Here is a 115,343-nt window from a genome sequence, read left to right as displayed (position 1 = left end):
GATTCGAAATCGGTCACCCTGGTGGCCGGCGGCGACACGATGCTCTCGAGTGGGACCTCCGACGAGAATTCCGTGTTGGGGCACGCTGGCGTGCAGACGCTCGCGGCGCAGACCATTCAGGAACTCAAGGACAAGGGCGTCAGCGGAAAACTTCCCGTGAATCTGGATGCATCGATGTATTCGGGGCAGGGAACAAATCCGGCATGGGACTCTGCCGATGTCGACGCCGGTTACGTAACCTCCATTTCTCCGATCGCGCTATGGGACCACCACACGCAACGGCCCTCGGACGGCGAGGATGTTTCGCATCGCCCCCAGAATGCGGGGGCGGATGCCCTGAACGGCTACGTCAAGGCCCTCAACGAGGCCGGGGCGAGCCAAGGACTCAGCTTCGCATCGGGCTCGGACTCGTCCGAGGCCGCCGAACACGCGGACTCGCAACGGCTGGGATCGGTCGAATCCGCAACGGTGCTCGAACAGGCCAAATACATGATGGAGAATTCGGACAATGTTCTTGCCGAGGTGCTGGGTCGTAACGCCGCGATTGCCGCAGGCAATGAAGGATCCATCGAGGGCGCCATCAAAACCGTCAAGCAGACGCTAACCGGCGCGGGGATCTCCACGGATGGACTGATACAGAAGGACTCCTGCGGACTGTCCGCGGACAACCGCGTGACTCCCATAACACTGGCCCAGATCATCGCGCACGCGACCCAGTCCGAAACGGCGACCTCTAACCTGGCGGAAACGTTGCCCGTCGCCGGCGGAACAGGAACTCTGGCGAGTCGCTTCGAGGCCGATGACGCCTCGGCCGCGCAGGGCAGCGCTCGTGCGAAAACGGGAACACTTCTCAAGGTCAATTCCTTGACCGGGTACACCACGACGTCGCAGGGTCGCCTCTTGGCCTACTCGTTCGTCGTCAACGACGTGACGAATTCCGAGGCCGCAACGACCGCTCTCGATGCTTCGGTCGCTGCGTTGACCAAACTCTGAACTCCGTACTCGGACGGGAAGACGAGCGGTCCGATCGCACGCGCCGTCCCTGAGGAGTTCTCCGGACAGGATCGGCCGATCCGCTCAGGTTGGGTTCAAAGTCGTGTGGCATCGTAGGGATCATGAGTGAGAACATCATCAGTTGGAACGCCGCAGCCGCTACCGCCGCGCGGTTGACTCCCGCCGGGCCCAAATTGTCCGCTGGGGCAACGCGTCGAGTCGTCGAGTCCGTGCGATACAACGCGACCGCATCCGTGGATCACGTGCATCGGATCACCAGGCTCGATGCGGCGGAGAATCTTCACGACTCCGAAGTGCTGGTGGTGGACCGGGCCGGATGGTCTCGAGCAAATTCCCAAACTTTCTCCTACATCCTCAATCGGCTGGTCCAAGCCGGGATGAAGGAAAGATTTGACGAGATGGGGCAGGTTGATCGCAAAGTCGCCGAAGTCGGCACCGCCGTCGAACTCGGGGGAGTCCTTTCGTTCATGTCGAGCAAGGTCTTGGGTCAGTACGACCCGTTCGCGGCGCTCGGTGGCTTTGGTGCTTCGGGCGGTCGTTTGCTCCTCGTGGCCCCCAATATGGTCATGATCGAAAAGGAGCTCAACCTCGAACCGGAAGATTTCCGCTTATGGGTGTGTCTCCACGAACAAACACACCGCGTCCAGTTCGCGGCGGCACCGTGGTTGCGCGAGCACATGCTCGGGTTGATGTCCCGATTGCCCCAGTCCGTTGCCGGTGGCGGCCGGGAGCTCGTGGACCGGCTGCTCGAAGGGGCGAGCGAGGTCGTCCGCAATGCGACCCAGAAAGACGAGGCTTCTCCCAAGGCGCGGGTCGACGGCGCCACGCCGAACTCCTCGGAAGACTTGCGCCCCGTGCCCAAGAACCGGATGACGGCCTTGCTGGACAAGGAATCGGCGGCCGTTTTCTCGGAGCTGACCGGGATCATGAGTCTGATGGAAGGCCACGCGAACGTCGTGATGGACGCCGTCGACTCGAGCATTGTGCCCACGGTCAAGACCATTCGGCGTCGCTTCGACAGCCGGGGCAAGAACCGCGGCGCTCTCGATACCCTGATCCGCAAGGCCATGGGGCTCGACATCAAGATGCGTCAGTACCGTGACGGTCAGGCTTTCGTCCAGACCATCGTCGACGAACGCGGAATGGAACAGTTCAACCGTATTTGGGAAGGCCCTGAAAACCTCCCGAGCGAACTCGAGATCCACAATCCGAGGCTCTGGATCGAGCGGGTCCTCGACGGAATACCACGGGACGCCAGTGCCCGCGGCTTCTCCGGAGACGCGAGCTAGTGGCACAGACCGGGCGAAAAGGCCGGCTTCATCCCTCCGTGGGGTCGGCACGCAAGAAATTTGTCGATGTCCTCGAGGATCACCTCCCGGGCTTCTGTGCGGCGCCCACGGGCCGGACCCGAGGCGACGTACCTGACGAAGCCGGGGATGTGCCTTTGGCTCTGGTCGCGTGCAGTGGCGGCCCCGATTCGCTGGCTTTGGCCTCCGTCGCGGCGCATTTCGCCCGACGCGGGGATCTGCGGGTGGGTGCCGTCATCGTGGACCACGCTCTCCAGGACGGCAGTTCGGAACAAGCCGAGCGAGCCGCGACAGAGTGTCGGAGGCTCGGTCTCGACCCGGTGCGCACGGTTCGTGCGGTGGTCAGAAGTCAAGGAATGGGACCCGAAATGGCCGCCCGCACGGCCCGCTATGAGGTGCTCGACCGCACGGCCCGCGAGGAGGAAGCGCGTGCCGTTCTGTTGGGCCATACTCTGGACGATCAGGCCGAAACCGTGATGCTGGGACTCGCTCGAGGCTCGGGGACCCGTTCCCTGTCCGGTATGCCCCAGGCCCGACGCATAGACGAACCGGCGACCGAGGACGCGGCTCTTCTGATTCGCCCGTTCTTGGACCTACGCCGGCGAGACACGCTTGCGATCTGCGAGGCCGAGGGAATCGAGCCCTGGCACGATCCTACGAATGAGCATCTGGCGTTTCGTCGAAACCTCGTCCGGCACGAGGTCCTTCCCTTTCTCGAGGAGAGGATGGGGCCGGGGATAACTCAAGCCCTCGCGCGGACGGCGGCCGTCTTGGGGCCGGATGCAGAATTCCTGGAACAACGAGCAGATGAGGTCGCGCGAACCGCAGCGGCGGACCCTGCCGACTATCAGCCCGTACCGATGAAAGAGGGCCAGCGGCCGGCAGGGGCGTTGTCCATGCCGGAACTTCGCGCAGCCCATCCCGCGATGCGCCGGCGTGTGCTGGCCCGTGCCATCGTGGCAAGCGGGGGAGAGTCTCCCAGTTTCGAGCGGCTCCGGGCCCTGGACGAATTACTGGCCGGGCACGGAAATGCCGGCCCAATTCAGATGGCCGGTCATGTGGCCGTCTGGAGACGCCGCCCGCTGGCACAGCCGGGATCAGAGCAGCATCGACAAGGCCGGGACGGCGCTCTGGTCCTCATCCGGTCTTCATAGGACGTCAATGCGTTGATTCCGGGCGTTTCGGAAACAGTAATGCGCGTGGAGAACAGACGGGTAGAGTTGCCATGTGTCGTCGCGATCCGCGAAGTCTGGCGCCGGATTGCACGACCCCCAAGATTTCAGTGACTCAAGCAGGAGACAGCAGTGGATTCACAGGACGTCAAGGACGATCTCAAACACGTGCTCTTCACCAAAGAAGAGATTCAGGAGAAGATCGCCGAGCTCGCGGCCCAGGTAGACAAGGACTACGAGGACAGAGACGTTCTTCTGGTCGGTGTGCTCAAGGGCGCGGTCATGGTGATGGCCGATCTGTCTCGTGCTCTGCACGCGCATTACACCATGGACTGGATGGCTGTTTCATCTTATGGTTCCGGGACCAAGTCCTCCGGTGTGGTTCGCATCCTGAAGGATCTGGACACGGATCTGCACGGTCGCGATGTGCTGATCGTCGAGGACATCATCGATTCCGGACTCACCTTGTCCTGGCTCAAGTCCAACTTGGAGTCGCGTGGGGCCAATTCGGTGGAAATCTGTGCACTCCTGCGCAAGCCGGCGTCGGTCAAGACGGAGATTCCGGTCAAGTACATCGGCTGGGACATCGATCCCGAATTCGTGGTCGGCTACGGCCTGGATTTCGCCGAGCAATATCGCAACCTCGATTGCATCGGAACGCTCGCGCCCCACGTATATTCCTAAGGGTCTCGCGGGACCTTCCATGAACCTCGGCAGATGTCCGCTGTGAGGTGAAGAGCGCACGCTCCTCACCTCTCGGCGGTAGCCTATTCCGAGAATTAAATCTCGACCGTGAACGCCTCACGCGGAGGAAAAATAGCTTGGCTCAGCAAAACAGCAACCAGAAGAAGCCGCTCAAGGACAGAATCCTGAAGGGGCCTTATTTCTGGATCTTCCTGGCGCTTTTGGTTCTGCTGCCCGTGATCTTCGTCTCCACCTCGTCGAATACGAATCGGGTGGACACCAACGTGGGCATGGAATTGCTCAAGGACGACAAGGTCGACGAGGCCAAGATCTACGACGGCGACCAAAAGGTTGAGCTGTCGCTCAAGGACAACTATCACGAGGGCGATCGGGACCTCGGGAAAAAGGTTGACTTCTACTACGTCCAGCCGCGTTCGGGCGACGTTGTGAAAGCCATGGACGACGCCGGGCTCAAGGGCTACACGGATCAACCCGTTCAGAACAACTGGTTCACCTCGATGTTGGGCTTCATCGTGCCCTTCCTCCTCATTATGGTGATCTTCTGGTTCCTCCTCTCCCGCATGGGCGGTGGCGGCGGCCAAATCATGAACTTCGGCAAGTCCAAGGCCAAGAAGTTCAACAAGGAGAATTCGACCGTCAAGTTCGCCGACGTCGCCGGTGCTGACGAAGCGGTCGAGGAACTCCACGAGGTCAAGGAATTCCTGACCGAACCCGCCCGGTTCACCTCCGTCGGGGCAAAGATTCCCAAGGGCGTGCTGCTGTACGGCCCACCCGGAACGGGCAAGACCCTGCTCGCCAAGGCGGTGGCGGGCGAGGCCGGCGTTCCGTTCTACTCGATCTCCGGTTCCGACTTCGTCGAAATGTTCGTCGGCGTGGGTGCTTCGCGCGTTCGTGACCTCTTCGAGCAGGCCAAGCAGAATGACGCGGCCATCATCTTCGTCGACGAGATCGACGCTGTCGGCCGCCAGCGCGGCGCCGGAATGGGTGGCGGCAACGACGAGCGCGAGCAGACCCTGAACCAGCTTCTCGTGGAAATGGACGGCTTCGACGAGAACACCAACATCATTCTGATCGCCGCGACCAACCGTCCGGACGTTTTGGATCCGGCGCTCTTGCGCCCCGGCCGTTTCGATCGGCAGATTGGCGTCGACGCCCCTGATCTCAAGGGACGAAAGCGCATTCTCGAGGTTCATGCCGAGGGCAAGCGCCTAGCAGAAAACGTCGAACTCGGCTCCGTGGCCAAGCGGACGCCCGGTTTCACGGGTGCGGATCTGGCCAACGTCATGAACGAGGCCGCCCTTCTGACCGCACGGTCCAACGCGCAGATCATCGATGACCGTGCCCTGGACGAGGCAATCGACCGTGTGATCGCGGGCCCGCAACGTCGTTCGCGCCTCATGAAAGAACTCGAGCGCAAGATCACGGCCTACCACGAGGGCGGACACGCCCTGGTTGCCGCGGCACTGCGCAACACCGACCCGGTCACCAAGATCACCATCCTGCCGCGCGGTCGGGCGCTGGGTTACACCATGGTCATGCCCGTCGACGACAAGTACTCGACGACCAGGAATGAGCTTCTCGATCAGCTCGCCTATGCCTTGGGCGGACGAGCTGCCGAGGAAATCATCTTCCACGATCCGTCCACGGGAGCCGCGAATGACATCGAGAAGGCTACCGGCACGGCTCGCAAGATGGTCACGGAATACGGAATGAGCTCGGTCATCGGTTCGGTCAAGCTCGGCTCGGGGAATTCGGAACCGTTCATGGGCCGCGACGCCGGCGCCAGCGGACCGGAGTACTCCGACGAGTTGGCGGCCAAGATCGACGCCGAAGTTCGATCCCTCATCGACAGCGCACACGACGAGGCCTACGAGATTCTCACTCAGAACCGCGACGTCCTGGACCGCCTCGCATTCGAGCTCCTGGATAAGGAGACGCTCAACGAGCACGAGATCGCAGAGATCTTCAAGGACGTCCGCAAACGTCCTTTGCGCGAAGTGTGGTTGTCCAAGGAGACCCGTCCGGTTTCGAGCATGCCTCCGATCACGACCCCCGCAGAAAAGCAGGAGGCCGCCGAGGCCGGTGCTGAGGACCCCGAGAACATGGCTCCTCAGGATCAGGCCGTGGCCGCAAAACCAGAGCATCCGCTCGAGGTCCCGGAGAATTCCTCGGGAGCGACGCCGCCGGAAAGCGGCCCGCAGCCCGGTCCGGGAGAGCCCGGGTCGGACAACCCCGGTCAGGGGCCGGCGGGTTCGCCCGGCCCCGATGACGATACGCCAGGTCAGCAGGGGTAAGAATGGATCAGCCTCGTATCGAAGCCGCCGTCCGTGAAATCCTCTCCGCTATAGGCGAGGACCCGGACAGGGACGGGCTGAAGGATACCCCGGCGCGGGTCGCTCGTTCTTATGCCGAGGTCTTTTCCGGTATGGGGGGCGATCCCGCCGAACTGTTGTCCAAGACCTTCGATATCGATCATTCCGAGATGGTGTTGGTCAAGGACATCAGCTTCTTCTCGATGTGCGAACACCACTTGGTGCCGTTCTACGGCTTGGCCCATGTGGCATATATTCCGGGCACGGACGGCAAGGTGACTGGTCTGTCGAAATTCGCCCGCCTCGTGGACCTCTATGCCAAGCGACCCCAAGTCCAGGAGCGTCTCACGACTCAGATCGTCGAGTCCATCGAAGACTTTCTCGATCCCGCGGGCGCGATGGTTGTCCTGGAAGGCGAACACATGTGCATGTCGATGCGCGGGATCCAAAAGCCCGGGACCAAGACGGTCACCTCGGCCGTTCGGGGGCAAATGCGAGACACCGCCACACGCTCTGAGGCGATGGGACTCATCATGGGAGGGAAACAGCGGTGAACGCTCCCGTAGCCTCCTTCGGCGGCCCCGGAGACGCGTCCAGCGTGCCTCCGGAATCGTCCGCCGCGCGGGGGTGGGGATCCTTTGCCGACTTGCCGCAGGACCGGACATTGGTCATGGGTATTCTCAACGTCACGCCCGATTCCTTCTCTGACGGGGGCGAACACGATGACACGTCGCGAGCCGTGTCGCACGCCCTGAAGCTTGTAGCACAAGGCGCCGACATCGTCGACGTCGGCGGGGAGTCGACCCGCCCAGGAGCAACACCCGTCGCAGCGTCGACGGAACGCCAGAGAATTCTCCCCGTCATCGACGAACTGGTTGCCCGAGACATCGTCGTTTCGGTGGACACCATGCATGCGAGTACGGCGCAGGCGGCTGTCGAAGCCGGTGCCCACATCATCAACGACGTCTCGGGCGAGCGGGTCGAAGACGCAATGATTGACGTCGTGCGCGAATCCGGGGTGCCGTATATCCTCATGCACTCTCGCGGAGACTCCAGATCAATGGACCGGCTGGCTCATTACCAGAACACGGTCGAGGACGTTCGGGCCGAACTGATTCAGTGGCGTCAACGACTCTTGGACGCCGGGATCGCGCCGGGTCAGATCCTCGTCGACCCCGGTTTGGGATTCGCGAAGAGCGGCGACCAGGACTGGGAGCTCTTGGCACGGATGGACCGGATTGCGGATATCGGTCACCCCGTGCTGATTGCGGCCTCCCGTAAACGATTCATTGGAACATTGATGGCTCAAGCGCGTGCTACTTTCCCCGAACCATTGGGGGAAACATCACAAAAGGTGCCGCGTCCGTCGGAGCGCGACGCCTCGACCGCCGCAATTTCGGCCCTCGCGGCGGAAAGAGGTGCTTGGGCCGTGAGAGTCCACGACGTCGCATCAACCCGGGATGCGGTGGAAGTCACCCGTAAACTGCTCGCGATCAAAGCCGTATCTGACGCATCCTGATAGTCAACGCACTCAATAGCATCGCAATGCGACACATCACTTGCACCTCATGAGGAGACGAACACATGACGGAAAATCTCCAAGAAGCGCCAGCCGCAGCCGTGGCGCCGGGCACAAGCCAATATGACCGAATCTCGGTCACAGGCATTGGCGCCGTCGGTTATCACGGGGTTTTCGATCATGAGAAACGCGTGGGTCAGCCGTTTTTCGTGGACGTCACGCTGTTCATGGACTGCCGTACCGCGGGCCGGACGGACGACCTGGAGAACACCGTCAACTACGGTGCGGTGGCCGAATCGGTCAAAGAAGTCATCGTCGGAGAACCCGTCAACCTCATCGAAACCGTTGCCGAGCGCATTGTCCAGGGACTGTTCGAGAAGTTCGACCTGCCTGCCGTCGAGGTGACGGTCCACAAGCCGAAAGCGCCCATCGAGGTCACCTTCGCGGATGTTTCAGTGACGATTCTGCGGGAGAACCATGACCGTTGATTCCATCATCGCCCTCGGATCGAATCTGGGGGAGTCACAGGATACGCTCGCACGCGCCATCACCGCCCTCGCGAACAATGAGAAGATCACCGTAGAGGCGGTTTCCCCGATTGCCGTGACGGAACCCGTTGGTGGCCCTGAAGGCCAACCGAACTATCTCAACCAGGTCATCCGGGTGAGCACCGACATGAGTCCCTTTGCCCTCTTGCGGTTCTGTCAGGGGATCGAGGAAGATTTTCACCGAGTCCGGACCGTCCGCTGGGGTCCGCGAACCCTTGATATTGACATCGTGACGTTCGGGAACCTCTTCATGGACGAACCCGAATTGAGTCTGCCGCATCCCCGAGCGGCAGAGCGTGCATTCGTCCTGGCCCCTTGGGCGCGCATGGATCCGGATGCCCTGTTGGACGGTCAGCCCGTGGTTGACCTAGCCGCCCGCGCCGAGGACCGAAACGGAATACGGGGATACTTGGGCGAAACGATCACGCCGGGACAAAGCACGTGAGACCTCTCCGTTACCGATGGTTGGTCCTTCTGGCGGCGGTGGTCTTGGCCGCGAGCAGCGTCGTGACGGCGTTGTGGCCTGACCTGCGTGAAGTGGCCTTTGTTCTGCCGTGGCCGTCGCTCGCGTTGAGTATTCTCCTGGCCGCGGTATCCCTGAGTCTCGGATGGAGGGTCAGAGCTCACGTCAAAGACCCCAAGCACAAACCCATCGAGCCGGTTTTCGCAGCGAGGATCGCGGTTCTCGGTCAAACCTGTGCCGTCTACGGGACCGTGCTCTTCGGTTGGGCCGGAGGGGTGCTCATCTACGAGCTCGCGCTGTTGAGATTTCGACCGGCTTCGGACACCTTGGTACTGAGCATCGCTAATGTGGTGGTTGGTGCGGTGGTGTGCATCGCAGGCTGCGTCGCCGAGATGTGGTGCAAGAGGCCTCCGGACGACCCGAACAGTTCCGAGTCCGGCAACGGAATCTCTTCTCGACGTCGCAACGACAATGACATACCCGAGGGAGAAGGCGGATATGCCAGGAACCAGCGACGCTGAGAACCACGAGGTCCCGAGCCACGACCGTTCGGAACCGAACCCACGGAGACGAGCCGACGTCCATCCGCTGGGCGGGAAACCACGAGACGACAAACCGGTTGCTGACCACGCTGTTGCCGAATCGGTGAATCAAGACAGCGAGCCATCGCGACGCCTTGGACCCGGTAGCCCTCGTTTCGAAGAGAAACTTCGGGAATTGGACGCATGGGACACGGAGTGGATCCGGCCGGATCGGCGGTACCCTCGGCTCATTCTCGTCTCCGAAGCCCTGTCCACCGTGGTCGTGACCGCGATCCTGAGTATCCCCCTCGTCTTCGTCTCGATCGGGTGGTGGAACTGGCCCTGGCTGTGGCTGGCCATCGTGGTCCCCGCCGTGTACCTCGTGGTGAGCATCCTCCGAATGGCACTCGTGCCTCGGCGCGCACGGGCCCGAGGATATTCGGAACGCGAAGACGATCTGTTGATCCGTCACGGAGTCCTGTGGCACAAGATCAACGCGGTACCCTATGGGCGTCTCCAAACCGTCGAGGTCTCGGTCGGCCCGCTGGAACGCAAATTCGGTCTGGCCAAGGTCGAGCTGCACACGGCGTCATCGTCGACCGATGCAAAGATCGAAGGCATCAGCGCGCGCGACGCTGCCCGGTTGCGCGAGGAGCTGTCGAAGCGTGGCGACGACCGACTCGCGGGGCTGTAAATGAAGGACTCACAGATTCCCGCCACCAAGGACTGGGAACGGGTACACCCCCTGAGCCCGCTGGCTCGCTTCTGGTTCGCCATCCTGATCTTCCTCTTCGCAATCGGCAGGCACTTCATCGAGGACGCCTTCGAAGGCCAGACCGACGTCCAGAAAGTGCGTCACGGCTTCGGGGAATTCTTCGCATCTCTCAGCCTCATCGCCTGGCTCGGGCTGATCTTCGCGATCGTCCTGGTTCTCGGCGGTATGTTCTGGAGCTGGTGGTTCACCCGCTACCTCGTGACCGAGGACTCGGTCCGGATGCGGCAGGGGTACTTCTTCCGCAAAGAAAAACAGGCGCGCCTCGATCGCGTGCAGAGCATCGAGATCTTTCAGCCGTTCTTTGCACGCCTGGTCGGCATGGCGGAGCTGCGGTTCGACGTCGCGGATTCCGGGGACTCAGCCCTGCACCTCCAATACCTGCGCAAAACCGAGGCCGAAGAGCTCCGCGCGCGCCTCTTGGGCCGGAAGCAGACTATTCTGGCGAAGGAATCCGGCACGGGTGACTCGGCCGTTAGGCCGGCTCTCAGCCGGTCAGAATCCCCGTGGTCCCAGGATCTTCCTGTCGAGGGTCAGAGCGGCGACCCTGCGACCACCGCCGAGCCCTCCGTCGGCGGCACCGGGGCGTACCTTCTCGGCCCCGGAACTTCTCCGACCGGCCCTCGCGTCGACACCGAAAGTCCGATCGCCTCGGTCGGTGTCGGGCGTGCCGTTCTGGCAACTCTTCTCGGCTCAACCGGGATCTGGTTCGTGATCGTTCTCCTAGCGTCGTTGTCCTTCGCCATTTTTCTCCCGGAGGTAGGCGGATTCATCTTTATACCCGCTGCCTTGAGCCTGGTGAGCGGTGTGTGGAGCTCGGTCAACACCTCCGCGAATTTCCGAGTAGCGCGCACACAGGACGGACTCAAAGTGCGGTACGGGCTGACGTCCACCCGAACTCAGACCCTTCCTCTGGGCAAGATCCAGGCCGTCGGTATTGAGCAACCCGTGTTGTGGCGCATACCGGGCTGGTTCCGTGTGCGAATCAATACGGCAGGGTTGGGCTCATCATCGTCTGAAGGAGAACATCGGGTCCTCTTGCCTGTGGGAGCGGGGCAAGACCTGATGAATCTCTTGCCGCACATCGTCGCCACGACGGAGGCCGGGATCGACGGACATCAGCTGCGAGCCGCGCTCGAAGGAAGCGGACCGGGTTACGGATTTGTGGTGGCCCCGCGCCGTTCCCGATGGTTGGATCCCTTCAGCTACCGGCGCAACGGATATTCCAATACTGCGGATTTGCTGCTTCTGCGCGGTGGCTGGCTGAAGCGTAGGCTCTCCGTTGTGCCCCACGAGAGGACACAGTCGGCCTCGATCACGAACGGGCCTTTGCTCAGGCTTCTCGGCCTGGCGGACGTGCGTCTGGATTCCGTCGGGGGATCGGTCCGCACCACGGTCGCGCACCTGGCCGTCGACGACGCTCGACGCATGATTCGTGACCAGGCGAATCGGGCAGCATTCGCTCGTAGACTCACGAGCGGACGAATTCCACGGGGTGCCGGAACATACTCAACGATCAAGGACGAAGCACACTATGACTGAACCAGCGAGTCGCCCAGGGCGGCTCGGAATAGGGATCATCGGCGCAGGAAAGGTCGGCGCCGTGCTCGGTGCCGCCCTGCGCAACGCGGGCCACGCGCTCGTTGGGGTTCACGCCGTTTCGGAAGAGTCACGGACGAGGGCCGAGGCGCTTCTGCCCGACGTTCCCGTTCTCCGGATTCCCGAAATCGTCGAGCGCAGTGAAGTCGTTCTATTCGCAGTTCCCGACGATGTACTCGAACCTCTGGTGTCAGGGTTAGCCCGGGGTAGTCACTTCACCACGGGGCAGATCCTGATCCACACCTCCGGCCGTTTCGGAACGGACGTCTTGTCCGCCGGCCGGGACGCCGGCACGATCGCGCTGGCTATTCACCCGGCCATGACTTTCACGGGTCTTTCGCTTGATCTGACGCGATTGCAGACCGCGAGTTTCGGCGTGACGGCCGCGGCCCCCTTCCTACCGATCGCACAAGCGATGGTCGTGGAAATGGGAGGAGAGCCTGTGGTCATTGCCGAGGGCGACCGTCCCCTGTACCACGCCGCTCTGGCCCACGCGTCGAATCATACGGTCACGCTCATCGCACAGGCTTCCCAAATTTTGGAGAGCCTCGGGGTCGAGAGCCCTGGCGAGGTTCTGGGCCCGCTCGTGCGGGCCAGCGTCGACAACGCCTTGGCTTCGGGCGACAGCGCTCTGACCGGACCCGTGGTGCGTGGTGACTCCGGGACGGTCGAGACCCACCGAGAGATCCTCCAAGGCTTCGGGGCAGAAGAATCCGCGCCGGATATCGGTGCGGCGTACCTCGCTCTCGCGGAGGCGAGCGCTTACCGCGCACATCGGCGTGGGGTTCTGCCTGAAGAAGCATTTCACCGAATATTGCGGGCGCTAGACCTTGAAAAAGCGCCCGAAAGTGAAAGCGACGACCACGAACAGTAAACTGCTTTGCGGTCCTAGACATCCTCCGCACCTCCGCGGGCAGGCTGTCGACCAGTTGGCACCTGACCGTTCACGATGTTCGGTCATGCCACAGCATCCGGTTAAGGAAGGACGACTATGACGGGTGAGCTTTTCGTTGCTCGAACCCTGGAAGAATTTTCCGCCCATATCAGCCAGAGAATGGGCGACGCCGAGGCGCGAATCCACTCGGCCGAGGCCGAAAGGCTCGCTGACCATCGTGCCGACCCGGAAACCGAGCCCGCTGCGCCCCGCGTCGCGACGATGGGATTCGTTCCGACCATGGGTGCGCTCCACGACGGGCACGGGACCCTGATCAACCGGGCTCGCGAGCAGAACGACGTCGTCGCAGTCTCGATCTTCGTCAACCCCCTGCAATTCGGTCCTGGAGAGGACTACGACAAGTACCCTCGTCGGGAGGAAGAGGACCTGGCTCTGCTGCGAGAGCAAGGCGTTGATATCGTGTTCATCCCCGAACTAGATGTCATGTATCCGGGGGGAGAGCCCCTGGTCCGTGTGAGCTCGGGGCGTCTGGGCACCCTTTTTGAGGGAGCGGCCCGTCCCGGACACTTCGACGGCGTCCTGACCGTGGTCAACAAGCTGTTCAACGTTGTCGTTTCGGCAGCCGGGACCCACCGCGTCAGAGCGTATTTCGGGCAGAAGGACGCCCAGCAGGTCGCATTGGTCCAACGGATGGTCGCTGACTTCAACATTCCCTTGGCCGTATGCCCCGTTGCGATTGTTCGCGATGACGACGGCCTGGCCATGTCCTCCCGCAATTCGTACCTCGGCCCCGAGGAAAGGAAAGCAGCGCTCGTTCTGTCGCGGACATTGGCGCTGTTACGGGAAGAAGGGCTGTCCCGCGGCTACGCGGGAATAGACGTCGACGCCGCACGAGAGCGCATCTCGGACAGGGACGGCGTGGAGCTCGAATACCTCGAAATCGTCGATCCCAAAACATTCGAAGCGCCGGTGGACAACTCGGAACGCGCGACCGCTCTCGCGGCGGTTCGAGTAGGCGGGACGCGGCTCATCGACAATATGGATGTCATCTAGCCGTCCGCACCCCTTTCAATTCCTTCCCCGGAAAACCCACAGATAGGCTTAGGACCGTGACTACTTCAGATTCGTCGTCCTCACAACAGGACCAGACAAGTCAGCAGACCGAGATCAACGAGCAGATGCGAATCCGCATGGATAAGCGTGCCGAGCTGATTTCACGGGGGCGTGAAGCCTACCCCGTGGGTCTTCCGATTACTCGCACCATTCAGAGCATCCGTGAACAGTACGAAGGCCTCGAAGCCGGCGAAGAGACGGGTGATGTCGTCGGAGTCTCCGGGCGCGTGGTGTTCGTGCGGAACACGGGAAAGCTGTGCTTTGCGAGCATCCAGGCCGGGGACGGCACCCGGCTGCAAGCCATGATTTCGCTGGCCAAGGCTGGACAGGAGAATCTGGACGACTGGAAGGCCCTCGTGGACCTAGGGGATCACGTGTTCGTGCACGGGGAAGTCGTCAGCTCACGCCGCGGCGAGCTGTCCGTCATGGTCGAGGACTGGGAGATGGCCTCGAAGTCCTTGCGGGCGCTTCCGACATTGCACAAGGACCTCAACGAAGAGACCCGGGTCCGCCAACGCTACCTGGATCTCATGGTTCGCAAGGAAGCGCAGGAAACGGTGATCAAGCGCGCGAAGATCATGCAGACCGTGCGCCAGGTCCTTGTCGACGAGGGATACATCGAGATCGAGTCACCTATTCTTCAGCTCGTCCACGGGGGTGCCACCGCACGCCCGTTCCAAACGCATTTGAATGCTTTTGACCAGGACATGACCCTGCGCATCGCGACCGAACTTTATTTGAAGCGGGCCGTGGTCGGCGGAATTGATCGCGTTTTCGAAATCGGCCGTATTTTCCGCAATGAGGGAGTGGATTCGACCCACAGCCCCGAATTTACGACCCTCGAGGCTTATCAGGCATATGGGGACCAGTTCACCATGGCCGAGCTCATCAAGGACATCATCATGTCCTGTGCGGACGCCGTGGGAACACATCAGATCGAAACCGAAAAAGGCACGATCGATCTGGACGCGGAATGGAAGTGGCTGGGTGTTTATCCTGGTCTTTCGGAAGCGGTGGGCCAGGAAATCACGCCCGAGACGCCCGCTGATGTTCTGCGAGAAATCGCACAAAAGCACGAAGTCTCCGTGGATCCTGCATGGGGCGCTGAGAAGCTCGTGATTGAGCTATTCGGGGAAATCGTGGAGCCGACCCTGATCAATCCGACATTCGTGTGCGATTACCCGCCGTCTGCTCAGCCACTGGCCCGTCCGCATCGTTCCAAGCCTGATGTCATCGAGGCTTGGGACCTCATCATCGGCGGAACGGAGCGCGGAACGGCGTTCTCCGAATTGATCGATCCCGTGATCCAGCGCGAGCGTCTCACGGAACAATCCCGTTTGGCTGCCGGCGGCGACGACGAGGCGATGGAGCTCGACGAGGACTTCCTGCGGGCCCTGGAACACGCCGCTCCTCCCATGGGCGGCCTGGGGCTGGGAATTGATCGCTTGATGATGTTGTTTACCGGACTGGGGATTAGGGAAACAATCCTGTTTCCGCTGATGAAGCCCGAATAACTCGGGGTGATCGAGCGGGCCGGAGGGCCCGGGGAGAAGGTTCAGCATGGAATATGTGGCTGTATTGTTGCCTTCCGTCGCTATTGGAGTCATCTTCTATTTCCTGATGAGATGGGCGTTTCGGGCGGATAGTTCCGAACGCAAAGCCCATGCCGCTTCAGAAGAAGACGCACGAAAATGGTACGAGGAGATCAAATCCCGGGAGGGATCCGGCGAAGTTTTTCGCCCACGAGAACAAGAAAATTCATAAGTTATTCTCAGGAAGAATTATGCCTCCCTCACACTGTTTGACTGTGATTTCCTCCCCTTGATTGATACTCTGTTGTTATACAGGACAAATGTCCACCAGCTTTAGTGTCGCGTGAGTCGCCGATGGTTCCCGCGCCTCGCTAACACGTTTTATGGTCCTAAGACATCACATAATGCGTCGGACCACTGCCAATATGGACTGAGGAGACACTCATGGCTCAGAAAGTAAAGATCATTCTGGAAGACGATCTCGAGGGCGGTGCCGCCGACGAAACCGTACGTTTCGGACTCGACGGCGGCCAGTACGAAATCGATCTGTCCTCGGGCAACGCCGCAAAGCTGCGCGACGCGATCCGTCCGTTCGCCGCCAAGGCCCGCCGCGTGCAGGCTCGCAACAGTGGCCGGACCGGATCGGGCAAGGGTACGGGCCAGGTCCGCAATCCCGAGACCGCTCTGATTCGCAAGTGGGCCAAGGACAACGGCTACAACGTGTCCGATCGTGGTCGCATCCACCAGGAGATTCAGGACGCCTACTACGCAGCCCGTAAGAAGGACTCCTAGTAAGGGGCGGTTTTGGCCGTTACCGACGAATCGGCAGAGGCTCTCTACCGGTTCTCTTGAGGTAGAAGATCAAGCTCAGGGCGGAAATTCTCATGTATTTTCCGCCCTGAGCTTTATTGCGTCTCGCCGGTGGCGAACAGTAGATACCAAGCCATTTTCCGTGCGTAGCATCGAAACAAAGACGTACAAGGAGACCTAACTATGTTTGAACGGTTTACGGACCGCGCACGGCGTGTTGTGGTGCTGGCTCAGGAAGAAGCCCGCATGCTCAACCACAATTACATCGGCACAGAACACCTGTTGCTGGGTCTGATCCATGAGGGCGAAGGAATCGCCGCCAAGGCTCTGGAGTCCATGGGAGTGACCCTCTCTGCCGTTCGCGAGCAAGTGCAAGACATCATTGGACCTGGCCAGCAGGCACCGAGCGGGCACATCCCGTTCACCCCGCGGGCCAAGAAGGTTCTCGAACTCTCTCTTCGGGAAGCCCTTCAGCTGGGCCACAACTACATCGGGACCGAGCACATTTTGCTCGGTCTGATCCGCGCCGGCGAAGGAGTTGCGTCCCAGGTTCTGTCCAAGTTGGGCGCCGAGCCTTCCCGCGTCCGCCAGACGGTTATCGACATGATTTCCGGTTACCAGGGCGGTTCAGGAGATTCCAAAGAGACCGCAGGCGTTGGCGCCGGCGGCAAGGATGGCACCCCAGCAGGGTCCGCCGTCCTGGACCAGTTCGGCACCAACCTGACTGCGGCGGCTCGCGAGAGCAAGCTGGACCCGGTGATCGGGCGGTACAAGGAGATGGAACGCGTCATGCAGGTCCTCTCCCGGCGTACCAAGAACAACCCCGTGCTCATCGGTGAGCCCGGCGTCGGCAAGACCGCCGTTGTCGAGGGGCTGGCCCAGGCTATCGTCCGCGGAGACGTTCCGGAGACGCTCAAGGACAAGCATCTCTACACGTTGGACTTGGGCTCCCTCGTGGCTGGTTCGCGTTACCGTGGTGACTTCGAGGAACGCCTCAAGAAGGTGCTCAAGGAGATCCGCACTCGTGGCGACATCATCCTGTTCATCGACGAGATCCACACTTTGGTGGGCGCAGGTGCCGCAGAAGGTGCGATAGACGCCGCTTCGATCCTCAAGCCGATGCTGGCTCGCGGCGAATTGCAGACGATCGGCGCCACCACGTTGGACGAGTACCGCAAGCACATCGAGAAGGACGCCGCGCTCGAGCGCCGCTTCCAGCCGATCCAGGTCGATGAGCCTTCGCAGGCCCACACGGTCGAGATTCTCAAGGGGCTCAGGGACAAATACGAGGCGCACCACCGGGTCACGATTTCCGATGAGGCACTCGAAGCCGCGGTGAGTCTCTCGGCCCGATACATCTCGGACCGGTTCCTCCCGGACAAGGCGATCGACATGATCGACGAAGCCGGTGCTCGTCTCCGCATCAAACGCCTGACGGCCCCGCCGGAGATCAAGGATCTCGAGGAGCGCGTCGCGGAAGTGCGGGCGCAGAAAGAAGCGGCGATCGACGGTCAGGACTTCGAGAAGGCCGCATCGCTCCGCGACAAGGAGCAGAAGCTCATCGCGGAGAAGGATGAGGAGGAGAAGAAATGGAAGGAGAGCGATTCCGCCATGGGCGAGGTCACTCCGGACGTCATCTCCGAAGTGCTCTCGGCCTCCACAGGTGTGCCTGTGTACAAGCTCACCGATGAGGAATCCGGTCGCCTTCTCAACATGGAGGACGAGCTGCACCGCCGCGTCATCGGCCAGGACAATGCCATCAAGGCGCTGTCCCGCTCGATCCGGCGTACTCGTGCGGGTCTGAAGGATCCGCACCGTCCCGGTGGCTCGTTCATCTTCGCCGGGCCCACCGGCGTCGGCAAGACCGAGCTGGCCAAAGCCCTGGCCGAGTTCCTGTTCGGTGACGACGAATCCCTGATCACCCTGGACATGTCCGAATACCAAGAGAAGCACACTGTCTCGCGACTGTTCGGCGCTCCTCCCGGTTACGTCGGTTATGAAGAGGGCGGACAGTTGACCGAGAAAGTCCGCCGCAAGCCGTTCTCCGTGGTTCTCTTCGACGAGGTCGAGAAGGCCCACGCCGATTTGTTCAACTCGTTGTTGCAGATCCTGGAGGATGGTCGTCTGACCGATTCCCAGGGTCGCGTAGTGGACTTCAAGAACACCGTGATCATCATGACCACGAACCTCGGCACCAAGGACATTTCGCGGCGTGTGCCCGTTGGTTTCCAGTCCATTGAGGACCCGACGACCAACTACGAGCGCATGCAGTCGAAGGTCCAGGAGGAACTCAAGGAGCACTTCCGTCCCGAGTTCTTGAACCGTGTGGACGACATCATCGTCTTCCCGCAGCTGTCGGAGAAGGAAATCCTTCAGATCGTCGACCTGTTCGTCGCACGTCTGGCGGAACGCCTGAGGGACAAGGACATGTCAATCGAGCTCACGGACAAGGCCAAGGAGGTCCTGGGGGAGCGCGGCTACGATCCTTCGATGGGCGCTCGTCCGTTGCGTCGTACCATGCAGCGCGACATCGAGGACCACATCTCCGAGAAGATTCTCTTCGGAGAGATCAAGGGTGGCGAAAAGATCACCGTGGACGTCGAAGGCGAGGGGAAGGAAGCCAAATTCATTTTCTCTTCGCAGAAGATGTCGGAGCTGTCCGACGACGGTTTCGATTACGGCGCGACCGAGTCGACCGAGTCGAATCCGGATTCGCAGCAGCTCTCGCGCCCGTCAACGCCTCCGCGTTATGAAGGCGGCGACGGCGGTGGGGCCGCGGGCTCCGCGACCGCATAGCGTGCTGGCTGTGTGCGAGGGGGCCTGAGCAGGCTTCTGACGACCTTCGATAAGCGGGGCCGTCCCTTACGGGGCGGCCCCGTTTTTGCATGCCCAGGAATCTTTGCGGCGAGGACAATTCGGTCAGGGGCTGCCGCCCTAGGGGGGTACTGTTCGAAACTGTGGATTTAACCTCTCCACCGGGGCGACAAGGGCTCCGCGACCCTACTTTTACTTCTTTGACGCGTGTCGCGACTTTGGCGCCTGGGTAGGCCGGCGGCGTAAACTCAACGCCCATGACGACCTTGCGGATGCGACCTGCCAGAACTTCAGACGTCAACGGCATCAGGCGTCTGGTTGCACCGTATGTGGAGACGGGCGCCTTGATTTCCAAGGAAGCCGTTGACTACTTCGAGGCGATCCAAGAATTCCTCGTGGTCGAGGACCTTGATGCCTCAAATCCCGAAGGCGCGGCGCCGTTGGTCGGCTGCGGGGCCCTCCATATTCTGTGGGAAGATCTCGGTGAGATTCGGACCCTCGCCGCGGACGAGCGAGCTCGCGGACGCGGCGTGGGGCGGATGCTCGTGGACGCCCTATTGGAGCGCGCCCGCGGCATCGGCGTCGAGCGGGTGTTCTGCCTGACCTTTGAGGTCGAATTCTTCCGTCGTATGGGCTTCGAGGTGATGACCAACCAGGAGACCATCGACCACGAAGTCTTCGCGGAGCTCCTGCGGTCCCACGACGAAGGGATCGCGGAATTCCTCGACCTGGCCCGGGTCAAGCCCAATACGCTCGGCAACACCCGGATGATCCGCGCGCTCTGAGCGCTTTCCGGTTTATCCGGGCAGCGTAACCCGATTACGCTCGTCTTCGAAGGCCAATTCGTCCCGGATGAGCCCATCCAGACACCGTTTCAGCTGTTCATGTGAGGCTTCGAGCGCGCGGAGCCGGGTCATCGACTTCGGTTCCACACCCGGGGTATCGCGATTGGGCGCTATTAATGATGCGCGTGGAACCGGCTTCGTGGCTTCTCTCAGCACGGCCATGATCGCGCCACGTGCCTGCCGATCGGTGCCTTTCCACGTTTGGCCTCGCGGCACGTACTCCGCCTCGGGCCGCCCGGCGGCGACCCAGGCGCAATCGTCGAGCACGGGGCACATATCGCATTTGGGCGCTTTGGCTGTGCAGACCAACGCACCCAATTCCATGACCGATATGTTCCACAGTGCCGCCGCTTCGTCGTCCTCGGGCATGAGCTCGTGAGCGAGGCGTGTTTCGGCTGAGGTCAGAGACTTCGCCGGAAGTGCTTTGCCGCTGACAGCGCGGGCGTGGACGCGTCGAATATTCGTGTCGATCACGGTCTGCCGCTTTTCGAAGGCGAAAACCGAAATAGCCGCCGCGGTGTACGAGCCGACGCCGGGCAGCGCGAGAAGATCCTCGTATTCCGAGGGAACTTCGCCTCCGTGACGTTCCACGATCGCCACTGAGGCCGCGTGCAGCCGCAATGCTCGGCGGGGGTAACCGAGACGCCCCCACTCCCGGACGGCCTCGCCGGTCGTGGCCTGTGCCAGATCCGCCGGAGTCGGCCACAAGTCCATCCAGCGCCTCCACTGGGGCAGTACCCGGACAACGGGCGTCTGCTGCAGCATGAACTCACTGACCATAACCTGCCACGGTGTGCGGTCGGGCGCACGCCAAGGCAGATCCCGCGCGTTTTCGGCGAACCAGTTCGCGATATGCCGATGAAGGCGTTGGATCTTTTCCGGGTCGAGGTCGGTACCCCGATATTCGGGCGATGTGGGCTGATTCGACCTTACGGCCGACGCATTCGAAAATTTCATGACGTGACTACTGTAGTGTCCTCATTTCTTCCCTATGTTGGCGCTTCTGTTTAGTAGCCTTGGACGCATGGCTGAGTACGAAGATCCCACCCCGGATGACGACGGTTTTGAACGCGGGTACCGACGTGAGTCCCCAGAGGTATACCGTCGACGCCGGATCATTGCGTTGATCCTGGCTCTCTTGGTGATCGTCCTGATCGTTTGGGGCATCGTCTTTGCCGTGAACAAAATCGCTTCGAGTCTCACCGGGGGAAGCGACGCATCGACTTCAGCGCCTCCGAGCGATAACTTCGCGAGCTTCAGCGCGCGCCCTTCGCCATCGGCTTCTGGGTCGGAGGGACCCAGCGGCTCCGCGGGTCCGTCGGCGTCGTCGTCAGCGAACGCTTCCGGCTCGTCGGAACCTTCTGAGAGTAAGAGTGAGACGCCGAGTCCCAGCGAGTCCTCGGCAGAGGCCGCGTCCGAGCAGACCCCGACCGATAGCGAACCAGCCAAGCCGGAGGCCTGCGGTTCTAATATTCAGGTCAATGCGTCCTTGGACAAGCAGTCATACGGACAGGGGGAGAACCCCGTCATGACGGCGACCGTGAAGAACACCGGCGGCAATCCGTGCAACATCGACTTGGGCGCCAGCAAGGTCACGTACGATATCACTTCGGGCCCGGCCGATGTCTACAACAACACCAAATGCGGCGGTGGGGGAGGCTCCAAGGAAGCAACCTTGGAAGCCGGTGGCGAGCAAAAGGTAACCCAGCCATGGGACCGAACCATCAACGTCAACGGTTGCGGTGACGCATCGCAGCCTGCTCAACCCGGCTACTACTGGCTGACCGTCTCAGTCAATGGGGTGCCGAGCGAGCAACAGCAGATCGTGATCCAGTAGCTTCTGCCCAGGATCGGGCAGGCCGGCGACCCTGGCATCGAGTCATTGAGGGTCGTGCTACCGCCGTACCCAGTCACCGTTACATGAAGCGGTCGAGGAGGCTGGTTTCCGCCATCCGGGCCAGTGATTCACGGATGCTTCTGGCGCGATACTCCCCGATGCCCTCGACGCCACGAAGGTCGTCCAGATTGGCGGCCATGAGCGATTGCAGGCCCTCGAACCGATCCACGAGTCTTTCGGAGACCGACCGCGGAATGGATTTGACTCCGCTGAGCAGGCGGTAACCGCGTGGATGCAGCGTGTAGTCGAGGTCTCCGCCACCCGGGAGGCCAACGGCCCGTGCGATGGCGACGGGATCCGCCAACTCAACGGGGGAAAGATCCGAGAGGCTCTCTTGGGCCCTTTCGATCACAGCGGTGTCTTGGCCTGACGGCAGGTAATCGCGGAAGACGAGTTCCGCGGTGGGCTGGTTCAGGACGAGCTCTTCTAGCTGCATGGCGATCATGCGGCCCTCGGCGCCCAGCTCGACGACGCTGTCCCCGATTTCTTCGGAAATTCTGCGGACCAGTTCCAGGCGCTGCAAGGCCAGGGCCACGTTCCGCACCGTGACATCGGATTGGATTTCCAACGCGGAGAGGTTTCTGAGCTCCTCCTCGAGGCGCATCGTGTATCGCTCAAGGGTCTGAATGGCCTGGTTCGCTCGCCCCATGATTTCTTGAGCGCCTTCCAGGGGGTATCTCTGACCATCCGTATAGATGGTGATGACCCCCATGGATTTCGAGACCGATATGACCGGGAACCCTGTTTGTTTGGCCACCCGTTCCGCCGTGCGGTGGCGCGTTCCGGACTCCTCGGTGCTGATCGTGGGATCCGGCATCAGCTGTACACCAGCGTGGTAGATGGTGCCGACTTCTCGGTCGCACACGATCGCGCCATCCATTTTGGCAAGTTCGCGGAGTCGGGTGCCGGTGAACTCCGTGTCGATGGTGAACCCGCCGCTACTGATGGCCTCGACGGTGCGATCCTTCCCCAACACGATCAGTGCACCGGTTCGTCCTTGAAGGATCCGGTCGAGGCCGTCCCGGAGTTGAGTTCCGGGAGCCAGGAGCGCCAACGTCTTTTTGAGCTGTTTGTTACGGGGTGAAGCCACGAATCTAGCCTAACGCGTGGTCACAACGATGTGGCTCGCCGCGCCATCAGGAACGGCCCGGAAAGAGAGTGTCGACGGCATCAACCACGGAAGCGACTTCCTTGACGTGCACGCCCTCGGGGACATCGCCGACACCGGCGGGTGAGGCCGGGACCATGACATGCGTGAACCCGAGTCGGGCTACCTCATTGATGCGCTGCCGGATTCCGGGTACCGCCCGGACCTCACCAGCTAGCCCGACTTCGCCGAAGACCACGAGTTTGCGGGGAAGCGGTTTGTCTTCTGCCGCCGAGGCCAGTGCCATCACCGTGGCTAAGTCCGCGGCGGGTTCGTTGAGTCTGACCCCTCCGACGGTTGAAAGGTAACAGTCCAGTTTGCCGACGTTGAATCCGGCCCGGCGCTGAAGCACGGCGAGAAGCATCGCGGTGCGTGCGGAATCGAGTCCGGCAGTTGCCCTCCGCGGCTGGGCTGTTGAGGATTCGTCGAGCAGGGCCTGGACCTCGGCCAGCAGAGGGCGGCGTCCTTCCATGGTGACCGTCAGGCAGGTACCCGCGACCGGGTGAGCGGTACGGGAAACGAACAAACCGGATGGATCCGAGACGCCTTCGATCCCGTCCTCGAGCAGGTCGAAACAACCGACCTCGTCCGTGGGCCCGAAGCGGTTTTTGACTGCACGGAGCATTCGGATCCGTGAGTTCTTGTCTCCCTCGAATTGGCAGACCACGTCCACCAGGTGCTCGAGCAAACGCGGCCCCGCGATGGTCCCCTCCTTGGTCACGTGTCCCACCAACAGCGTTGTCATATTGCGCTTTTTAGCTTCGGCGATGATCGACGCGGCGACTTCGCGGACCTGCGTGACACCGCCCGCCGATCCTTCGACGTCCGCACTGGCCAATGTCTGGACGGAGTCCACGACGAGCAGGCGGGGGGAAACCTTGTCCATGTGGGCCAGGGCCGAACCCAGATCCGTCTCCGCGGCCAAGAACAATGTATCGGCGACAGCATTGATGCGGTCCGCGCGGAGCTTGACCTGCGCTGCGGATTCCTCGCCGGTCACGTACAGGACCTCGTGAGGCTTGGAGCCTCCGTCCGGGGCATCAGATCGCCCCGCCGACTCTTGAGCATCGCGGTGCGTAGGACGTCCTCGGGCGAAAGTCGCCGCGACGTCCAGGAGGAGGGTCGACTTGCCCACTCCGGGTTCACCGGCCATGAGGATCACGGCACCAGGGACCAAGCCGCCGCCCAGGACGCGGTCGAACTCTTGAATCCCAGTGCTGGAGAACTGGGCGACGGAGGCATCTACCTCGCCGATGGGACGGGCCGGCGTCTCGACCGAACGAGCGGCACTGGTCCGGGCGACCGTGGGGCCGCCCGATTCTTCGATGGTCCCCCACTGCTGGCACTCGCCGCAGCGACCGACCCACTTGGCCGTGGTCCAGCCGCATTCGCGGCAACGATAGGCGTTGGTGTTCCGGGTTGTCTTACGTGCGGGGCTCATAGGAAAAGACTACGGGGGCTGACTGACAACTTAAGAGTCCTGATCCTCGATGTCTCGCGGATCTATCACGTCGATGGCCTCCGTGAGCTCCTGGCGTATCGTCACGAGCACTTTGCCGGCGGACTTCTCGTCCATCCCCGTCATCACCAAGAGATCAGTTGTCAGCGGGCGGATGATCATGACGAGAGCCTCGCCCTGATATGTCCTGACGCCCAGGGATTGGGGGTCGAGCTTCGCAGCCGTCGAGCTCAGGTCGATGCGGGCACGACGGCGCATGACGTTGCGGGCATCCTCGGTGTCCGCCTTGAGTGCCAAGCCCAGAAGGTCCACTGCCTCGGAGAGCTCGAGCAGAACGTCTCTCAGCGAGGAAATCGCCTCGTCCCGCAATTGAACGGTATTGATGACGTTGGCGATTCTCCGCACGAGAACACGAGCATTTCGAATCGCGTAATCGAAACCGTGGAGAGCCTGCTCGTAAAAGCGTATGTCTTCCATCGCTTGGCGTCGCGTGAGCGCAACCCTCGCCATGGACTTGCTGGTCTTGAGCGAGCTCTCGACCTGGTCGAGAAGCGGCTGGGTCTTTCGTGCGCGACTCAGGGCGTGCCAGGCCCGAGTGGCATCGTAATCCCCGATTGCCTCGGATGCCTCGCGCAGTACCCGTGAGAATTCGCGGGCGACATGCAAGATCTCGTCCTTCGGCTGACGCCGTGGATCCTGCGGCACCAAGACCATGATCACCAGGGCGCACAAACCACCGACGACGGCGTCGAGGCTCCGGGCAAAGGGCCCGTCGATCGCGGGAGGCAACAGAACCACGAGCACCGCTTGGAGACCCATCTGGGTCGAGAAGATAGTCCCGTTGTCCAGGAATCGTGCCAGCAGCAGGGAGAACAACAAAACGAGCGAGGCCTGGAGAGGGCCCCGCCCCAGGAAGTACATCAGCGAATCGCCCACCGCGATGCCGAGGGTGCACCCGATGGCCACTTCCATGATCCGACGCATGTGATTGCCACCGCGGACATAACCCAAGGAGACGATCGCGGCCGTCGCGGCGAACAGAGGCTGATGGTGCTGGAACAGGACTTCAGCGATGAAGTACGCACCGACCGCGGCGACCGTGATCTGAATGGATTGGAACAGTCCGCTCCGAACCCTGGAGAGGCCGAGCCGAGCCCGTGAGACGATCTCGCGTCTCGAGGACCGTGCCCTCTCCCTGACCTTGAATCGACTCATGGAGCCATCATAGTTCGTCGTTGTCACGGCCTAACTTCAAAATTAACCCGCCGTTCACTCTACCCCGGGCATCCGGATACCTGCCCTCCGTAACGTGCCAGAGGTAGGGGGCAGGACGGATTCCTCTCCGCTCGGGTTCCTTGCCATTCGGTCGAGCTATCGTCCGACCGCATCACATCACCGGACCGTTCCGATCCGCGCGAAAAATCCCGCGGGCGACGGTTGACGACACTTGAAGGGGTACTTTTTGTGAAGATCTCTCGCATGGGGCGTTTCGCAGCCATCGCAGCGGCAGGCGCTATCGCATTGACCGCTTGCGGCTCCGACAACGCCACGGGTGAGGCGGGAACCGCCTCGTCTTCGGCAGGGCCCGATGTCAACGGCACCCTGTCTGGGGTGGGGTCCTCCGCCCAGCAGGCGGCCATGACCCAGTGGCAGACCGATTTCCAGAGCCAGAATTCAGGCGCCAACGTGCAGTATTCCCCGGATGGATCGGGAGCCGGTCGCAAGGCCTTCCTCTCGGGCGGTGCCAACTTCGCCGGCTCGGATGCTCACCTGTCCGATGACGAGTACAGCCAGGCCAAGGACCAGTGCGGTCCCGACGGAGCCATCGACATCCCGGTCTATGTGTCCCCGATTGCCGTCGCCTTCAACGTCAAGGGCGTCGACTCCTTGAACCTCGACCCCGCGACGATCGCCAAGATCTTCAAGGGCGAGATCAAGAATTGGAACGACGACGCCATCAAGAAGCAGAACCAGGACGCAGACCTCCCGTCCACCCCGATCACCGTCGTCCACCGCTCGGACAATTCGGGTACGACCGAGAACTTTACCGAGTACCTGTCCAAGGCTGCAGAGGGCGCCTGGGGGCAGGAACCTTCGGGTGACTGGCCCAGTCAGTTCAAGGGGGAAGCCAACAAGGGAACCTCCGGGGTCATCTCGACCACTCAGAGCACCGACGGGGCGATAACGTACGCCGATGAGTCGGCCGTGGGCGATCTTTCGACCGCCAAGGTTAAGGACGGCGACGACTACGTCGAGGTCTCGGCCGATTCCGCGGCCAAGGCCGTCGAGCAGTCCAAGAAGGTTGAGGGACGCGGTCAGCACGATATGTCGCTCGAGCTGAATCGTACGCCGAATGACGGCTCCTACCCCATCGTCTTGGTCTCCTACCACGTCCTATGCTCCGGTTACTCGGATCAGAAGACTGTTGACCTGGTCAAAGCATTCGAGAATTACGTTGTGAGCGAGGACGGGCAGAAATCGGCAGCCAGCGCTGCGAAGTCTGCCGTTCTTCCTGAGAGCATGCGAGAAGACGCCAAGAAGGCTATCGAATCGATCAAGACCAAGTAGCCCTACCGCCGCAAGACCTGCGGCCAGGTGAGATTCCCGCCAAGGCGCAGGTAGCCTTGGCGGGAATCTCGCGCAACGACCAACAGCAACCAGCAGAGAGTTTTTGAGGATTCATGTCTCACTCTTCTTCGACGGTTCCCGCCCCCGGAACCTCAGCCGAGCCCGGTGGGGAACACGGGGACGAGGGCAATAGTCCTCGGCAGAATCGGCCCGTTCCCGTGGCCGGTGCCAAGGGCAGCCCGGCCCAGGACAAGGTCTTCGCGAGCATCACGCTCATCGCCGGAGGCATCATCCTCGTGGTGCTGGCGGCCGTAGCTTTCTTCCTGACCTGGCAGGCCTCGCCGATTTTCAGCGCGGCGTCCAGCGAAGTGACCGGCGGGCAGGGCTTCCTGGCCTATATCTGGCCGCTCGTGCTCGGGACCCTGATTGCCTCGGTGATCGCGTTGGTCCTGGCGACCCCAGTTGGCATCGGCGTCGCCCTGTACATTTCTCACTATGCTCCTCCGCGGCTCGCCAAGGGTGTGGGCTATGTGATTGATCTTCTGGCGGCTATCCCATCGATCATTTTCGGTGCGTGGGGTGCTTCGGTCCTGGCACCCAAGATCGTTCCGTTCTACGACTGGTTGTCGAGCATCCTCGGATTCCTTCCGATTTTCGAAGGACCGGCGACCGCGACCGGAAAGACCATCCTCACGGCCGGAATCGTGCTGGCGATCATGATTCTGCCGATCATTACCTCGATGTGCCGCGAAATCTTTGCTCAGACCCCGGTGCTGCAACAAGAAGCAGCGCTCGGGCTGGGGGCAACCAAATGGGAAATGGTCCGGATGACCGTGTTTCCGTTCGCGCGAGCCGGCATCATCTCTTCGGTCATGTTGGCTCTCGGCCGGGCCATGGGCGAGACAATGGCCGTGACTCTGGTCCTTTCCGGCGGACCGTTCAATCCTTCCCTGATCCAGTCCGGAAACCAGACAGTGGCTTCCGAGATCGCGTTGAACTTTCCTGAGGCCTACGGCTTGCGCCTCAACGAGCTCATTGCAGCGGGCTTGGTTCTGTTTGTGATCACCCTGGTGGTCAATCTCCTCGCGCGCTTGGTGATCAGCCGATACAAGGAATTCTCGGGAGCCAACTCATGAGCACGACAGCGACCACCGCATCCAAACTCACCAGCGGACAGTCCCCCCGATGGCTTCCCGCAGTCATCGGCCTGAGTGCCCTGATCGTAGGTGCCGCGCTTTCGGCCCTGGTTGGTTTCAGTATTGCCTTGTGGGTAGTCTTCGCCGCGATCATTTTCGTGATTGCCGGGCCACTCGTCGTCGGGATCATCGAAGGTCGTCGCAAAGGCCAGGACGCATTCGCCCGCTATCTGATCTACGGCGCGTTCCTGCTGGCCTTGATCCCCCTGATCTCGGTGATCTGGGTCGTGCTCAGCCGCGGGGTTCCTGGGCTGTCCGGGAATCTCCTGGGCACCTCGATGAACGGCGTCAGCGGCGTCACCGACAATGAGGCCGCCAATGGTGGTCCGGTCTACGGCGGCGCCTACCACGCGATCGCCGGAACCGTGATCATCACTTTCTGGGCAACATTGATGTCGGTCCCGATCGGTCTGCTCACCGCGGTGTTCCTGACCGAGTACAGTGGCAGCAACGCAGCATTCCGGTGGATGGGGCGCATCATCACGTTCCTCGTGGACGTCATGACCGGAATTCCATCGATCGTTGCGGGCCTCTTCGCCGTGGCACTCTTCGTCCAGGTTCTAGGGGACCCCTCGGCCAGATTCGGATTCATCGCGTCCGTCGCATTGTCGGTGCTCATGATCCCGACGGTAGTGCGCAATACGGAGGAAATGCTCAAGATTGTTCCGAACGAATTGCGTGAGGCCTCGTATGCATTGGGGGTGCGCAAATGGCGCACCATTACCAAGGTCGTCATTCCGACGGCGATCTCCGGTATATCCTCGGGCGTTACCCTGGCCATTGCCCGCGTGATCGGTGAGACTGCGCCGATTCTCGTGACGGCCGGCTTCGTCTCGAGCATCAATTTCAACGCCTTCAGCGGATGGATGACCACGTTACCGACGTTCATCTACTACCAGATCATGAACCCGACGTCGCCGACGAACCCGCAGGTTTCCGAAGGTCGTGCCTGGGCTTCGGCCCTCATCCTGATCATCCTGGTGATGGCGCTGAATCTCATCGCCCGCCTGATCTCCAAGCTCTTTGCCCCCAAGACCGGTCGCTGAGTCCGGCGAACCGAAGTAAAGGAAATAAATGTCCAAGCGCATCGACGTCGAACACCTCAACGTCTATTACGGTGATTTCCTGGCGGTGGACGATATCACCATGGAGATCGAGCCCCGCTCGGTGACCGCGTTCATCGGGCCGTCCGGGTGCGGCAAGTCGACTTTCCTTCGCACCCTGAACCGTATGCACGAGGTCATCCCTGGCGCCTACGTCGAGGGCAAGGTCAACCTCGACGGCGAGAACCTGTACGGGAAAGGCGTGGACCCCGTCCGGGTCCGTTCCCAGGTGGGCATGGTGTTCCAGCGGCCCAACCCGTTCCCCACGATGTCCATCCGCGACAACGTGCTGGCCGGCGTCAAATTGAATTCACGGCGCATCTCCCGCTCGGACGCTCAGACGCTGGTCGAATCCTCGCTGCGGAGCGCCAACCTGTGGGAAGAGGTCAAAGACCGCCTGGACAAGCCAGGTTCCGGCCTCTCGGGTGGACAGCAGCAACGCCTGTGCATCGCGCGCAGTATCGCGGTCCGCCCGGACGTGATCCTCATGGATGAGCCGTGTTCGGCGCTTGATCCCATTTCCACTCTGGCCGTTGAAGACCTCATCAACGAGCTCAAGGAGGATTACACTGTTGTCATCGTGACTCACAATATGCAGCAGGCCGCTCGCGTTTCCGACAAGACGGCTTTCTTCAATATTGCGGGTACGGGCAAGCCCGGAAAATTGATCGAGTATGCGCCCACCCAGGAAATCTTCAACAAGCCTCAGAACAAGGCGACCGAGGACTACGTCTCGGGTCGTTTCGGCTGACGTCTCCTCCGTCGGTCGACGACGGCCGTTGGGCCTCGTACGGACTTTTAAAACTTCCTCACGGCGGCCCAAGAGCGGCTACCAGATCGTGGAATTACAACAAAGGAGACAGCGCGAGGAAAAAGATGGCCGAGACGATGACCGTGACCGGCACGGTGACGATCCAGGTCAGGACCAGGCGGGCGGCCGTATGGGCACGCACCGCATGGAAGCGCTGGTTGGAGCCTGCGCCCAGAACGGCAGACGCCGCGAGGTGGGACGAGGAGAACGGGTCTTTGGCCACTGCCCCCGTACCGAAAATCAGGAGACTGGTTACGGCCTGAGCCACTGCACCGCGGAATGGGTCGATCGTGACCAGACGGTCCGAGATAGTGTGTCCGATACGCCAGCTGCCCATCAAAGTTCCGATGACCATCATGACGCCGATAAGTGTGCACATCCAAGCGGTTTGGGTCGACGTGATGCTGTGCCCGATCGACATCCACATCAAAGCGCCGATCACGAGGCTACGATGCCCGAAGTAGATCCCGTGCCCGAGGGATATGACGGATGTGCTGAGTGAAAGAACGTAGCGAGAGCGTCGGTGAATTCTTCCCGGGCTCGTGTGCTGGAGCAAATGCACCAACGGGATGACAGCCACCCAGGCGATCCCGAAGGCGGCCAAAGGGGCAAGGATGAGGGGAAGGACGACGTCGCCCACCATCTTGACTCCGAGGTCAAGATGATCGCCCAGCCCTACCTGCTGGGTGGCCCACAGCGCGCCGAATACCCCGCCGATCAGGGCATTGGTCGACGAGGACGGTGACCTGCGCCACCAGGTGAAGATCTCCCACAGGATCACCGTGAGCAATGACGAGGTCAGGACGGCAAGGCCGATGTCGTCGTGCGGGATCGTGAGCCAGTGATCCGAAGTCAATGACAGAGTCAGCGAGCCGATGAGCAAGCCCACCACGTTGAAGAACGCGCAGACGATCAGCGCAACCTTGGGGGTGAGGGCACGGGCTCCGACGGGCACTGCTACGGCGTTGGAAGCGTCATGGAAACAACCGATGACGGTGTAGCCCAGAAGAAACAACCCACACAGGGTGAACAGGAAGTACTCCACCGGTTACGACTCCTGGACGAGGATTCGTCCGACGTCGGTGGCCACTTCGCGCACGCTCAGGGAAGCTGCCTGAAGTTGGGCGGTGAACTGCGACTCCTTGAGGTAGGCCGCTGGCTTGAGCCGGTCCATCATGTCAGCTTGGTAGAGGTTCGTGGTCCGGATGGACTGCTTGGACATGCGAAGGACCTCGACCCAGTATTCGTCGAGGCCCTCAAGGTCCGAGAGATGCCGCATGGCCTCGGCGGTCAGGGAAGCTTGGCGCTGGAGAAGGTCCAGGAGGTCGGAGGCGCGCTTGGAAAATCGATCCAGGCTGTGGATCTTGATGATATGCGAGGCCGAGGTTAGGGATTCGGTCGCCTGGTTGAGGCGTTGGCCCAGCAGGTATAGGTCCGCGCGGGGGAGAGGGAGTACGAAGGCGCTTCGTACGGTGGTCATCAGCGCGAAGAACGAATCGGTGGATCGTCCCTCAATCTCCAGAGCCTGTTCGAAGACCTCGTCGTGATCCGTGAGAGGTGACCCCATCATGCGTGAGGCCGCGGAAGTGGAATCAACGACAAGCTGTGCCATGTCCGCGAGCAGCTCGAGGGCCTTGTTCTCCTGAGGAAATAAGCGAATTGCCACGCTCTGCCTTCCAAGGTGGTGGTGGTGATCGTTCCTAAGATAACCGTCCTTGGTTAACAGGACTGTCATGGAAGGTTCACAAGGCCATGATGCAGTGGGCCCCGGTCGGTGCCGTGATACTGCTCTCGCCCGGATCCGATCCGTCATTGTGGCACCGGGTCGGGGAAGCAACCGGCGCGTTTTGGGCGATTCGTCGAGGGGCCAGTCGCGCGAACGCAAAAGCCCCCGCTGGAGCGGGGGCACGCAGGTGAAGATTAGGGGCACTGGACCGGGTGCGCCTCTCGGCGGAAGGCCGCTCGAAGCGGCTAAATAATGGAGCCCGGGGCAACCTGCGGCCCAGTGCCTTGTATCCAGTGTGGTCCTTTTCCCGAGAACCTGTCAAAGAGGTACCTCTGAAGAAGGCTGGGCCGGACTCATGGTGAATCCGACCCAGCACCCCAAAAAACCGGGGGATGCCACGGTGTTCAGGCGATGAGGCTAGCGCATCATCTCATTGCGGTTCTGTTTGATGTCTTTGAACCAACGTCCGCCTTGTCCTGCCCACATCATGATGGTGCCGATGATCAACAAGATGGTTCCGACTGAACCGGTGATTCCGGAGCCGCTACCGAGGGAGACCAAGAGCGAGAGAAGGCTCAGAATGGCGAGGACCAACAGGGTGATTCGTCCCCAGTTCTTGCCCTTGGTCGCGGCTCGTGCGGCGAGAACCTGAAGCACCACGATGGCCACAGAGATGACGGCGCCGAAGATCAAGCCGCCCCAGACGAGACCGGACTGGCCTTGGTCCTGAAGCTGCTTGTATTCGGCGCTGCCCATGAGAACGAATGGGGAAATGATCAAACCGATGATGGTTATGGCAGCAGAGATGTACACCAAGAGCGCGCCCGTCTTGACGGGCTTGGGGGCGACAAGTGCCCCGCTCTGGTTTTGAACGGGTCCGTTTCCCTGTCCGTAACCCGTGTCTCCACCCTGGTACCGCGGCTGGCCGCCCTCGGGGGAGCCGCCGTACTGAGGAGGCTGGTTGCCTGCCGGGGAGTCGTGGTTCTCGGTCATTATTTCCTCTCGCGGGTGTTTGATCTGACGTCACTATCCAAACATGAATTTGTCGTTCACCACAATAGGGTGACTCAAGTTCGGGATGATATCGAAGGCATTGGGCTTTAACAATTCGTATCCGACAAAACCAAAAACGGTCGAGAGATTACTGCATTTTTCTTCTAGGTATCTTGCATGCTCCAACCGCGGAGAAAATCCCACTCGGTATATCGGGCCACGTCGTCCTGATGACGCCCCGACGGGAGGGGGCTTCCGCGCTATGTGCGACCTCTACCCCGGCCACATCGGTCCGCTTCTTGGAACAGGACACCAATGGTCTTGGCGCAATAGTGAATCCTTGTATCAAATATTGTGCAATAGCTTGTTGTCGCGAACGACCGTTCTCGAATACCTGGAGAAGTATCCGGTCCGGCAGGGGAAATCGAAAAGAACACAAGCGATACGAACTGTCGACAAGACCGTGAACGATCAAAGTTTCACGGCCGGGAACAGTCATTCGTGAACGCTCGTTCCGTCTGACAACGTTCCGACTCCGGCTTCTCCCGCCCATACCGGATGGCGGGGTCGGCCGCTTTCATGAACTTCGATGTCACGATTCATTGCGGCCACGTCATATGACGTCGACGTTGCGTCAAGCGTGTGGGTGCGCTCAATGCGCGAAATGCGGCGTCAAACTCTCTCATCTCTTGCGGGCCTGCGCTGAGGCGGATTGAATACTTGCGTATCTATCCAGAGCGGCCGAGAGACCTGGCTCGTCGACGCCGCAGCAACCTCCTCACGGAAACCCGAACATCTCGGTCCCGAGGAAAGGTGCTCCCGCCAGGACCGATGGAGTGTATCGGCCGTCTCCGGACGTCGTCGGCGCAACTCCGGCACGGTCCCACTGGACCGGGTCGGTTGCGTCGGCGGACGAGGAGGCTCCGCTCTCCGTCGGGTGTACCGAAAGGAGACCCGGCGTGAACCCTGATGACAGGCCAGCGTTGTCCTTCGAGCTCTATCCGCCTCGCAGCAGGATGAGCCGACAGGCATTGGAAACCACTATCGCCGAGATCGAACCCACTCGCCCTGATTACGTTTCCGTGACCGCCGCCGTGGATGGCGAGAGGAGGCGCCAAAGCCTGGACTTGCTACGACACCTCGTCGAGGAAACGGAGCTGAAACCATTGGCCCACATCGTCTCGACCGGACAGATAGCTTCCGAGCTCGAAGAACTGGTCGATGAGATCATCCGGCTTGGCGTGCGCGGCCTCCTGGCTCTGAGGGGCGATCGACCTGAGAACTACGCCCTCAAGCAGGGCGAACTTCCCTTCGCTCGACACCTGGTGGAACTGATCCGTGGCGTCGAGTCGAGGGGATCGGCCAAATTGTGTGCCGGACGTCTGGCCGTGGGCGTGGCGGCCTATCCGGTCCGTCACCCAGAATCCTCGAGCATCCACCACGACACCGAGGTCCTGCTGGCCAAGCAACGGGCGGGAGCGGATTTCGCCATCACTCAGGTCTATCCGGACCCTTCCGATTACGCTCGTCTCGCCGAGCGGGCCCGCGCCAATGCCGTCGAATTGCCTCTGATCCCCGGAATTCTGCCCGTGACAAGCCTGCGGAGGTATCTGCGGGTGTGCGGACTCGCAGGGATCGAGCCGAATGCAGGTCTCGCACACAGGCTCGAAACCGCCGAGACGTTCGCAGAACGCCTGGCCGTCGGAGTGGACTCGGCGGAGGACTTCGCTCGCCAGGCCCTTGCCGCAGGGGCCCCAGGACTGCACATCTATACCTTCAACGAACACCAGGCGGCGCTCGAACTCGTGGATCGACTCGGTCTGCGCGGCAATACTGCCCCTGCGAATCAACCCATCTCGCCTCTCAACGATCAGGAGATCATCGTGACGAACCCTAACAACGTCCTCCACAGCACCTCACCCAAGGACAGGGCTTTTCCCCCGGCAACCATCCTCGGCTATCCGCGCATCGGACCGAATCGCGAGGTCAAGCGCGCCCTGGAAGCGTACTGGAGCGGGCAAGGCGACATCGAGGACCTGTCGTCGTCCGTGACCGGAATTCGACACCTAACCGTAGGCCGCCTGCGGGAACTGGGCTTGAAGGCTTCCTCCTCGATCCCGGCTTCGTTCGCCCTCTATGACCAGGTGCTGGACGCGATTCTGGCGACAGGGGCCGTGCCTACTCGGTTTGCGGATCTTGCGAACCGTGACCATCACCTGAACCGGGACGCCTCCTTCGTCCTGGCCCGAGGAGATGACGCCCGTGGCCCACTCGAAATGACCAAGTGGTTCAATACGAATTACCACTACTTGGTGCCCGAGATCGGCCCTCGGACTCCTTTCACCGCAAATCCGCAGGAGATCGTCGGCCAGTTGCAGGCCGGTGCCTTTTCGCCGAACGACGACGCCCCGCTGCGCCCTGCCATCCTCGGCCCGATTTCGTTCTTGCTTCTGTCCAAGGCCGAGGACACCGCGCCCGTTGGATTCGAACCTCTGAATCGGATCGAGGAACTCGTGGAGGTATATCGAGAGCTCATCTCGGCGCTGGGCAATGCCGGTGCCGAATGGGTTCAGCTCGAAGAACCGGCCCTCGTCGCCGAGAATCAGAATCCGGAACTGGCCGAGATCGTCCGGCGAACCTATGAGCGCTTGAGCGCCGATCGCGCAGCTGGTGATCCCTTGGTCCTGGTTACGACCGCCTACGGTGACGCCGAGAATCTTCTCGAGCCCCTGGTGGCGGCTGGCGTCGATGCCGTTCACGTGGACCTGGTCTCCGGCCCTGCGAACGGGCAGATCCGGCGACTCGATCCGGATCAGCTGTCCCTCTTTACCGGCACCGAAGCCCCGGTACTGGTGGCCGGCATCGTGAACGGACAGAACATCTGGCGAACGGATCTGCGTACGGCCCTGGCTCGACTCGAGGAGCTCCACGAGGCCGGGGCGAATGTGGCGGTCAGTACTTCGACATCGCTCATCCATGTACCGCACGACGCCGCTCTCGAGGACCAGCTCGGGGACGAACCTCGCACCTGGCTCGCGTTCGCGGACCAGAAAGTCGAGGAGGTTTGCATCCTGGCCCGAGGGCTGGCGGACGGACCCGAGGCGATCGCGAATTTCCTCGACGAGTCCGACGGGGCGATTCGTCATAGGACAGAGGCCCGCGGGACCAGGGACGCACTGATTCGAGAACGGGCTGACCTGCTGACCGAATCCGATGGTCATCGTGAGCCCGCGGAGGAGAGGCGCCGTGAACAGGCTCTGCAGGGCATTTCGGCGAGCCTTCCGGAACTGCCCACGACGACGATCGGTTCTTTCCCGCAGACCCCGGAGATCCGAGCGGTGCGTGCGGACCACAGAGCCGGGCGCATCTCCGATTCCGAATACACCGAGCGCTTGCGGGAAGAAATTCGCGCCGTCGTTGCTCTTCAGGAGGAGATCGGGCTGGACGTGCTCGTGCACGGGGAACCCGAGCGCAACGACATGGTCCAGTACTTCGCGGAGAACTTGGATGGGTTCGACGTAACCCGATACGGCTGGGTCCAGTCCTATGGCTCGCGCTGCACCCGGCCTTCGATCCTTTGGGGGGACGTCAGTCGACAAGGCGAAGGGGTGCGGGGTCGAGCCATCACGGTTCCCTGGATCACCTACGCGCAGTCCCTGACGGACCGCCCTGTGAAGGGGATGCTGACGGGTCCGGTCACTATCCTGGCCTGGTCTTTCGTCCGCGAGGACCAGCCGTTGGCGGATACCGCGAATCAGGTGGCTCTCGCTTTGCGCGACGAGGTGAACGACCTCGAGGCGGCCGGTATAGGCGTCGTACAGGTTGACGAACCCGCGTTGCGCGAACTCCTTCCACTCCGGGAACGCGACCGGGCCGAATATCTCGAGTGGTCGGTACGGGCCTTCCGCTTGGCCACGTCCGGTGTGAGGCCCGAAACCCAGATCCACACGCACCTGTGCTATTCCGAATTTGGAGAGGTGCTCTCCGCGATCGACGCGCTGGATGCGGACGTGACCAGCGTCGAAGCGGCGCGCTCGCGGATGGAATTGCTGGATCCTCTGGCGGACATCGGATTCGAGCGTGGCATCGGGCCCGGTGTCTGGGATATTCACTCTCCCCGGGTTCCCACTGTGACGGAAACCGAGGATCTGTTGTCTGCGGCTGCGCGAGTCATCCCTCGCGACAGGCTCTGGGCCAACCCAGACTGCGGTCTCAAGACGAGACAGTATGAGGAAACCACGGCCGCGTTGAAGAGACTCGTGGAAGCCGCCCGACGGGTACGCGCGGGTGTGACCGTCTAGAAATTGGGCACGCGGCCTGAGGCCAGGCAGCCTCAGGCCGCATTTTCCCTGTCGGGGAAGAGACGAATGGCGTCTTCGACGAGTTGTTCAAGGTCGGCGTCGATGTCAACCGCGGTGCGGACCAAGAGACCGTGGACGAACAGCAAGAGCATATTCGCGAGTCGGGGAGGGTCCATCAGGGGGCTCAGCGGGTCTGCGCCCTCTGAGACTCTTTGCCGAGACCACGGTGTGAGAACTTCTGTGAGCAGCTGACGAGCCCGAGCAATATTTTCTCGCGCGACCTCCGCGACCTCCGGGTTGACGGTCGATTCGGCGATGAACTGAATCAGCAGCGGCCCCAAACCGTTGGTGAAGAGCGTGCTGACCACGAGTCGGGCGACGTCGGAGGGGGCCGGGGTCGAACCTTTTTCGTTTTCCATGGCAATCAAATCCTGCAGTGCCGCGTGGAAGATGCTCTCTGCGGTGCCTCTCATGATCGAGGCTTTTCCCTCGAAGTGCGAGTAGATCGAACCAGGAGACATGCCTGATTCAGCAACAATGTCCGCCATTGAGGTGTTGGAGAAGCCGTTGCTGAGGAAGCAGCGGCGGGCCGCGGCGATAATGCGCTCGCGTCTGTCGATCTTTGATGACTCGGATAGCTTCGGCATAGAAAAAGAATAGTCGTTCTGTTAGTCTGGCCGCAAGTAGAAGAAGCATTCTGTTTAGGAGACGTTATGAGCGCTCGGGATTCTCAGCACGCCGAGGCTGAGTCCACCTCAAACCCCTCGAAAATCCGCACCGGCAGCCATATGGGCAAGGTAGTGGGAGTGTCCCTCCTTGCCGCCGTGGTGATGACCATTTTCGTCATGGCATTCACCTGGCCCAGCAAGACGTCGACCGCCCACAATCTGCCGGTCAGCGTCGCAGGCCCGAAGCAAGCCGTCGATCAATTCGAGAACAAAATCAACGAGAAGTCGGGGGACACCTTCGACTTCGTGGCTGCCGATAGCCGCAGGCAGGCCGTTGATCAGATCAAGCATCGGGAAACTTACGGTGCCGTCATCTTGGCCGAACAACCGAAGACTCCGGAAGTTCTCACCGCACCGGCCGCCAACTCGACCGCAACGCAGGTGATGAGCGGGATCGCGGATCAACTGACCCAGCAGATCCGTACCCAGATCACCGGTCAGGTCGACCAGATGAAAGAGAAGTCCGGTGGCCAGCTGAACGGTCAGCAGGCGCAAATGGCCGAGCAGCTGGAAGAGAAAGCGGCATCGACTCAGGTAGCCGAAACCGAGGTAGTTCCCCTTTCGGGCGACGACTCGAACGGCGCTGGCCTCACCACGGCGGCATTCCCGTTGGTTCTCGGCGGAATGATCGGCGGTGTTCTCGTCACATTCCTTGTTAAGGGCGTCTGGCGCAGACTCATCGCGGCATTGGCCTATGGGGCCCTGGCCGGGCTGAGCCTGACCCTGATTCTGCACACGTGGTTCGGGTTCGTGCAGGGCAATTTCGGGCTGGTCTGGCTCGCCTTCGGCCTGTCGGCCATGGCCACCGCGACTTTCATCCTGGGCTGTACGGCGGTCCTGGGTACGCCGGGCATCGGACTCGGTGCTGTCGTCACGCTGTTGGTCGGCAATCCGCTCTCCGGAGCCCAGGTGCCGTGGCAGTTCATGGTGGAACCGTGGGGGCGCATCGGTCAGTATCTGGTGCCGGGTGCCTCAAATACATTGCTGAGGTCCCTGAGCTACTTCCCCGAGGCCCCCATGGCTCAACAGTGGTGGACGCTCATTGCGTGGGTCGTTCTCGGCGTCTTATTGACGAGCTTCGGCCATTTCAAACACAACCGCATTAACGATGATGCCGAGGAACACGGCGCAGATCGGCCGGCGCCCTGGCACCGTCAGGAAGAAGCTCCTGCTCAGGGCTGATTCGCGGTACGTGGCCCTGGTGCGCCCGTATAAAGAACTGAGGGGGCCAGGCGCGTCGTCGGGGGTTAGTCCCTTGCAGACGGTGCCCGGCCCCCTCGTCGTCCGATGGGACGAAGAGCTGGCTGTGCCTCTTAGAGTTGCTGGTTCCGCACACGAACGGTGCGCTCGTTGGTGAACTGCTGCAATGCCCACTGCGCATTCTCGCGCCCATAGCCAGAGCGGTTGATGCCGCCGAAGGGGAACTCGGGGCTCGAATCCATGTGGGTGTTCACAAAGGTCATGCCGGCATTGATCTTTTCGGCGAACTTCTGACCGCGTTCGGGATCGGTGGTCCATACCGAGGCCATCAGCCCGTACTGCGTATCATTCGCGATCCTCAGGGCGTCTTCCTCGTCCTTGGCCTTGAAAACCATCACGGCCGGGCCGAAGAGCTCGTTGCATCCCAAATCGGAATTCGGGTCGATATCTGTCAGCAACGCCGGGGACATGAACCAACCCGGTCGATCCAGCTTCTCGCCTCCGGTGTGCAAGGTCGCACCCTCTTGTGCGGCCTTTTGGATGCGCTCGACGACCTCGTCGCGTGCGCCTTCGGAGGACAGCGGTCCCATATCGGTCTCGGGATCGTCAAAGGCTCCGACGGTCACGTTCTCGACTGCTTCCTTGGCGGCCGCCACGAAGTCGTCATAGTAGTCTTCGACCACGATGAAACGCTTGGGCGAGGTGCAGACCTGCCCGGCGTTCGCGGTCCGGAGGGTTACGGCCTTTTGCGCAAGTCCTTTGACGTCATCGGTGTCCAGCACGACGAACGGGTCATTGCCGCCGAGCTCCAGAACCGAGCGCTTAAGGTGCTTCGCTGCGATCTTCGCAACCGAGGCGCCTGCTTCCTCGGATCCGGTCAAGGAGAAGCCCTTGACGCGGAAATCCTTGAGGACCTCTTCTGCATCGCTGCTGTTCAGGTAGATATTCGTGTAAACGCCCTTGGGCAGTCCTGCCTCTTCGAGAAGGTCCTGGAAAGTCTGGGACGACTTGGGACAGATGGCTGCCTGCTTCATCAGGATCGCGTTGCCGACCATGATGTTGGGCAATGCGAAACGCGCGATCTGGTTGTACGGGAAATTCCAGGGCATGATGCCCAGGAGTACACCCAACGGGTCATGCTTGACGTAGGTCTTGTCGGCGCCTTGCGCATCCGGCAACTGTGTGTCGGCAAGGAATTTTTCGGCGTTCTCGGCGAACCAACGAGCCGTGAAAGCCACCTTCTGGGCTTCTGACTCGCCCTGCTTCTTGGGCTTGCCCATTTCTCGGCCAATGATGTCGGCCAGCTCTCCGGCGCGAGCCTCGACGAGGTCAGCGAATTTGTTCAGAATTTCGCCACGCTTGCTGACAGGGGTGTCCCGCCAGGACTGGAAGGCCTGATCGGCGGTGTCGATGACCCCGGGAATCTCCTCTGCCGTGAGGGACTCAAAAGTCTGCTCGACTTCGCCAGTGTTCGGATTTGTCACAGCAAAAGTACTCATATAGGTACTCAAACCAAATTCCGTGGCCGCGTCCAGTGAGTTTCGACGTAGGCGGAATGTTTCTCGTGATTACCGAGGCGAGAAGCAGGCCCTGAGCTCCCGAGCCGCGGATTCCGGGTCGTCGGCGGCGGTTACGGCCCGTACGACGACGATCCGCTCGGCCCCGGCGTTCCGAACCAGCGGCGCGGTGTCGATGTTGACGCCTCCGATCGCGAAGAACGGTTTGGCAGCCGAATCCAGGCTCTGGCCTATGTGGGCAGCGAACTCGGGCAATTCGAGTCCCACTGCCGCCCGCCCGGGTTTGGTGGGAGTCTCCCAGATAGGGCCAGTGCAGTAGTAATCCACCCCGGAGTCTTGGGACGCGGCACGAACCTGTGCCTTGTCATGACAAGAGCGACCGACAAGGATGTCTTCCCCGAGAACTCGCCGAACCTGCTCGGTGGTCAGGTCGGTTTGTCCCACGTGAAATACGTCGACCCCTGAAAGCAACGCGACGTCGGCACGGTCGTTGGCCGCCGAAAGGCCGCCTTCTTCCCCCGCAACCGAGACAAGAACGTCCAGGGCCTCGAGCTCGGTTCGAATGGAAACCTGCTTGTCGCGCACCTGGATGATGTCCGTACCACCGCGAAAAGCTGCCCTGTAGAACTCTTCGAGTCGTGCGGTATCAAGCTTTTCGACAGCGTCGGCTTCCGAACCTCCGAGAATGAATCTCTGCAGATCCGTGCAGAGATAAAGTCGGGCGCAGCGCAATCGATCGGATCGTTCCGTGCGAAGGCGGGAGGGCCCGGGAGCTTGGGAGGGGGCGGTCAAGGAAGTATGGTCTGGTGCATTCTGGGCAGTCGTCACCCTTGCAACATTAAAGGACTTGCGAGTTAGGTCATAGACTGGAGACACGTGGGAGTCCGGGCTGGCCGGACTGAGAGGGCGATACCGCCGACCATTCGAACTCGATGCGGGTCATGCCGTCGTGAGGAGGAGTAACCGATGCATATCGGCATAGTGGGTTCTGGCGTCGTCGGGATGCAGACCGCGTGGCACCTGAGATTGCGGGGCCATCGGGTGACGATCTTCGATCCGGACCCCGGAAACGGTGCGACACGGGCCGCAGCGGGCATGTTGGCACCCATCAGTGAAGTGCAGTTCGGGCAGCAGGGCCTTTACCCACTCATGCTTGCTGCCCGGCGAGAATATCCGCAGCTCATCGCTCAACTGGAACGGGTCACCGATCGTCCTCACGGATACCTCGAGAACGGCACGCTACTTGTTGCGGCAGACCGCGCCGATTCGGCTCGAGCCGCAGATCATGCTCGGGTCCAGACCGAATACGGCATGGAGACCCGGTCCCTCTCCGCGAGTCGGCTGCTGGATATGGAACCCGGCCTGAACCCTCGCTTGGCCGGCGGATTCGAAGCGCCGACCGATCAGCAGGTGGACCCGCGTCTCCTCCTGGAGGCTCTCCGCGCTGCACTCGTCCATGATCTCGATCCCACCGGATTCGCCCATGCCGGGCCGTCCGCCGCATGGATTATGGAAAGCGTTTCCAGAATCGACCCGGTGGGGGACCGAACAGCAGGCTACGACGTCACGGCGGGGGACAGCGGCCCCCACCGGGTCGATCGGGTGCTCGTGGCGTGTGGCGTGAATTATGGGCGTATCGGTGGGGTTCTCGACCGTCTGCCCTTGGACCTGAGGCCGGTGTACGGAGATATTCTTCGGCTGAAGCTCCGCGAAGGGCAACTCGCACCGGGAGAAAAGCATGTGGTGAATGCGACGATTCGCGCGACAGTCCTGGGACGACAGGTCTACCTGGTCCCACGGGCCGATGGCGGGCTGGTGATCGGAGCCAGCGTACGGGAAGACAACCTGCCCGGAGTCAACGCGGGATGCGTGCAGGAGCTGCTCGAGGACGCCGTGACCGTTGTGCCGGGTGTGAGGGATATGGAACTCGTTGAGGCCATGGCCAGGGCGCGTCCAGGGACTCCGGACGATATTCCGTACGTCGGACCCGTGCCGGGGGCTCCGGGCGTCGTCGTCTCAACCGGCTACTCGCGCCACGGAATTTTGCTCGCTCCGCTCGGCGCACGGCTCGGCGCCGATCTGCTCACCGGGGCGTCCTTGAGCAACGCGGACGCCCGATTGCTCGAAACCATGGACCCTGGCCGCTTCGGCGCGCACACTGATATGGCGCAAGCGCGCCTCACAGGAGGTATACCCGCATGAAAACCGTGAAGGTCAATGACGAAGAGGTCTCCCTGCACGATCGTGCGACGCTCGTCGACGTGGTCGGCAAGTTTTTGGACCGAGACCTAGAGCCCGACGGGCGTCCCGTGGACGGCGGACGGCTCGGCGTCGCCCTGTCCGTCGGAGGCCAAGTGGTGCCCCGGACCGCGTGGCAGGAACGAGTGGTCGCGGACGGTACGGAAATTGACCTGGTCACCGCCGTCCAGGGTGGATAGAAGGAAGAAAAGAATGGAACAGCTGACTGAAACCGACGCAGCCACGGCGCAGAAGCCGGTCACCGACCAAGAATTGCCCCCGCTGCGTATCGGAGATTACGAACTCGTCAACCGGCTCATCATGGGCACGGGCGGCGCCACAGACCTGACCTCCCTGGAGGATGCGTTGGTCGCCTCGGGTACATCGCTGACGACCGTAGCCGTGCGACGGTACAACCCCGATACCAAGACCAGTGTCTTCGCGCTCCTGGAAAAACTGGGAATCGACGTCCTGCCCAATACCGCGGGATGCTACACGGCTCGCGATGCGATCCTCACCGCGAACCTGGCCCGTGAAGCACTCGAGACCGATCTCATTAAGGTCGAAGTCATCGCCGATGAGGACACGCTCCTGCCGGACGTCGTCGAGACGCTTCGCGTGACGGAGACTCTCGCCGAGCAGGGGTTCACGCCACTGGTGTACACCACCGATGACCCCAGCGTGGCGCTCAGGCTCGAAAGCGTTGGGGCGGCCGCGGTCATGCCGATGGGATCGCCGATCGGCACTGGGCTGGGAATCCTGAACCCGTACAACATCGAGCTCATCGCAACCCGCGCGTCGGTTCCGGTGATCGTCGACGCGGGCATCGGAACCGCGTCCGAGGCCGCGCAGGCCATGGAACTCGGGTGCGACGCCGTCCTGGTCGCTTCGGCCGTCACGCGAGCCCGCGATTCTCGGGCGATGGGGCTCGCGATGCGTCGCGGAGTCGAGGCCGGTTATCTCGCTCGCGAGGCAGGCCGAATCCCCCGTCGTACCGAGGCCCTGGCGTCCTCGCCCGTGCAAGGACGGGTCCGCGCGGAGGATCGCATATGACCGGTATCAACGATCTCAGCGATACCCAACTCGAGCGCTTCCAACGTCACCTGGGCCTGGCGGGCTTCGGCCCAGACGCGCAACAAGCGTTGCTTGACTCCCGGATTCTCGTGATTGGTGCCGGAGGGCTCGGATCTCCCATCCTCCAGTACCTGGGGGCCGCGGGAGTAGGGCATATCGAGATCGTCGACGACGATGTCGTCGACCGTTCGAATCTCCACCGGCAAGTCATCCATTCGGAAGCCGACCTGGGCAGGCCCAAGACAGAGTCCGCCGCGGACGTGGTGAGAGGGCTCAACCCGGATGCCGAAGTCGTCGAACACCGTTTTCGGATTACCCCGGAGAACGCCCTGGATCTGGTCCGTCCCGTTGACCTGGTGATCGACGGTTCGGATAACTTCCTGACCCGATACGTTGTCTCCGACGCGGCCGAGATCCTGGGCAAGCCCGTCGTTTACGGTGCAATTCTGCGTTTTGAGGGTCAGGTCGGTGTCTTTTGGGCAGGTCACGGACCCACGTACCGGGACTTGTTCCCCGAAGCACCGGGCCCGGGAGAGGTCCCCTCATGTGCCGAAGCCGGAGTGATCGGAGTGCTCCCCGGAGTCATCGGTACTCTGATGGCGACTGAAGCCATTAAGGTCCTGGCCGGTATCGGAGACCCGCTCTTGGGCCGCGTCATGGTCTACGATGCCCTGGCCGCGAGTTTTCAGGAACTACGGCTGGAACCGGATCCACAACGCCGGAAAGTCACCGGTGTGGCCTCGGATCTTGCAGGGTCATCCGACGAGACGATGTGCGCCGTATCTTCGCCCTCGATTCCGCAGGGCGAAATCAGCCCTACCGCCTTGAATGCTCTTCTCGAGGAGCGCAACGAGCTGACGCTCGTGGACGTACGCGAACCGTGGGAGAACAGATTGGGTGCAATACCCGGTGCCGCAAACGTCCCCTTGGGCGATATCCAACGCGACTCCGGGAAAGACCTGGGAGCCCGTCTCGACAAGGATTCGCACGTGGTTCTCTATTGCAAGGCCGGAGTGCGCTCACGGAAGGCCATGGACATCCTGGCCGAGGTGCGACCGGACGTTGAATTCCACAGCCTTTCGGGCGGTTACGACGAGTGGAGCGTTACTTTCTCGGATTGACCAGCAAGAGCTCGGCGTTGCAGCGGTTTCCACGGTCATTTCGACCAGGAACAGAATCCGATCCTGGGTGGACGCCGAGGTGCAAGCCCCGGGGGACGAATGAAGCAGCAGCCACAGCGCTGGCGGCGATCAAGAAAGTTCTGCGTGAAAAATGAGCCATGGTCCGCAGCCGGTCAGGTGGAGTTTCGGCCGGGTGACGCCTACCCGATACGGAAATGATCGCGACTAGACGGTGTCCCGTAGGGAAAACACCGTATTGCGTAACAGTTTGTAATGTTCCATGGGCCAGGGGAGTGGTTGCGGGGCGCTCCGGCTTAACTCCTTCGGGCAAGACAAACGAATACCACACGTTAAATATTGAAGCGGATTGCTGATCTCGAGCGGTCCGGTAACCCGGCTGCTCGAGCTTCAAGGGATCTAAGGCTGCTACTCATAGGATCCGACTGGGGTCCGGGCGGAGGGGTGGGGTAGCCGCCATGTTGCCCCATGAAGTGGTCGGTGACTTTGGGTGGGTTGTTGTGTGAACCCGTGCAATGCGGGGGACGAAACTTTCCGTGAAGACACCAAAAGTTAATGTACTAATCAGTACAAAAGTGTCCTGTGGCTATGTAAAGTTCCGTGCAGATGTCGTCGAACTCGCCAGATCGGGCCCGAGGGCGGGGCTGAACAGCTTTCGTGGAGAAGGGTGCAGTCCTCGTCACGAGCGTCGATCGGTGCGGCCGCACTGCGGTTCGTCGAGATCTACTGAACAAGGTCAAAACGAGGAGCACCTATGAAGCTGACAGGAAAGATGGCCGGAATTCTGGGCGGCAGCGCGCTGCTGGTCGGTCTCGCCGCATCGCCCGCGAATGCCACCACCATCGAGAACCACTACCCTGAAACGCCGGCGCTGAATCCCACATTGCCGATCGTGAACACTTACCACGGGTCGGATCACATCAAGCCGAATGTGTTGAACCCTCACCCCGTGTGCAACGCCCTGGAGGACCGCCGCACCGTGGTGTACAAGGTCAACGACAATTTCTCACCGGTGGGGACCATCTCCACGACCAATCACACCACCAAAGACATTCCGCTGACACAGGAGACGTCCAAGTCTCAAACGATCAATATCAGCGTGAATGGCGAACAGGGAAATAGCACCACCATCAACGCTGGAGCCTCCAAGGACGGCGGGACCTTCGGTATCGCCGAAGAGATCTCCAAGAAGATCGGTTTTGAGGCCTCCTACCAACTGTCCTGGAACGCAGGCCAAACAATCGGCCCCTACGACGTTCCTCCGGGATACACGGGTGAAGCCACGTATGGGTTCCGCACTGTGACGATGTCCGGAACACAACAGATCTGCGGAGCCGATGGGAGATGGACCAACCCCACGGCGTGGAACGCATTCGTTCCCGTCAAGAATGAGGTCGAAGTCAAGCTGTACAACAATCCGGCTGATTCCTAAGACGCCGCTGGACTCTGGAACGGAGAACCAAAAAAATGATGAAAAAGCTCATGAGCCGTGCCGCAGCGGCCACTCTGGCACTTGCCCTCGGCATCGTCACTTGTGGTGCGGGTGCTGCCCAAGCGGCCGAACCTGCCCCATCTGCACACGACCTGACCGTTGGATACACCGTCTCGGGAGCGAAGGCGAAAGGCTATGCCGGGTTGGTTGCGATTCATGCGAAGAACGTCGGGTCCGAGCGGTACTACTCCGAATTCCCGGCGATCAGTTTCCGGATTGACGTCAAGACCGACAACGGTCCCCAAGGCGTCGATCGGGTGATTACCCCAGGGTGGTTCAACGGCGCTTATACCCAAGACTTGGGATTCGACGAAAAAACGTCGACCCGGTCCTTCATGGTCACCCTGTCCAACCCCGTCGAGGCCGGTCAGGATCAGCTCATCGCCAACCTCAACTTCGGTGACGGGCTGACCAAGGAGGGGCGTCTGACCAACTACATCACCGTGACTCAAGTGGGCCGCCTGGACGACGACAAGTCCACGGGCAATGATCAGAACGTGGACTCGCGTCAAAACACCACGACCGATTTCCAGAACCCGAGTCCGGGCATATTCTAAAGTCCTACGTTGCGAACCAGCGTCGATGTCATGGCGTGAAGTGCGGCCGGGGGACGAACTCTCCCGGCCGCATTTTGTTCGATGATTCGGATTCTTTGTAGACTCATCCGCTATGGAGAACCCGGCAGTTTTTGACGTGGACGGAACGATCTGTTTTGACGGGCGCAGAATCTCCGAGGACATCGTTGAAGCCCTCCGGGGGCTCCGCAGGTTCCGGCCGCTCATTTTCGCCTCGGCCCGCCCTCTCCGTGACCTCGTTCCCGTTATCCCGAAGGACCTTCAGGATCAAACATTGATTGGGGGCAATGGGGCCTTTGTCCGTCACGCCGGCCAGGTCGAGGTCGTGGGGTTCCGGGTCGGCGATCGCAGGATGCTCGATGAACTGATTGATGCACGTGGATACGCGTATCTGCTAGACGGTCCGTGGAATTACGCCTATACGGGAGATGCGGATCATCGAATATTCCGGCAGCTGGACGCCGGACGGTTGGCTTCCCGCGTCGAGCGGTCTCGACTGGAAAGCTACTCGAAGGCCGTGCTCTTCACGGAGAATGCGCAGACGATAAGCCGTCTGCGCAGGGCGGGCCTCACAGTGACGCACCATCCCGAGGAGGGTTTGATCGACGTCGCACCCAGCGGAATTTCGAAGTACGGAGCTTTGAGGGCGTTGCACGTATCCGCCCGAAGCTATACGGCGTTCGGCAATGATGCGAATGACGTTGATCTGTTGCGCAATGCGGGACAGAGCTATTGCGTGGGGGATCATCCGTCTCTCTCTTTCGCCGAGTATTTTCTGCCCCCGGGTGACGTTGCCCGGACCATTCGCGGCCTCACTCGGGCGCGCGTCTGAAGCTCACAAGAGTTCCTGCTCGATGTTGCATAAGTAGTTGTGGCCCAAGGGGGCCAGCTCGAAGTCGTGACTTTTTGCGCCAGTTCTGGCGATGTCGACCTTGCGAATGGACAATGCACCGCTGTCGGCCAGTCTCTTGAGGGTTCTGTAGAGTCTTCGCTCCGTGACGGACCAGCCCGTGACCTGCACGAATTCTGTCCGAATCGGAGCGGCTGATAGTCGACCGTGATCGCGGACGATCCTGAGCAGTGCCAGAGTCGTGGCCGACTTCTTGTAGACCTCGATCCAGTTTGCGGTCAGTTCCTCTACCTATTCCTGATCTTCAGTGGGCATTGGCTGGGGATCCGTTTTCGAAGTGTTCAAGGCCGTCTCGCCTCGAAACCGCGGGACACAACGGCTCCGATTCCGTGGGTGATCAGGTCGATTCCCCAGAAGGAGGCCATCCGCGAAGTTTCTCCGTGGGAATTTCCCGTCCGTCAGGATCGCGGGTGAATTCAGGGCGACCAGAAAATAGGCGCGGAGCAGATAGCCGACGTTGACGACGCCGTAGGTGAGTGCATGAGCAATGAAAGAACCGTATCGGATTCGGTTCGGCTTTCTTCCCATCGTCAAGAGGTAGGCCGCGTCCGCGATGCCGCCCAGCGCCGTTGTGGAGACTGCATCGATGCGATTGCATCGAAGGGTAATCAGAATGTGGAGCAGAAGGTTGGAGCAGATAAGGCTCAGGGCGAAGGGCAGGAGTCAGAGGTGGGCTCGAGTGCTGGGCGAACTGGTGATCTGAGCTGAAGCTGACATATGTGGACCCCAGGGCGTCGCTAACGGTGTAAATGAGGTGTACGAAGGTGCTGTACCAAAGGTTCACCGAATGGGACCTCCCGGCTCAGAATTTGACGTCGCGCCTCCGGGGTGGTCCCTAACTTCGCCCCGGCGTAGTCTGTAAAACAGCCAGAGCGAAGAACTGTCCGGATGCGAGGTGCGACCGTGGAATCCCATAAGACGACGAGGCCACGGCCGACCGCCGCGCCCCATAAGCAATCTCCAACTCTGCCGCGCAAGCGGTGGTTCGCGCTCTTGGGGCCAGCGTTCGTCGCATCGATTGCGTATGTGGATCCGGGAAACGTCGCCTCAAATCTCTCGGCGGGAGCCGAATACGGATACCTGCTGGTCTGGGTGCTCGTCCTGGCGAACCTCATGGCGGTCCTGGTGCAGTACTTGTCTGCGAAACTCGGGGTCGTCACGGGACAGAGCCTTCCGGATCTGCTGGGTCAGCGCATGCGTCGAGGACCCCGTTTGCTGTTCTGGGGTCAAGCAGAAATTGTGGCGGCAGCGACGGATCTCGCGGAGGTCGTGGGCGGAGCCATAGCCTTGCACATTCTCTTCGGTCTGCCGCTGCTTTGGGGTGGAGTACTGGTGGGTGCCGTTTCGATGCTTCTCCTTGCCACCCAGAACCGCCGCAATCCACGCAGGTTCGAGGCGCTCGTCGTCGGGCTTCTGGTGGTTATCACGATCGGTTTCATGGCCGGACTGGTCGTCAGCCCCGTGGACTGGACAGGGGTCTCCGAGGGGTTGGTCCCGAGGTTTCAGGACTCGCAGTCCGTCTTGCTTGCCGCGAGCATGCTGGGGGCCACCGTGATGCCCCATGCGATCTATCTGCATTCGGCTCTTGTCCGCGACCGACACGGCAGCCCCCGGGGGCGTGCCGACGGGATGACTGGACGCCTCTTGAAGGCAACGCGGTGGGATGTCGTGCTTGGCCTGGTTCTCGCCGGGTCGGTGAATATTGGCATGCTGCTCATGGCGGCCGCGTCATTGCCGGGAGTGCCCGGAACGGACAGCATCGAAGGGGCGGCAACGGCCATTTCCGATCATCTCGGCCCGGTGGTCGGACTCGTTTTTGCAATAGGATTGTTGGCTTCCGGACTGGCCTCGACCTCAGTCGGTTGCTATGCGGGGTCGGCGATCATGAAAGGTCTTCTGCACGTTCAGGTCCCGTTACTAGCACGAAGGGCCATCACCTTGATTCCCGCGCTCGCGGTGCTCGCCGTCGGTTGGGACCCCACGTGGAGCTTGGTGGTCAGTCAAGTGGTTCTTTCTTTGGGCATCCCGTGTGCAATCATTCCGCTGGCCAAGTTCACGGCGGACCGTCAACTCATGGGTCGGTGGGTCAACCCGATGGTGATTCGGGTCTTTGCGGTCGTAGTCACCGTGGCAATTGTTGTGCTCAACGTATTGCTGGTGGTGCTGACATTTTCCGGATTAGCCTGACGACGTGCCGAGCGCAACTTTGCCCACGAATTCCCGTGAAGCCTGTCTTATGCGGCCTTCCAAGACCTCATGCGAGGACAGCTCGCTCGATGTTGCGTAGACCCCGGTCGGTGTCACATCGGTGTGGAGGAAATTGAATAGCGGCCGCATCGAGTACTCGACGACCATTGATTGGCGGGCAGATCCACCGGTGGCACCGACTAGTACCGGTTTGCCGGTGAGGTCCTCGGGGGAGACCAGATCCCAGAAGGATTTGAAGAGGCCTGAATAGCTGCCCTGAAAAGTGGGGGACACCGTGATGATCCCTGCCGAGTCCAGGACCTCATTCAGCAGGCTTTCCAATTCCCCTTCCGGGTATCCGTTGGTGATGAAATCAGCGATGTCGTAGCAGAACTGACTCAGATGGTGAGTGCGGATCTTGGGTTCAATTCCCCGATCGAGCAGTTCGCGTTTCGTGGCGTCCTTGAACCGGTCCGCCAGCTGCGCGGATGAGGAATGCAGGGCCAAACCGCCCGTGATAATGGTAATTTTCGCGCTTTTCATGACCCTCCCGAGGTTCGTCGCCTCATCCCAGCATGGCACGGGAGGAAACGCGTGTTATCCCCAGCAGATACAGAATGGGTGCCCTGCCGGGTCGGCGAAGACGTGAAAGCCATGAGCAGCTTCCAGGTCGCGGGGCTCTTGGAGCGAGTGAGCCCCCAGTGCGAGCACTTCCTGACACGAGGCCTCGAACTCTGCTGAGGCGACGGTGAGGTCGTAATGCAGCTGCTGGTGCTGGTCGTCTTCACCGGCGGGCCAGGTCGGGGCGATGTGATCGGGAGCGTGCTGAACCGAGACCTGAATCTCCCCGTCCACCACGATGTCCCGCCACCGTGGATCGTTGCTGTCCTCGTCGCTGACCTGGCCGCCGAGAACGTTGGTCCAGAAGGAGGTTTCCGCTTCGATATCGGATGCATCGAATACAACGTTTTTCCTGACGATATCCATGGTTTTCGCCGCTTTCACTGGTGGATGCTCGATAGTGGCCGGTGGGCCTCGTATGGGTACATCATGCTCGATATATCGAAAATTTTGTAGGTCCAGGTTGGTCCCATCGTGGGAGATACCTCGAATTCCGGTTCGTGGGCGATGGAGGGAGTGCCGACAAACTCGACGTAGTCGTGATTTAATTGTGTCCCTGCCGATTGGGTCACACAGGGTTGTAATCGGCACAACACTCGCATCGATTGAGAAGGGGGCCCAATCATGGGTACCAACACAGCTGAGACGAGCGACCAACCGAGGGAGCTCAAAAAGGTCATCGGGCCCAAGCTGCTGATTCTGTTGATCATCGGAGACGTGATCGGGGCCGGGGTATTCGCGATTACCGGTCCCGTCTCCAAGGAAGTCGGCGGTGTTGCGTGGCTGCCGTTCCTCGTCGCTTTCATTGTCGCGACCTTCACGGCGTTCTCCTACCTTGAGCTGGTCACCAAGTACCCTCAGGCGGCCGGTGCTGCTCTCTATATTCATAAAGCGTTCGGAATACACTTCGTTACCTTTATCGTTGCTTTCGCGGTCGCATGCTCGGGTATTACGAGCGCGGCGACGTCGTCGACCTTGGTCGGCAAGAATTTGCTGATCGGTATTGGGCAATTCATCCCCGGGATTCCCTCCGGGCCGACTGCTTCGATGTTCATGGCTATCGGAATCATCATCATTCTTGGGCTCGTGAACCTCCGAGGAATCGGCGAGAGCGTGAAGTTCAACGTGATTCTGACGCTGGTGACTCTGGTCGCGATGGGAATCATCATCGTGATCGGTTTTGCCGCGATCGTCAGCGGGCATGGTGACCTGGGTCGGATAGTCGTCTTCGAAAATCACAGCGACCGGAACATGTTCGCTGCGGTGACCATGGCGACGTCGGTTGCTTTCTTCGCGATGGTCGGCTTCGAGGACTCCGTGAACTTGGTGGAGGAGTGCAAGGATCCGAAGCGCGATATGCCCCGAATGATGCTTACGGGACTCGGCGTTTGCGTGATCATTTACATCCTGGTTGCAGTGACCGTGACGATTGTGATCCCTCCGGGCGACATTGCCGACCCGAAGAACCCGGATGCCGGTGTTCTGCTCGACGTCGTGCGAGTGGGCGCTCCAGGCATCCCGGTCGATGTGATCTTCCCGTTCTTGACGGTCTTTGCCGTTGTGAACACCGCTCTCATCAATATGCTCATGGCCAGTCGCCTGCTCTATGGCCTCGCCAAGCAGCACGTCTTGCCCAGACCTTTCGCAAGCGTTCTGCCCAAGCGCCGGTCCCCGTGGGTTGCGGTCGTGTTCACCACGCTCTTGGCGATTGGACTGGTCGTGTACGTGAACGTCAGTGGCCAGAAGAGCATCGTTGCGGCTCTGGGAGGAACGACCGCGCTGTTGCTCTTGTGCGTCTTCGCGGTGGTCAACGCGTCTCTCCTGGTGCTTCGCAGGGACGCGACCCCTCCGGGTGCTTTCCGATCTCCCACGATCATCCCGATTCTGGGCATGATCACGTGCGTATTCCTTGCCGGACCTTGGGCCCGAGAACGATCGGCATGGATCCAATATGAGATTGCGGGGGCACTGCTGATCATCGGTATAGCACTAGGCCTCATCAATTGGTTCTTCGTGCATCGAAAAGGTGACAAGACGGAGGTATTCGAAGACATCGAGCACCTCGAGGACTAGCATCGAACGGTGAGATAGTTCGATAGAGCGCAGACGACGGAAGCGGGTCGACCCATCGGTCGGCTCGCTTCCGGCGCAGTGAACGGAGCGCGTCCGGAACGCGGAGACCTTCCCGGCTCTATATGCGCTGTGTAGAGCCATCAGCTGGCGAGGCTGGCCCGGACGACTAAGTTGTCTTGATATGCGAAAATACCTCTGGTGACCCCCGCCGTCTCCGGACCGGAACACGTGACGAGATGTAATCGAGGTGGCCCTGTCGAAGCCAGCAAATCCGGGTCTTCCTTGAGCTTGGCCTGAGGAACCACGTACAGATCGGTAACGCGGTATGTATGTGCTGCCCCGTCGGATCCCGCGGCGAAAATCGGAGCGCATGGTTCGAGTTCGTGGAGGCGCCCCCAGGGGGAAAGGTCGCCAGAATCGTGGTTCACGTGGCCGGCCAAGAATGCGGAGCCGGAACCAGAACCAATGTCTGCCGACCCGTTGTCCCGAACCCCTCGTGGTGCCTCCGGTAAAGGCAATTCCCCGAGCTCATTCGCCTCGGCGACGTCGAATCCAGCCGTGGCGCCGACGGTGGGTGCGTTCCACGTATTGCTGCCGGGAAGGTCTGGGACGATCCCAACCGTTGTGGTCTCACATCGCGCGTCCCTGAAACCGCGGACGGGACGCGGGGCGTATTGCCCACGAGTCTTTTCATCGAGGGCAGTCTTGTGAGGGCCTCGATCCAGGAGGGTGTGACCCTCCGGTGAAGTGGAGGTCCGGCCCAGGAGAAACTCGGGGTGTCTGAGCACGAGGGGAACATGCCGCGAAGGGGAGAACTCGCAGACGAGCACCAACAGGATGACCGTCAGCCCCAGACATATCGGCACCAGGGTGCGGGTCCCCTCCCTTGACGAAGGCTCGCGTCTAGAAAACTCCAGCATTGTGATGTTGTCCGGTTGTCATCGCTGAGAAGGTGCACGCCTTTGGTCGCCAGCGATCATCCGTAGCGGGAACGAGTCGGCTTGCACGGGGGCCGCGATCTGCAGGATGTGATGGATCCTTGCGACGGTGGCGGCCGCGATAAGCCCCGTATCCGACAAGGACGGTTCCTATTCCGATGCCTACTGCCGACGCAGAGCTGACTTCGTTATCGCCAGTGACGCCTGTGTGCGCGATCGGCCCAGCGCGGCGAGGTTCCTCTGGCGACGGGCCTAGTGGTTCGGGCGAACGAGGGGGCGGCCCCGGTAGCTCGTCGGCTGGCTTTTCCGGTGGGGCTTCTTGCGACCACGGCGTGCCGCCTCCGGGCGGTTCAGGATCCCTTGACTCTGGCTGCGGAGGCACGGGCTGGGCCGGCGGATCCTGAGGCCGAGGGGGCTCCTCGATCGGTTGTGAAGGAGTCGGCGTATGGGTCCGGACGGGGTTCGACTTCAGCCAGTTTCCGTTATAAGACTCCGTGAAAGTGTTCTCGACGTCGCCGGCATCGATCCGGGTCATTTGAACGTAGACGGACCAAGCCTGCTCTTTTGCACGGTTGGATTCGAGGTTCAAAATCTTGAGGAACTCATCCGTGGCCGAATACGTAACGGCGCCGGATCGTTGGTCGATTTTCTGGGTGAAATACCGGGTGATGTCTTCACCTGGGCCGATCACAGAACCGTTCTCGCGGACAAAGGAGCTCGTGGAGAGGACTACGAAGTTGCCGTCGTAACGATCATGGGATTCGTCGTAGTCGTCGAAGATGGTCCACTCGGTGGTCTGTCCGCCGTATTGGGCCGGACGTATGGAGGAATCCAGTCTGTAATCGAACATTTGGCCCAGAGGTATGGTGTGGCCATCCAGCGACGTTCGGTCGGTGGACGACATGACGATGTCCTTGTGCGGATTGATCTTTCGCACGTGATTGGCAACGGTCTCCGTGTGAAGCCGATGGTCATTGACGATCTGCCACGCGGTATTGCTGATGTCCCCATCGGCATTAATGGTCACCGTGTAGGGAATTGAAATTACATATTTGCACCCGAGAGGCGGGATGAGTCGGCCGCCTTCCACCTTGGCCATGATGGATAGGCCTGCCGCGCCGGAGTCCTTCAGTTCGAACTGGTCGGTGACATCTTCAGACCCGGTGGTGACTACTTCTCGGAGAGCCTTCAGATTGGCGCCATCTGTCTCGGAGGGAACCTTGTAAATTCGGATCGAGGACACGTCGATGCGGCCGTGGGTCTCGTCGTAGTCATCGATCATGCCGAAGCGGGTGATCGGTTCGACGGTGTCGGCAAGCTGGGACGCATCCAGAGAAAGTAGGTATTGGATCGTCTCCCCGACGGTGACGGCTTTCTGATTGATGTCCTCGCCACTGACCGAACTGGCCCCGCGTTTGTGGGGATCGATCGATGGCTCGTGGTAGGCGTGGGTCTCCGTGTAATCGAGTCTTCCGTTGACAATCGAAAATCCGGCGTCGAACTCATCATCTGCGGAGCCGTCGGCCAAGGCCGTCTGACTCAGACGGAGGGTGTAGGCGGTGTTTTTTGTGAGAGTTTGAGCGTCCTTGGCTTCCGCCCGGACTTGGAGAACCTTCTTACCTTGGAATTCCGTCTCTTCCTTGACGAGATGGAACCGGTCCGAAACGTCAACTCCTCCCGACTCAACTCGGACGGAGGCCATATCCACAGCTACCGGGACGCGTCCGTCTTCGGTCGCGAAGATATTGTCGCCGATGACGAATTGCTTGAGTGGTTCGAATCCGGTGCTTTTGGTGACCGTCTGGTGAGTGGTTTGCCCAGGTAGGACGAATTTTCCTTCCCCTTGGGCGACCTTCTCAGTGCCGGAGCTCGGTGTGAACAACTCGTAATAACGGACGGATGCGGTCACTGGCGCAACGGGTGGCACTTCCTGACGCTTCGGCAGCGCAGGAGGCTGCGGAGGGGTAGGCATTGCCTCGGTAGGCGCAACGGTGTCCGAGGAGAGCATGACGTGATTGTATGTTGCCGTAATTCTCTCGACGTCGTCAGGATCATGCCCAGGGGAGCCTCCCGAAGTTCCGACCCAGAATGACGAGCTGTTGTGTGCCAAGAAGGTCACACCAAGGTGCGTCATGATGTCCGGATCGGTATCAGCGATGGACCGAGACTGGCGACCGCCCTGGGGCAGCATGAATGCATTGGTCACAGCCTTGGACGCCGAACCGTGGACCGGTTGGGCTTCCCGGGATATTTCCGATTTCGGATTCACGAACGTAGCGATCACGCCGCGGCCGGCCGCGGCGTAAACCCCATTCGCATATTCATAGCGAGCCTTGTCCCCTTGGTGCTGGCCATTCAACGAACCGAAGGACACATAGTAGTTGCGGGCGTATTCCTCCCCGGTGTCGGAGAACGCAAAGCTCACGGTTTGCTTGACCGCCGTCACGTTGTAGAGTGCCACATTGTCCGAATAATTCGAAAAGACTTCGATGGTCGGCCGCCCCGGGTTGGTCGTGGACGTGACCACATCCGATACGTGAATTCTCGCGTCAAGCGACCGACCGGTTGCCTTGTCTCGAGCCACATTCTTGTACAAGACCGTGAAACTCGATCCGTCGGTCGGGTACACGTGGGTCACGGAGTCCGAGTTGTAATTGTTGTGGGCGTCGAACAGATTGTTCTGGCCGGGGTGGCTCTCAACGCCTTCGACACGGACGAGGCTATTTCGGTTTTCTGAGATGGTGAACGGCTGCTCATACACGAGTTTCCCGGGAGAGAGGGCATGATTGGGGTCGGCGGCGGTGATCTGCTCCTCGAGATGGGCGTCGTACTGAGCCTTCTCACGGTCGTACTGCTCTTTGGCTCGATCGTAGGCGGCTTTATCTCGTTCGTAGTCCGCCATCTCCCGCTGATACTTAGCTTCGGCTTCAGACTGGCTGATGCTGTGCGCGGCATTCAGCTCCTGGAGTCTTCTCGAGGCAGCCTCCAGGGTGCTCGCTTGCTCTCGGTATGATTTCTGGATCGCATCCTGGCGTTCAGGCACGGCTCTGTTCTCGACAATTTCACTGATCACACCCTCTTTCCTGACCTGAACACCCATATTTTCTGCGTTGGAGACTGCCGTATCCAGAACCGTTGTGTCCACCTGAACGCGTTCGCGGTAGCCGGTAGCTTCTCGGTTGGTGGAGACGGACGAAAATTCGGGCGTGGACGCCCATGCACATTGGCTTCCAACGGCTGAGGCCATCAGCAGGCCGCTGAGTGTTGATATCCCCACCGTACAAAGGTGAAGTCGATGTGCACTGGCGATACGTTCTCGCAATTCTCGACGGTTTGAAAGCAGCATGAAACCCTTCCCCCAAAGGTATGAAACAGTCATCCCGGATTTTCCAGTATTTCGAGCAGATAGCTCTCAGTGAGTTCTTTAACTGATGTCATCAGCCCGGAACCGCCGGTATCCGGACCGACGGTCAATGGCGTCTGGCCCGACCGCTTGGTCTTGGACAGAGATATTAGATCCTGGAGGAAGCCGGTGAGGGTGGATTCGTCAATCTGTGGATATCTTCTCCGAAGGTCGGTTCGAGAATGGAAATCACCCATAACAAGAAAAACCTTGACGTGATGTTCCGTGACATTGATACGGTGATGTGTAGCACTTATAAAGATGATCCCTCACTATCCAAGGGGCAGGACTGCATCGGTTCTGCGTCAGGAAGCAAGTCGCACAATGTCTGCCATGAATTCCTCCCATGCCTTGGCCTCTCGGACCCGAAGAGTCGCGGTTGGGCTGACTCTCACGTTCCTCCTTGCCTCGTGTGCCGCGGGAGATCCACAGGGCCAGCGAGATCATTCGGCCAGCTCCTCCTCGGCCCCTGCATCGCAGCAGCCTTCCTCGTCGAATGCAGAGGAAACGGTCGTCCAGCGTGATGAGCCCCTGACGAAAAGGATCAATTATCCAGTCAACGGAGAGGGAGATCCGTCTCAGAACTGGGGCGATCTCTATCTTCCCGCCGGTAAGCACGACGCCAAGTCGGTGCCGTTGGTCGTTCTGATCCATGGCGGTGCATGGCAAAACACTATCGGGGCGGAATCCTTCGACGCGTACGCCGAGTCCCTGGTCGACCGGGGGATGGCGGTATACAACATCGAGTACCGACGGGTGGGCTCAGGCGGTGGCTGGCCGACGACGTTCACGGACGTCGCGTCCGCGCTGGACTTCATCCCGGAGCTCAGTAAGAAGCACCCGGAATTCACGACTGACGATGAGCTGGTGGTCGGTCACAGTGCTGGGGCCCAGTTGGCCATGTGGGCCGGGACTCGAGATTCGAAGCAAGAGCATGAGCTCGGTGCCCACCCTCGATTCGTGCCGACGAGGGTGGTTTCCTTGGCCGGTCCGCTTGACCTGACGTATGCGGCGACTCACGGGGATACCAACATCGTCAACGCCCTCGGCGGCACACCCGACCAGATCGCGGCCCGTTATTCCGACGTCGATCCCATACAGAACATCGACAACACTCTGCCGGTCGTCGCGGTCCACGGCACTGCGGATCAGGTCGTTTCACCCGAGAACTCCCGGCGGTACATCGATGCCGTCAAGAAGGCGGGCGGTCGGGGGAGTCTGCGCCTCATGGACGGGGATTCGCATGGCTCTCTGGTCGACGCCCAATCGGAACACTTCAACAACATCCTGGACATCATCGATGAGACGGCCGACGCGGACGTGGGTGACGTCGGCGAACCGGGGAGCGCCTGAGGGAAGGTCTGTAAAGCAGTCGGTTCGGTGGTGATGCAGACAGCAATATGCCCCTATTTGCTGAAGCCATCGTGGTTTCGGCAGATAGGGGCGTAGCTTAAGTGACGCCGGGGTGTGGCAGAAAATGTCACGCCTGCGGCCTTCTGCGTGTTGTCTACTGGTCGGTGACGTTCAGTTGCACGTCGATGTTCCCGCGGGTCGCGCGGGAATAGGGGCAAACCTGGTGCGCTTGGTCCGCCAGTTCTTGGGACTCCTCAACGGGAAGGTCGGGGACGACGACTTCCAAGACGACCGACAGGCCGAATCCTTCACCCTCTTTGCCGATGGAGACGCGCGCGCCAACGGCGGAATCTCCGAGTTTCTTGTGAGCCGATTTCGCGACCGTCTGAAGAGCCGAATGGAAACAGGCCGCGTAGCCCGCAGCGAAAAGCTGCTCGGGATTGCTGCCCTCTCCGCTGCCACCCATCTCCTGGGGCGGAGCCAGATCGATGGAGATGGTGCCGTCACTCGAGCGAACGTGCCCGGAGCGGCCATTTCCTGTGCTGAGTGCTTCTGCAGTGTAAAGCGGTTCCATGGGGTCTCCTTAGTGATTCCTTAAAGCACGACTATATTGGGTGCAATATAAAAGCGTCAACCATTTTGCTAGAATTGGGTTGTGTCGAATTCGAAATCACCCTTGGCCCTGGACAACCAGCTGTGCTTCAGCCTGTATCGGGCCAGCCACGCCATGGTCCGCGCGTACCGGCCGTTATTGGATGAATTGGGTCTCACTTATCCGCAGTACCTGGTGATGCTTGCGCTCTGGCAATCGAATGAGCCCCAAAGCGTGGGGCAAATCGGCGAACTCCTCGGCCTGGACAGCGGAACCCTGACTCCGGTGCTGCGTCGCCTTGAGCAACGAGGCCTCGTGGTGCGGCGGCGGGACCCTCATGACGAGCGGCGTCGACTCATTGGCCTGACCGAACAGGGCCGGGAACTCCAACGCCCTGCCGAGGCCGTTCCGGAAAAGGTCTGGGCCAGATTCTCCCTCGAACCCGAAAGCTATTCATCATTCAAGAGCCAACTCAACGGGGTTGCCGAAGCTTTTGAACCCGGGCGCGGCTGATGGGCCGCAGTGTTGTGCTTGCGGGGTGCGGTGACGTAGGAATCTGCCTGGGTCAACGCCTGGTCAGGAGCGGCTGGCGAGCGACTGGGATTCGGCGCCGAGCGGAACTCTTGCCTGCCGAGATCTCTCCGATGAGCTTGGACCTGACGAATCCGGGAAGTACGAGAATCCCGAAACCGGACGCGGTGGTTGTTTCCCTGACGACGGATGCGCCCGGTGCAGACGCATACGCTCACACGCATCTCGGGGGCCTGCACGGGTTGGCTCGCGTGCTGGGAGGGAGTGAAAACGACGAGCAACCTAGGGTCGTGCTAATCTCCTCGACCGGGGTTTTTGGCCAGAGCGACGGCGAGACCATCACGGAAGAAACCGTGCCACGGCCCCGGAGGGAAACCTCCCGGATTCTCTTGGAAGCCGAAGGGCTGGTCACTTGCCTGTTCCGTAACGTGACGATTATACGGCCGGCCGGAATCTACGGTCCGGGCCGCGGTGCCCTGATAGACCGCGTCCGCCGTGGAGTACCCCTCGTGCGTGAACGAATGACAAACCGCATACATCGGGACGATCTGGTGACGGTGGTCGAAAGAATACTCGAAGTCGACAACCCTCCGTCGATCGTTCACGCGGTCGACAGGGCAGCCGCTCCCCTGGGGGAGGTCGCGGACCACATTGCATCTCTCTTGGGGGTCCCCGAGCCACCGGCTGCGCCGGAAACGGGGCGTCGCGATCTCGGAAAAACGCTGGATGGTTCCTTGGCGCACTCACTGGTGCGGGAGCTTCAATATCCGACTTTCCGCGAAGGGTACGCCGCGCTCCTGACGGACCACGACTGACACCAGCGGATCCACGAGTCGCTGTGCTCGCTCTGAAATCGGGCTGACCTCCGTAGTCGCTCTGGCGCAAACTGTGGGAAAGGACCGGATTGACGAAATCCCGCTCGTAGAGCGAGTGCTCGGCATCGATCGGATTCCGTACAGATCCTCGTCGTGCCCGGCGTCACCGGGTTGAGGCTTTTCTCGAGGGGTCTTGCTTCCGAATGCGCACGGCACCGATGAATTCGAGGGCGAGGAAGATCACCGCGACGATGAGCGCCCATCGGGTTGCATCCGAAACTGCATCCGCATCCGAGCCGTCGATATCGACACCCGAGAGCCTCGCAGGCCACCTCGCCGCCATCCCGATCGAAAGAATGGCGCCGACGAGGGCGGTCCCTATTTTGCGGACAGTGGACTGAACTGCCAATCCCGGTCCCGACTCCTCTTTCGGTACGTCACGCAGAACGGTGCTTGTGAATTGCGCGGAGGCCAGGCTGAGCCCCAATCCGTAGAGGGTCAGCGGTACCGCGACCAACCAGCTGGACGTTTCACCGGTGGTCAGCACCGCCAGCGCTATGACGCCGATGATCGTGGGGAGTGCGAGCCTCCACAATGGTTCTGTCGAGAACGAACAAACCCAGTCCCGCGGCGAGCGTGGCCAGCCCGATCCACTGTTTCGTGGTCGGAGCGTTTTCGTGCGTGGTTGCTGAGATGCCCATATTTCAGGCGTCCAGGCGGGGCTCAGAACGGTTCTCGGTGGCCTTCGAAATCGCGCGACGAAGCGCGATGAAGAGCACGATCATGCCGGCGGAAATTGAAATGTGTCCGAGTCCCGCGATTCCGGAGATCATGGCGCTCGATTCTTTGCCGAGAACTGTCAGCGAACCGTGCCACGCGAGCATGGCACAGGTGAGTACCACGCCGATGTTGTAGAGCCAGAAGAACCAGGTGAACAACTTCCGGCTCTCCGAGATGCCGAAAACCTTCTCGAGAACCAAGACGATCAGCAAGACGATGAAGCCGAGGGTGAGCAGATGGGTGTGCACCAGGCTGAGTTGTGTGAACTGCCCGTCAGGGAAGTCATTGGCCTTGGCGAATTCCCTGTAGAACAGTCCGGACAGTACGCCGATGAGCATGTAGATGAATGCCGCATTCAATAGTTTTTTCACGGGAGGTTCCTTCCTCGGATGAGCTGTGTGTTGCGGATACAACTCAACCAAGCCGCGAGCCTGCGGAACATCGGGCAAAAGATTGAAGACTGGACCAACCGAATGGTTGAGGAATCGCTCTTCCCGTGGCGTGTCGCTCTGAGAAAAATCCATAGCCTCCGCACGCGCGCGAATCCCATCAATGCCGCCGAGGGGCTCGGAATACGGATCTGGCCAGGCTGAGCGATACGCCACAAATAGGTTAACCATCCGTGAACGGGTAGTGTACGGTAGCCAGGATTATATGTGCCCGAATAATGAGATATGGGTGCCAACAGTCCTCTGAGAACTAGGGAAAGTCGAAACGCGAGGTAATGCCATGTCCAGTCGGTTTCTTGATGTGAGCCGACGAGTCGGCGTAGTCACCGGGGGCATCCTCGTTTACGTGCTGATTTGGCTGGGCCTCACGCTCCTCATCGCAGGACTTGGTATTCGTTTCTTCTGGGGCAAGATCTCCGTGGGGCAGATGCTCCTGAACCTCGTGTCGGTTCAAACCGACGGCGGTGGCGGAGCCATTGTCTGGATGGGCATCCTCGGTATCGGAGTTGCCCCGGTCCTCATTACCGTCGGTATCGCTGTCTGGCGGCATTTCCGATTGCGCAAGCTGCGGCGCAACGGTGGGGACAAGACGAAGCGGCGCCGTCCGTGGGTCAGGCGCTCGATCTCAACCGTTCTGGTCCTCGCTTTGACCGTTGGCGGCGGTTCGGCATTTGCCACCACGGTCGGCATGAGCGACTACATCAAGTCCGCCAATTCCAAGTACGACATGGGCGACTACTACGCCGAGCCGGAAGTCACCGACGATTCGAAAAAGAACAACTTGGTGACCATTTACCTTGAGTCAGGTGAGCAGACCCTGACCGACGATCAGCTCTTCGAGAAGGATGCTTTCAAATCTCTCGAAGGCGCTACCCAAGAGTCCGAAGGTTGGCAGAGCGTCGACGGGTTGCAGCAGTACGAGGGCGGAGGCTGGACCATGGCGGGGCTGACGTCCACGCAGTGCGGAATTCCGCTCAAGGGGCCGGGCATCGGTGAGGGCAGCGGATCCATCGGGAAGTCAGAGGAGTCGCAGGCTTCGTACCTGGGCGGTGTCAACTGCGCAGGCAATGTCCTCGCGGACCACGGCTACAAGAACGTCTTCATGGGCGGGGCCAATGGGTCCTTTGCTTCCAAAGACACCTTCCTGGGCAGCCACGGCTACTCCGAGGAGAAGGACCTCAACGACTGGCGCGCCGCTGGTGAGCCGGAGAAGAACTTCCGGAGCGACTGGGGTTTGAGCGACGAGCGTCTGATGGCTCATGCCAAGGACGAGATCGATCAGCTCCACGCCGAGTCGGAACAGACCGGACAACCCTTCAACCTGTCCATGCTGACCTTGGATACGCACGAGCCGGTGCACATCTTCGACTACTGCAATGTGGACACGAACAGCGACGTCACGTCCGTTTACGCCTGTTCCATGGACCAGGTCACCGGATTCGTGGACTACATGAAGGAAAAGGGCTACCTCGATGACACGTCGGTTGTGATCATGGGTGACCACCTGAAGCACATGAGCGCGGGCGACGCGTTCCACGAGCAGTTGGACAACAACCCCAATCGTTCGATCTTCAACCGCATTTGGGTTCCGGGAGAAAACAAGAACCGAAATCTTCGCGCCCCCGTGGACCAATTGAACATGTACCCCACGATCTTGGAAGCCGCGGGTCTCCAGCTCAAAGACCATCAGGCGGGACTAGGAGTGTCAGCTTTCACCTCGCAGATCCCTGAAGGCTCTGCCCAAGCCTTGGATCCGGACGCATACCGCGAACTTCTGGATTCCCGGTCCAAGGACTTCTATTCCAAGGCCTGGTCAGGCTAGGGCGAGGAAAGGGTCGTCGTGATGACGGCTGAACTGGCGAGCGAGTCAATGGCTGCCGCCGCGGAACGGGAGCAAAAGGAATCTGGGCAAGGGCCTTGACCCCTGGGAAACGGCCCATCGTCTCAAGATCACCGTAGCCCTGGAGGCGAATGGTCCTCCGGACGGAATACCCCTGAGGGGTGCTTCTATGGTTTTCTTCTCACCGTCACGGTGAGTTTCCTCGGATGTTTTCCGGTTCCTGCCGGTTCCTTTCTGTAGTCGAGGGTCGAGGTGGCAGTTTTGTGCGCGCCCCCGCCCGAGGTGGCGGGTTTGTGCGTGATGCCCGGCCGTATTCACTGGCCAAAGCGGTTGTGTATGACGAAATTTCCATACTCAGCCGCCTCGTCCAGGCTGGTCGCCACTATGCCGGTCCTATATCTGGAGGACGGCCCGGGCGATCAGGAAGTACACGATCAGCCCGGTGGCGTCCACGAAGGTGCTGATGAATGGGTTCGAGAAGACCGCGGGGTCCACTCGAAGCGCACGCGCAATCATGGGCATGACTCCTCCGACCGTCGCGGCCAAGGAGCACACGGCCACGAGCGTCAGCCCAATGACTATTCCGATGCGCGGTTCGTACAGCAGCGCGGTCAGCAGTCCTCCCAGAGCGCCCAGCGTCGCGCCGAGTGAGAAACCCACACCCAGCTCACGGAGTAGGACTTTGAAGAGGTCACGCGGCTGGACGTCGCCCAGTGCCAGCGCTCGGGTCACGGTGGTCGCGGCCTGATTTCCGGTATTTCCGCCGGTGCCGATCAGCAACGGTACGAACAACGCGAGCAGCGTTACCTGCTCGAGGGTCGCTTCGAAATGGGACTGAACCTGTACGGTCAGAGTTGCGCCGATGGCGAGGACAAAAAGCCACACGATGCGAGATTTCACGAGAGCGCGGATCGGGGTCGCGAAGTACGGACGCCCCAGGGGCTCGACGCCGCCTTGCCGGGCCGAGTCTTCCGTCTCTTCGTGTTCGAGGATGCGGACAGCGTCGTCGATGGTCAGAATACCGACGAGCCGACCTTCTTTGTCCACGATGGGAAGGGCGAGAAGTCCCAGGTTGGTACTGCGGCGGGCGGCCTCTTCTGCCGACTGGTAAGCCGAGGTGGTTTTGGCCTGGTGCATCAGCTCGGAAATCTTCAGATGCGATTCCGAACGCATGAGATCTCGTAGGCTCACCACGCCGACGACGCGGCGGCTTCCGTCCAATACCGGAAGGGTGTACACGGTTTCGGCGTCCGCGAGGTGATGGTTCACCCGCTCCAGGGCCTGGGCCACCGTATGGCCAGGATGCGTAGACACGTACTCCGGGCTCATGCGTCGGCCAACGGACCCTTTCGGGTACCCGAGTACTCCCGAGGTCAGTTCGCGGTCTTTGGCAGAGAGCCCGTGAAGGAGTCGAGGAGCGAGTGCTGCGGGCAGCTCATCGAGGAGCCATACACGGTCGTCGGGATCGAGATCCGCAAAGATTGCTGAGACTTCCGAATCCTGCAGGCCGTCGATGAGGTCGCTTTGCATCTTGGGTGTGAGCCGCTCGAAGACTTCCAAGGCTTTCTCCTTGGGCAACAAGCGGTACACGATCGCTAGGTGATTGACCGACAACCGTTCCAGGAGGGAAGCGACCTGTTCGGGAGTCAGAGGAGCCACGGCGTCGACGATCGCGACGAAGTTTTTGGACTGGATCAGCGGCTGAATGTCCGCCACAATGTTGGCCACTTCAGTGGTCTGAGGAGTGTTCATGCTGGTTCCTTAAGGCAGAGGAATTTCATCACCTGAGGACGAATCGCCTCAGTGTGACCACGGGACATCACGCCCGCTCCAGCTGATGGACCTGGTTACTCCCAGGAAAATGATCCGGAGGGGGCGCTCAATAAAGAATGACTGGGACTTTCACTGTCCATCGGGCCTCACCTCGCTTCCAGATCGCTTGTTGACTCCAAACAACAACTCTATAGCATGCACTCGTTCATGGTTTTTCTCAAAAGAACGGCAGGGTTCGAAGCGTGGCTCGAACCCTGCCGCATCTGACTGATGGCCGGATCAGCTGTCCGGGATGGTTTCGCCGGTGTGGGCGTCGATCTGGACTTCGTTATCACCCGACCCGTCCGACTTGTCAATGTCGAACTCGTACTGGGGCCCGCGTTCCTTTCCTTCAAGCTTCCATTTGTTGATGGGACCGTCGTGAACGGCCTTGGCTTTCTTCATTGCATCTTCCAATGACATGACGTTAGACACGTCGATCTTGTCCGATTCGCGTTCTGTTCCGATATCTTCTTGATCAAGGTCATCGGTTTTCTCACTGACGGTGTCACCCGACTCGGCATCAATCTGGATTGCATATTTTTGCTGATCAGAGAGTAGCTCGATCTTGTACTCGTACTTGCCGGAGGGGTTCGGTTCCAACTCGATTTTGCTGACGTCGCCGTCGAACTTGCCCTGTGCCGTCTTCAGGGCATCCTTCCAGCTGACTGGGAACTTCTTGGTCGCGAGGTCATCTTTTGAACCACTCGATGCGCTGGCATTGGCCGAGGTAGACGACGATGAACCCTGGTCGTCTGAGGCATCGTCGGCTCCGCAACCGGCTAACGCAAGTGCAAATACAATCGACACTCCGGCCGCAATTTTCCGTCGCATATCAGTCTCCTTTTCGAGGTGCTTTTTCAGGCTACAACGAGTAACTCCCCGGTAAAAGCCGAAAAGCCAAGGAAAATTTCCGGAGCTGAAACTGAGGCAGATACAAACCGGGCCGTATAGGGGGTATCCAGGGCACACCGTGAAATTTCAATTATTTATTGAGAATTGAGGACTCGAATTATTGCGCACGGCACCGGGGCGAGCGGGGTTCGGTCCCGGGTGGGAATGGAAGGGTGTGGATTCGGTGGCTGCAACCCAGCGATCACACCTGCTGAGCGCTGACGTCTTGGCTTGCCGCGTCCTCTCGAGTAATTTCCTTGGATTCCGCGCGCAAGCTTCAGGGAGGCAGATCGAAATAATCGCCCAGAGCATGCCTTGTGGAAAAGATCTTGTGCGCACTTCTACGAGGGCGTGGCAGATTATGTCGGCAAATCTAGCAGTGACAAAAGCGTGTGGGAGAGGGAATTGTCGAATTGCTCTGGATCCGTGAATGCAGTTGCGTCATAGATCGGGCATTCGGAAATAGGAGCGAGTGAGGGCGGCTAGGAGCGATTTTCGGCTGCTGGTGCCCCGCCGATCAAAGATGAGAGCTCGTCAGCCGCGGAAATCACCGAATCGGCGGCCTGGGGGATGACCTCTGGTGGCATGCGGAATGCGGGTGCGGACACATTGACGGCCGCGACGACTTCGCCTCGATGGTCGTACACCGGGGCCGCAACCGCGACGAGCCCTGGTTCGGATTCCTCTACGGCTACCGAATATCCTTTCCCGCGTTCACTGCGCAGGCGTAGTAGTACGGCCGAGACGTCACGGGGTGACGCGGCGGTGCCCGGAAGCGGGGCGCCGGATCCTTCCAGGAGCGACCGGACATGAGGCTCGTCGAGTCCGAACATCAGGGCGCGACCTGCGGAAGTGCAACTGAGCGGCGACGTGCGACCGACCCACTCATTCGCCTGGATCCCGCGGGAGGTGCGCTCGGTCAGGAGCGTCATCGCACCTTGGCCTGAAAGCACGGTCAAGTAGGCGGGCTCTCCGGCTCTGCGCACGAGGGCTCGCAGAACGCCGGGGGCTTCTCTCTGAAGTCGGTCTTCGGACGCCGAGGTCGCCAGGGCCAGTACCTGCCACCCGAGACTGTAGCGCAGACTACGGGCGTCCCTTTCGACGAAGCCCTCTTGAGCCAGGACCTTCAACGTCCGGGAGACCTGGGTTTTCTCCCGCCCTACCGCGGAAGCCACGTCTTGAACACCCATAGGGCCATGTCCCAGAACGCGCAGGACATCAAGTGCACGGTGCACGCTGCTCAAATTCTCGCTCGCCATACTGCATATGATGGCAGTTCCGTGCGTATGGAGCAACGAGCGTTGTTGTTTAGGAACGCGACCGCCTACGGTCTAACTCATGTGCGGAATCGTAGGCATCTTCCATGATGCAAAAGACATCAATCTTCAGCTCGCCACAGAAGCCGAGGGGGCCCTCGACCGGTTGGCGCACCGAGGTCCCGATGACAAAGGTGTTCGACAAGTCGGTCGCAAAGCCTGGCTCGGTCACCGTCGCCTTTCGATCGTCGACCTGGAGATGGGGCACCAGCCCCTCGGTGGCACTCGCGGGAGTGGCGACTGGTCGCTGGTGTGCAATGGTGAGATCTACAATCACAAAGAATTGCGCGGGGAGATGCCCGAAGCATTCGATTCCCTTTCCGATTCCGCTGCGGCGCTCGCTGTCTTGAGAACCTTTGGTCCCGGAGAGCTGGGGCGGCTACGTGGAATGTGGGCCCTGTGCGCAGCGACCGAGGACGGACGCTTCGTGGCCGCCCGCGACGCCGTTGGAATCAAACCGCTCTACTGGGCGCGCACCGAAATGGGCGTGCACTTCGCTTCAGAACTCCGAGCCTTCGCCCCTGACGTCCAACCGGCCGCCGAGATCTTCCCGCCAGGTTTCTGGTGGACGCCGGAGGACGGCCTACAACGTTTCGCGTACGCGGTCCCCACTAGAGAAGAGGAAGCGAAACGGAGTGAAGCATCGCCTGCGGCTTTGGAGAAGGCCACTTTCGACGTCGTCTCCGATTCCGTACGCCGACATCTGATGGCCGATGTCGATGTCGGCGTCTTCCTGTCCGGTGGCCTCGACTCCGGGTTGGTCGCCGCGGTGGCCGCCGAAGAGTATGCGCGGCAAGGGCGCCACCTCAAGACTTTCGCGGTGGGAACCGAAGGATCGCCGGATCTGTTGGCCGCCCGTGAGACCGCGGCGTTCTTGGGTACCGAGCACCACGAGGCTCTCCTCGCTGAAAGTGAAGTCCGTGAGATTCTCGGCGTCGTTGTCGGGTCCATCGAGTCATTCGATGCGAGTCTTGTCCGCAGCGCCGTGCCCAATTGGTTTTTGTCCCAACTGGCCTCCCAGCACGTCAAGGCGGTTCTCACCGGAGAAGGCGCGGACGAGTTGTTTGCGGGCTACGGCTACTACCATGAAGAATTCGATGATCCCGATGACCTTGATGGGGAGCTGCGACGCACGATCGAGAGCCTTCACGGTTTGAACCTGCAGCGGTGCGATCGCATCACGATGGCCCACGGATTGGAGGCTCGTGTGCCGTTCCTGGACCGGGAGGTCATCGAGCACTCGATGTCACTTCCGACATGGGTAAAAGCCCTCGAGGCGGACGGGATGGAGAAAGGCCACCTTCGCCGCGCCTTCGACGGTTGGCTCCCGGATCACTTGTTATGGCGGCGCAAAGAGCAATTCGGCGCAGGAAGCGGCGCACAGGACCTCCTCGACACCGTGGGTTCTGATATCGCCGACGATGATTTCATGGCCGAGGTGAACCGTGAAGGTGCCCCACAGATCCGGAGCAAGGAGGAGCTGGGGTACTACAGGATTTTCCGGGCTGTGTTGCCCGGTGTGCGGCCCGATGCCGTTCTCACCCGCTTCGCGACTGCCTGAGTGGAAACAAGCAAACGCGTGTCGATCATCCGGTGTCAGCTTGAACGGTCTTTTGCCTGGCTGTCGTTGTATCCCAGGGTCCTTAAAATCTTCCTCGGTCGGAAGCAGCATTCGTCATCGATGAGGTTCTGATTGACAGTCAAGGGGGCCGAATGCATCCAGCGGGGCGGGCATAGGATGCCAGCTGTAGATGCGGCAAGCAATGTGCGTAGCGTGGCCCCACGGTCATTCACTAGTAGCGGACATCCGGGCCGAGGCCCGTCATAGGCGACAAAAATCCCGCCCCGGCACAGGCCGGGACGGGATTCAAAAACAGTGCGCCCTGTGGGGCTCGAACCCACGACCCACGGATTAAAAGTCCGATGCTCTACCAACTGAGCTAAAGGCGCCCACCTGAGTCGGACGCGGTCAACACGCGCTTGACTCAAGCTCATCTAGTCTACAACACCAAGCGGTCTCGATCTAACCGATGTAATCACCCTTACATCAAAATGTTATCGCGCGGCGTCGTCGGGTCAGGACCGCGTTTCCGTGTGGCGAACCGTGAGAATCTGCACGGTCACGCAACCGCTCGGAAGCCTAGACTGGGCGCATGTCAGGATCGAGCCAGCCATCAAGGCACCATAGCCCCGTCAAGTTCTCCCCGGGGATATTCGAGCACCTCGCCGGAGGAGCGGACCCCGAGGTCATATCCCAGGCTGCTCACTCATCGGCTTGGGCCCTGTTGACCCAAGGCCGTGCGAACAGCGACCCCGCCGTGACCGAAAGGCTCGTAGAATTCACTGATCACTATGGGCTAGAAGCGATCGCCGAAATGTGGGCGGAAGCCCCCGGCGTCTCTCTGCCCGGCGCATTGTGGCGAATTTACGCTCTCCGAGACGCTGTCCGGCAGAGCCCCGAAAACATCAGTCGCCATTATCATTTGGGACAGGATACGGCCCAAGTCTCTCGCGTGGTGGCAGGCGTCGCCGATCCTCCGAAAGCCGAGGAAGTATGCCAGACCATCGACGCGATTCTCACCGGTGCGTATACGGGGGAATTCGACGTCGCCTTGGAACGATTTGGCGCGTTCTGCCGCGTCGTCGCCCTTGGCCAAGCCGTTGCCGCGGACCGCGCCGACGTCGCAGTCGAGCCCGTCGGAGCTGAGGGGCATCTGCGTGCCGGGGAATTCGTCTCTTCTCCCGGATCCACTGCTCAAGGGAATCGGCTCACCAAGGCTTCCCGCCGACTGATCACCACGGCCGAAGAGCTCGAATCCTCCGCAAGCGCCTGGCGGCACGGTCAGCTGGACTGACAGCTCGCTTTAGACTCCCCGCATCGATCGGGAGCTACAGAAGACCCGAAGTCAAACGGCACACGTTCTCCAACGCCTTCATGCGCAGCGGCCGCTTCTTCCATTCGTCGTAGTCGATCCCGAAGCTGGTCTCGAGGTAGTCATCCGCGATCTCCTGGAGCTCCGCCGTGACCTCCTTGTCCAGGATCAACAGCGATACCTCAAGGTTCAGGGCAAATGACCGCTGGTCCATATTCGACGAACCGATAAAGGCGACGTCGTCGTCGATAATCATGAATTTCGAATGCAGGACGGTGGGCGCCGGGTAGAGGTGAATGTTGATTCCACTCTCCAAGAGGGCCTCGTAATAAGACCGCTGGCCGAAGTGCGGGAAGAACTGATCACCTTTCTCGCACACGATCAGGTGGATCTCGATGCCGGACTGTGCGGCAGTTGTGAGCCCCATTTTGAGGGAGTCGTCCGGCACAAAATAGGGGCTGCAGATGACGATCCGGCGTTCCGCGTTGTAGATCAAATGATTGATGAGGCGCAGATTGTTTTCGGTTTCAAACCCGGGCCCCGAAGGAACCACCTGGGCCCGGACCCCGGAATCCACGGCCGGCAACTCCTGGTCCACCTCATCGAGCAGGAGGTCGCCCGTCTCGGAATACCAGTCGGAGATGAAGAGCGCGTTGAGCTCGTCGACCATGGGGCCCTCAAGGCGGAGCATCAGGTCCTTCCAGGCCAGGCCCTTCCGGAGATTGGCACGCTTGTTGTAGGACCGGTTGATGATGTTCTGCGAGCCGGAGAACGCAATATCCCCGTCGATGACCAGGATCTTGCGGTGGTTCCGCAGATCAGGTCGTTGATATTCGCCGCGCCACGGACGAATGGGCAGGGACCTACGCCAAGAGATGCCCGAATCGTCCAGCATTTTCACCAGCTTGCTGTAGCCCGGGTAGCCCGCAGAGCCGAGCTGGTCCACTAGAATGTGTACCTTGACCCCGCGGCGATGCGCACGGAATAGAGAGTCCAAAAGGGGCGCGCTCGTTTCGTCGTACGCGACGATGTAAAACTCGAAATGAACGTATTCCTTGGCCTGGTCGACGGCATCGGCCATCAGGCGCATGGACTCGTGGTTGTCACGAAGAAACTCCAGGCGATTGCCGCCTGCCATCGGCAGAGAGCCGAGTTTGTAGTTCAGCTTAGCGGAGGACAAATCCGGTTCCCGCAACCCCGAGGTGTCTCCCAAGATAGGTTGGTCACCGATTTGCTCACGAATGATCTCATTCATGTGGGTTTGGCGTTCACGTCGTCCACGAGGCAGATACGTTGACCCGATGATCAAGAACGCCACAATTCCTACGTAAGGGATGAGGAAAATTGCCATGAGCCATCCCAGCGCCACGGACGGCTTTCGATTGTACGGGATCCAGCACAGGGCAACAACGCGGATCAACAAATCGATGACCACCAGCGTTGTATCGACCCAGGGCGGCAAACCGGGGACGTTCAGGAGCGAGTAATTCACGGGCCAAGTCTACGGGAGGAGGGCGGGGCCTCGTCATGGTCCCAAGGAATGAGACTGCTCTCGTCTGCGTATATTTCGCCAGGCGAAGTCCTGCTGAAAGAAGATGCTCCGGTACGCGGAGGGCCACCCGATCGCCTCAATTCCGCCCGAGTGCGCGACGAGGAAACCAGCGCAGTGACCGTCAGGAAGGCAGCGCACACCAGAACGATTCCCACGTTGATCCAAATATTGTGAACATCAATGTTCGTGTAAGGAGGTTGTGCATCGGTCGATTCCGCACCGGAGGAAATGTAATTACCGGGAAATCCATTAATGAATACATTGGTCGCGGCGGACTTGCCGAAGTCCAGCCCCGAATGGAACACGGACCCGTTTGTCCAAGGAAACGGCACAAAGGTTGCGTACCTCTGAAACCGGTCGATGACGCCATAAACGACCCACGCGCCGAGCGCATATGTCCACCAACCTCGCATGATCGGAGAAAGGGCAACCGCGATGGTCGCGAACAGCATACAGAAGGCCGCAACTCCAATCGTTGCTTCCAGCGCGTAAAACAACGCGGTCAACCAGAGGTCGCCGAAATGAGGGGCGGGCCCGCGCCAGATGTTGCCTATGACAACTTCGCCGCCCTGGATGATGCCCATGACCAGTGACGTTTGGGCCGTGGGCGCTACCGTTCTAGCCAGGCGCCGTTGCAAGCTGAGGGGCTGCCTGCCCGACGCGCGCGGTCTCACCGCGACCAGGATCAGAAAAGCCGTGTAGATCAACAGCACGAGCCAGGCCACGAAGGTAATGGTCGGGGTCACGGATCGAAGTGCCGGAGCCGAGACTGACTGGGCACCGGAAAATCTGTTGAGAATCCCAAGGGTCCACATCACCAGAAGACCGGCGCAATACAGCGGCAGATGGCTCAGCACAGAACGCCACGGGCCAGGCACGTCATCGTAAAAGGCCCGCAGGTACGGCTGGCCGGTACTTTCCATGGAGAATCTTTCTGGCGCGGGACGATGATCGCACGCGTCGACCTCTTGGTCGGGAGCCGGCGCGCAAGTTCGATTTTACCGGTGTAACCGCTGGCCAGCACCACGATGAGAGCTCCTACCCCCTCCGAGTGTCGCGGTAGACTTATCCCGAATATCTCGACGCCGCGAGGGCAAGCTCGTAGGCATTGGTTCGCGACGGCGCCCAATCGACGGAACACGCGTTGGCCTTCGCCAAGGCAATCTGCGCAGTGTCCGGCGGAACCATGTACGGAGAAGAGCTGTGTTCCGCCGTTGTCGAGGCGATTCCGCTCCCGGCGATTTGGTTCGCGGCAGCAGCATCGTCGCTCTTGTCCGCAAAGAGTATTGCCCGCTGGGCATGCAGCATACCGGCGTACGCGACGCCAGGTCGCAGGCGGGCGGAATCGGAATAGAGAATCCAACCCAACCGATGGTCACCCAAACTGCGGCATATTCCGGGCAAGAATTCGGCTTGAATGCTGACCTGGGGAAAAACCAGACACAAGACCTGCCATGCGGCGTAAACAGCAGTGGAGTCGCCACTGGGGTGTCCGCTCAGAAGATCTCGAGCGGCCAACAGACCGGCGCGGAATTCCGTGGGCAAGCCCTGGATGGCCATCGAATGCATACGCAGTGCAGCCCGGAATGCCTCGTACCGTGCCTGTTGGATCTCGGAGTCGAGCCACGGAGCCAAGGCGCCGGTTTCCTGCCAGTCACCCGCGAGCCATTCCTGATCGATCGCCTGATCAGGGTATCGATAACTGGCCAGCTCGTCTCTGAGCGATCGAACGGAGGCCTTGTTTTCTCTGAGGTCATCGCGCAGCGCTTCGTGGGCGGCCCGAAGTTGCCGAAGTTCTCTGTGCACCCCGTCCACCTTCGCCTGTGCGTCCTGTTCCTCAGCTTGGGCGATGCTTTGGCTGCGGCGAAGCTGTGACAGACGCTCCCGCCAAGGCACGCGCACACGGCCGAAAGTCGCAAGGCGCGAAATCATTCTCGGCTCGTCCCTCAGGTGCGTGGCAATCGCATCGCTGAACTCCATGGAGCACGCTCGAGCGGCGTCGTGCAGTTGAGTCAGCCGCGCCAACTCTTCTTCCTTCTCCGCGATCCCGCCCGAGGATTCGGCGAGTGCTTCCGCGATATCCGTGACCACCTCTTCGTTGCGCAGCAGCATGGGAACCACTTCGTGAAAGCGTTGCCGTTCTCGGAGCAGGGTGTGGACTCGTTCGACGCTCGCCAAGACGGCCTCGGCGGTTTCATCCCAGAGCTCGTAGTCCTCTGGCGTCATGTGAGGCGAAAGATGCCCCAGGGTGTTGAGCACGGAGTCGATCGCGTGGACGGCTTCCACGTTCTGGTCTTTCGTAAACTCTCGATATGGTTCGCCGTCTTCCATACCCGGCAACAACCGAACCTGTGCAGGGGAGACCCCCGGGGCGAAAACAAGGTGATCAGTCCGAGCCCTCTGACAGCCTTGAACGCCCGAATACGATCCCGTGTCGGTACCATCCGCGTGATCAAGGAGAGGTGAGGACCGCAGGATCTCGAATTGCGCCAGATCGGGGTGAGGTACGAAGATCTGACGGCTCCCGGACCACGTCAGGGGCTCAGGGTCGAACAGCTCTGCGGGGTCAGGAATGTTCGCCATCGCAACCGCGCGCCGAGTCACGAAACCAGCCAACATGTCATCAGTCCACGTCGGATCCGGAGCCCCGGCGGCAGTCCGTCGTGGGCAGCACCAGAGCCCTTCCGCGTGCGACAGCTCGTTGAGGGCTGCGTTGATGGCAAATTGTGTGGCTGCGGTTGGACGATCCAGGTGGAAGGTTCCTTCGGGGATCATCTGCGGGGCCAGCGCATAGTAGAGAATCTCCCGGGATTCTGTGACATCTTCGAAGGATTCCGCGGCATCCACCCCGAGGAGCCCCGCAGCGGCCTGACGGAATCTTGTGGTGTCCGTTGCGAGGTCGAGGTCCTCCGCGGCGGGGTGGTTCAGTATAGACGTGTCTCCCACCGAGTTGACCGGCGGAACCAGAGTGCTCGCAATGCGTATGGGAAGGTTCTTCGGCTTATCCGGGAACAAGGCCTGAAGGCCGAGCCAATTACGTGTGTACTTGATAATTTGCGTTATGTCGGCCCGGTCCAGCGGGTGATCCCGCTCGATGTCGTCCGTAATCCGGTGGTACCGCACGCCGTACATCTGTACGCGGCGTTCGCGGAGCACATCGACGGCACCGGCCCTCCATTGCTCGGCCGCGTCTGCGAACAAAGTCGGCACGTCTGCTTGTCGCCCGAGTACGGCCGCTGCCCAGGCCGCACGGGACAATTCGAGACTTTCCGCAAGGAGTCGGCCGTCCTCGGTCACGCGGGCTGCGAAGAGCGCCGTGAGTTCAGCGGTATGGGCGGCGTCGTCGGAGACGAGGCCCGTAAACGTCATGAGGCGGCGGTATTGGACCAGGCCGGCGAAGACGACGTGGCGCCAGGTGCGGTCCTTGCCATGGCTGACGTGACCGGCGGCGGGTTCCCACGGAAGATGGTGCCCTGACAGGTAATCCTTGACTGTGGAGGCCCGCTCCGATGCCCGAGGCCTCGGCAAAACCCGAGGACTGAGTTGGGCGACGGAACGCCACAGCTCAATCGGGTCGTCGTGGATTCGGGTGCGCGCGGTCATACAAACAAAGTTACAAGGCCCGGGTCGCGCCTGGAGAGAAGAGGTTTAGTATTAAGCAAGGTGTAGCTTGTCAGCTACCTGACGGGAACCACCCCTTCGCCAAGATTACGGAACCTTGGAGCGTCCGGCGACAGGCCCGTTGCTTCCCAGTTCGACCCTTCGGGTCGTCCACGACCACCGTTTTCAACCCCTTGAGGAGCCCATCTCACAGTGACCAACGGCCATTTGCGCGAGATCATTTCGTTCGCCCCCTCGACCTCGGATCACATTCCGGCGATGCGAATTGCAGCAAGCGTGGCTGTTCCACTGGTGGTACTGCTTCTCGTAGGGCGTGTCGATCTCACGATTTACGCGTCATTCGGTGCGTTCACTTCGCTCTACGCGCGTCAGGAACCCTTCTGGGATCGTTTCCGCCACCAATGCGAGGCCGCGGCCCTGCTGATCGGGTCGATTGCCGTCGGCCTTGCGCTCGCCTCTATACAACCTGGCCCATGGGTCGTGATTGTGGTTTGTGCGTTGGTCGGCGGCTTGTGCGCCATGGCGTGCTTGATCCTCACCCTGCGGCCGCCCGGAGGGTTGTTCTTCATCTTCGCTTCGGGCGCAGTGGGTTCGATGCCGACGACGCCGCCCGTGCTTTTGGCACTTCTCGCCGCGGTCGGCGCGGCGATGTGGTCCATTCTCGCCGGCATGGCCGGTACTTTCCTGGGCGAAGGACGTCGAGGGCCCGTGGCCCCCGTTCCCACGCACCACGGCCAGACCACGCCGCAGGTTTTCCGGCGTGGCCTGCTCTTTTTCTGCGCTGCAGCCATCGCGGGGATCCTGGGGGAACTCTCGGGGCTGACCCACGCATATTGGGCGATGGTTGCCGCAGTGGCACCCATCGCTGCCCCGAGCGTGACGGCCCGTTTGCACAAATGCGTCCAGCGCATCATCGGGACGTTCGGCGGCATCCTGATCACGGCCTTCCTGCTGTCGACGGGACTGCAGCAATGGCATATGGCCGTGTATGTGGTGGTTTTCCAGTTCCTGGCCGAGGCGTTTGTCATGAGGAATTATGCGTTTGCGATGCTTTTCGTGACGCCTTTGGCTCTCATGATGGTTCAAATGGGCCACCCTGCCTCGCCCACGGAAATCCTGACCGCGCGCATGGCAGAAACCGCCATCGGCGCGGCCGTCGGATTCGTTCTCATCCTGGTCACTCGCACTCCGGCCGAGCGCGCTGCTGACACGCAGGCCATGCCGATTCTCCGTAGTAGCCAACGCAAGAAGAAGGTCTCATGACATCCCGACGCAGACGCCTCAACGCAGGCGGATTGAGAAAAGGTGCCTCCAAGGTCCTGAAGTTCTCGATTGTCCTGCCGTTGTTCATGACCATCATGTTTCCGCTGGTCTACGGGTTCAGCATGCATTCGCCGTCCCCGCACGGTCTCAAAGTCGCGGTCATTGGTTCGGATGCGAAGACAGAACAGATGGCGACCAAGCTCAATGCGACCGCGGGGGCCTCCTACGAGGTCTCAGCGGTCGGCTCGGTGGATGAGGCCAAGGAGCAGATCCAGTCCCTTCAGATCCGCGCCGCGTGGGATCCGCAGACCAATACCGAGTACGTCGCCACCATGGGCGCATCCACTGCCGCTCAATTCGCGGAAGCGTATTTCACCAAGGCGGCGCCGCAGGTTCTGACACAGTCGGGCCAATATGACAGCCCCAAGGATGTTCCGGAGCCCACGGTCCAGGACCTGGTCCCACCTCCGCCGAATGACGGGATGGGGACATCGTTGATGTTCATGGGCCTCCCAGTCCTTTTGGCGAGCTTCATGGCGGCAGTCGGGCTGAGAAGCAACCTGGCCAAGCTCAGCGCCAAGGTTTCGATCTCGATCATGGGGATCATGGCGTTGTTCATCGCTACGGTTCCGATGTTCATCGCTTACGCAATTCATGGGGCATTCACCGAGCATGGGCTCCCGGTATACTGCTTGCTCGCGTTCATGTCCTTCACGGTCATGCTCTTCCACACCGGCGGGCTCAGACTCATCGGGCTGTACATGGCCCTGCCGACGATGTTCCTCTTGGTGCTTCTCGGGATACCCGCCTCCGGCGCGGGTATGGCTATCGAGCTGGTTCCACCAGTATTTCAGGGGTTGCACAAGATCCTGCCCACTCCTGCACTGATGGAAGCCTTACGGCGGATTCTCTACTTCCCGAATGCGCCGTTGAGCAGTTACATCATCACGTTGATGTTCTGGTTCTTCCTCGCGCTGATTCTGCTGGCGGTCTCTTTCCTGAAAAAGCCCCGGCCGTCGGACCCGGACGCTCTCGACTTCGAGCAGAAGAGCGACAGCGAGATTCCGGCAGGGGTTTCCCGCCACGTCAGCCGCGGCTATTCTTCACCAGGATTCCGTTACTACTTCGGTAGCCGTCGTTCGGTCAGCGAAGAGCAGATGCAGAACCGCCGAGGACTGATCCATGCGTTCAAGCTGCCCGTCATCGTTCTGATAGCTCTGCCTCTCATGTATATCGGTTTGGTGCACGCACCCTCGCCGAATCATATGAAGCTCGACGTCGTCGTGGCCGACCAGTCATCCGAAGCGCTGGCCCAAACCATGAAGCAGCTGCCAACTGATCAGTACGAGGTCAATACGGTCCACGACGCCGACGAGGCGCGTCAGGACGTCAAGGAGAACAAAGCCCGCGCGGCATTCGTGCCCGCTTCGGCAGCAGGGGATGTTTCAGAACGGAACGATCCTGCCTCGTCGGTGTTGTATGTGGCCACCGGAAACGGTATGCAAGCTGAGACAACCGTCAAAAAACTCTTCGGAACTCTCGCCAACGGTCAGCAGATGCAACAGGTGGACTTGGCCCCGACGAGCGATAACGACAAATTCGGCATGTCGATGATGTACCTCGGAATGGGCGGAATAGTCGGTTCCAACTTGGCCGGAATGATGATCGGGCTGGTCGGGCGCGGGTGGCACTGGTTCAGGCGCGTCGCGTGGGTCATCGGCGTGGCCGCGGCGAACACGTTCCTGCAATACGTGATCTCGGTGCACGTGGTTCATTTCCTGGATCCTGGTGCACCGTGGACCGTTTGGGGAATACTGTTCCTGACCTCGCTGACCATCCAGTTCTTCACGCTCGGTGGGGCGCTTTTCCTTCGAAATTCCGTGATGCTGATATCGCTGCCGCTGTTCATCATGTGTGGCGTGCCCAGCTCCGGCCTGCTCCTGCCCTTGGATATGGCCCCACCGATCTACACGGTGCTCAATCATGTGGTGCCCAGTTCCGCTGCTCTCGGCGCGATCCGTCTCCAGGTGTATCTGCCGGACGCCTCGATCAGGGGCGACATCATCTTGGAGCTTGTCTGGCTCGTCATCGGGGTACTGCTCTACACCGGGGGACACCTGTACGTGCAGCACTTGAAACGGAAGAACGCCGCGGTAGAGCTGGCCGAAGCGCAACAATATGAGGATGAGGACCCCGGCGATTTCGAAGGGAGGGTCCTTACCGGAACCGAGAATCCGGAGACGCGTCAGTTGCGCGCGGTCCGGGCCGGCCACCGTCGGCCCTCGGGCGGTCGGGGGAGCGACTAGCTAGTTCGCGGCGCGGACCGTACGCTCCTGGACTATCGCGTGAGCCAACTCGGCGAGAGCCGAGCGCCATCCGGCGACAACGGTTGCGTGGACCTCTCGCGGCAATGGACCCTGACTCACGACGACACGTGTACCCTCGGTCCCGTCAACTTCGCGCGAGAGGAATTCGATTCTATGGAGCACGGTCGCGTCCGTGGCTTCGCCGTCGGGACCGGGAAGAGACTCCCGATGCTCGATGAGCTCACCTTCGACGACGCTGACGAACGTGGAATACAGCGGAACTGCCTGGTTGGGCTGTGCGTGGTTGACCATGGCCAAGCGAAAAGTACCGCCTGGTCTCGGTTCGAGCGAAATCGTGTGGACCGGCACGATCCAGCCTTCCGGTCCGTACCAGCCCGCGAGGCGGAGCGGGTCGATGAAGGCACCGAAAACGTCCTGGGGCGGAGCCGGTACATCGTGGGAGACGGAAACGATTTGGTCCTTCGGGACCGTGGTCAAAATGCTCAATTCTTGGCCTTTCTACGCATAGTAACGACCCAGGAACTCGTCACGATACTGGAAGTATTCGCCCGAGGCGATGGTCTCCCGAGCGGTATCGACCATACGGACGATGAAACGCTCATTGTGAATTGAGGCCAGCGTGGCCGCGAGGCGTTCCTTGGCCTTAAAGAGATGATGCAGATACGCCTTGGTGTAGTTCGCACAGGTATAGCAGTCGCACCCGTCGTAGATCGGTGTGAAGTCCTTCTTGAACCTGGCGTTGGACACGTTGAAGCGGCCATCCGGAGAGTAGACCGCAGCAGTACGCGCGACCCGCGTCGGTGAAACACAATCGAAGGTATCGGCGCCATTTTCAATCGCCACGAAGATGTCATCGGGTTCCGAGATTCCGAGCAGGTGCCGCGGTTTGTTCTCGGGGAGTTCTTCGTTGCACCAGCGCACAATGGTTCCCAGATTCTCTTTTTCCAAAGCGCCTCCGAGGCCGAAGCCGTCGAAATCCATGTCGCCGAGGTCTCGACATGCTTTGCGTCGGAGATCCTCGTACTGGGCTCCTTGGATCACCCCGAACAGGGCCTGATACGGCTTGTCGGCACGCTCAACGGTGAGTCGTTGATGCTCCGCGATGCACCGCAACGCCCAGAGACGGGTTCTTTCCAGCGCTTCTTCCTGGTATCCGCGCGAGTTGTAGAGCGTGGTTAGCTCGTCGAAGGCAAACATGACGTCGGCGCCGAGCTGATGCTGGACGCCCATAGAAACTTCCGGCGTGAAACGGTGGAGGTCACCATTGAGATGAGATTTGAAGGTCACGCCGTCCTCGTCGACGTGGGCCATCCGTTCCTTGCCGGAGGCGACGTCGTCGTCCCCAACAGGGCGTCCGTCGGCCCCGATGGTTCCCGCGACGGTTCCCATGTCGATGACCTTCTTGAACCCGGAGCCAAGGGACATGACCTGGAAACCGCCCGAATCGGTGAACGTGGGTCCGCCCCAATTCATGAACGCACCCAGACCGCCCGCGGCGTCGAGCACGTCTGGGCCGGGCTGGAGAAAGAGGTGGTAAGCGTTGGCCAGGAGCGCCTGGGCCCCGAGCTGCTTCATTTCCTCGGGAAGAACAGCCTTGACGGTTGCTTTGGTCCCGACCGGAATGAAGGCGGGGGTCTGGATTTGGCCGTGCGGCGTCGTCATCACGCCCGTTCGTCCCAGGAACTCGCCGCCGTTATTACGGTCAAGAGCGGCCGAGGACGCGTCGTCGCCCGCCGTATCGTTCAGGCGCGAGCCGATGTCGAAGCGAAAATTGGGATTGGGAAATTCAGTGTTGGACACCCGACCTATCCTAGATGGTCCGAGTGAATCACGATTCCAGGCCGGGAAGGTCCGAGATCATGCGTTCGGAAGCCTGCCACAGCTTGTGGCCCATGAGCGGGTCCTGGGCAGTGCGTGCCATGGTCGCGGGCTTGCGTTTGGCGAAATAACCGCCCGAACCGAATTCTTCGCCCGGAACCGCTTCGGCCAGCCACACGAGAGTATCGGAACCCTGCTCCGGGCCGGCGAGGAGCTTTTGCATGGGCCCCTGATACAGGGCACCAACTCCCGCGCCGGACGAATCCCTGGAAAAGTTGCTGCTGATCACGCCCGGGTGGAAGGACGCCGATGCCAGCCCGAGGTGGTTGTAGCGCCGCGACAGTTCCTGTGCATGCAACAAATCCGCGAGTTTGGCGTTTCCGTACGCGATACGGGGATCGTAGCGTTTTTCGGAATCCAAATCTTCGAGGGAAAAGCGGGCCATGATCCTATGCGCGAACGACGAAGTGTTGACGACGGTCGCTTTCGAAGCCAGGAGCCGACCCATGAGCAACTGTGTGAGGTAGAACTGCGCCAGGTAATTGACCTGGAAGGTCATCTCATGCCCGTCAGTGGTGACCCAGCGTCCTTTGCCGAAGATCCCGCCCGCATTGTTGGCCAAGACATCGATGCGGTCCGTCGACTCCGCGATGTCCGAAGCCAACGAGTGAACCTGTGCCAGATCGGAGAAATCCGCGAGAAAGTATCGGGCACCGATCTCTTCGGCTACTGCGCGAGTCTTCTCCCCCGAACGCCCGACAACGATCACCTCGTGACCGTCATGGCTGAGCCGCCGCGCGGCAGAGGCACCGATACCGTCGGAAGCCCCAGTGATGACGATCGTTTTTCGACTGGTGTCCTGCATCAGCAGCGTCCCCATCCGGCGTAGGCCAGGGCACGTCTGACGAGGTCCCCGCTTCCGCCCTCGAACTCTTCTTGGACTTCGTCCCGAAGGACTTCTTCCGGTGTGAGCCAGGAAAGTTGCAGGGCATCCTGGCGGGGCTCGCAATCGCCGTTGACGGGTATCACGTAGCACAGGGCGACGGCGTGCTGCCTGTCGTCTGTCAGCCCTGACTGGGAAGGATGTGGGAAGTATTCGGCAATAGTGAAGGGGTTCAGCGACGGAGGCAACTGCGGCATGGCCAATTGTCCGAGGTCCTTTTCGAGGTGGCGGAGCAATGCCGCTCGCACCGTCTCCCGATAGTGAACCCTCCCCGAAACGAAGGATCTGATCATATTTCCCTCGTCGTTAGGGCGCAAAAGCAGACCGATCTCGCTGACACATCCCAAGGGATCCAGGGTCACAGGGATTGCCTGGACGTACACCATCGGCAATTGTTGGCGGGCCTGTGCAAGCTCTTCATCCGAAAGCCAGCCGGGCGTGGGGTCCGGGGTGCGTACTCTGCTCATGTTTCGGTTCTATCTCACCGAATGGCGTGCTGCCTAGTCATCAGGGGTTTTCAAGGCGGGGTTCGGCTACCCGCTGAACTGTGATCGGAGCTCCTGGCTGATCCCCGGCCGCCTAGTCGCCCATGAGGCACCGGTTTGGGGTGGGAATCGGTGCGTCATCGGCAACTCGACGACCGCGAGGTGACGTATCAGGCCAAGCGGTACGCGGCTTCGAGAATGGTCCATGCCTGGATCTGGGAGCTGAGTTCCACCTTCGCCCCGGCACCGAGTGTCTCGGAGCTGTGCCGGGAAGCATCGGGGGAGAAGAGGACCACGGAATCACCGCGAATTTCATTCACGTCCACGCCGGGCTCGTTGAGCGGGAGGTCGGGGTCGTATTCGCGGCGCCCGGCCCAGAGGAGTTCGGCCGTCGCAATGATGACCTCGCGGACAGCGTGCCGAACCTTGGGATCTATCCGGGCGTCTTCAGCGGCGTCGGCAAGGTACCGGGCCAAAATACCGGCGAACAGGCCGCCGTCGCCTGTCCCGCGTGTATCGAGGATACGGAATTGAGTGTTTTCCGCTTCGTGCGTCGCGGTGAAACGATCGAGGACGATGCGCACAATGTCCTCCACATGCCGTACGTCTCCGCCCGAAACCTCCAAATGGGCGCCGATCGCGAGCCCTTGGTTGTAGGGGAAAGCGGCTTCTTCGACGACGCGTTCGTATGAGCCGTCCCTCTGGAGCACGCGCTTGATCCCGTCCAGGTAGCCCTTGTCCGAAGACCACAGGTTTTCCCGGAACCATCCGATCAACTGTGCAGCCGCTTTGTGGTCCCCTGCCCGGGCCAGAGCGATCGCGATGGGGCCGGATGCCGGGAGGTTCTTGAAGTCTTCCGCCTTGGACCAGAAGGCCCCGCCGCCGAGATCCTCCGTGACTGCCTGACGGAGCTGCGGATAGAGAATCCGGCCCACCTCCTGTGCCGGATCCGATCCGGCCCCCAGTACCTCGCGTGACAAGGTATTGAGACGGTGAGCGGCGAGGACGAGCCACGCCATGTCGTCGTAGTACGAATTGACGTACGTGCCAAAATTGTGGATCCGAATGCCACGGAGCAGCCGGTGGCATTGGTCGATCACACGTTTGGCCTCGGTCTTCTGACCATTGTGGAATGCGCGCTCGCCGGAATCGACGAAGGCGTCCAGAAGTTGGGCCTGCCACCAATAGTTCCAATCGGTCACCCTTTTCGTGAATCCCTTGGCCGGAGGCAAGGAAGGTTCCCCGATCAGGGTTCCGGGAACCCCCATGAGACGGTGCACGAACAAACGGTTGACGGAATATGAGGCACGTTCGGCCCGCTTTGCACGCTCGATTCGGTCTTTTTGCGTTGCAGTGAGGACCTGATTATGGGATGCCGTGGTTGCTCGACGGCGTTCGTTGCTCGAATTCTGCGTGGTCGGGCTGTTCTCGTAGCTCATGGTCTCTCCCGGTCGATAGTGGTTTCGATTCAGTGGGAATCAGCGATCGTACTGACATCCAGCGTACGGTCTGAGCGGATGCGAAGGTACTCCTGAGTGAACGGGTTCTTGAGGAGCACTTCGCGGGCGAGCAACCGAAGGTTCCCGATGGGCTGCCTCAGCTCGTCCTCATGGACGCGCGGGTACAGAGGGTCGCCGTAGATCGGTCTGCCCAACGAGTTCATATGAACGCGTATCTGGTGCGTTTTCCCGGACAGCGGATTGGCGCCGTACAGTCCCCAGCCCGTTTCCTCGATTTCCTTCAGAAGCACGACGCCGGTGAGGGCATTCGGGGCACCGGGAACCTCGCGTGCTTGGAGAGAAGAGGCGTCCTTGACGATGCGGGAGCGCATGACCCGTGGTTCAGCCGGATAGACCGGGAGATCCGGTGGACCGGCGTCGGGAGTCAGTGGAGTCAGCGGAGCGATGAGCTCGTACGTTTTGGAAACCCGTTGGAGTTCGAACAACGCCTGGAGCGGACCACGCGCCTCACGGGTCTTTGCGAAGAGAAGGACTCCGGCCGTCAACCGGTCGAGCCGGTGGACCGGGGAGAGCAATTCATTGTCCGTTTCGACCCGCAATTTCGTGACCGCGGTCTGTCGGACGAATGAACCGCGCGGAGTCACGGGCAGGGAATGAGGCTTGTCGACGGCGAGTATGTATTCGTCCTCGTAGAGAACCGGCAGGTCCGAAGGCAATTCCGGTTCATCGGGCAGCGGTCGGAAGACCCACACGTGACTACCTGGCCGGAAGGCCGCGCGGACGTCCAACGGCTTTCCCTCAGGGTCCAAGACGTCGCCCCGTGCGAAGATCTCGTCCGTCACCTTCGGATCGTGCGGCGGGAAGCGTGCGGTGAGGAATGCGGAGATCGTCGGGAATTCACCGTCGCCCGGAAGTCTGACGCGGGTAGGTGAAACACCATTGCGGGCAGGAACGGGACAAGATGGTCTCGGTCGACGGGACATGAGCCAGTTTTCTGTAGTCGGCGGGATCCGGTGCTCGCCGGATCAAGTCGTGTAGAGGTCGGGGCGCCGGTCGTTCAGGTAGGGGTTCTCCTCCCGGGAGGCCCGGACGCGTTTCGGGTCGAGCTCCGCGAAAAGAAGTTCCGGTTCTTCGCCCGCCATCGTCAGGATTTCGCCGTCAGGAGCGGTCACGCTGCTTCGACCCACGTAGGTGAGGTCCCCTTCGGTGCCCACATGGTTTGCGTAGGCAACGTAGATCTGGGATTCCCACGCACGGGAGGGGATCGTGCGTTCCGCGATGAATGCATACGGTGCCATCTGCGCGGTCGGGACCAGGACGACGTCGGCCCCTTGCAGAGCGAGGGAACGCACACTTTCCGGGAACTCGACGTCGTAGCAGATCAGCATTCCGAGCTTGAGGCCCTCGAAATCAATGATGGGAGAGGGAACTGAACCCGCACTGAACATCGAGCGGTCGAGCTCGCCGAACAGGTGAGTCTTGTCGTATCGGGCCATTTGCTGACCTTGGCGGTCGAAGATCGCGACGCTGTTGACGATGCCCTCGTCCGTGGTGAGGGGCAAGCCGGCGGCAATCGCGACGCCCGTTTCCCGGGCGACCTCCGCGACGGACTCGGTCAAGGGGAGAGCGGTCAGGGCCGACAGCTGACTGCCGATGTTGTATCCGGTCACGAACATTTCGGGAGTGAGGAGCAAAGCTGCGCCGGCTTGGGCTGCATGTTCTGCTGCCTCGCGGAGTTCCTGCAGATTCGCCTCGACGTCGCCCGGTGAGCCTTCGGTCTGGAGGAGCGCGATGCGTACGGGTTGTGAATCGGAGGTAGTCATGAAACCACGGTATCTCGTGGACCGATAGAAGGGCGACGGCGCGCAACCGGCCGGACCGATCGCGCGCCGTCGTCAGGGGGCGTGGAGACCTAGTCAGGAGACCGGCGTCGAGGAGTCGCTCGACGCCGGCTCGGGCGGTGCCTCGTGACGGAGCCGGCTGTGGTGACGGGAATACGCGAAGTACACCACGATCCCGATGGCAAGCCAGACGACGAAGCGGATCCAGGTTTCCAGGGGCAGGTTCATCATGAGGTAGAAGCACACGAGGGCGGAGATGATCGGCAGAACCGGCACAAAAGGAACCTTGAACGAGCGTTTCAGATCAGGCCGATTTTTCCGCAAAATGATCACGCCCACCGAAACCAGAACAAAGGCCGAAAGCGTGCCGATGTTGACGAGATCCGCGAGCTTGGACAGCGGAACAAAAGCGGCGAGCAGCGCAATGGCGAGACCGGCGAGGACCGTGAACCGGTACGGAGTCTTGAATTTCGGGTGAGTCTTTCCCAAGGCCTTTGGCAGGAGATTATCCCGCGACATCGAGAAGCCAACGCGGGTTTGGCCCAAGAACAAGATCATGGTCACCACGATCAAACCGATGCAGGCGCCCACGGCAATGATGTTTCCCATGATTGGAAGACCGCTGTGGGTGAATGCGGTCGCGAGCGGGGCGCCGTCGTCCGGATCGATGTCTTTGTAGTTCTGCATTCCGGTGATGACTAGCGAGACTCCGGCATAGAGGACGGTCACGATAGCCAATGAACCGAAGATGCCAACCGGGAGGTTCTTCTGAGGATTACGGGTCTCCTCGGCGGTAGTGGCGACGATGTCGAAGCCGATGAACGCGAAGAACACCATGGCCGCGGCCGCGAACACGCCTCCGATTCCGAAGACGCTGGGGGCGATGCCGAAGACCGTCTGGACGAGGGGCAGCGTCAGAGCGCTACCCTCGGATCCACTGGCTCCCTGAGCCGGAGGAATGAAAGGAACCCAGTTGGAGACTTTGACGAAAAAGATACCGACGATGATGACCGCCAGAACGACGAGCAGTTTGATACCGGTGACTACCTGATTCAACCGGCTGGAGAGTTTGACCCCGGTGATCAGGACGACGGTCAGGGCCGCAACCAGCAGGAATGCCGGTAGGTTGATCCATCCTGTTTCCACGGAAGCGATCGCGTCCGGAATTGCGAAGGGAGTATCGGCCAGGAGAACGCCGAGATACTGGCTGAACGATGTGGCCAAGGCCGCCGCACCGACGGTGAATTCGAGGATCAGGTCCCAGCCGATGATCCATGCGGCCAATTCACCCAGCGTGGCGTAGGTGAAGGTATAGGCGGATCCCGCAACCGGGACGGTCGAGGCGAGTTCGGCGTAACACATGGCCGCCAAACCGCAGGCAACGCCCGCGATGAGGAATGAGAGAACTATAGCGGGGCCGGCGTTGGTGGCCGCGGCGTGTCCGGTCAGAACGAAGATGCCCGCACCGATGCAGACGCCGACGCCGAACACGACAAGATCAAGCGAACCGAGATTTTTCTTGAGCTGATGCTCGGGCTCTTCGGTGTCCCGGATGCTCTGCTCAACGGACTTGGTGCGGAAAAGTCCAGAGGCCATGATGGCTCCTTAACGGAAAGTAAGGCCGGTAATAGTGATGTCTGAGCGTACTCTGCAGATAGCCGCTTTGGGGCGGATTCTCAATATTTGAAACTGGGTACTGAAGGTCTGGCGATTGATCGGAGGAAGTCAGAGGGATGTTTTGCCCGCACAATGAACGCTTCCTCCGGTCGCGATGCTCCAGGGCTAGTCTTGAAGTGATGACCTGCACACCGTGGTTGATGCCGCGAGCCTCTGGTAGGGCGATCCGACGGCTCGAACGTACCGGAACTCTGCCGTGTCACTGCACGTTGAGCGCAGGTACCGGCACGACCGAAAGTCCAACTAAGGAGAAGGCACGATGCCCATCGAACCTGGAGGCCAGCAGCCCGAACCTCTCAAAACCCGCACACGCCTCTGGAGCCCATCCCAGGAATCGATAGAACGGTCCCGGATGTACGCCTTCGCTCGGTGGGCTGAACGGAAGCACGGGGTTGACCTGCCCCATTACCAGGCACTCCATAAGTGGTCGACCGAGCATCTCGAGGACTTTTGGTCCGATATCTGGGAATACTTCGGCGTGGTCTCCTCGGAGCAATCGGACCGAGTCTTGACGACTCGCGAGATGCCTGGTGCCCAATGGTTCCCAGGAGCCAAACTCAACTACGCCGAGAATTCGTTGCGCGCAGCGAAGAGCCGACCGGACGACGTCGCGATCGTTGGCGAACACGAGTCCGCCCCGCGCACCGAGCTCACCTGGAGAGACTTCGAGGCACAGGTGGCATCGGTTGCGCAGAGACTTCGCGATCTCGGTGTTGAACCCGGGGATCGCGTGGCAGCGGTGCTCCCCAATATTCCCGAGACCGTGGTGGCGCTGATGGCTACCGCCTCAGTCGGCGCGATCTGGTCGGTCGTCAATACGGATTTCGGTCCCCAAGGCGTGGCGGACCGTTTTGCGCAGATCGAACCTAAGATCCTGTTCACCGTGGATGGCTACGACTATAACGGCACGATGCGGGACACGACGGGCACGATCGAGCCACTGCGTCAGCTCTTGCCGACGGTCGAACACGTCATCGTCGTCGACCAAAGTTCCCCAACGGACGTGGGCGCCGTGCCCCAGGACGTGCTCCGCTACTCCGAGATCATCACGGCGTCGGCCGAGCCCCATTATGAACAGGTCCCCTTCGACCATCCCCTGTGGATCCTGTACTCCTCCGGCACCACGGGCAAACCCAAAGGGATAGTGCACTCACACGGTGGCGTGACCCTCGAATTCATGAAGGCACTGGGGCTGCACGCAGGCGTCGGTCCCGGGGACATCGTCTACATTGCGGTCGCAACGACGTGGATGATGTGGAACCTGCACATGGGAAACCTCCTGGTCGGAAGTGCGATTCTGGTCTATGACGGCTCTCCCACTTTCGAGGGGCCGGACAAGTCTTTGGAACTCGTGGCACGTAACAGGGTCACTTTCTTCGGAACCGGCGCAGGCGTGCTGAGCATGGCGCATCGGGCGGGCGTCTACCCCAACACGAAATACGACTTTTCGGCCCTCAACGGAATCCTTGTCACCGGCTCGCCGCTTCCCGACCCCACATGGGACTGGGTGTACGAGGCCGTCAGCGACGACGTCAGGCTGGGGTCCGACTCCGGCGGAACCGATGTGACCAGCGCTTTCGTCGGCAGTAATCCGTATATGGACGTGTATCGCGGTGAAATCATGGGCCCGTACCTCGGCATCGCGGCAGAAGCCTGGAACTCGGGAGGTGAAAGGGTGTGGAACGAGGTGGGAGAACTCGTGATCACACTGCCGATGCCCAGTATGCCGATCTGTTTCTGGAACGACGCCGACGGTACTCGATACCGTGACGCCTACTTTGATCTTTTCCCTGGAACCTGGAGGCAGGGGGACTGGACCACGCAGATGCCGGACGGACGAATGATCATCCACGGCCGGTCCGATTCGACGATTAATCGCGGCGGCATCCGGATGGGCTCCGCGGACATTACCGACGTCGTGGATCAGGTCGACGGCGTCGAGGCGTCGATGGTCATCGGCGCGGAACTGGCCGGTGGGGACTACTACATGCCCTTGTTCGTGGTGCCTCAACCGGGAAAGAAACTCACGGATGAGCTCAAAGCGAGCATCGTGGACGCCATTCGGACTCGGGTCTCTCCGCGCTACGTGCCCGATGAGTTCATCGAAGCCCCAGCGGTCCCCAGGACGCGCACCGGGAAACTGATGGAGATTCCGGTGAAAAAGCTTTTCCAGGGGGCGGACGCCGACACATTGAACCGGTCTAGTGCGGAAAATGAAGACGTCCTCGACTGGTACGCCGCCGCAGCCCGGATTTTCCGCGCAAGCCAAGACGACGTCGCGCAGTGATGTGACAACATTGTGCGGTATTCCGTGTGAATATTGCGCTCAGTCGCCACCCAACGGGCAACTCGGCCCCGGCCCGTGCAAAATTGCCACGTTGTCACTTTCGCATCCGGATCCCGCGGGGCGTCGTATAGAAACCCGCGGAAACCAGCCCGTCCCTGAGAATAGCGATCGGAGCGCGCTCGCCGCCATCGCCGGTGGTTCCCCGCTCGAGGATTGACACCCCATTGATCTTCTCGACAATGAGTTTGTCCACCGCCCCGACTCGCACAGCGGAAGCCACCGCGGGACCGGCAAGCTCCATGTCCGTGGGATCGGCAGAGAATGCAAGCATGGTTTTTCCTCCGCGCTCGACGTACAAGACCGGCCTGCCGTCTACCAGAACGATCAGGGAACCGGCCTTCCTGCCCGGGCGGGCGAGACGAGAATCCTCGTCAGCAGTCGCTTCACGGCCGAGAAGCCGTGGCGCGGGAACCGCCTCGGGCCATGCCAATGCCGCGCCATAGGCATTGGCCGGATCGCTGGCCGCCAGCGCCACCACTTCCGGGGCCCTCGGCTCAGAGGTTGAGCCCTCGAGCTGCTCGTCGATCGTCGAGGACCGCAGAAGATCCACGGTGGAAGGTGCGGCGAATTGAGCACCGCCGAGACCCTCGATGAAGTATCCGCGCCGGGCTTCGCCTTGGTCTTCTTGGGCGGTCAGTATCTGGTACACGGCGGCGAAACCACCTGGCGTCTCTTCTTGGGCCACTGCCCCACGGGTCAGAATGCCGTACCGGTCGAGCATCAGTTGCGCCATGGCGACCGCACGGACCGTCGTGTCCAGCGGCTCCTCATCGAGGAATGAGCTGACCCGCGACCACCGACCGCTCAACTCGCGTTCCCGTTGGGGGCTCAACCCGGACATACTTGCGGCAGACTCCGCGGATTCTCCTGTTGCGAGTCCAAGCCCAATACGCGACGGATCGGCGTGAGTCCGGCTTCCCAACCTGGCCGAGGTGATGCGGCCTGCTCCGCGTCGTCCACGAGATCTGGACCGTCCCGGTGCCTTGGGCCTCGAATGTGCGGACTTCCCTCCGTCCAAGAACGCGCGAAGGGGCCCCGCGGTGTCGTTGGTGACCAATCCGGCCCAGGCGAGTTCCCACAGCGCATCGCCTGCCGTACCGACGGTCATCCCGGCGCGCATCGCAATTCTCGGGGCGAAATCGGCGCCGTCCCCCATGGCATCGAAGACCTTGCGCGCGTCCTCGCTCAGGTCTTCGAGCCGGGTAGGGGGCTCCGCCGGAACGGTGAGATCCGCGGACTCGGCCAAGTGCAAGCTGACCCATCCGTCCTGGCCTGGAATCGTGCCCGAGCCCGTCCACAACACGTCACCACGGGACATCGCCTCGTCGAGCATCTGGGACTGGTAACCGCGAATGCGGGCAGGCAAAACGAGGGTCTCCAACGCGGAGGCCGGGACCGGGAAGCCGGCAAGCTGGTCGATGACGCTCAGAAGGCCGTCCGAATCGTCCACGCGCGGATCGTCGCTGGCCCCTTCGGCTCGCACGTGTTGCCACGCCGGCAGAAAACGAGCGTATGTCGCCGCATCCACTGGCTCGATCTGCGAGCGCAATTTGGCCAGAGAACGCCGGCGAATCGTACGGAGCACACTTGCGTCGCACCATTCGACCGCTTGCTCGCCGCCTGCCCGCTCGTTCGCCATCTCCGGCGGCAGGAAACGGCCTTGTGCGACGCGCCGGTCGGTGGACAGCCGCGTCAGAGTCGTCTCGATCACCGCGGGGCCGAGCCCGAGCGACTGCGCAGCCTGGGAGGTGGTGAACGGGCCATGGGTTCGTGCGAAGCGGGAGACCAAGTCACCCAGTGGATCCGCGACGGGCTCAATGAAAGCGTGAGGAATTCCCATCGGCAGAGGTGTGCCGAGACCATCGCGCAAGCGGGCGGCGTCTTCTACTGCGGCGATCTTATCGGCTCCGGCGACGCGGGTCCTGTACGCACGATTCGCTCGGAACAATTCTTGAGCGAAAACTTCGGTGTCCTCCCCGTCTTCGAGGCGCGCGGCCGCCTCCTCCACGGTGAGAGGCCCGAGTATCCGGAGCAGGTCCGCAAGGCCCTCGGGTCCATGCATCTGCCGGCCTTCGGCCAGCCGCTGAAGCTGTGTTTCGGTCTCCCGAATCACCTCGGGATCCAGGAGCTCGCGCAACTCGTCCCGGCCCAGCAATTCGGAGAGCAACGTCGGGTCGAGGGACAACGCGGCGGCCTTGCGCTCGGCGAGCGGCGCATCCGTGTTGTACAGGAATTGTCCGACGTAGCCGAAGAGCAGAGTCTTGGCGAAGGGCGAGGGTTCCGGGGTCTCGAGTTCTCGGACGGTAATGCGCTTGGACTCGATGCTCTCGTGAATTCGACGCAGAGCCGGAAGATCGTAGACGTCCTGGAGGCACTCGCGCACAGTTTCCAGGATGATCGGGAAGTTCGGGTGCTTGCGGGCGACGTCGAGCAATTGGGCCGATCGTTGCCTCTGTTGCCACAGCGGTGTCCTCTTGCCAGGGTCACGGCGCGGAAGCAACAAAGCGCGCGCTGAGCATTCGCGGAAGCGCGAGGCAAATAATGCCGATGATCCGACCTGCTCGGTCACGATCGCCTCGATCTCCTCCGGTTCGAACATGAACAAGTCCGCACCGGGAGGGTCCTCTTCCATCGCGGGGATGCGCAGAACGATGCCGTCATCGGATGCCATCGCGGAACCGTCCAAACCGTAGAGCTCGTCGATCCGGGCTCCGACGGCGAGCGCCCAGGGGGCATGGACCGGCATGCCGTAAGGGGAATGCAGGATGACCCGCCAGTCGCCCAGTTCGTCACGGAAACGTTCGACGACCATGGTTTTCTCGCTCGGAACCTGGCCGGTCGCGACCCGCTGTTCGTCCACGTAGGCACACAGATTGTCGACGGCCCATTCGTCCAGCCCAGCAGACGTCAGGCGTTCTCGAACTGTTTCGACGCCCTCATCGCCTTCGGCAAGAGACGTCGCCACTTCACGCGTGAATTGTCCGGTAGCTTCCCCTAGATCTACGGGTCGCCCTGGCCCGTCGCCGTGCCAGAACGGCAATTTGCCGACCTGACCGGGGGCCGGAGTCACGTTGACCCGGTCGTGGGTGATTTCCTCGATGCGCCAACTGGTCGCACCGAGGGCTATGACGTCCCCGGACCGAGATTCGTAGACCATTTCTTCGTCGAGTTCGCCCACGCGTTTGGGGCCCCGGTCCTGCTCGTCGGAGCCAACGATGTAGACCGGGTACAGGCCACGGTCCGGGATCGTGCCTCCTGAGGTGACGGCGACGCGTTGGGCGCCCGGACGCGGCTCGAGGGTTCCTGCGTCTCGATCCCAGACCAACCGTGGGCGGAGCTCCGCGAACTCATCGGACGGGTATTTTCCGGCCAACAGGTCGAGGACGGCATCGAAGGCGGATCGTGGAAGAGCCGCGAAGGGCGCGGTGTGCCGGACCGCTTCGAACCATGCCTCCACGTCGATGGGCCCTAACGCGCACGCCGCAACGGTCTGCTGCGCCAACACGTCCAGAGGGTTGGCCGGAATGTGCAGTGTCTCGATGGCCCCGGACCGCATGCGTTCAACGGTGACGGCCGACGAGAGCAGATCACCTCGGTGTTTGGGATACATCACCGCGCGTGAGGTCTCGCCGACTTGGTGGCCTGCGCGCCCAACCCGCTGCAGTCCGCTGGCCACACTCGGTGGAGACTCAACCTGAATGACCAGGTCGACCGCGCCCATGTCGATGCCAAGCTCGAGGGAACTCGTCGCGACAACGCAACGGAGGCGGCCTGACTTCAGGGCGTCCTCGATCAGAGCCCGTTGGTCCTTGGATACGGACCCGTGGTGTGCGCGGGCCAATTCGGAGGCAGCTGTGCCGGAATTCAGGTGGTTAAGAGCCGGAGGGGCATATGGAATTTCGACTCCGCCCGCAAGGCTTCCCGGAACATCGTCTTGTGGGTCCTCGATGGGGGAGAAACCAGCATCATTCGCGGTCGGTGCAACGTTGCCACGTTGTTCCTCGCGAAATGCGTGTACCTCGTTGAGTCGCGAGGTGAGCCTTTCCGCCAACCCTCGTGAATTGGCGAAGACAATGGTCGAGCGGTTCGCTTCCACCAAGTCGACAATTCGTTCTTCAACGTGCGGCCAGATCGAGGCGACCACGGTGTGCGGTGTTTCCTGGGGGAGTGGATACGACGATGCAGGCGCGTGCTCATGGTGCTTGGAGTCCTGCGTCAGAGGGGACTTCAGGTCCAGGCCGAGGGCGTCCTCCAGGGTCGCAGTACCCGAAGATGCCGAGCCGGCGCTGACCCCGGAGCGCTGTTCGGGCAGGTCGGTGCGGGGGACCGGGGTCGTCAGATTGGACATGTCCGGTACCGGGACGGAAACCGTAAGTTCCCAGTTCTTCTCGGTCTCGGGACGGACGACGGTCACGGGTGCGGTGCCGCCGAGGAAACGAGCGACAGTGTCCACGGGCTCGACCGTCGCGGAGAGCCCGATCCGCTGTGCCGGTTGGGGGAGTATCTGGTCCAGTCGTTCCAAAGAAACTGACAGGTGGGCACCTCGCTTGGTGCCGGCAACGGCGTGGACCTCGTCCACGATCACGGTGTCCACCTGGGACAAAGTCGACCTCGCCTTGGAGGTCAGCATCAGGTAGAGCGACTCCGGCGTGGTGATCAGGATGTCCGGAGGGTCCGTGACCAGGCGCCGCCTCTCACGAGCCGGGGTGTCACCCGAGCGGACCCCAACGGAGAGTTCGCGTGGTTCCGTGCCGTGGAATCTCGCGGTTTGGGAGATGCCGACCAAAGGAGAGCGCAGGTTCCGTTCCACATCGACGCCGAGGGCTTTGAGTGGCGAGATGTAGAGAACCTTGGTGTGATTGGTGGCTTTCTTCCTCCGTTCCGCGGCTCGTCGGCCGGGGAATTCGGGTGGGCCGTGAGGCCCCGTCGGACTGGGGGCTGACTCATCGGTGGAATCCGCACCGGTGTCGGTATGGAGGAGACGATCGAGAGCCCACAGGAACGCGGCGAGGGTTTTGCCGGATCCGGTGGGAGCCACAACGAGCGCATGCCGACCTTGGGCAATCGCATCCCAGGCACCGTCTTGTGCCGAAGTCGGGCGCTGGAATGCGCCGGTGAACCACTCGCGGGTTGCGGGACTGAAACGTTCGATTGCCGAGGGCATACCTCCCATTGTGCCGTGTCCTGCCTTCCCTCGCTCCAGGTACCCTGGACCACCGTGCAGTGTGTTTCTCTCATTGATATGTCACAGGAGATCAGGTGAAGGTTGGAGTGAAAACTCAGAGCGAGGATCGACCTGGTTTTCTTCGCAGCGGTGGCACTTGGCTTGCGGCCAACCTCGTGGTCACCACAATGTTGACGGGAACACTCTTCGTACCGTCCCTGGCCTACGGAACCTCGCTCGTGCTGATCGTCGCCGGGACTCTGCTGGGCGGTATCGTGCTGATTCTGGTCGGCAACATCGGTACTCGTACACGACGAGGGACCATGGAACTGACGGAGGCTCCCTTCGGCCGGGCCGGGAGCGTCGTTCCCAAGGTCGCCAACATTCTGGTGCTCATGGGATGGAGTTGGGTTCAAGCGATGTTGGCGGGCGTCACCGTCAACACGTTGGTCTCCAGCGCTACGGGATGGTCGAACCCAGTCCTTTTCTCTGTGGCTTCCGAACTGTTGGTCGTGATCCTGGCCGTCTTCGGACATGCCGGAATCTCCCGCATCGAGCCGTGGTTGGCCTTGGTCATTCTTGCGTGCATGGCTTGGATATTCTGGCAGTGTCTGGGGGAGGGTCAGGCTTCGCAGTATCTCGCGAGTCCCCCCGCGGAAGGAGCGTATACACCGTCGTTGGCCTTCGATGCCGTCTTCGCCACGGCGATTTCGTGGACGGTTCTCTCCGCGGACCTGAACCGGTACGGTCGATCCCAGCGAGGGACCATGTCGGGCACGTTCTTGGGATACACGGCGTCGACGATCCTCGCGATGGCGATGGGAGCCACGGCTACCATGGCGATTCTTGATCAGGGCGGCTCGGTGGTGGACTTCAACCCGCAACCGCTCGTCAACAGCTTCGGATGGCCCATCGCTGCCACAGTGTTTCTTTCTGTCATGGCAACCAACACCATGGTTGTCTATGGGATGGTCACTTCCGTTTCGAGTCTCTTCCCGGCGGCGGGTAAGCGGTACGGGAGAACCGTCGCGGTGGTCGGCGGGATCTCTATTCTGGGAGCCACCCAAATTGCCCTGTTGTCCTATTTCACCGATTTTCTGCTGGTTATCGGGGCGTTTTTCGTCCCCGTCTTCGCGATTATGATCTGCGATTATTACCTGAAGAACAAGGCTCACTACGCAGAAGGTGCGGCTATGCCGGCCTTCGGCCTGCCTGCGCTCTTGGCATGGACCGTGGGCGCATTGACCTCGTGGTGGTTCGCATATGTGGTCTCGATTCCCCTTGGCGCAACCCTGACGGCCTTCGTCGTGACTTTCGTGGTGTACGCAGTGGTGGCTCGTCGCCCGAGGGCGAGGCTTTAGCGAGTTGCATCACACTTGCCGCTGGACGCGCTTCTCAAGGAATAAGCATTTGAAGGAGTCCGTTTACACGTAAAGCAACGGCACTCGTCCGGTGCCGCTCCGAGACGAAGGAATACGCATGATCGACACCATTACCCAGTCGCAGTTGACCGACGAGGATCTTCACCTGCTCTTCAACTCTCGCACTGTCAGCGAGTTCGAGGACATCGAGGTCACCGAGGACCAGAAGCGCGCCATTTACGAGCTGGCGAAGATGGGCCCCACGGCTTTCAACTCCCAGCCTCTTCACGTGGTGTGGGTTGAGCGCGGGGCAGGGCGGGAACGTTTGGTCTCGCACATGATGCCCGGCAATCAGCCGAAGACCGAGGCTGCCCCGTTGGTCGCGATCTTGGCCGTCGACAAGAATTGGCACCACAAATTCGAGCACTTCCTGCCGGCTCGTCCGCAGATGGGTCAGATGTACCTGGACAATCCGGAGCTCGCAGAGACTACCGGGCGCGACAACGCATTCATCCAGGTGGGCTACTTCGTCATGGCCGTACGGGCCTTGGGCCTCGCAGCGGGCCCGATGACAGGGTTCGACACCGCCGGCGTGGACGAGGACCTGCTCGCCGGAATGGACCTGAGCTCGCTTGTGGTCGTGAATATTGGTAAGGGTGTCGACCCTTCATATGATCGTTCCCCGCGGTACTCCTACGAGGAATCCACGACGACCCTCTAGCGGAATCTCCGCTCAGCTCTGGACGCCGACCTTGCTCACGGACAGTTGCTGAACCGAACCATTGGCGCACGCCGACATCGGGAAGCTGACATCTAATACTTGTTCGCTTCCCGGTGCGGTGATGCGCAGGCCGGAAGCATTGGTTTTCTCGCATGTCTGCCCGTAGAGATCCGCCTGAGTGCTGCGCAGGGCAGCCGAGGTCGAGTCTCCGGGATTCAGGGTTGCCCCGTTGCCGGGAAGTTCCGTGGCCTGCATCGCCGCGGCACCGATCGTCTGTCCGGAACCGTCGACGAAGTTTACGCTGGGATATCCGGACATCTTGCATGCGTCCGATCCGGAATTGGTGAACGTCACGGTGTAATTTGTGGATCCGGCCGCGCCGCCGGAAGCCTCGACGGCGACCTTGAGTGCACCGTCAGCGCAAGAAGCACTTTTCGCGCCCGGTGGATTCGTGGGGCTCTGGGAAGAAGCCTCTGACGAGGGGGTCTGCTCCGTCGGCGTGGGCTCGCTCGGCTGAGCTTCCGACGGTGCCTGGGACGAGGTGCCCGAAGGCTCTTGTGTCGGAGACTGCTCGGTGACGGTCGGCGTGGGTGCGGGCGTCGAGGAGCCGGGCTCAGGGTTGGATTTGGCAGAGGTTGCGGAGGGCGACGGGGCGGGGCTTGACGTCGACGATGATGCGGAATCGGAAGACGACGCGGATTCGTGCTGCCCTTGGGAGTCGCCAGAAGAACACGCGCTAGCTCCGAGGAGCAATGCCGCGAAGGCTACCCCCGTGAGCGACGTTCGAAAGCGTCGAGTGGTGTCATGAGCCATGGCATTAGATTATGCGTATTAACAGAGCGGTTCCACCGCTTCCACCGAATGTGGCGTTCGACAAGATGACGCCGCAAGAGCCACCTAGGCTACATCCCGGGCTTGAGAGTCACCGTTGCGCCGTCGAGCTCGTCCTTGTATTCGGTCTGGCATGCCAGCCGCGAGTAGTCGTTCGCGACGTCGTCGATCATCTCGAGCAGGTCTTCTTCCGCTTCCGTGCGTTCGTCGCCGCCGGCTTCGAAGTGTTCGGGGTCCATGAAGGTATGGCAGGTTGCGCACGATGCGTTTCCGCCGCACGTGGCCAGAACCGGATACTGGTTCTTGTGCAGGCATTCGAGGAGTGTCTGGTTGTCCTTCCACTCCACTTCCTGAGCCTCTCCGGACTCATCGACCACGGTGATATTGATGCTCATTGCTCTCCAGGTTGGATCGAAAATCTCTTTCGAAACAGTCTAGGTGGGGCTCCGGTGTCGGCGTAAACGACTCTTCACAAGGAGTGACCGGAAACATAGCGCGACCCGAGTACGCGACTTCTCCAGTAACCTGGCGACTGATCCGATCTTCAGGAGGTCGCATGAGTCCCAAGCATCCGCACGACGAACCGGAAGAACAGTTCCTGTTCTCCCTCGACCTGACCGAATTCGAGGAATCCGGGAAGGCGGGCCGTCGCTCGGGCGGCATGCGGACTCAGCCTGGTGCATCCGGTGTGGCGGGCGGAAAAACCGCCCGGAAGGTCGTCGAAGAAGCGAATCGACGGACCACAGGGGACCACGTCAGCGCCTCGGGAGCGGAGGGTGCAGAAGCGCCGGCAGGCCCGGCCTCGACCTCCGCGAGCATCGCCGCCACTGCCGGGCCGCCGAATCTGGACGAGGCGAAGGCGGAGATGACCCGAGCTGAGGTCGCCGCCTTCCACCGGTCCAAGCCCGAGTACCTTCTGGATCGTGCTCGTCGGGTTTTCCACCGGGTGCTGCTGGACGAGCGCGTGCTGGTCCTGAACCCGGCGAGCGGTGTTCCTTCCAACGCGGACAAGGACTCCCCTTCGAGCATCCGGTACGCACGCTTCGTGGCCGACGGCATCGGTGGCGTGCCCGAGATCTCGCGCGCACCCGGCAAAGGCGTCAGCCGGAATTTCGAGCGGGCCGTGGCCGCGTATCTCAAGTCGGTCACGCAGGCGCTCGACGCCGTGAGGCCGGGCGACTGGGTCGTGCGACGCCTCGGGGACCGCGAGGAGTGGACCGGTATAGAGGACGCTTCCGAAATCTTCGAGCAGTACGACCACTTGCCCGGAATGCGCGAGTCCATCCTCGGGCGTCGCGACCTCCGGGCTCTCATGGGTCACGACGCCGAGATCATGGCCCCCGATGTCGTCATCGCACGTCACCCCGTCTCGGATTCGGAGCTCAACGGTTCGGCTCGACTGGTGGATCCGATGGGACCGCTGGCCTCCTCGAGTCCCTTGCGGTCCGCCGTCCAGTCCAAACTGCTTTTGCACGCCGTGGTCTCCTGCAAGTGGACGCTCCGCAGTGACCGTGCCGAACAGATAAAGGCCGAAGCCCGTCACCTCATCCGGAACCGTCGGGGCCGTATCCCCCACCTGGTGCTGGTCACGGGGGAGCCGATGCCTTCACGCATCGCCTCGGTGGCCCTCGGCACGGGGGACCTGGACTGCGTCTACCACTTCGCGCTGCACGAATTGTTGGATGCGATCGACCCCGAGACCGACCCGGCCGGCGCCGAGCTCCTTCACACGATGGTTCAAGGCCGGCGACTCCGCGACATCTCGGATCTCCCGCTCGATCTGGCGATTTGACCGAACTAATCTGGCCGGTCCCCGTTCGTGGATTCGATCGGGCCATGCTCCCGATTCGGACTGACCGGATTCGGTCGATGCTCCACGCTCTTCTGCGGCTATGGGCTGAAGTCCTAAGCCTTTTGACTCGAATCGGTGTTGCCTCTGGCTGATGTTCCGCCGAATGACACGGGGCAGATCCCGACCAGGACGTGAGTTCTCCCGTTGGGCAGGGATCTTAGTTTTCCGAACTGCGGCCGTTCCCTTTGCGCGTGCGGAGGCCGCATGAGGCGGGAGTTATCCTAGTGTACCGGGGAGTAGCCTACGGAAATCATCCGGGGTACGAGTGTGGGCGGGGGCCATGCTGCTTCGAATCCCCGTGGGTCTCCGGCCCCACCGAAAACAGAAGAAAGGAATGCATCGATGCAGATTGCGGTGTTCGGTTCCGGTTACGTGGGACTGGTCACAAGTGCGTGTTTGGCGGATGGTGGGCACGAGGTGACATGCGTCGACGTCGACGCCGCCCGCGTACGCCGCCTGCAGGGCGGCGAATCCCCGATCTTCGAGCCGGGCCTCGACCGCCTCCTCGCCAGGAATCTGGAAAATGACCGGTTGCACTTCACCACCGACGCCGGTGAAGCCCTGGACGGCGTAGAGGCCGTATTCATCGCGGTGGGTACACCCCAGGCCACTGATGGTTCGGCGGACCTGCGCGCCGTCGACGCCGTGGCCCAGGAAATCGGTCGGCGTGCAAACCGCGACATGCTGGTCATCAACAAGTCCACGGTGCCCGTAGGCACGGCCGCTCGGGTCGGTGAGGCCATTCGGCGCGAGCTGAACCAGCGGTATCCCGAGGGGGAGAGCCCGCGCGTGGGTGTGGCCTCCAACCCGGAGTTCCTCAAGGAGGGGACGGCGATCGCGGACTTCAAGCACGGTGAGCGTGTCGTCATCGGCACCGCGAACGATCGCGACGCGACGGTTCTCCGGGAGATCTACGAACCCTTCAACCGTCAGCGCGAGAAGATCATCGCCATGGACGTCGCCTCCGCCGAGCTCACCAAGTACGCGGCGAATGCAATGCTGGCCGCCAAGATCAGTCTGATGAACGAGATCGCGGGCATTGCCGAAGCAACGGGCGCTGACATCGAAAAGGTGCGCCTGGGGGTCGGCTCGGACTCCCGTATCGGCCAGCCGTTTCTCTACGCGGGCGCCGGGTATGGCCGATCCTGTTTCCCTAAGGACATCGCGGCCCTAGCGCACGTGGCTCGCGACGCGGGACGTACGCCGCGCATGCTGAAGGCCGTCGAAGACGTCAACGCGGAACAGAAGACGCTCTTGTTCCAGAAACTCTCCTCGCTGGTTCCTTCTCTGGAGGGCAAGATCGTGGCGGTGTGGGGTTTGAGCTTCAAGCCCAAGACGGACGACGTGCGGGAGGCTCCTTCGCTCGACGTCGTCCGATCTTTGCTGGCCGTCGGATCCACGGTGCGTGTCTATGATCCCGTCGCCGCGGACTCGTTCCGGGCCGCCGTGGGCCAAGACGAGGGTCGAGTGATCTACGCGGAGACGAAGGAGGATTCCGTCGAGGGTGCGGATGCGTTGGTGATCTGCACCGAGTGGGAGGAATTCCGGGTGTTCGATACCGCCTCGCTCTCCCGGGCAATGCGTGGCCGGGTCATCGTGGACGGCCGCAACCTGTACGACCCGGAGCGCGTGGCCGAGGCGGGATTCGTATACGCCTCGATCGGTCGGACGACGACGGGGCTGCCCGGCTGAATGGCGCGGGTCACCACCCGGTCCTGAGTCGCTCCGGACCGTGGGTATCGGTCCAGGGTGCAGTTCTCCCGCACCGTCGAAGTCCCATCGCGATTTCGGCCCGCCCGAGGAATTCCTCGGGCGGGCATGCCGCGGGCCGGACGTCCGTTCCGCTCGGCGGGCTCGCGCAGTCAGCTCCTCCGGGTCGATTCGGGGGGGGGTCCGTGTGGACCGGCAGATCGCAGATTCGATCGTCGTCATCAGCCAGATCGCGATCGTGAACTGCAAGCCGGCCGAGCACGCCCCATTCGGCTCGTCATTGTGAAACAGCAGGCAATGGGAGCGGGGACCTTGATCGAGTGGCTCTTAACGGGAGAAGCCCCGTCACCTTCCGATGACGGGGCTTCCTATAATGTGCGCCCGAAGGGATTCGAACCCCCAACCTTCTGATCCGTAGTCAGATGCTCTATCCGTTGAGCTACAGGCGCCCGGCCACTGAACGGCTTCCCGTTTCAAGGCCGAGTACTAGCTTACATGCGGGTATCTGAAACGCCAACTCGAGCTCCTGTGATCTGTGCCCCATTGAGATCGTGGAACAGCATGTTCGGTTTACGCTACTGTGGTCATGTCACAAGGGATGGAGCTGGATCCTGTTGTGCGCGCAGCGAGCAACAGTCCATATGGATATCGAGCACCCCCCACACAATGTCGTGAGTGATGGCCTGAGAGGGCCGCAACCTGTTGAGGGGAACAATTAATGACTGACATCGTCGTCGGAAACAGCGACAAGCTGAAGCCAGCCGTGGAAGAGGCCCTGAAGAACGCCCCCACCAAGTACCAGCCTTTGCTGGACTGGGTTCGTGAAGTTGCCGAGTTGACTGAACCGGATGCCATCCATTGGGTGGATGGTTCACAGGAAGAATGGGACCGTCTCACGAGTGAACTCGTGGACGCGGGCACGTTCGTGCGGCTCAATGAAGACAAGTTCCCGAACTCATTCGCCGCATTCTCCGATCCCGAGGATGTTGCGCGCGTCGAGGAACGCACTTTCATCTGCTCCAAAACCCGCGAGGGCGCAGGGCCCACGAATAACTGGGTGGACCCGGAAGAGATGAAAGAGACCCTGACCGAGAAATACCGTGGTTGCATGCGCGGTCGCACGCTCTACGTGATCCCTTTCGTCATGGGCCACCTTGATGCCAAGGACCCGAAATTCGGGGTGGAGCTTTCAGACTCCGCCTACGTCGTGTGCTCGATGCGCATTATGGCGACCATCGGTCAAGATGTGTTGCGCAAGATGGAAGACACTGAGGCTTTCTTCGTAGAAGCCCTCCACTCCGTGGGTGCGCCACTGGAAGAGGGCCAGGAGGATGTCGCGTGGCCCTGCAACCCGGATAAGTACATCGTCCAGTTCCCAGAAGAACGAGCCATTTGGTCCTTCGGTTCCGGTTACGGCGGCAACGCACTTCTCGGAAAGAAGTGCTATGCCCTGCGCATTGCCTCGGCCATCGCGCATGATGAGGGGTGGCTTGCCGAGCACATGCTAATCCTCAAGGTCACCGACCCCAAAGGGGAGACTCATTACATCAGCGCGGCATTCCCGTCCGCGTGCGGCAAGACCAACTTTGCGATGATCGAGCCCAGCATTGAAGGCTGGAAAGCAGAGATGGTCGGCGACGACATTTCCTGGATCAGCTTCGATGATCAAGGCAAGCCTCGGGTTATCAATCCGGAGGCCGGCCTGTTCGGTGTGGCCCCGGGGACCGGCTGGTCGACCAACCCCAATGCGATGCGCGGCGTCGCGAAGGGTAATACGATCTTCACCAACGTTGCCCTGACTGATGACGGCGGCGTCTGGTGGGAAGGCATGACCGACGAGGTCCCCGAGCACTTGACGGACTGGAAGGGGCAAGACTGGACTCCCGAGTCAGGTCGTCCTGCCGCGCACCCGAACTCGCGATTCTGCACCCCGATCGAGCAGTGCGACATCGTCGCTCCCGAGTACAGCGACCCCGAAGGCGTGCCGTTGTCCGCGATCGTTTTCGGTGGACGTCGCAAGACCACCGTGCCGCTCGTGTCGCAGTCCTTCGACTGGAACCATGGCGTTTTCCAGGGCGCGACGTTGTCCTCGGAAACGACCGCAGCGGCGAAGGGCCAGGTCGGCGTCGTGCGTCGCGATCCGATGGCAATGTTGCCATTCATCGGCTACAACGCTGGCGACTACCTGAAGCACTGGGTGAGCCTCGCGGAGAAGTACGGCGAAGAGAATATGCCGAAGATCTTCTACGTGAACTGGTTCCGCCGCACCCCGGATGGCGGTTTCGCCTGGCCTGGATTCGGCGAGAACTCGCGCGTGGTCAAGTGGATCGTCGAGCGTCTTCAGGGCACTGCCGGTGGCCGGGAAACGGCCGTCGGTATCGTGCCCGATGTCGAGGATCTCGACCTGACCGGACTTGACGCCGATCCCCAGGACACCGCGGCTGCCCTAGCAGTCAACGCGGATGAGTGGAAGGCAGAGCTTCCGGGAATTGATGAATGGCTGGAGAAGCTCGGTGACCACGTTCCCTCCGAGGTGAAGGAACAGCGCGACGCTCTGCGAGCACGCTTGAACGGCTGACCTCCGTTGACAACGACGCCGCCCGGTCGCATCCCATGAGGGAAGCGGTCGGGCGGCGTCGTTCGCTGTCTACCGGCGATAGTCCGCGTCGGGGCCTCGATCGAGTGGACTGGACGGGTTGGTCGGCTACTGCCGAACCAGGTTCAGAGCGAAATCCCGGACACGCTCCATCGTGGCCTGATCCGGTGCCTCGACGTTCAGGCGCAGGAACGGCTCGGTGTTCGAAGGGCGGAGGTTGAACCACCATCCTTCGGACCGATGGGTGAAAGTCGTGCCGTCCATCTCATCGACGTCTACCGGCTGATCCGACAGAGCCTCACGAACCCGCTGGACTGCGGCCGTCTTGTCTTCGATCTTTGAGTTGATCTCCCCGGAAGCCACATAAGGTGCGTACTTCTCAGCCAGCTCGGATAGTGGCTGGTCCTGCGTCCCCAGCGCAGCCAGCACGTGCATTGCTGCGAGCATGCCGGTGTCGGCGTTGAAGAAGTCTTTGAAGTAATAGTGAGCCGAGTGCTCACCACCGAAGACCCCCTTTTGGCTGGCCATAACGCCTTTGATGAAGGAATGGCCCACGCGCGTTTTGACGGGACGGCCACCTTTCGCCTCGACGAGCTCCGGCACGGCTTTCGAGGTGATCAGGTTGTAGATGATGACCGGTTCGGAATTCCCGTCGGCGTTCGCACGGTCAATCTCGCGCTCGGCAACCAGCGCGGCAATCGCGGAGGGGGTCACCGGTTGCCCCTTCTCGTCGATGACGAAACAACGGTCTGCATCTCCGTCGAAAGCCAGCCCGATGTCTGCGCCCTGCTCGACCACGGCGGCCTGCAGATCGCGCAGATTGGCCGGCTCGAGTGGATTGGCTGGGTGGTTGGGGAAGGTACCGTCGAGCTCGAAGTACAACGGGCTGATGTCCAGCGGCAACGCGTCCAGCACCGAGTCGCCGAGGACGGCAGGCGTGGTTTTTCCGGCCATCCCGTTGCCCGCATCGACCACGACCTTCAATCTGCGAATTCCGGCGAGATCCACCAAATCACGGAGGTACTTTGCGTAGTCCGCGAGGATGTCGCGCTCCTTCACGGACCCCGTCTTCTCGACCGAGATCACGCCCTCGCTCAAGTACTTCTGGGCCGCATCACGGATCTCAAACAATCCGGTTTCGGAGGAGATCGGGACCGCCCCGGCCTTGGCCATTTTCATGCCGTTGTACTCGGCGGGATTGTGTGAAGCCGTGAAGGTAACGCCCGGGGCGTCGAAAACGCCACACGCAAAATAAAGCTCATCCGTGGAGATCAGACCGATCTTCAGAACATCGGCTCCCCGCATCGTCACTCCCGCTGCGAACTCGTCTATGAATTCGGGGGAGGAAGGACGCATGTCTCCGCCGACCAGGACGGTTTTTCCGGTTAGGCCAAGAACATCGACGAAAGCCGCTCCCGTTGCTCGAACGGTCTCGCGGGTTATGCTCTCACCCACGATTCCGCGGACGTCGTAGGCCTTGAATGACTCTTCTAGGTTAATGCTCACGCTGAGATTCTACGGTGCCGCGCTTTGAAAACCTGCCGTGCACGATCGTGACCGCCCTCATACCCGCCCACGGCTACTGCGCGCTCGAGAAGACGTGTGGTTGGATTGATGACTATGGGGCAGCTATTGAAGATGGTAAATCCAATCCAGAATTACGCCTGGGGGACTCGGGACACGCTTCCGAAGCTCCGTGGCGCAGAATGTCCTGCCGCCGAGCCCGAAGCGGAGCTGTGGATCGGTGCTCACCCGAAAGCGCCGTCCAGGATCCAGACCCCCCAAGGGGAGCGCTCTCTCGCTGAACTTTGCAGCGAGGATCCCGAGGGGCTGCTTCCGAGCGGTACGGACGAATTCCCGTTTCTCTTCAAGATCCTCGCCATCGAGTCGCCGCTGTCGTTGCAGGTGCACCCTTCCGAAGCGCAGGCTGCCGAAGGGTATGAACGAGAAGAGCAGGCCGGCGTCGCGCTGAATGCGCAAGAGCGCAATTACAAGGATCGCCAATCCAAACCGGAGACGGTCATCGCGTATTCGCCACTTCGAATCCTCACGGGTATCCGTCCCGCGCTTGAGCTCAAGGACATCGCAAAAAAACTGAACCTAACGTGGCTTGCGGAAATGGCCGATTACAACGCCGCCGACATCATCACGGCCATTTTCGCCAAGGATGAGACGAGCTCTTCGGTCGCTTTGGAGGCCACCGTGAATGCAGCGATGGATTGGAGCCTCGCGCACCCGTTTGAAGAGGAGGGCGCCGCCGAGCGCCGCGAGCAACCCGGATTCGAGCTCGATGCCCTGGCCGACCTCATCCTCCTGGTGCATGACGCCTATCCGGGGGACCGTGGACTGCTCGTAGCTGTGGCCATGAACCAGCTTTTCCTCAAGCCTGGAGAATCCGCGTATACCCCGCACGGACAAGTACACGCTTATCTCCAGGGCACCGCGATCGAGATCATGAACCCGTCCGACAACGTGATGCGCGCCGGACTTACAGCCAAGCACATCGACGTCAAGGAAATGCTGTCGGTCCTCATTGAGGACCAGCCCGCTCCGGAACTCCGACTGCCGAAGAAGCAAATGCCTGGGGTCGCTCGCTATGAATTGTGGGACCCTCGGTTGAGCGTTGCCCAGATCGAGGTTGCACAGGACGTGCCCGTAGAGTACCCATGCGATGGTCTTGCCGCGATCTTGTGCATAGACGGCGAGATCGGCATTTCGGGAGCCGGAGAAAACTTCAGGCTGCGCGGGACGGAATCCGTGTTGCATGTTGGCTCTGAAGACACGCTTGAATTGACGGGCAACGGCCGTGCATACGTTGCGACCTGCGTCTAATCACTGATCAAAACCGGTGGACAGCCAGTTCAAGCCCGTGCACCGGGTCAACCACCGAACGGGTAGAAGAGAAACGGAGACTCCCACTGCGATGAGTCATCAGGATCAGCAGTCGCGACGCGGCGCAGGCTTACCTCTGGGCGTCGTAGGGCTGGTTGCGCTCGCAGCCCTCGTCGTATTCATGGGTGGGCTCAAATTTATCTCGGACATTTTCGGGCCGATGTTCCTTGCATACTCATTGGTTGTTGCCGTACGGCCTATGCGTCTGTGGCTCGCCGACCGCAAGGTTCCTCGCTGGCTGGCGACGCTCTTGGTTGCCCTTTTCCTCTATGCCATACTTCTGGCCATCATCGGATCGATGGTCGTCTCTGTTGTCCAACTGGCGGAGACTTTGCCCAGTTACAGCGGTAAATTTGCTGCTCTTTATCAGGAAGCGAGGCACTGGCTGAGCGACTATGGTCTCAGCGAGACCGACGTCGGAGACTCGCTGCTGGAGTACCTGCAGCCCAGCCGCATCATCAGCGCGGCCACCACGATTCTGAGCGGGCTTTCTTCGGCCGGGTCCCAGCTCTTCGTGCTCGTGATGGTCATGGCCTTTCTCTTCATCGACGCCACGATCATCCCCGGCCGTCGCTCGGAAATCAGTAAAGCCAAGCCGGGCCTGGGGGAGGCATACGCGGACTTCAGCCACCGAACCTCGAAATACTGGGTAGTCAATACGGTATTCGGCGCGATTGTCGCGGTCTTGGACACCGTTGCCCTGATGCTTCTGGGCGTTCCGTTGGCCTTTACCTGGGGCGTTTTCTCGTTCGTCACCAACTACATCCCGAACATCGGGTTCGTCATCGGCTTGATTCCTCCGGCCCTCCTAGGGCTTCTCGCCGGCGGACCGGCCACGGCGATCTGGGTTGTCGTGCTGTACTCGGTCATCAATTTCGTGGCCCAGTCCGTGATCCAGCCCAAAGTTACGGGGGACGCCGTCGGGCTCAACACCACCGTAACGTTCGTTTCCTTGATCTTCTGGGCGGCAATCGTGGGCCCTCTCGGCGCGATCCTCGCTGTGCCCCTGACTTTGTTCTTCAAAGCGATGTTCATCGACTCGGACCCCCGCTCGCGGTGGATCGGAGTGGCCTTCGATTCCAGGGGCAAGCCCAACGACTTGCGCCGGATCGGGGACTCCGTTCACGAAGACGGACGTTATTCGCTGCGTAAGACGTATGGCCCGGACCCGGACGATGCTCCGGCCGGAGCCGTGGGCCCCTCCTCGGAGCAAAAGCGGCAGCTCAAGCGTGAAAAAGGAGTGCGGCTCGGACGGCAGCGGCCCGCTGGCGGTGCCACGAGCGCCAGAGAAAAACCCTGAACAGGCTCTCTCTGAGTGATTTAATGAACTGGCCCGCTCGAGCCGACCGAGCTGTCCGGGGCCGCGCAGACCTCCGGCAATCCGCGATCACTCAGAAAGAGCACCATGAAAATAATTCTCACCGTGACGGGCCTGGACCACGAAGGCATCATTGCCGCCGTCTCCACGGGATTGGCCGATCGTCACGTGAACATCCTCAACGTCTCCCAGACCCTCATGGAGGGTTATTTCACCATGATCATGCAGGGTGAGTTCGACGAGACTCAACAGACCATCGAGGACATCCAAGCAGCCATGAAGCCTATAGGGCAGGCGGCTCGCGTCGAGGTCAGGATCCAGTCCGAGGCCATATTCGACGCGATGCACACACTTTAGGGCGCCCGAGCATGATCGATACCAACGCAAATATTCTTGAAACCATCCAGATGATCGAGGAGGACAAACTCGACATCCGGACGGTCACCATGGGCATCTCTCTGCTCGACTGCATCGATTCGGACGGGGCGAGAGCCCGCCAAAAGATCTACGACAAGATCACCGGCCGGGCCAAGGACCTCGTACGCGTCGCTCAGGGGATCGAGGCCGAGCTGGGCATCCCGATCATCAACAAGCGCATCGCGGTGACCCCCATCGCGATCGTAGCTGGGGCCTCGGGTGACACCGAGTACTTCGACTACGCGCGCACCCTCGACCGGGCGGCCCGTGCGGTAGGGGTCGATTTCATCGGAGGATTCTCGGCTCTGGTCGACAAAGGCCAGACTGAAGCCGACCGGAGGCTCATGGCCTCGATACCGCAGGCGCTCGCGGAGACGGATGTCGTGTGTTCATCCGTCAATATCGGATCGTCGCGGGCCGGCATCAACATGGATGCCGTCCAGGACATGGGACGGGTTGTCCGCCAGACCGCGGACCTCACCGCGGATGCCCATGGTTTCGGCTGCGCCAAACTGGTTGTCTTCGCGAATGCCGTATCGGACAACCCATTCATGGCCGGGGCATTCCACGGCGTACAAGAGGCCGACTGCGTCGTCAGCGTGGGTGTCTCCGGTCCTGGCGTCGTCAAACGCGCGCTCGAGAAGGTTCCCGGCGCGTCATTGAATGCGTGTGCGGAGACCATCAAGAAGGCCGCTTTCAAGATCACGCGTGTCGGCCAGCTGGTGGGCAACTTGGCCGCGGAACGTCTTGGTGTCTCCTTCGGCATCGTTGATTTGTCCTTGGCCCCCACGGCCGAGGTCGGGGACTCAGTGGCGCGTGTCCTGGAAGAAATGGGACTTGAAGTCGTGGGAACTCACGGAACCACCGCAGCCCTGGCGTTGCTCAACGATGCCATGAAGAAGGGCGGGCTGATGGCTTGCTCGCGTGTCGGTGGCCTGTCCGGTTCGTTCATCCCGATTTCAGAAGATATCGGGATGATCGAGGCGGCGGCTTCCGGTGACATCACACTCGACAAGCTCGAGGCTATGACCGCGATCTGCTCCGTCGGGCTGGACATGGTGGCCGTCCCCGGTGATACGACCGCTGCGACGCTGTCGGCGATGATCGCGGACGAGGCGGCCATTGGAGTCATGAACCACAAAACCACGGCGGTCCGGGTGATCCCCGCTGTCGGATTGGGTGTAGGCGACATCGTCGAATTCGGCGGTCTGCTGGGGCGGGCACCCGTTATGCCTGCGCATCAGGGCTCATCAGAGGTATTCGTCAAGAGGGCGGGCTATATTCCGTCGCCCGTCCACGGCTTCCGAAACTGAACTATGGAGAACTCCTCCAGCTTCGGCCCCACGCCTCTCTGAGGCATGGGGCCGTTTGGCGGGAGATGAAAACGAAGATCTTTGGGCCAGCAGGTTCAGTGGCGCAGTATCAAGCTGGCCGCCATCGCTTCGAAGGCCAATCGCGGGCTGACGTTCGTGGAAATCCGGCGCCGTGTGAGATTGATCGTGTCGATCTGTTCGAGGGTTCGTTCCGCGCTCGAATTGACCGCATAATCGGTCAGCTCGCGTTCTAAATGGTGATTGATCAGTTGCGATCCCGTTTTGAGCTGAAGCGTCAGCACATCTCGGTAAAAGGTCGACAGATCAATGAGAAAACGATCCAAGGTGTCTACCTGTATGCGCTTGGCTCGGCGCTTCTGATCTTCTTTCAGACGGCGTACGGCGGCTTTGATGGTCGGCGGGATCCGGCCCGATTCGGGGGCACCGAGGGTGATCAAGAGGTCTGCTTTTTCTTGGTCATTGCGCTCGTCGGCATCGGCGGATGCCTCTGCCTCGGCCGTTGAAATCAGACGATCCGCAGCGGCAACCGCCGAGCTGATGCCCGCCAACCCCAGGGGGAGTCGAACCACGTCCTCACGACGGGCTTTGGCTTCCGGGTACAACGCCAGCCGCCGGGCGATTCCAATATGTCCTTGAGCCAGGCGTGCCGCTTGCTGCGCGGTCTCCGGATCCACGTTATCCCGGAGAGACAAGAGCCCTGCGACCTCCTCGGTCGCGGGAACCTTGAGCGTGATTGCGCGGCACCTCGAACGGATCGTGACCAAGACGTCGATAGGGCTCGGTGCGCAGAGCAACCAGATGGTGTGGGGCGGCGGTTCCTCAACGGCCTTGAGGAGCACGTTCGAGGTGCGTTCGGGCATGCGGTCCGCGTCTTCGACGATCATGATCCGCCAGCGACCCACCGAAGGACGGTCCTGAGCCTTGACCACGAGGTCGCGTGCTTCTTCGATCTTGATGCTGACGTTTTCGGTTGCGAAGCTGGTGACGTCCGCATGTGCACCAGTCATGGCGGTGCGGCAGGATTTGCATTCGCCGCAGCCGCGCTCGGCAGGATCCGGCTTCTCGCAGAGCAAAGCGGCCGCGAGGGACCTCGCCGCAATGGATCGGCCGGAGCCGGGAGGCCCCGTGAACAACCAGGCATGCGGCGGTTGCTCAGAAGATGCTGCCCGGCGCAATTGCTGAACTGCCTGGCCCTGTCCGACCAACTGGTCCCACACGCTCATCGCGGCTCACCCGCCGTCAGTACTGGTGCGACGGCGTTCCACACCCGGTCGGCGACGTCGTCGATCTCTCCTCCGCCGTTGACTGTGACGCGAGCGGAATCGGTGCTCTGCGCCAACGCGTGAAAGGAATCGCGGACCCGGGCATGGAATGAGTCCGGTTCTGCCTCCAGCCGGTCGGCCGCTCCACGCGACGTGACTCGCCGGCGGGCGTCCGAGACCCCGAGCGAAAGAAATATCGTGAGGTCGGGAAGAAGGTTTTCGGTGGCCCACCGGGAAAGTTCGGTGACGGGGCGTTCGCCGAGTCCGCGACCGGCCCCCTGGTATGCGGCCGAGGAGTCGATGTAACGATCACAGACGACGATCGCGCCACGCTCGAGCGCCGGGGCAATGACCTGATGCGTGTGCGCTGACCTGGAGGCCGCGTACAGAAGGGCTTCGGTGCGGGCATCTATCTGCCCCTGACCCTGTTCCAGGACCAAGGACCGAATCCTCTCGCCGATTTCTGTGCCTCCGGGCTCACGCGTGAGGAGCACCTCGCACTTGATTTCCTCACGAATCCGCGTCTCCAGGATCCGGGCTTGGGTCGACTTCCCGCTGCCGTCTCCGCCCTCGAAGACGATGAAAACGCCGGGACGTGGGGGAGCGTTGGTTGCCGGGGAGTAATGGAGCTCTGAAGTCACTCTCGTAGCCTATCGAAATCATTGGAGGCATATGGGCGCCCAGCGGGGATTGCCGCGGTGCTCCGGGTAGCCTGTGGATTATGCAGCTAGATTCTTCGGATATCCACGGACGCAAGGGGCACGAGCCCGAGGAGATTATTGCGGAAGAGCGCCGCGCCGAGCGTGAAGGCACGGAAGCATCTTCCCCGTGGTCGCGGGAAACTCTGGTGGTCTCGGCAGGACGCCCTGCCTCAGAACATGACGCACCCGTCAACTCGCCGATCGTCCTGTCCTCCACATTTCACGGGGCAGGCCCCATCCTGCCCGAGGACCGAGCGTACGGGCGGTTCACGAACCCGACGTGGGAGGACTTCGAAGGGGTGCTTTCCTCACTCGAAGGCTCGGAATTGCCTGCTCTTCTCTTCGGTTCCGGAATGGCCGCGGTCGCAGCGGTCGTCGGCCAGGTCCCGGTCGGATCCGTCATCGTCATGCCGGAGCATACGTACCTGGGTTCCATGTCGTTGGTGCGGCAGATGGAGCAACGCGGGGTTTGCACGCTCGTCGAGGTTCCGATCGAAGACACCGATCACGTCATCGAGGTACTGACTCAGCAGGCCCGCTCTCTTCCCGAACCGTCTCAGGGCGCCGAAGCTCCGTATGTGTTGTTGTGGTTGGAAAGCCCCACCAACCCCATGCTCGAGGTCGCTGATCTGCCGACGCTACTCGCCGTGGCTCGCGGGTTGGGAGTCCGGACCGCAGTGGACAACACGTTCGCAACGCCGTTGGTGCAACGCCCTCTTGAATGGGGAGCGGACTTCGTCGTGCATTCCGCAACCAAATACCTGGCTGGACACTCTGACGTGATCCTGGGCGCCGTCGTCACTCGCGACCCGCAGCTGAGGAAATCCACTCTGGCCGAGCGCTCGCTGTCCGGGGCGATCGCCGGACCGGTCGAAGCGTGGTTGGGTCTGCGAGGACTGAGGACTCTGTCCTTGCGCATCAAACAGTCGTCCTCATCGGCACAGATTCTGGCCGAACGCCTCAGCGAGCATCCCGCGGCCGCCGAAGTGCGCTACCCGGGGCTTCCGACCGATCGAGGACACGAGCGCGCCAAAGCACAGATGAGCAATTTCGGTTCGGTCCTCTCAGTCACTCTCGACGCCGATGCGGAAACTGCTGAGCGCGTGGTCGATGCCCTGAACCTCTGGACTCCGGCGACGTCGTTGGGCGGCGTGGAATCGTTGATCGAGCGTCGTCGCCGACACTCCAACGAGGCGCAGAGCGTCAGTGAGTCATTGCTCCGCCTGTCGGTGGGCATCGAGGACGTCGAGGACTTGTGGAGCGATCTCCAGCAAGCACTTGAGCTTGTTCAGAAACGATAGGGTAGTCATATGACGATCTTGACCGTAGTGCTGAACCTCGAGCGCATTATCGACCTCGCGCTCGGCCTGATTCTATTCCTGCTCGCCCTGTGGGCCTTTATTTCCGCGGTGGGGGCCAGCGACTACGCTTATCAATCCGCTTTCAAACGCACCAAGAAATTCTGGGTCCTGGTCACGGCTGCGTGCCTTCTGGGTGCCGTGATTTCGATGCTCGGGGCGTGGCGAGGAGGCTCTTCGAGTCTGTTCATCCAGCTGATTGCGGCCTCTGCCGTGGGCGTGTTCCTCGCCGACGTCAGGCCGGCCGTTCGCACGAGGAAATAGCGCTCAATCTTCTCTGCCGCATGCGCGGTCGTCCACATGCCCCGGGTTCGCCCGGGGCATGTGTGTTTTCTGTGGAATGCTTCCCGAATGCTCCTCGGAAAGTGGAACAATGGGGCTATGGCTGAAACTTACAAACTTGTTTTGCTCCGTCACGGGCAGAGCGAATGGAACAAAGAGAACCTGTTCACCGGATGGGTTGACGTGCCCCTCTCCGACCAGGGCAAGGAAGAAGCCGCGCGAGGCGGCGCCTTGCTCAAGGAAAGGGGAATCCTTCCGGAGATCGTTCATACCTCCCTCTTGCGCCGTGCCATGAACACCGCGAACATCGCGCTGGACGAGGCCGATCGCCTTTGGATCCCCGTCAAGCGCAGTTGGCGTCTCAACGAGCGCCACTACGGAGACCTCCAAGGCAAGGACAAGGCCGAGGTCCGGGAGAAATACGGCGAGGACCAGTTCATGCAGTGGCGCCGCTCGTACGACGTGCCACCGCCTCCCTTGGAAGATGACTCAGAGTTCTCCCAAGCTCATGATCCGCGGTACGCGGATGTTGAGGACGCCCCCCGAACCGAATGTCTCAAGGATGTTCTCGAGCGCATGCTTCCGTACTGGGACGAGGGCATCAAACCTGACCTGGCCGCAGGCAAAACCGTCCTGGTGGCCGCGCACGGCAATTCGCTCCGCGCGTTGGTCAAGCACTTGGACAACATCGCCGACGACGAGATTTCCGGGCTGAACATTCCGACCGGGATCCCGCTCTATTACGAGCTCGACGAGAACTTCAAACCGATCAAGGCCGGTGAGTACCTGGATCCCGACGCCGCTGCCGACGCGATCCAGGCCGTTGCCAATCAAGGCAAGAAATAAGGCCTGGTCTTACTCAGCAATGAAGCCGCCCCGCGAGGTACCTCGCGGGGCGGCTTCATTGAGCTCAAGGGTACGGACCGGATCCGTCACAAGCTCGCGCCGACGACGTCGTCTCCGCGGCCGGGAGCTGTCTTTTTGACTAAGCCTTTATGACTGGCTGGCCGTCGGCGCGGAGTCCCACTCGCCGGTGACCAAGTATGTGACTTTGCGAGCGACCGAAACGCCGTGGTCGCCGAAGCGCTCCATGTAACGGGAAACCAAGGTCATATCGATCGTGGTCTGTGCATTGGAGCCCCATTCGGCGCCCGCAATGTGGGAGAAAACCGATTCGTGCAGCACATTGATGCGGCCTTTGGCCGTGTAGATCTCGTCGGCGTAGCCCAACTCGCGGGTTTCTAGCAATTGGATAACGTTCTTGATGATCGTCTTGTCGTTGTCAATGATTTCCTGGAAGGTCGGGAGGAGGTCTTCCGGGACGGCGGCTTCGGGATACCGGAGCCGCGTGACCTGTGCGACGTGGCGGGCGAGGTCTCCGGCTCGTTCGAGCGAGGCACTCATGCGAAGAGCTCCCACGATCATGCGAAGGTCCGAGGCGACGGGGCCTTGGAGAGCGAGGAGATCAATGGAACGCTCGTCGAGCTGGTTCTGCAGGAAGTCAATGCGCGCGTCATTCGAGATGACCTCTTCGGCCTGCTGAATGTCTGCGTTCAATAACGAGTCAGATGCGCGGTCGAACGCAGCCTCCACGAGGGTCGCGATTTCGACGAGGTCGTCGCCCACTTGTTGGAGCTCGGCCTGAAAAACTTTGCGCACGATTAACGGTCCTTTCCTGACAACACGGATCTACTACCTTAGAGTCTCAATCGCGCGTA

93 protein-coding genes, 2 tRNA genes and 2 riboswitches (1 of these 97 only partly in view) are annotated in these 115,343 nt (G+C 61.0%); of the genes, 55 read left to right on the top strand and 40 right to left on the bottom strand.

Features of this window, described 5'->3' with window-relative positions; genetic code table 11:
- The 18 genes from dacB to sake_RS11230 all read left to right on the top strand — a co-directional run.
- Positions 1-993, top strand: the 3' portion of a protein-coding gene (gene dacB, locus sake_RS11315) for a D-alanyl-D-alanine carboxypeptidase/D-alanyl-D-alanine-endopeptidase (protein WP_178946063.1). It extends 453 nt beyond the left edge of the window; 993 of the gene's 1,446 nt are visible here — the last part of the coding sequence; its start codon lies beyond the left edge, outside the window; its stop codon occupies positions 991-993.
- Between the two features lie 122 nt (positions 994-1,115).
- Complete coding sequence (locus sake_RS11310) at positions 1,116-2,303, top strand: zinc-dependent metalloprotease (RefSeq protein WP_129360424.1); 1,188 nt, start codon at positions 1,116-1,118, stop codon at positions 2,301-2,303.
- Complete coding sequence (gene tilS, locus sake_RS11305) at positions 2,303-3,475, top strand: tRNA lysidine(34) synthetase TilS (protein ID WP_178946062.1); 1,173 nt, start codon at positions 2,303-2,305, stop codon at positions 3,473-3,475. The genes sake_RS11310 and tilS overlap by 1 nt, the downstream gene beginning before the upstream one ends.
- Before the next feature lie 150 nt (positions 3,476-3,625).
- On the top strand, positions 3,626-4,177 hold the full coding sequence (gene hpt, locus sake_RS11300; RefSeq protein ID WP_129360426.1) for a hypoxanthine phosphoribosyltransferase: 552 nt from the start codon (positions 3,626-3,628) through the stop codon (positions 4,175-4,177).
- Between the two features lie 137 nt (positions 4,178-4,314).
- Positions 4,315-6,492 (top strand): ATP-dependent zinc metalloprotease FtsH, encoded by a 2,178-nt coding sequence (gene ftsH, locus sake_RS11295; protein ID WP_304999905.1) that lies wholly within the window; start codon positions 4,315-4,317, stop codon positions 6,490-6,492.
- 2 nt (positions 6,493-6,494) lie between these two features.
- Positions 6,495-7,064 (top strand): GTP cyclohydrolase I FolE, encoded by a 570-nt coding sequence (folE, locus tag sake_RS11290; RefSeq protein WP_129360427.1) that lies wholly within the window; start codon positions 6,495-6,497, stop codon positions 7,062-7,064.
- Positions 7,061-8,029: a dihydropteroate synthase gene (folP, locus tag sake_RS11285; protein ID WP_243155688.1), complete on the top strand. Its 969-nt coding sequence runs from the start codon at positions 7,061-7,063 to the stop codon at positions 8,027-8,029. Before folE ends, folP begins: the two co-directional genes overlap by 4 nt.
- 65 nt (positions 8,030-8,094) lie before the next feature.
- Positions 8,095-8,517 (top strand): dihydroneopterin aldolase, encoded by a 423-nt coding sequence (folB, locus tag sake_RS11280; protein ID WP_129360428.1) that lies wholly within the window; start codon positions 8,095-8,097, stop codon positions 8,515-8,517.
- Positions 8,507-9,022, top strand: coding sequence for a 2-amino-4-hydroxy-6-hydroxymethyldihydropteridine diphosphokinase (folK, locus tag sake_RS11275; protein ID WP_129360429.1), 516 nt, complete (start codon positions 8,507-8,509; stop codon positions 9,020-9,022). Before folB ends, folK begins: the two co-directional genes overlap by 11 nt.
- A complete protein-coding gene (locus tag sake_RS11270) occupies positions 9,019-9,561 on the top strand; it encodes a DUF3180 domain-containing protein (RefSeq protein ID WP_165001009.1) in 543 nt (180 codons plus the stop codon). The genes folK and sake_RS11270 overlap by 4 nt, the downstream gene beginning before the upstream one ends.
- Positions 9,539-10,255, top strand: a complete 717-nt coding sequence (locus sake_RS11265) for a PH domain-containing protein (protein ID WP_178946061.1) — start codon at positions 9,539-9,541, stop codon at positions 10,253-10,255. The genes sake_RS11270 and sake_RS11265 overlap by 23 nt, the downstream gene beginning before the upstream one ends.
- Positions 10,256-11,875 (top strand): PH domain-containing protein, encoded by a 1,620-nt coding sequence (locus tag sake_RS11260; RefSeq protein ID WP_129360432.1) that lies wholly within the window; start codon positions 10,256-10,258, stop codon positions 11,873-11,875.
- The gene (locus sake_RS11255; protein WP_129360433.1) at positions 11,868-12,806 is read left to right on the top strand and encodes a Rossmann-like and DUF2520 domain-containing protein; all 939 of its coding nucleotides are present in this window, start codon (positions 11,868-11,870) and stop codon (positions 12,804-12,806) included. Before sake_RS11260 ends, sake_RS11255 begins: the two co-directional genes overlap by 8 nt.
- Before the next feature lie 117 nt (positions 12,807-12,923).
- Positions 12,924-13,880, top strand: a complete 957-nt coding sequence (panC, locus tag sake_RS11250; RefSeq protein WP_243155687.1) for a pantoate--beta-alanine ligase — start codon at positions 12,924-12,926, stop codon at positions 13,878-13,880.
- Positions 13,881-14,005: 125 nt separating this feature from the next.
- Positions 14,006-15,454, top strand: a complete 1,449-nt coding sequence (gene lysS / locus sake_RS11245; RefSeq protein ID WP_129360550.1) for a lysine--tRNA ligase — start codon at positions 14,006-14,008, stop codon at positions 15,452-15,454.
- A gap of 462 nt (positions 15,455-15,916) precedes the next feature.
- On the top strand, positions 15,917-16,264 hold the full coding sequence (locus sake_RS11240; protein ID WP_129360435.1) for an Lsr2 family protein: 348 nt from the start codon (positions 15,917-15,919) through the stop codon (positions 16,262-16,264).
- 201 nt (positions 16,265-16,465) lie between these two features.
- On the top strand, positions 16,466-19,078 hold the full coding sequence (locus tag sake_RS11235; RefSeq protein ID WP_129360436.1) for an ATP-dependent Clp protease ATP-binding subunit: 2,613 nt from the start codon (positions 16,466-16,468) through the stop codon (positions 19,076-19,078).
- A gap of 275 nt (positions 19,079-19,353) precedes the next feature.
- A complete protein-coding gene (locus sake_RS11230; protein WP_129360437.1) occupies positions 19,354-19,881 on the top strand; it encodes an amino-acid N-acetyltransferase in 528 nt (175 codons plus the stop codon).
- Positions 19,882-19,893: 12 nt separating this feature from the next.
- On the opposite strand, the gene sake_RS11225 is transcribed toward sake_RS11230, so the two are convergent.
- Positions 19,894-20,898 (bottom strand): A/G-specific adenine glycosylase, encoded by a 1,005-nt coding sequence (locus tag sake_RS11225; RefSeq protein ID WP_178946060.1) that lies wholly within the window; start codon positions 20,896-20,898, stop codon positions 19,894-19,896.
- 67 nt (positions 20,899-20,965) lie between these two features.
- On the opposite strand from sake_RS11225, the gene sake_RS11220 reads away from it, so the two are divergent.
- Positions 20,966-21,778 carry a hypothetical protein gene (locus sake_RS11220; protein ID WP_129360439.1) on the top strand — a complete coding sequence of 271 codons (813 nt, stop codon included), beginning with the start codon at positions 20,966-20,968 and terminating at the stop codon, positions 21,776-21,778.
- A 79-nt stretch (positions 21,779-21,857) separates the two neighbouring features.
- Here the strand turns inward: sake_RS11220 and disA are convergent, their stop codons facing one another.
- Genes disA through sake_RS11205 form a run of 3 tightly spaced genes read right to left on the bottom strand, consistent with a single transcriptional unit; the run spans position 21,858 to position 25,659 of the window.
- Positions 21,858-22,928 carry a DNA integrity scanning diadenylate cyclase DisA gene (disA, locus tag sake_RS11215; protein WP_178946059.1) on the bottom strand — a complete coding sequence of 357 codons (1,071 nt, stop codon included), beginning with the start codon at positions 22,926-22,928 and terminating at the stop codon, positions 21,858-21,860.
- Between the two features lie 46 nt (positions 22,929-22,974).
- Positions 22,975-24,426 carry a DNA repair protein RadA gene (locus tag sake_RS11210; protein WP_178946058.1) on the bottom strand — a complete coding sequence of 484 codons (1,452 nt, stop codon included), beginning with the start codon at positions 24,424-24,426 and terminating at the stop codon, positions 22,975-22,977.
- 30 nt (positions 24,427-24,456) lie between these two features.
- Positions 24,457-25,659 (bottom strand): aromatic acid exporter family protein, encoded by a 1,203-nt coding sequence (locus sake_RS11205; protein WP_178946057.1) that lies wholly within the window; start codon positions 25,657-25,659, stop codon positions 24,457-24,459.
- Positions 25,660-25,908: 249 nt separating this feature from the next.
- Here sake_RS11205 and pstS point away from each other — a divergent pair, with 249 nt between their 5' ends.
- The 4 genes from pstS (at position 25,909) to pstB (ending at position 30,062) form a co-directional block, all read left to right on the top strand.
- Positions 25,909-27,012, top strand: coding sequence for a phosphate ABC transporter substrate-binding protein PstS (gene pstS / locus sake_RS11200; RefSeq protein ID WP_129360443.1), 1,104 nt, complete (start codon positions 25,909-25,911; stop codon positions 27,010-27,012).
- Between the two features lie 113 nt (positions 27,013-27,125).
- The gene (gene pstC / locus sake_RS11195) at positions 27,126-28,148 is read left to right on the top strand and encodes a phosphate ABC transporter permease subunit PstC (protein WP_129360444.1); all 1,023 of its coding nucleotides are present in this window, start codon (positions 27,126-27,128) and stop codon (positions 28,146-28,148) included.
- Complete coding sequence (pstA, locus tag sake_RS11190) at positions 28,145-29,254, top strand: phosphate ABC transporter permease PstA (RefSeq protein ID WP_178946056.1); 1,110 nt, start codon at positions 28,145-28,147, stop codon at positions 29,252-29,254. Before pstC ends, pstA begins: the two co-directional genes overlap by 4 nt.
- A gap of 28 nt (positions 29,255-29,282) precedes the next feature.
- Positions 29,283-30,062 carry a phosphate ABC transporter ATP-binding protein PstB gene (gene pstB, locus sake_RS11185; protein ID WP_129360446.1) on the top strand — a complete coding sequence of 260 codons (780 nt, stop codon included), beginning with the start codon at positions 29,283-29,285 and terminating at the stop codon, positions 30,060-30,062.
- 94 nt (positions 30,063-30,156) lie between these two features.
- On the opposite strand, the gene sake_RS11180 is transcribed toward pstB, so the two are convergent.
- From sake_RS11180 to sake_RS11170, 3 genes are all read right to left on the bottom strand, one after another.
- A complete protein-coding gene (locus sake_RS11180; RefSeq protein WP_178946055.1) occupies positions 30,157-31,167 on the bottom strand; it encodes an inorganic phosphate transporter in 1,011 nt (336 codons plus the stop codon).
- A 3-nt stretch (positions 31,168-31,170) separates the two neighbouring features.
- A complete protein-coding gene (locus sake_RS11175) occupies positions 31,171-31,788 on the bottom strand; it encodes a phosphate transport regulator (RefSeq protein ID WP_129360448.1) in 618 nt (205 codons plus the stop codon).
- Between the two features lie 477 nt (positions 31,789-32,265).
- Positions 32,266-32,841, bottom strand: coding sequence for a hypothetical protein (locus sake_RS11170; protein ID WP_129360449.1), 576 nt, complete (start codon positions 32,839-32,841; stop codon positions 32,266-32,268).
- Between the two features lie 725 nt (positions 32,842-33,566).
- Positions 33,567-33,679: riboswitch (SAM riboswitch) on the top strand.
- Positions 33,680-33,800: 121 nt separating this feature from the next.
- Between sake_RS11170 and metE the strand changes: the two genes are divergently transcribed.
- The gene (metE, locus tag sake_RS11165) at positions 33,801-37,142 is read left to right on the top strand and encodes a 5-methyltetrahydropteroyltriglutamate--homocysteine S-methyltransferase (RefSeq protein ID WP_178946054.1); all 3,342 of its coding nucleotides are present in this window, start codon (positions 33,801-33,803) and stop codon (positions 37,140-37,142) included.
- Positions 37,143-37,174: 32 nt separating this feature from the next.
- Here metE and sake_RS11160 read toward each other — a convergent pair whose 3' ends face one another.
- Complete coding sequence (locus tag sake_RS11160; protein ID WP_178946053.1) at positions 37,175-37,789, bottom strand: TetR/AcrR family transcriptional regulator; 615 nt, start codon at positions 37,787-37,789, stop codon at positions 37,175-37,177.
- A gap of 66 nt (positions 37,790-37,855) precedes the next feature.
- On the opposite strand from sake_RS11160, the gene sake_RS11155 reads away from it, so the two are divergent.
- Positions 37,856-39,052, top strand: coding sequence for an ABC transporter permease (locus tag sake_RS11155; RefSeq protein ID WP_178946052.1), 1,197 nt, complete (start codon positions 37,856-37,858; stop codon positions 39,050-39,052).
- A gap of 131 nt (positions 39,053-39,183) precedes the next feature.
- On the opposite strand, the gene sake_RS11150 is transcribed toward sake_RS11155, so the two are convergent.
- Positions 39,184-40,569, bottom strand: coding sequence for an NAD-dependent succinate-semialdehyde dehydrogenase (locus sake_RS11150; protein ID WP_129360453.1), 1,386 nt, complete (start codon positions 40,567-40,569; stop codon positions 39,184-39,186).
- Between the two features lie 69 nt (positions 40,570-40,638).
- A complete protein-coding gene (locus sake_RS11145) occupies positions 40,639-41,379 on the bottom strand; it encodes a thiamine phosphate synthase (protein ID WP_178946051.1) in 741 nt (246 codons plus the stop codon).
- Positions 41,380-41,453: 74 nt separating this feature from the next.
- Positions 41,454-41,561, top strand: a riboswitch (TPP riboswitch).
- Between sake_RS11145 and thiO the strand changes: the two genes are divergently transcribed.
- From thiO to sake_RS11105, 8 genes are all read left to right on the top strand, one after another.
- On the top strand, positions 41,554-42,789 hold the full coding sequence (gene thiO, locus sake_RS11140; protein ID WP_178946050.1) for a glycine oxidase ThiO: 1,236 nt from the start codon (positions 41,554-41,556) through the stop codon (positions 42,787-42,789). Its footprint overlaps the riboswitch before it by 8 nt.
- Positions 42,786-43,025 carry a sulfur carrier protein ThiS gene (thiS, locus tag sake_RS11135; RefSeq protein WP_129360456.1) on the top strand — a complete coding sequence of 80 codons (240 nt, stop codon included), beginning with the start codon at positions 42,786-42,788 and terminating at the stop codon, positions 43,023-43,025. The genes thiO and thiS overlap by 4 nt, the downstream gene beginning before the upstream one ends.
- 13 nt (positions 43,026-43,038) lie before the next feature.
- Positions 43,039-43,878, top strand: coding sequence for a thiazole synthase (locus tag sake_RS11130; protein ID WP_129360457.1), 840 nt, complete (start codon positions 43,039-43,041; stop codon positions 43,876-43,878).
- On the top strand, positions 43,875-45,020 hold the full coding sequence (moeB, locus tag sake_RS11125; protein WP_129360458.1) for a molybdopterin-synthase adenylyltransferase MoeB: 1,146 nt from the start codon (positions 43,875-43,877) through the stop codon (positions 45,018-45,020). The genes sake_RS11130 and moeB overlap by 4 nt, the downstream gene beginning before the upstream one ends.
- 772 nt (positions 45,021-45,792) lie before the next feature.
- A complete protein-coding gene (locus sake_RS11120; RefSeq protein ID WP_129360459.1) occupies positions 45,793-46,470 on the top strand; it encodes a hypothetical protein in 678 nt (225 codons plus the stop codon).
- A gap of 35 nt (positions 46,471-46,505) precedes the next feature.
- On the top strand, positions 46,506-47,087 hold the full coding sequence (locus sake_RS11115) for a hypothetical protein (protein WP_197964430.1): 582 nt from the start codon (positions 46,506-46,508) through the stop codon (positions 47,085-47,087).
- A gap of 112 nt (positions 47,088-47,199) precedes the next feature.
- The gene (locus sake_RS11110) at positions 47,200-47,937 is read left to right on the top strand and encodes an HAD family hydrolase (RefSeq protein ID WP_178946049.1); all 738 of its coding nucleotides are present in this window, start codon (positions 47,200-47,202) and stop codon (positions 47,935-47,937) included.
- Between the two features lie 966 nt (positions 47,938-48,903).
- Positions 48,904-50,202, top strand: a complete 1,299-nt coding sequence (locus tag sake_RS11105; protein WP_129360462.1) for an Nramp family divalent metal transporter — start codon at positions 48,904-48,906, stop codon at positions 50,200-50,202.
- Here sake_RS11105 and sake_RS11100 read toward each other — a convergent pair.
- Both sake_RS11100 and sake_RS11095 read right to left on the bottom strand, forming a co-directional pair.
- Complete coding sequence (locus sake_RS11100; RefSeq protein ID WP_178946048.1) at positions 50,194-50,745, bottom strand: CE1759 family FMN reductase; 552 nt, start codon at positions 50,743-50,745, stop codon at positions 50,194-50,196. The genes sake_RS11105 and sake_RS11100 overlap by 9 nt on opposite strands.
- 54 nt (positions 50,746-50,799) lie before the next feature.
- Positions 50,800-51,207 carry a VOC family protein gene (locus sake_RS11095; RefSeq protein ID WP_238147688.1) on the bottom strand — a complete coding sequence of 136 codons (408 nt, stop codon included), beginning with the start codon at positions 51,205-51,207 and terminating at the stop codon, positions 50,800-50,802.
- Between the two features lie 240 nt (positions 51,208-51,447).
- Here sake_RS11095 and sake_RS11090 point away from each other — a divergent pair, with 240 nt between their 5' ends.
- Positions 51,448-52,896, top strand: coding sequence for an APC family permease (locus sake_RS11090; protein ID WP_178946047.1), 1,449 nt, complete (start codon positions 51,448-51,450; stop codon positions 52,894-52,896).
- Between the two features lie 140 nt (positions 52,897-53,036).
- Here sake_RS11090 and sake_RS11085 read toward each other — a convergent pair whose 3' ends face one another.
- Both sake_RS11085 and sake_RS11080 read right to left on the bottom strand, forming a co-directional pair.
- The gene (locus sake_RS11085; protein WP_178946046.1) at positions 53,037-53,816 is read right to left on the bottom strand and encodes a class F sortase; all 780 of its coding nucleotides are present in this window, start codon (positions 53,814-53,816) and stop codon (positions 53,037-53,039) included.
- Positions 53,800-57,081: an LPXTG cell wall anchor domain-containing protein gene (locus sake_RS11080; protein ID WP_178946045.1), complete on the bottom strand. Its 3,282-nt coding sequence runs from the start codon at positions 57,079-57,081 to the stop codon at positions 53,800-53,802. The genes sake_RS11085 and sake_RS11080 overlap by 17 nt, the downstream gene beginning before the upstream one ends.
- Before the next feature lie 489 nt (positions 57,082-57,570).
- Here sake_RS11080 and sake_RS11075 point away from each other — a divergent pair, with 489 nt between their 5' ends.
- Positions 57,571-58,590: a S9 family peptidase gene (locus tag sake_RS11075; RefSeq protein WP_178946044.1), complete on the top strand. Its 1,020-nt coding sequence runs from the start codon at positions 57,571-57,573 to the stop codon at positions 58,588-58,590.
- A gap of 154 nt (positions 58,591-58,744) precedes the next feature.
- Here the strand turns inward: sake_RS11075 and sake_RS11070 are convergent, their stop codons facing one another.
- A complete protein-coding gene (locus tag sake_RS11070; RefSeq protein WP_129360468.1) occupies positions 58,745-59,164 on the bottom strand; it encodes an organic hydroperoxide resistance protein in 420 nt (139 codons plus the stop codon).
- An 81-nt stretch (positions 59,165-59,245) separates the two neighbouring features.
- Between sake_RS11070 and sake_RS13490 the strand changes: the two genes are divergently transcribed.
- Together sake_RS13490 and sake_RS11060 are read left to right on the top strand one after the other, a co-directional pair.
- Positions 59,246-59,695, top strand: a complete 450-nt coding sequence (locus tag sake_RS13490; RefSeq protein WP_304999906.1) for a MarR family winged helix-turn-helix transcriptional regulator — start codon at positions 59,246-59,248, stop codon at positions 59,693-59,695.
- Positions 59,696-59,826: 131 nt separating this feature from the next.
- Positions 59,827-60,528: an NAD-dependent dehydratase gene (locus sake_RS11060; RefSeq protein WP_243155686.1), complete on the top strand. Its 702-nt coding sequence runs from the start codon at positions 59,827-59,829 to the stop codon at positions 60,526-60,528.
- 163 nt (positions 60,529-60,691) lie between these two features.
- Here sake_RS11060 and sake_RS11055 read toward each other — a convergent pair whose 3' ends face one another.
- The gene (locus sake_RS11055) at positions 60,692-61,123 is read right to left on the bottom strand and encodes a hypothetical protein (protein WP_178945173.1); all 432 of its coding nucleotides are present in this window, start codon (positions 61,121-61,123) and stop codon (positions 60,692-60,694) included.
- A 109-nt stretch (positions 61,124-61,232) separates the two neighbouring features.
- Positions 61,233-61,679 carry a DUF2871 domain-containing protein gene (locus sake_RS11050; protein ID WP_129360471.1) on the bottom strand — a complete coding sequence of 149 codons (447 nt, stop codon included), beginning with the start codon at positions 61,677-61,679 and terminating at the stop codon, positions 61,233-61,235.
- A gap of 358 nt (positions 61,680-62,037) precedes the next feature.
- On the opposite strand from sake_RS11050, the gene sake_RS11045 reads away from it, so the two are divergent.
- Entirely contained in the window at positions 62,038-63,579 is a 1,542-nt protein-coding gene (locus tag sake_RS11045) for a sulfatase-like hydrolase/transferase (RefSeq protein ID WP_129360472.1), read from the top strand.
- A 411-nt stretch (positions 63,580-63,990) separates the two neighbouring features.
- On the opposite strand, the gene mgtE is transcribed toward sake_RS11045, so the two are convergent.
- From mgtE to sake_RS11030, 3 genes are all read right to left on the bottom strand, one after another.
- Positions 63,991-65,349, bottom strand: a complete 1,359-nt coding sequence (gene mgtE, locus sake_RS11040) for a magnesium transporter (RefSeq protein ID WP_178946042.1) — start codon at positions 65,347-65,349, stop codon at positions 63,991-63,993.
- A 300-nt stretch (positions 65,350-65,649) separates the two neighbouring features.
- Entirely contained in the window at positions 65,650-66,243 is a 594-nt protein-coding gene (locus tag sake_RS11035) for a PepSY domain-containing protein (RefSeq protein WP_129360474.1), read from the bottom strand.
- 542 nt (positions 66,244-66,785) lie between these two features.
- Positions 66,786-67,562, bottom strand: coding sequence for an IclR family transcriptional regulator (locus sake_RS11030; protein ID WP_129360475.1), 777 nt, complete (start codon positions 67,560-67,562; stop codon positions 66,786-66,788).
- A 79-nt stretch (positions 67,563-67,641) separates the two neighbouring features.
- Here sake_RS11030 and asnB point away from each other — a divergent pair, with 79 nt between their 5' ends.
- The gene (asnB, locus tag sake_RS11025) at positions 67,642-69,180 is read left to right on the top strand and encodes an asparagine synthase (glutamine-hydrolyzing) (RefSeq protein WP_178946041.1); all 1,539 of its coding nucleotides are present in this window, start codon (positions 67,642-67,644) and stop codon (positions 69,178-69,180) included.
- Between the two features lie 316 nt (positions 69,181-69,496).
- Here asnB and sake_RS11020 read toward each other — a convergent pair.
- Positions 69,497-69,569: transfer RNA gene (locus tag sake_RS11020), tRNA-Lys, on the bottom strand.
- 203 nt (positions 69,570-69,772) lie between these two features.
- Here sake_RS11020 and sake_RS11015 point away from each other — a divergent pair.
- Positions 69,773-70,474, top strand: coding sequence for a hypothetical protein (locus tag sake_RS11015; RefSeq protein ID WP_129360477.1), 702 nt, complete (start codon positions 69,773-69,775; stop codon positions 70,472-70,474).
- A gap of 34 nt (positions 70,475-70,508) precedes the next feature.
- Here the strand turns inward: sake_RS11015 and cls are convergent, their stop codons facing one another.
- From cls to sake_RS11000, 3 genes are all read right to left on the bottom strand, one after another.
- A complete protein-coding gene (cls, locus tag sake_RS11010; RefSeq protein WP_178946040.1) occupies positions 70,509-71,984 on the bottom strand; it encodes a cardiolipin synthase in 1,476 nt (491 codons plus the stop codon).
- On the bottom strand, positions 71,981-72,967 hold the full coding sequence (locus tag sake_RS11005; RefSeq protein ID WP_129360479.1) for a hypothetical protein: 987 nt from the start codon (positions 72,965-72,967) through the stop codon (positions 71,981-71,983). Before sake_RS11005 ends, cls begins: the two co-directional genes overlap by 4 nt.
- Positions 72,968-73,109: 142 nt before the next feature.
- A complete protein-coding gene (locus sake_RS11000; protein WP_178946039.1) occupies positions 73,110-75,647 on the bottom strand; it encodes a hypothetical protein in 2,538 nt (845 codons plus the stop codon).
- Between the two features lie 210 nt (positions 75,648-75,857).
- Here sake_RS11000 and sake_RS10995 point away from each other — a divergent pair, with 210 nt between their 5' ends.
- Together sake_RS10995 and sake_RS10990 are read left to right on the top strand one after the other, a co-directional pair.
- Complete coding sequence (locus sake_RS10995) at positions 75,858-76,928, top strand: FUSC family protein (protein ID WP_129360481.1); 1,071 nt, start codon at positions 75,858-75,860, stop codon at positions 76,926-76,928.
- Positions 76,925-79,234, top strand: a complete 2,310-nt coding sequence (locus sake_RS10990; RefSeq protein ID WP_178946038.1) for an ABC transporter permease — start codon at positions 76,925-76,927, stop codon at positions 79,232-79,234. The genes sake_RS10995 and sake_RS10990 overlap by 4 nt, the downstream gene beginning before the upstream one ends.
- Here the strand turns inward: sake_RS10990 and sake_RS10985 are convergent, their stop codons facing one another.
- The 8 genes from sake_RS10985 to sake_RS10950 form a co-directional block, all read right to left on the bottom strand.
- Complete coding sequence (locus tag sake_RS10985; protein ID WP_129661194.1) at positions 79,235-79,741, bottom strand: SRPBCC domain-containing protein; 507 nt, start codon at positions 79,739-79,741, stop codon at positions 79,235-79,237.
- A 12-nt stretch (positions 79,742-79,753) separates the two neighbouring features.
- Positions 79,754-81,055, bottom strand: a complete 1,302-nt coding sequence (tgt, locus tag sake_RS10980; RefSeq protein ID WP_129360484.1) for a tRNA guanosine(34) transglycosylase Tgt — start codon at positions 81,053-81,055, stop codon at positions 79,754-79,756.
- A 28-nt stretch (positions 81,056-81,083) separates the two neighbouring features.
- Entirely contained in the window at positions 81,084-81,938 is an 855-nt protein-coding gene (locus sake_RS10975; protein WP_129360485.1) for an SDR family NAD(P)-dependent oxidoreductase, read from the bottom strand.
- Positions 81,938-82,483 (bottom strand): NUDIX hydrolase family protein, encoded by a 546-nt coding sequence (locus tag sake_RS10970; RefSeq protein WP_129360486.1) that lies wholly within the window; start codon positions 82,481-82,483, stop codon positions 81,938-81,940. Before sake_RS10970 ends, sake_RS10975 begins: the two co-directional genes overlap by 1 nt.
- Positions 82,484-82,671: 188 nt before the next feature.
- Positions 82,672-83,940, bottom strand: a complete 1,269-nt coding sequence (locus sake_RS10965; protein WP_178946037.1) for a glycoside hydrolase family 76 protein — start codon at positions 83,938-83,940, stop codon at positions 82,672-82,674.
- 29 nt (positions 83,941-83,969) lie between these two features.
- Entirely contained in the window at positions 83,970-84,803 is an 834-nt protein-coding gene (locus sake_RS10960; RefSeq protein WP_238147690.1) for a pseudouridine synthase, read from the bottom strand.
- 183 nt (positions 84,804-84,986) lie between these two features.
- Positions 84,987-85,784 carry a carbon-nitrogen hydrolase family protein gene (locus tag sake_RS10955; protein ID WP_129360489.1) on the bottom strand — a complete coding sequence of 266 codons (798 nt, stop codon included), beginning with the start codon at positions 85,782-85,784 and terminating at the stop codon, positions 84,987-84,989.
- Positions 85,785-85,877: 93 nt separating this feature from the next.
- Positions 85,878-87,398: an amino acid permease gene (locus sake_RS10950; RefSeq protein ID WP_178946036.1), complete on the bottom strand. Its 1,521-nt coding sequence runs from the start codon at positions 87,396-87,398 to the stop codon at positions 85,878-85,880.
- A 340-nt stretch (positions 87,399-87,738) separates the two neighbouring features.
- On the opposite strand from sake_RS10950, the gene sake_RS10945 reads away from it, so the two are divergent.
- The gene (locus tag sake_RS10945) at positions 87,739-89,766 is read left to right on the top strand and encodes an acetoacetate--CoA ligase (RefSeq protein WP_178946035.1); all 2,028 of its coding nucleotides are present in this window, start codon (positions 87,739-87,741) and stop codon (positions 89,764-89,766) included.
- Positions 89,767-89,860: 94 nt separating this feature from the next.
- Here sake_RS10945 and sake_RS10940 read toward each other — a convergent pair whose 3' ends face one another.
- Positions 89,861-94,990, bottom strand: coding sequence for a DEAD/DEAH box helicase (locus tag sake_RS10940; protein WP_178946034.1), 5,130 nt, complete (start codon positions 94,988-94,990; stop codon positions 89,861-89,863).
- A gap of 107 nt (positions 94,991-95,097) precedes the next feature.
- Between sake_RS10940 and sake_RS10935 the strand changes: the two genes are divergently transcribed.
- Positions 95,098-96,351: a cytosine permease gene (locus sake_RS10935; RefSeq protein ID WP_129360493.1), complete on the top strand. Its 1,254-nt coding sequence runs from the start codon at positions 95,098-95,100 to the stop codon at positions 96,349-96,351.
- A gap of 118 nt (positions 96,352-96,469) precedes the next feature.
- Complete coding sequence (locus sake_RS10930; protein ID WP_129360494.1) at positions 96,470-97,072, top strand: malonic semialdehyde reductase; 603 nt, start codon at positions 96,470-96,472, stop codon at positions 97,070-97,072.
- 12 nt (positions 97,073-97,084) lie between these two features.
- Here the strand turns inward: sake_RS10930 and sake_RS10925 are convergent, their stop codons facing one another.
- Positions 97,085-97,885, bottom strand: a complete 801-nt coding sequence (locus tag sake_RS10925; RefSeq protein WP_129360495.1) for a DUF4232 domain-containing protein — start codon at positions 97,883-97,885, stop codon at positions 97,085-97,087.
- An 89-nt stretch (positions 97,886-97,974) separates the two neighbouring features.
- A complete protein-coding gene (locus tag sake_RS10920) occupies positions 97,975-98,298 on the bottom strand; it encodes a 2Fe-2S iron-sulfur cluster-binding protein (protein WP_129360496.1) in 324 nt (107 codons plus the stop codon).
- 161 nt (positions 98,299-98,459) lie between these two features.
- Here sake_RS10920 and sake_RS10915 point away from each other — a divergent pair, with 161 nt between their 5' ends.
- Together sake_RS10915 and sake_RS10910 are read left to right on the top strand one after the other, a co-directional pair.
- Positions 98,460-99,695, top strand: coding sequence for an NgoMIV family type II restriction endonuclease (locus tag sake_RS10915; RefSeq protein ID WP_129360497.1), 1,236 nt, complete (start codon positions 98,460-98,462; stop codon positions 99,693-99,695).
- 402 nt (positions 99,696-100,097) lie between these two features.
- The gene (locus sake_RS10910) at positions 100,098-101,447 is read left to right on the top strand and encodes a UDP-glucose/GDP-mannose dehydrogenase family protein (protein WP_178946033.1); all 1,350 of its coding nucleotides are present in this window, start codon (positions 100,098-100,100) and stop codon (positions 101,445-101,447) included.
- A 394-nt stretch (positions 101,448-101,841) separates the two neighbouring features.
- Here sake_RS10910 and sake_RS10905 read toward each other — a convergent pair.
- A tRNA-Arg gene (locus tag sake_RS10905) sits at positions 101,842-101,914 on the bottom strand.
- A gap of 269 nt (positions 101,915-102,183) precedes the next feature.
- Here sake_RS10905 and sake_RS10900 point away from each other — a divergent pair.
- Positions 102,184-104,043, top strand: a complete 1,860-nt coding sequence (locus sake_RS10900) for a phosphoenolpyruvate carboxykinase (GTP) (RefSeq protein WP_178946032.1) — start codon at positions 102,184-102,186, stop codon at positions 104,041-104,043.
- A gap of 126 nt (positions 104,044-104,169) precedes the next feature.
- On the opposite strand, the gene sake_RS10895 is transcribed toward sake_RS10900, so the two are convergent.
- Positions 104,170-105,567 (bottom strand): phosphomannomutase/phosphoglucomutase, encoded by a 1,398-nt coding sequence (locus sake_RS10895; RefSeq protein ID WP_129360500.1) that lies wholly within the window; start codon positions 105,565-105,567, stop codon positions 104,170-104,172.
- A 132-nt stretch (positions 105,568-105,699) separates the two neighbouring features.
- On the opposite strand from sake_RS10895, the gene manA reads away from it, so the two are divergent.
- The 4 genes from manA (at position 105,700) to sake_RS10875 (ending at position 110,001) form a co-directional block, all read left to right on the top strand.
- A complete protein-coding gene (manA, locus tag sake_RS10890; protein ID WP_178946031.1) occupies positions 105,700-106,893 on the top strand; it encodes a mannose-6-phosphate isomerase, class I in 1,194 nt (397 codons plus the stop codon).
- Positions 106,894-106,984: 91 nt separating this feature from the next.
- Positions 106,985-108,253 carry an AI-2E family transporter gene (locus tag sake_RS10885; RefSeq protein WP_129360502.1) on the top strand — a complete coding sequence of 423 codons (1,269 nt, stop codon included), beginning with the start codon at positions 106,985-106,987 and terminating at the stop codon, positions 108,251-108,253.
- A gap of 105 nt (positions 108,254-108,358) precedes the next feature.
- Complete coding sequence (locus sake_RS10880) at positions 108,359-108,628, top strand: ACT domain-containing protein (RefSeq protein WP_129360503.1); 270 nt, start codon at positions 108,359-108,361, stop codon at positions 108,626-108,628.
- An 11-nt stretch (positions 108,629-108,639) separates the two neighbouring features.
- Entirely contained in the window at positions 108,640-110,001 is a 1,362-nt protein-coding gene (locus sake_RS10875; protein WP_129360504.1) for a PFL family protein, read from the top strand.
- 95 nt (positions 110,002-110,096) lie between these two features.
- On the opposite strand, the gene sake_RS10870 is transcribed toward sake_RS10875, so the two are convergent.
- Together sake_RS10870 and tmk are read right to left on the bottom strand one after the other, a co-directional pair.
- Positions 110,097-111,245, bottom strand: coding sequence for a DNA polymerase III subunit delta' (locus tag sake_RS10870; RefSeq protein ID WP_178946030.1), 1,149 nt, complete (start codon positions 111,243-111,245; stop codon positions 110,097-110,099).
- Positions 111,242-111,925 carry a dTMP kinase gene (gene tmk, locus sake_RS10865; protein ID WP_178946029.1) on the bottom strand — a complete coding sequence of 228 codons (684 nt, stop codon included), beginning with the start codon at positions 111,923-111,925 and terminating at the stop codon, positions 111,242-111,244. The genes sake_RS10870 and tmk overlap by 4 nt, the downstream gene beginning before the upstream one ends.
- Positions 111,926-112,005: 80 nt before the next feature.
- Between tmk and sake_RS10860 the strand changes: the two genes are divergently transcribed.
- The 3 genes from sake_RS10860 to sake_RS10850 all read left to right on the top strand — a co-directional run bounded on the left by sake_RS10860 (position 112,006) and on the right by sake_RS10850 (position 114,471).
- Positions 112,006-113,286 (top strand): PLP-dependent aspartate aminotransferase family protein, encoded by a 1,281-nt coding sequence (locus sake_RS10860; protein ID WP_178946028.1) that lies wholly within the window; start codon positions 112,006-112,008, stop codon positions 113,284-113,286.
- Positions 113,287-113,295: 9 nt separating this feature from the next.
- Positions 113,296-113,607: a DUF2516 family protein gene (locus sake_RS10855; RefSeq protein WP_129360508.1), complete on the top strand. Its 312-nt coding sequence runs from the start codon at positions 113,296-113,298 to the stop codon at positions 113,605-113,607.
- A gap of 117 nt (positions 113,608-113,724) precedes the next feature.
- Positions 113,725-114,471: a phosphoglyceromutase gene (locus sake_RS10850; RefSeq protein ID WP_129360509.1), complete on the top strand. Its 747-nt coding sequence runs from the start codon at positions 113,725-113,727 to the stop codon at positions 114,469-114,471.
- Positions 114,472-114,618: 147 nt separating this feature from the next.
- Here the strand turns inward: sake_RS10850 and phoU are convergent, their stop codons facing one another.
- A complete protein-coding gene (gene phoU / locus sake_RS10845; protein ID WP_129360510.1) occupies positions 114,619-115,284 on the bottom strand; it encodes a phosphate signaling complex protein PhoU in 666 nt (221 codons plus the stop codon).
- Positions 115,285-115,343 lie beyond the last annotated feature (59 nt).

The sequence above is a fragment of the Kocuria sp. TGY1127_2 genome (genome assembly GCF_013394385.1).
Lineage (GTDB): Bacteria > Actinomycetota > Actinomycetes > Actinomycetales > Micrococcaceae > Rothia.
This window is presented reverse-complemented; position numbering and strand designations above follow the sequence as displayed.

Coding starts and splice junctions, on each gene's coding strand:
- sake_RS11310 (WP_129360424.1), top strand. CDS start 1,116: ATGAGTGAGAACATCATCAGTTGGAACGCCGCAGCCGCTACCGCCGCG.
- folE (WP_129360427.1), top strand. CDS start 6,495: ATGGATCAGCCTCGTATCGAAGCCGCCGTCCGTGAAATCCTCTCCGCT.
- folB (WP_129360428.1), top strand. CDS start 8,095: ATGACGGAAAATCTCCAAGAAGCGCCAGCCGCAGCCGTGGCGCCGGGC.
- folK (WP_129360429.1), top strand. CDS start 8,507: ATGACCGTTGATTCCATCATCGCCCTCGGATCGAATCTGGGGGAGTCA.
- sake_RS11265 (WP_178946061.1), top strand. CDS start 9,539: ATGCCAGGAACCAGCGACGCTGAGAACCACGAGGTCCCGAGCCACGAC.
- sake_RS11260 (WP_129360432.1), top strand. CDS start 10,256: ATGAAGGACTCACAGATTCCCGCCACCAAGGACTGGGAACGGGTACAC.
- sake_RS11255 (WP_129360433.1), top strand. CDS start 11,868: ATGACTGAACCAGCGAGTCGCCCAGGGCGGCTCGGAATAGGGATCATC.
- panC (WP_243155687.1), top strand. CDS start 12,924: ATGACGGGTGAGCTTTTCGTTGCTCGAACCCTGGAAGAATTTTCCGCC.
- lysS (WP_129360550.1), top strand. CDS start 14,006: ATGCGAATCCGCATGGATAAGCGTGCCGAGCTGATTTCACGGGGGCGT.
- sake_RS11240 (WP_129360435.1), top strand. CDS start 15,917: ATGGCTCAGAAAGTAAAGATCATTCTGGAAGACGATCTCGAGGGCGGT.
- sake_RS11235 (WP_129360436.1), top strand. CDS start 16,466: ATGTTTGAACGGTTTACGGACCGCGCACGGCGTGTTGTGGTGCTGGCT.
- sake_RS11230 (WP_129360437.1), top strand. CDS start 19,354: ATGACGACCTTGCGGATGCGACCTGCCAGAACTTCAGACGTCAACGGC.
- sake_RS11225 (WP_178946060.1), bottom strand. CDS start 20,898: ATGAAATTTTCGAATGCGTCGGCCGTAAGGTCGAATCAGCCCACATCG.
- sake_RS11220 (WP_129360439.1), top strand. CDS start 20,966: ATGGCTGAGTACGAAGATCCCACCCCGGATGACGACGGTTTTGAACGC.
- sake_RS11210 (WP_178946058.1), bottom strand. CDS start 24,426: ATGAGCCCCGCACGTAAGACAACCCGGAACACCAACGCCTATCGTTGC.
- sake_RS11205 (WP_178946057.1), bottom strand. CDS start 25,659: ATGAGTCGATTCAAGGTCAGGGAGAGGGCACGGTCCTCGAGACGCGAG.
- pstC (WP_129360444.1), top strand. CDS start 27,126: ATGTCTCACTCTTCTTCGACGGTTCCCGCCCCCGGAACCTCAGCCGAG.
- pstA (WP_178946056.1), top strand. CDS start 28,145: ATGAGCACGACAGCGACCACCGCATCCAAACTCACCAGCGGACAGTCC.
- pstB (WP_129360446.1), top strand. CDS start 29,283: ATGTCCAAGCGCATCGACGTCGAACACCTCAACGTCTATTACGGTGAT.
- sake_RS11170 (WP_129360449.1), bottom strand. CDS start 32,841: ATGACCGAGAACCACGACTCCCCGGCAGGCAACCAGCCTCCTCAGTAC.
- sake_RS11160 (WP_178946053.1), bottom strand. CDS start 37,789: ATGCCGAAGCTATCCGAGTCATCAAAGATCGACAGACGCGAGCGCATT.
- sake_RS11155 (WP_178946052.1), top strand. CDS start 37,856: ATGAGCGCTCGGGATTCTCAGCACGCCGAGGCTGAGTCCACCTCAAAC.
- sake_RS11150 (WP_129360453.1), bottom strand. CDS start 40,569: ATGAGTACTTTTGCTGTGACAAATCCGAACACTGGCGAAGTCGAGCAG.
- thiO (WP_178946050.1), top strand. CDS start 41,554: ATGCATATCGGCATAGTGGGTTCTGGCGTCGTCGGGATGCAGACCGCG.
- thiS (WP_129360456.1), top strand. CDS start 42,786: ATGAAAACCGTGAAGGTCAATGACGAAGAGGTCTCCCTGCACGATCGT.
- sake_RS11130 (WP_129360457.1), top strand. CDS start 43,039: ATGGAACAGCTGACTGAAACCGACGCAGCCACGGCGCAGAAGCCGGTC.
- moeB (WP_129360458.1), top strand. CDS start 43,875: ATGACCGGTATCAACGATCTCAGCGATACCCAACTCGAGCGCTTCCAA.
- sake_RS11120 (WP_129360459.1), top strand. CDS start 45,793: ATGAAGCTGACAGGAAAGATGGCCGGAATTCTGGGCGGCAGCGCGCTG.
- sake_RS11115 (WP_197964430.1), top strand. CDS start 46,506: ATGATGAAAAAGCTCATGAGCCGTGCCGCAGCGGCCACTCTGGCACTT.
- sake_RS11110 (WP_178946049.1), top strand. CDS start 47,200: ATGGAGAACCCGGCAGTTTTTGACGTGGACGGAACGATCTGTTTTGAC.
- sake_RS11105 (WP_129360462.1), top strand. CDS start 48,904: ATGCGAGGTGCGACCGTGGAATCCCATAAGACGACGAGGCCACGGCCG.
- sake_RS11100 (WP_178946048.1), bottom strand. CDS start 50,745: ATGAAAAGCGCGAAAATTACCATTATCACGGGCGGTTTGGCCCTGCAT.
- sake_RS11090 (WP_178946047.1), top strand. CDS start 51,448: ATGGGTACCAACACAGCTGAGACGAGCGACCAACCGAGGGAGCTCAAA.
- sake_RS11085 (WP_178946046.1), bottom strand. CDS start 53,816: ATGCTGGAGTTTTCTAGACGCGAGCCTTCGTCAAGGGAGGGGACCCGC.
- sake_RS11080 (WP_178946045.1), bottom strand. CDS start 57,081: ATGGCCTCAGCCGTTGGAAGCCAATGTGCATGGGCGTCCACGCCCGAA.
- sake_RS11075 (WP_178946044.1), top strand. CDS start 57,571: ATGAATTCCTCCCATGCCTTGGCCTCTCGGACCCGAAGAGTCGCGGTT.
- sake_RS11070 (WP_129360468.1), bottom strand. CDS start 59,164: ATGGAACCGCTTTACACTGCAGAAGCACTCAGCACAGGAAATGGCCGC.
- sake_RS11060 (WP_243155686.1), top strand. CDS start 59,827: ATGAGCTTGGACCTGACGAATCCGGGAAGTACGAGAATCCCGAAACCG.
- sake_RS11045 (WP_129360472.1), top strand. CDS start 62,038: ATGTCCAGTCGGTTTCTTGATGTGAGCCGACGAGTCGGCGTAGTCACC.
- mgtE (WP_178946042.1), bottom strand. CDS start 65,349: ATGAACACTCCTCAGACCACTGAAGTGGCCAACATTGTGGCGGACATT.
- sake_RS11035 (WP_129360474.1), bottom strand. CDS start 66,243: ATGCGACGGAAAATTGCGGCCGGAGTGTCGATTGTATTTGCACTTGCG.
- sake_RS11030 (WP_129360475.1), bottom strand. CDS start 67,562: ATGGCGAGCGAGAATTTGAGCAGCGTGCACCGTGCACTTGATGTCCTG.
- asnB (WP_178946041.1), top strand. CDS start 67,642: ATGTGCGGAATCGTAGGCATCTTCCATGATGCAAAAGACATCAATCTT.
- sake_RS11015 (WP_129360477.1), top strand. CDS start 69,773: ATGTCAGGATCGAGCCAGCCATCAAGGCACCATAGCCCCGTCAAGTTC.
- sake_RS11005 (WP_129360479.1), bottom strand. CDS start 72,967: ATGGAAAGTACCGGCCAGCCGTACCTGCGGGCCTTTTACGATGACGTG.
- sake_RS11000 (WP_178946039.1), bottom strand. CDS start 75,647: ATGACCGCGCGCACCCGAATCCACGACGACCCGATTGAGCTGTGGCGT.
- sake_RS10990 (WP_178946038.1), top strand. CDS start 76,925: ATGACATCCCGACGCAGACGCCTCAACGCAGGCGGATTGAGAAAAGGT.
- sake_RS10975 (WP_129360485.1), bottom strand. CDS start 81,938: ATGCAGGACACCAGTCGAAAAACGATCGTCATCACTGGGGCTTCCGAC.
- sake_RS10970 (WP_129360486.1), bottom strand. CDS start 82,483: ATGAGCAGAGTACGCACCCCGGACCCCACGCCCGGCTGGCTTTCGGAT.
- sake_RS10965 (WP_178946037.1), bottom strand. CDS start 83,940: ATGAGCTACGAGAACAGCCCGACCACGCAGAATTCGAGCAACGAACGC.
- sake_RS10955 (WP_129360489.1), bottom strand. CDS start 85,784: ATGACTACCTCCGATTCACAACCCGTACGCATCGCGCTCCTCCAGACC.
- sake_RS10950 (WP_178946036.1), bottom strand. CDS start 87,398: ATGGCCTCTGGACTTTTCCGCACCAAGTCCGTTGAGCAGAGCATCCGG.
- sake_RS10945 (WP_178946035.1), top strand. CDS start 87,739: ATGCCCATCGAACCTGGAGGCCAGCAGCCCGAACCTCTCAAAACCCGC.
- sake_RS10940 (WP_178946034.1), bottom strand. CDS start 94,990: ATGCCCTCGGCAATCGAACGTTTCAGTCCCGCAACCCGCGAGTGGTTC.
- sake_RS10930 (WP_129360494.1), top strand. CDS start 96,470: ATGATCGACACCATTACCCAGTCGCAGTTGACCGACGAGGATCTTCAC.
- sake_RS10925 (WP_129360495.1), bottom strand. CDS start 97,885: ATGGCTCATGACACCACTCGACGCTTTCGAACGTCGCTCACGGGGGTA.
- sake_RS10920 (WP_129360496.1), bottom strand. CDS start 98,298: ATGAGCATCAATATCACCGTGGTCGATGAGTCCGGAGAGGCTCAGGAA.
- sake_RS10915 (WP_129360497.1), top strand. CDS start 98,460: ATGAGTCCCAAGCATCCGCACGACGAACCGGAAGAACAGTTCCTGTTC.
- sake_RS10910 (WP_178946033.1), top strand. CDS start 100,098: ATGCAGATTGCGGTGTTCGGTTCCGGTTACGTGGGACTGGTCACAAGT.
- sake_RS10900 (WP_178946032.1), top strand. CDS start 102,184: ATGACTGACATCGTCGTCGGAAACAGCGACAAGCTGAAGCCAGCCGTG.
- manA (WP_178946031.1), top strand. CDS start 105,700: ATGGTAAATCCAATCCAGAATTACGCCTGGGGGACTCGGGACACGCTT.
- sake_RS10885 (WP_129360502.1), top strand. CDS start 106,985: ATGAGTCATCAGGATCAGCAGTCGCGACGCGGCGCAGGCTTACCTCTG.
- sake_RS10880 (WP_129360503.1), top strand. CDS start 108,359: ATGAAAATAATTCTCACCGTGACGGGCCTGGACCACGAAGGCATCATT.
- sake_RS10875 (WP_129360504.1), top strand. CDS start 108,640: ATGATCGATACCAACGCAAATATTCTTGAAACCATCCAGATGATCGAG.
- sake_RS10870 (WP_178946030.1), bottom strand. CDS start 111,245: ATGAGCGTGTGGGACCAGTTGGTCGGACAGGGCCAGGCAGTTCAGCAA.
- sake_RS10860 (WP_178946028.1), top strand. CDS start 112,006: ATGCAGCTAGATTCTTCGGATATCCACGGACGCAAGGGGCACGAGCCC.
- sake_RS10855 (WP_129360508.1), top strand. CDS start 113,296: ATGACGATCTTGACCGTAGTGCTGAACCTCGAGCGCATTATCGACCTC.
- sake_RS10850 (WP_129360509.1), top strand. CDS start 113,725: ATGGCTGAAACTTACAAACTTGTTTTGCTCCGTCACGGGCAGAGCGAA.